Origin of the sequence: Blastococcus deserti, assembly GCF_042682525.1 — a bacterium.
GTDB lineage: Bacteria > Actinomycetota > Actinomycetes > Mycobacteriales > Geodermatophilaceae > Blastococcus_B > Blastococcus_B deserti.
The window spans coordinates 54,387-169,729 of sequence record NZ_JBHUHP010000016.1; the positions used below are offsets into that span (position 1 = coordinate 54,387).

At 72.9% G+C, this 115,343-nt stretch carries 100 protein-coding genes, 2 tRNA genes and 7 pseudogenes; 43 read left to right on the top strand and 66 right to left on the bottom strand.

Translation table 11 applies throughout. From position 1 onward, the window contains the following. The 4 genes from ACFSHS_RS15935 to ACFSHS_RS15950 form a co-directional block, all read left to right on the top strand. Positions 1–375 (top strand): YbaK/EbsC family protein (locus ACFSHS_RS15935; protein ID WP_376878172.1); only part of this gene is annotated, 375 nt, incomplete at its 5' end. A gap of 30 nt (positions 376–405) precedes the next feature. Beyond that, positions 406–717: a hypothetical protein gene (locus ACFSHS_RS15940; RefSeq protein ID WP_376878175.1), complete on the top strand. Its 312-nt coding sequence runs from the start codon at positions 406–408 to the stop codon at positions 715–717. A 184-nt stretch (positions 718–901) separates the two neighbouring features. Beyond that, positions 902–1,135, top strand: a complete 234-nt coding sequence (locus ACFSHS_RS15945) for a helix-turn-helix domain-containing protein (RefSeq protein ID WP_376878178.1) — start codon at positions 902–904, stop codon at positions 1,133–1,135. A 3-nt stretch (positions 1,136–1,138) separates the two neighbouring features. Next, complete coding sequence (locus ACFSHS_RS15950; protein ID WP_376878181.1) at positions 1,139–1,678, top strand: Clp protease N-terminal domain-containing protein; 540 nt, start codon at positions 1,139–1,141, stop codon at positions 1,676–1,678. A 58-nt stretch (positions 1,679–1,736) separates the two neighbouring features. Here ACFSHS_RS15950 and ACFSHS_RS15955 read toward each other — a convergent pair whose 3' ends face one another. The 5 genes from ACFSHS_RS15955 to ACFSHS_RS15975 form a co-directional block, all read right to left on the bottom strand. Then, complete coding sequence (locus tag ACFSHS_RS15955; RefSeq protein ID WP_376878184.1) at positions 1,737–3,140, bottom strand: FAD-binding oxidoreductase; 1,404 nt, start codon at positions 3,138–3,140, stop codon at positions 1,737–1,739. A 97-nt stretch (positions 3,141–3,237) separates the two neighbouring features. Next, positions 3,238–4,647 carry an FAD-binding oxidoreductase gene (locus ACFSHS_RS15960; RefSeq protein WP_376878187.1) on the bottom strand — a complete coding sequence of 470 codons (1,410 nt, stop codon included), beginning with the start codon at positions 4,645–4,647 and terminating at the stop codon, positions 3,238–3,240. Next, complete coding sequence (locus ACFSHS_RS15965; RefSeq protein WP_376878190.1) at positions 4,644–8,273, bottom strand: BTAD domain-containing putative transcriptional regulator; 3,630 nt, start codon at positions 8,271–8,273, stop codon at positions 4,644–4,646. Before ACFSHS_RS15965 ends, ACFSHS_RS15960 begins: the two co-directional genes overlap by 4 nt. Before the next feature lie 60 nt (positions 8,274–8,333). Beyond that, entirely contained in the window at positions 8,334–10,085 is a 1,752-nt protein-coding gene (locus ACFSHS_RS15970) for an MFS transporter (RefSeq protein ID WP_376878193.1), read from the bottom strand. Continuing rightward, a complete protein-coding gene (locus ACFSHS_RS15975; RefSeq protein ID WP_376878196.1) occupies positions 10,054–10,761 on the bottom strand; it encodes an LppX_LprAFG lipoprotein in 708 nt (235 codons plus the stop codon). The genes ACFSHS_RS15970 and ACFSHS_RS15975 overlap by 32 nt, the downstream gene beginning before the upstream one ends. A gap of 128 nt (positions 10,762–10,889) precedes the next feature. Between ACFSHS_RS15975 and ACFSHS_RS15980 the strand changes: the two genes are divergently transcribed. Then, a complete protein-coding gene (locus tag ACFSHS_RS15980; protein WP_376878199.1) occupies positions 10,890–11,300 on the top strand; it encodes a VOC family protein in 411 nt (136 codons plus the stop codon). Positions 11,301–11,313: 13 nt separating this feature from the next. Here the strand turns inward: ACFSHS_RS15980 and ACFSHS_RS15985 are convergent, their stop codons facing one another. Continuing rightward, on the bottom strand, positions 11,314–12,003 hold the full coding sequence (locus tag ACFSHS_RS15985) for an MOSC domain-containing protein (protein WP_376878202.1): 690 nt from the start codon (positions 12,001–12,003) through the stop codon (positions 11,314–11,316). Further along, the gene (gene lepA / locus ACFSHS_RS15990) at positions 12,000–13,844 is read right to left on the bottom strand and encodes a translation elongation factor 4 (protein WP_376878205.1); all 1,845 of its coding nucleotides are present in this window, start codon (positions 13,842–13,844) and stop codon (positions 12,000–12,002) included. Before lepA ends, ACFSHS_RS15985 begins: the two co-directional genes overlap by 4 nt. A 204-nt stretch (positions 13,845–14,048) precedes the next feature. On the opposite strand from lepA, the gene rpsT reads away from it, so the two are divergent. Then, positions 14,049–14,309, top strand: coding sequence for a 30S ribosomal protein S20 (gene rpsT, locus ACFSHS_RS15995; protein ID WP_376878208.1), 261 nt, complete (start codon positions 14,049–14,051; stop codon positions 14,307–14,309). A gap of 83 nt (positions 14,310–14,392) precedes the next feature. On the opposite strand, the gene ACFSHS_RS16000 is transcribed toward rpsT, so the two are convergent. The 14 genes and pseudogenes from ACFSHS_RS16000 to ACFSHS_RS16065 form a co-directional block, all read right to left on the bottom strand. Further along, positions 14,393–15,799, bottom strand: a complete 1,407-nt coding sequence (locus ACFSHS_RS16000) for an Hsp70 family protein (protein WP_376878211.1) — start codon at positions 15,797–15,799, stop codon at positions 14,393–14,395. 5 nt (positions 15,800–15,804) lie between these two features. Further along, a complete protein-coding gene (locus tag ACFSHS_RS16005) occupies positions 15,805–17,580 on the bottom strand; it encodes a dynamin family protein (protein ID WP_376878214.1) in 1,776 nt (591 codons plus the stop codon). Next, positions 17,577–18,290 (bottom strand): nucleotide exchange factor GrpE, encoded by a 714-nt coding sequence (gene grpE, locus ACFSHS_RS16010; protein WP_376878217.1) that lies wholly within the window; start codon positions 18,288–18,290, stop codon positions 17,577–17,579. The genes ACFSHS_RS16005 and grpE overlap by 4 nt, the downstream gene beginning before the upstream one ends. A 12-nt stretch (positions 18,291–18,302) precedes the next feature. Beyond that, on the bottom strand, positions 18,303–19,790 hold the full coding sequence (locus ACFSHS_RS16015) for a dynamin family protein (RefSeq protein ID WP_376878220.1): 1,488 nt from the start codon (positions 19,788–19,790) through the stop codon (positions 18,303–18,305). 157 nt (positions 19,791–19,947) lie between these two features. Then, positions 19,948–20,892 carry a DNA polymerase III subunit delta gene (holA, locus tag ACFSHS_RS16020; RefSeq protein ID WP_376878779.1) on the bottom strand — a complete coding sequence of 315 codons (945 nt, stop codon included), beginning with the start codon at positions 20,890–20,892 and terminating at the stop codon, positions 19,948–19,950. A gap of 388 nt (positions 20,893–21,280) precedes the next feature. Continuing rightward, positions 21,281–23,389 (bottom strand): annotated as a pseudogene (locus tag ACFSHS_RS16025) (ComEC/Rec2 family competence protein); the annotation flags it as partial. Further along, positions 23,386–24,219: a ComEA family DNA-binding protein gene (locus tag ACFSHS_RS16030; RefSeq protein ID WP_376878223.1), complete on the bottom strand. Its 834-nt coding sequence runs from the start codon at positions 24,217–24,219 to the stop codon at positions 23,386–23,388. The pseudogene ACFSHS_RS16025 and the gene ACFSHS_RS16030, both read right to left, overlap by 4 nt. 137 nt (positions 24,220–24,356) lie before the next feature. Beyond that, on the bottom strand, positions 24,357–25,244 hold the full coding sequence (locus ACFSHS_RS16035) for a DegV family protein (protein ID WP_376878226.1): 888 nt from the start codon (positions 25,242–25,244) through the stop codon (positions 24,357–24,359). Positions 25,245–25,311: 67 nt separating this feature from the next. Continuing rightward, positions 25,312–26,046: a histidine phosphatase family protein gene (locus ACFSHS_RS16040; RefSeq protein ID WP_376878229.1), complete on the bottom strand. Its 735-nt coding sequence runs from the start codon at positions 26,044–26,046 to the stop codon at positions 25,312–25,314. Next, a complete protein-coding gene (rsfS, locus tag ACFSHS_RS16045) occupies positions 26,043–26,516 on the bottom strand; it encodes a ribosome silencing factor (protein ID WP_376878232.1) in 474 nt (157 codons plus the stop codon). Before rsfS ends, ACFSHS_RS16040 begins: the two co-directional genes overlap by 4 nt. Further along, positions 26,513–27,178 carry a nicotinate-nucleotide adenylyltransferase gene (nadD, locus tag ACFSHS_RS16050; protein WP_376878235.1) on the bottom strand — a complete coding sequence of 222 codons (666 nt, stop codon included), beginning with the start codon at positions 27,176–27,178 and terminating at the stop codon, positions 26,513–26,515. Before nadD ends, rsfS begins: the two co-directional genes overlap by 4 nt. Positions 27,179–27,646: 468 nt before the next feature. Further along, on the bottom strand, positions 27,647–29,086 hold the full coding sequence (locus ACFSHS_RS16055; RefSeq protein ID WP_376878238.1) for a vWA domain-containing protein: 1,440 nt from the start codon (positions 29,084–29,086) through the stop codon (positions 27,647–27,649). Next, positions 29,086–29,985 carry an AAA family ATPase gene (locus ACFSHS_RS16060; protein WP_376878241.1) on the bottom strand — a complete coding sequence of 300 codons (900 nt, stop codon included), beginning with the start codon at positions 29,983–29,985 and terminating at the stop codon, positions 29,086–29,088. The genes ACFSHS_RS16055 and ACFSHS_RS16060 overlap by 1 nt, the downstream gene beginning before the upstream one ends. Positions 29,986–30,012: 27 nt before the next feature. Then, on the bottom strand, positions 30,013–31,266 hold the full coding sequence (locus ACFSHS_RS16065) for a glutamate-5-semialdehyde dehydrogenase (RefSeq protein WP_376878244.1): 1,254 nt from the start codon (positions 31,264–31,266) through the stop codon (positions 30,013–30,015). Positions 31,267–31,342: 76 nt separating this feature from the next. On the opposite strand from ACFSHS_RS16065, the gene ACFSHS_RS16070 reads away from it, so the two are divergent. The 4 genes from ACFSHS_RS16070 to ACFSHS_RS16085 are packed head-to-tail and all read left to right on the top strand — an operon-like array spanning position 31,343 to position 34,602. Further along, on the top strand, positions 31,343–32,335 hold the full coding sequence (locus tag ACFSHS_RS16070; protein WP_376878247.1) for a metal ABC transporter substrate-binding protein: 993 nt from the start codon (positions 31,343–31,345) through the stop codon (positions 32,333–32,335). Continuing rightward, complete coding sequence (locus ACFSHS_RS16075) at positions 32,332–33,156, top strand: metal ABC transporter ATP-binding protein (protein WP_376878250.1); 825 nt, start codon at positions 32,332–32,334, stop codon at positions 33,154–33,156. Before ACFSHS_RS16070 ends, ACFSHS_RS16075 begins: the two co-directional genes overlap by 4 nt. Position 33,157: 1 nt before the next feature. After that, positions 33,158–34,186, top strand: a complete 1,029-nt coding sequence (locus tag ACFSHS_RS16080) for a metal ABC transporter permease (RefSeq protein ID WP_376878253.1) — start codon at positions 33,158–33,160, stop codon at positions 34,184–34,186. After that, the gene (locus tag ACFSHS_RS16085; RefSeq protein ID WP_376878256.1) at positions 34,183–34,602 is read left to right on the top strand and encodes a Fur family transcriptional regulator; all 420 of its coding nucleotides are present in this window, start codon (positions 34,183–34,185) and stop codon (positions 34,600–34,602) included. The genes ACFSHS_RS16080 and ACFSHS_RS16085 overlap by 4 nt, the downstream gene beginning before the upstream one ends. Before the next feature lie 51 nt (positions 34,603–34,653). Here ACFSHS_RS16085 and ACFSHS_RS16090 read toward each other — a convergent pair whose 3' ends face one another. The 15 genes from ACFSHS_RS16090 to ACFSHS_RS16160 all read right to left on the bottom strand — a co-directional run bounded on the left by ACFSHS_RS16090 (position 34,654) and on the right by ACFSHS_RS16160 (position 50,513). Beyond that, a complete protein-coding gene (locus tag ACFSHS_RS16090; RefSeq protein ID WP_376878259.1) occupies positions 34,654–35,256 on the bottom strand; it encodes a GNAT family N-acetyltransferase in 603 nt (200 codons plus the stop codon). A 2-nt stretch (positions 35,257–35,258) separates the two neighbouring features. Further along, a complete protein-coding gene (def, locus tag ACFSHS_RS16095; RefSeq protein WP_376878262.1) occupies positions 35,259–35,741 on the bottom strand; it encodes a peptide deformylase in 483 nt (160 codons plus the stop codon). Between the two features lie 24 nt (positions 35,742–35,765). After that, positions 35,766–36,890: a glutamate 5-kinase gene (gene proB, locus ACFSHS_RS16100; protein ID WP_376878265.1), complete on the bottom strand. Its 1,125-nt coding sequence runs from the start codon at positions 36,888–36,890 to the stop codon at positions 35,766–35,768. Next, positions 36,887–38,371: a GTPase ObgE gene (gene obgE, locus ACFSHS_RS16105; RefSeq protein ID WP_376878268.1), complete on the bottom strand. Its 1,485-nt coding sequence runs from the start codon at positions 38,369–38,371 to the stop codon at positions 36,887–36,889. The genes proB and obgE overlap by 4 nt, the downstream gene beginning before the upstream one ends. A gap of 135 nt (positions 38,372–38,506) precedes the next feature. Next, entirely contained in the window at positions 38,507–38,764 is a 258-nt protein-coding gene (rpmA, locus tag ACFSHS_RS16110; RefSeq protein ID WP_092195729.1) for a 50S ribosomal protein L27, read from the bottom strand. Between the two features lie 7 nt (positions 38,765–38,771). Beyond that, complete coding sequence (gene rplU, locus ACFSHS_RS16115; protein WP_376878271.1) at positions 38,772–39,083, bottom strand: 50S ribosomal protein L21; 312 nt, start codon at positions 39,081–39,083, stop codon at positions 38,772–38,774. Between the two features lie 228 nt (positions 39,084–39,311). Further along, complete coding sequence (locus ACFSHS_RS16120) at positions 39,312–42,449, bottom strand: Rne/Rng family ribonuclease (RefSeq protein ID WP_376878274.1); 3,138 nt, start codon at positions 42,447–42,449, stop codon at positions 39,312–39,314. 376 nt (positions 42,450–42,825) lie between these two features. Further along, positions 42,826–43,587, bottom strand: a complete 762-nt coding sequence (locus tag ACFSHS_RS16125; RefSeq protein WP_376878277.1) for a TIGR03936 family radical SAM-associated protein — start codon at positions 43,585–43,587, stop codon at positions 42,826–42,828. After that, on the bottom strand, positions 43,587–45,515 hold the full coding sequence (locus ACFSHS_RS16130) for a TIGR03960 family B12-binding radical SAM protein (RefSeq protein ID WP_376878280.1): 1,929 nt from the start codon (positions 45,513–45,515) through the stop codon (positions 43,587–43,589). Before ACFSHS_RS16130 ends, ACFSHS_RS16125 begins: the two co-directional genes overlap by 1 nt. Positions 45,516–45,704: 189 nt before the next feature. Then, the gene (locus ACFSHS_RS16135) at positions 45,705–46,544 is read right to left on the bottom strand and encodes an ABC transporter permease (RefSeq protein WP_376878283.1); all 840 of its coding nucleotides are present in this window, start codon (positions 46,542–46,544) and stop codon (positions 45,705–45,707) included. Further along, positions 46,541–47,326, bottom strand: coding sequence for an ABC transporter permease (locus tag ACFSHS_RS16140; protein ID WP_376878286.1), 786 nt, complete (start codon positions 47,324–47,326; stop codon positions 46,541–46,543). Before ACFSHS_RS16140 ends, ACFSHS_RS16135 begins: the two co-directional genes overlap by 4 nt. Beyond that, positions 47,326–48,279 (bottom strand): ABC transporter ATP-binding protein, encoded by a 954-nt coding sequence (locus tag ACFSHS_RS16145; protein ID WP_376878289.1) that lies wholly within the window; start codon positions 48,277–48,279, stop codon positions 47,326–47,328. Before ACFSHS_RS16145 ends, ACFSHS_RS16140 begins: the two co-directional genes overlap by 1 nt. A gap of 52 nt (positions 48,280–48,331) precedes the next feature. Beyond that, positions 48,332–48,742, bottom strand: a complete 411-nt coding sequence (ndk, locus tag ACFSHS_RS16150) for a nucleoside-diphosphate kinase (RefSeq protein ID WP_376878292.1) — start codon at positions 48,740–48,742, stop codon at positions 48,332–48,334. Between the two features lie 11 nt (positions 48,743–48,753). Continuing rightward, on the bottom strand, positions 48,754–49,161 hold the full coding sequence (locus ACFSHS_RS16155; protein ID WP_376878295.1) for a DUF4233 domain-containing protein: 408 nt from the start codon (positions 49,159–49,161) through the stop codon (positions 48,754–48,756). Then, entirely contained in the window at positions 49,158–50,513 is a 1,356-nt protein-coding gene (locus ACFSHS_RS16160; protein ID WP_376878298.1) for a bifunctional folylpolyglutamate synthase/dihydrofolate synthase, read from the bottom strand. The genes ACFSHS_RS16155 and ACFSHS_RS16160 overlap by 4 nt, the downstream gene beginning before the upstream one ends. Positions 50,514–50,691: 178 nt before the next feature. Here ACFSHS_RS16160 and valS point away from each other — a divergent pair, with 178 nt between their 5' ends. Next, positions 50,692–53,292, top strand: a complete 2,601-nt coding sequence (valS, locus tag ACFSHS_RS16165) for a valine--tRNA ligase (RefSeq protein WP_376878301.1) — start codon at positions 50,692–50,694, stop codon at positions 53,290–53,292. Between the two features lie 42 nt (positions 53,293–53,334). On the opposite strand, the gene ACFSHS_RS16170 is transcribed toward valS, so the two are convergent. The 8 genes and pseudogenes from ACFSHS_RS16170 to ACFSHS_RS16205 all read right to left on the bottom strand — a co-directional run bounded on the left by ACFSHS_RS16170 (position 53,335) and on the right by ACFSHS_RS16205 (position 60,669). Beyond that, positions 53,335–54,045, bottom strand: a complete 711-nt coding sequence (locus ACFSHS_RS16170) for an endonuclease domain-containing protein (RefSeq protein ID WP_376878781.1) — start codon at positions 54,043–54,045, stop codon at positions 53,335–53,337. 72 nt (positions 54,046–54,117) lie between these two features. After that, positions 54,118–54,252: pseudogene (locus tag ACFSHS_RS16175) on the bottom strand (DUF559 domain-containing protein); the annotation flags it as partial. Between the two features lie 187 nt (positions 54,253–54,439). Next, positions 54,440–55,714: an ATP-dependent Clp protease ATP-binding subunit ClpX gene (gene clpX, locus ACFSHS_RS16180; RefSeq protein WP_376878304.1), complete on the bottom strand. Its 1,275-nt coding sequence runs from the start codon at positions 55,712–55,714 to the stop codon at positions 54,440–54,442. A 310-nt stretch (positions 55,715–56,024) separates the two neighbouring features. Further along, entirely contained in the window at positions 56,025–56,651 is a 627-nt protein-coding gene (locus tag ACFSHS_RS16185) for an ATP-dependent Clp protease proteolytic subunit (RefSeq protein ID WP_376878307.1), read from the bottom strand. A gap of 22 nt (positions 56,652–56,673) precedes the next feature. Next, positions 56,674–57,312: an ATP-dependent Clp protease proteolytic subunit gene (locus ACFSHS_RS16190; protein ID WP_376878309.1), complete on the bottom strand. Its 639-nt coding sequence runs from the start codon at positions 57,310–57,312 to the stop codon at positions 56,674–56,676. A 251-nt stretch (positions 57,313–57,563) separates the two neighbouring features. Next, positions 57,564–58,976 carry a trigger factor gene (gene tig / locus ACFSHS_RS16195; protein WP_376878312.1) on the bottom strand — a complete coding sequence of 471 codons (1,413 nt, stop codon included), beginning with the start codon at positions 58,974–58,976 and terminating at the stop codon, positions 57,564–57,566. Between the two features lie 105 nt (positions 58,977–59,081). Continuing rightward, positions 59,082–59,155 (bottom strand) — tRNA-Pro (locus ACFSHS_RS16200). Positions 59,156–59,217: 62 nt separating this feature from the next. Further along, positions 59,218–60,669 (bottom strand): amidase, encoded by a 1,452-nt coding sequence (locus ACFSHS_RS16205; RefSeq protein WP_376878315.1) that lies wholly within the window; start codon positions 60,667–60,669, stop codon positions 59,218–59,220. A 145-nt stretch (positions 60,670–60,814) separates the two neighbouring features. On the opposite strand from ACFSHS_RS16205, the gene ACFSHS_RS16210 reads away from it, so the two are divergent. From ACFSHS_RS16210 to ACFSHS_RS16235, 6 genes are all read left to right on the top strand, one after another. Next, a complete protein-coding gene (locus tag ACFSHS_RS16210; RefSeq protein WP_376878318.1) occupies positions 60,815–63,994 on the top strand; it encodes an ATP-binding protein in 3,180 nt (1,059 codons plus the stop codon). A gap of 111 nt (positions 63,995–64,105) precedes the next feature. Then, positions 64,106–65,197, top strand: a complete 1,092-nt coding sequence (locus ACFSHS_RS16215) for a class I SAM-dependent methyltransferase (protein ID WP_376878320.1) — start codon at positions 64,106–64,108, stop codon at positions 65,195–65,197. Beyond that, positions 65,194–66,213, top strand: coding sequence for a phosphotransferase family protein (locus ACFSHS_RS16220; protein WP_376878322.1), 1,020 nt, complete (start codon positions 65,194–65,196; stop codon positions 66,211–66,213). The genes ACFSHS_RS16215 and ACFSHS_RS16220 overlap by 4 nt, the downstream gene beginning before the upstream one ends. Then, a complete protein-coding gene (locus tag ACFSHS_RS16225; RefSeq protein WP_376878325.1) occupies positions 66,210–66,602 on the top strand; it encodes a class I SAM-dependent methyltransferase in 393 nt (130 codons plus the stop codon). Before ACFSHS_RS16220 ends, ACFSHS_RS16225 begins: the two co-directional genes overlap by 4 nt. Continuing rightward, a complete protein-coding gene (locus ACFSHS_RS16230) occupies positions 66,599–66,862 on the top strand; it encodes a hypothetical protein (protein ID WP_376878328.1) in 264 nt (87 codons plus the stop codon). Before ACFSHS_RS16225 ends, ACFSHS_RS16230 begins: the two co-directional genes overlap by 4 nt. 243 nt (positions 66,863–67,105) lie before the next feature. Next, positions 67,106–67,176: transfer RNA gene (locus ACFSHS_RS16235), tRNA-Gly, on the top strand. A gap of 198 nt (positions 67,177–67,374) precedes the next feature. Here the strand turns inward: ACFSHS_RS16235 and ACFSHS_RS16240 are convergent. Further along, positions 67,375–67,566 (bottom strand): annotated as a pseudogene (locus tag ACFSHS_RS16240) (transposase); the annotation flags it as partial. 112 nt (positions 67,567–67,678) lie between these two features. Here ACFSHS_RS16240 and ACFSHS_RS16245 point away from each other — a divergent pair. Further along, a complete protein-coding gene (locus ACFSHS_RS16245; RefSeq protein WP_376878331.1) occupies positions 67,679–70,789 on the top strand; it encodes an ATP-binding protein in 3,111 nt (1,036 codons plus the stop codon). Here ACFSHS_RS16245 and ACFSHS_RS16250 read toward each other — a convergent pair. Next, positions 70,771–71,841: a class I SAM-dependent methyltransferase gene (locus tag ACFSHS_RS16250; RefSeq protein WP_376878333.1), complete on the bottom strand. Its 1,071-nt coding sequence runs from the start codon at positions 71,839–71,841 to the stop codon at positions 70,771–70,773. The genes ACFSHS_RS16245 and ACFSHS_RS16250 overlap by 19 nt on opposite strands. Before the next feature lie 124 nt (positions 71,842–71,965). Between ACFSHS_RS16250 and ACFSHS_RS16255 the strand changes: the two genes are divergently transcribed. The 3 genes from ACFSHS_RS16255 (at position 71,966) to ACFSHS_RS16265 (ending at position 73,473) form a co-directional block, all read left to right on the top strand. Next, the gene (locus ACFSHS_RS16255) at positions 71,966–72,766 is read left to right on the top strand and encodes an alpha/beta fold hydrolase (RefSeq protein WP_376878336.1); all 801 of its coding nucleotides are present in this window, start codon (positions 71,966–71,968) and stop codon (positions 72,764–72,766) included. Beyond that, positions 72,763–73,116: a hypothetical protein gene (locus ACFSHS_RS16260; protein ID WP_376878339.1), complete on the top strand. Its 354-nt coding sequence runs from the start codon at positions 72,763–72,765 to the stop codon at positions 73,114–73,116. The genes ACFSHS_RS16255 and ACFSHS_RS16260 overlap by 4 nt, the downstream gene beginning before the upstream one ends. A 219-nt stretch (positions 73,117–73,335) precedes the next feature. After that, on the top strand, positions 73,336–73,473 hold the full coding sequence (locus tag ACFSHS_RS16265) for a hypothetical protein (protein ID WP_376878342.1): 138 nt from the start codon (positions 73,336–73,338) through the stop codon (positions 73,471–73,473). 21 nt (positions 73,474–73,494) lie between these two features. Here ACFSHS_RS16265 and ACFSHS_RS16270 read toward each other — a convergent pair whose 3' ends face one another. From ACFSHS_RS16270 to ACFSHS_RS16320, 11 genes and pseudogenes are all read right to left on the bottom strand, one after another. After that, positions 73,495–75,546 carry an NACHT domain-containing protein gene (locus ACFSHS_RS16270; RefSeq protein WP_376878345.1) on the bottom strand — a complete coding sequence of 684 codons (2,052 nt, stop codon included), beginning with the start codon at positions 75,544–75,546 and terminating at the stop codon, positions 73,495–73,497. A 477-nt stretch (positions 75,547–76,023) separates the two neighbouring features. Then, positions 76,024–76,391 (bottom strand): annotated as a pseudogene (locus ACFSHS_RS16275) (transposase); the annotation flags it as partial. A 442-nt stretch (positions 76,392–76,833) separates the two neighbouring features. Beyond that, complete coding sequence (locus ACFSHS_RS16280; RefSeq protein ID WP_376878348.1) at positions 76,834–81,345, bottom strand: NACHT N-terminal Helical domain 1-containing protein; 4,512 nt, start codon at positions 81,343–81,345, stop codon at positions 76,834–76,836. A gap of 492 nt (positions 81,346–81,837) precedes the next feature. Continuing rightward, on the bottom strand, positions 81,838–82,062 hold the full coding sequence (locus tag ACFSHS_RS16285) for a hypothetical protein (protein WP_376878793.1): 225 nt from the start codon (positions 82,060–82,062) through the stop codon (positions 81,838–81,840). Beyond that, positions 82,056–82,241 (bottom strand): hypothetical protein, encoded by a 186-nt coding sequence (locus ACFSHS_RS16290; protein ID WP_376878795.1) that lies wholly within the window; start codon positions 82,239–82,241, stop codon positions 82,056–82,058. Before ACFSHS_RS16290 ends, ACFSHS_RS16285 begins: the two co-directional genes overlap by 7 nt. Positions 82,242–82,465: 224 nt before the next feature. Then, positions 82,466–82,870: pseudogene (locus ACFSHS_RS16295) on the bottom strand (ATP-binding cassette domain-containing protein); the annotation flags it as partial. Further along, positions 82,867–83,892: an NAD(P)-dependent alcohol dehydrogenase gene (locus ACFSHS_RS16300; protein WP_376878351.1), complete on the bottom strand. Its 1,026-nt coding sequence runs from the start codon at positions 83,890–83,892 to the stop codon at positions 82,867–82,869. The pseudogene ACFSHS_RS16295 and the gene ACFSHS_RS16300, both read right to left, overlap by 4 nt. After that, entirely contained in the window at positions 83,889–84,656 is a 768-nt protein-coding gene (locus ACFSHS_RS16305; protein WP_376878354.1) for a DUF4386 domain-containing protein, read from the bottom strand. The genes ACFSHS_RS16300 and ACFSHS_RS16305 overlap by 4 nt, the downstream gene beginning before the upstream one ends. A gap of 26 nt (positions 84,657–84,682) precedes the next feature. Beyond that, complete coding sequence (locus tag ACFSHS_RS16310) at positions 84,683–84,940, bottom strand: hypothetical protein (protein ID WP_376878357.1); 258 nt, start codon at positions 84,938–84,940, stop codon at positions 84,683–84,685. Between the two features lie 145 nt (positions 84,941–85,085). Next, a complete protein-coding gene (locus ACFSHS_RS16315) occupies positions 85,086–87,884 on the bottom strand; it encodes a winged helix-turn-helix domain-containing protein (RefSeq protein ID WP_376878360.1) in 2,799 nt (932 codons plus the stop codon). 135 nt (positions 87,885–88,019) lie between these two features. Then, positions 88,020–88,613: a helix-turn-helix domain-containing protein gene (locus ACFSHS_RS16320; RefSeq protein WP_376878363.1), complete on the bottom strand. Its 594-nt coding sequence runs from the start codon at positions 88,611–88,613 to the stop codon at positions 88,020–88,022. Between the two features lie 299 nt (positions 88,614–88,912). Here ACFSHS_RS16320 and ACFSHS_RS16325 point away from each other — a divergent pair, with 299 nt between their 5' ends. The 6 genes from ACFSHS_RS16325 to ACFSHS_RS16350 all read left to right on the top strand — a co-directional run bounded on the left by ACFSHS_RS16325 (position 88,913) and on the right by ACFSHS_RS16350 (position 92,522). After that, positions 88,913–89,665: a DUF4389 domain-containing protein gene (locus ACFSHS_RS16325; RefSeq protein WP_376878366.1), complete on the top strand. Its 753-nt coding sequence runs from the start codon at positions 88,913–88,915 to the stop codon at positions 89,663–89,665. A 221-nt stretch (positions 89,666–89,886) separates the two neighbouring features. Continuing rightward, complete coding sequence (locus ACFSHS_RS16330; protein WP_376878797.1) at positions 89,887–90,087, top strand: hypothetical protein; 201 nt, start codon at positions 89,887–89,889, stop codon at positions 90,085–90,087. Continuing rightward, the gene (locus tag ACFSHS_RS16335) at positions 90,084–90,425 is read left to right on the top strand and encodes a DUF4386 domain-containing protein (protein WP_376878783.1); all 342 of its coding nucleotides are present in this window, start codon (positions 90,084–90,086) and stop codon (positions 90,423–90,425) included. Before ACFSHS_RS16330 ends, ACFSHS_RS16335 begins: the two co-directional genes overlap by 4 nt. 33 nt (positions 90,426–90,458) lie before the next feature. Beyond that, the gene (locus ACFSHS_RS16340; protein ID WP_376878369.1) at positions 90,459–90,920 is read left to right on the top strand and encodes a hypothetical protein; all 462 of its coding nucleotides are present in this window, start codon (positions 90,459–90,461) and stop codon (positions 90,918–90,920) included. Between the two features lie 769 nt (positions 90,921–91,689). After that, complete coding sequence (locus tag ACFSHS_RS16345; RefSeq protein WP_376878785.1) at positions 91,690–91,881, top strand: copper amine oxidase; 192 nt, start codon at positions 91,690–91,692, stop codon at positions 91,879–91,881. Between the two features lie 47 nt (positions 91,882–91,928). Further along, the gene (locus ACFSHS_RS16350) at positions 91,929–92,522 is read left to right on the top strand and encodes a TetR/AcrR family transcriptional regulator (RefSeq protein ID WP_376878372.1); all 594 of its coding nucleotides are present in this window, start codon (positions 91,929–91,931) and stop codon (positions 92,520–92,522) included. A 7-nt stretch (positions 92,523–92,529) separates the two neighbouring features. Here the strand turns inward: ACFSHS_RS16350 and ACFSHS_RS16355 are convergent. Then, a pseudogene (locus ACFSHS_RS16355) lies at positions 92,530–92,895 on the bottom strand (hypothetical protein). Positions 92,896–92,927: 32 nt separating this feature from the next. Next, a complete protein-coding gene (locus ACFSHS_RS16360; RefSeq protein WP_376878375.1) occupies positions 92,928–93,506 on the bottom strand; it encodes a TetR/AcrR family transcriptional regulator in 579 nt (192 codons plus the stop codon). A 342-nt stretch (positions 93,507–93,848) separates the two neighbouring features. Between ACFSHS_RS16360 and ACFSHS_RS16365 the strand changes: the two genes are divergently transcribed. The 13 genes from ACFSHS_RS16365 (at position 93,849) to ACFSHS_RS16425 (ending at position 108,066) form a co-directional block, all read left to right on the top strand. Continuing rightward, the gene (locus ACFSHS_RS16365) at positions 93,849–95,204 is read left to right on the top strand and encodes a flavin monoamine oxidase family protein (RefSeq protein ID WP_376878378.1); all 1,356 of its coding nucleotides are present in this window, start codon (positions 93,849–93,851) and stop codon (positions 95,202–95,204) included. Between the two features lie 32 nt (positions 95,205–95,236). Beyond that, entirely contained in the window at positions 95,237–95,533 is a 297-nt protein-coding gene (locus ACFSHS_RS16370; protein WP_376878381.1) for a hypothetical protein, read from the top strand. A 79-nt stretch (positions 95,534–95,612) separates the two neighbouring features. Beyond that, entirely contained in the window at positions 95,613–97,058 is a 1,446-nt protein-coding gene (locus tag ACFSHS_RS16375; RefSeq protein WP_376878384.1) for an APC family permease, read from the top strand. 136 nt (positions 97,059–97,194) lie between these two features. Next, complete coding sequence (locus ACFSHS_RS16380; RefSeq protein WP_376878387.1) at positions 97,195–98,028, top strand: SDR family NAD(P)-dependent oxidoreductase; 834 nt, start codon at positions 97,195–97,197, stop codon at positions 98,026–98,028. Positions 98,029–98,057: 29 nt separating this feature from the next. Beyond that, the gene (locus ACFSHS_RS16385) at positions 98,058–98,828 is read left to right on the top strand and encodes an SDR family NAD(P)-dependent oxidoreductase (protein ID WP_376878390.1); all 771 of its coding nucleotides are present in this window, start codon (positions 98,058–98,060) and stop codon (positions 98,826–98,828) included. 33 nt (positions 98,829–98,861) lie between these two features. After that, entirely contained in the window at positions 98,862–99,698 is an 837-nt protein-coding gene (locus ACFSHS_RS16390; RefSeq protein WP_376878393.1) for a MoaF C-terminal domain-containing protein, read from the top strand. Positions 99,699–99,876: 178 nt separating this feature from the next. Beyond that, on the top strand, positions 99,877–100,839 hold the full coding sequence (locus tag ACFSHS_RS16395) for an MBL fold metallo-hydrolase (RefSeq protein ID WP_376878396.1): 963 nt from the start codon (positions 99,877–99,879) through the stop codon (positions 100,837–100,839). Positions 100,840–100,850: 11 nt separating this feature from the next. Next, a complete protein-coding gene (locus tag ACFSHS_RS16400) occupies positions 100,851–102,461 on the top strand; it encodes an FAD-dependent monooxygenase (RefSeq protein ID WP_376878399.1) in 1,611 nt (536 codons plus the stop codon). A 16-nt stretch (positions 102,462–102,477) separates the two neighbouring features. Beyond that, positions 102,478–103,683 (top strand): homogentisate 1,2-dioxygenase, encoded by a 1,206-nt coding sequence (locus ACFSHS_RS16405; protein WP_376878401.1) that lies wholly within the window; start codon positions 102,478–102,480, stop codon positions 103,681–103,683. Then, positions 103,680–104,519, top strand: a complete 840-nt coding sequence (locus ACFSHS_RS16410) for a hypothetical protein (protein WP_376878403.1) — start codon at positions 103,680–103,682, stop codon at positions 104,517–104,519. Before ACFSHS_RS16405 ends, ACFSHS_RS16410 begins: the two co-directional genes overlap by 4 nt. Next, positions 104,516–105,730 (top strand): fumarylacetoacetase, encoded by a 1,215-nt coding sequence (fahA, locus tag ACFSHS_RS16415; RefSeq protein ID WP_376878405.1) that lies wholly within the window; start codon positions 104,516–104,518, stop codon positions 105,728–105,730. The genes ACFSHS_RS16410 and fahA overlap by 4 nt, the downstream gene beginning before the upstream one ends. 79 nt (positions 105,731–105,809) lie before the next feature. Continuing rightward, positions 105,810–107,258, top strand: coding sequence for an aldehyde dehydrogenase family protein (locus tag ACFSHS_RS16420; protein WP_376878407.1), 1,449 nt, complete (start codon positions 105,810–105,812; stop codon positions 107,256–107,258). A 118-nt stretch (positions 107,259–107,376) separates the two neighbouring features. Next, positions 107,377–108,066 (top strand): IclR family transcriptional regulator, encoded by a 690-nt coding sequence (locus tag ACFSHS_RS16425; RefSeq protein WP_376878409.1) that lies wholly within the window; start codon positions 107,377–107,379, stop codon positions 108,064–108,066. A 225-nt stretch (positions 108,067–108,291) separates the two neighbouring features. Here the strand turns inward: ACFSHS_RS16425 and ACFSHS_RS16430 are convergent, their stop codons facing one another. From ACFSHS_RS16430 to ACFSHS_RS16455, 7 genes and pseudogenes are all read right to left on the bottom strand, one after another. After that, positions 108,292–108,450 carry a hypothetical protein gene (locus ACFSHS_RS16430; protein WP_376878411.1) on the bottom strand — a complete coding sequence of 53 codons (159 nt, stop codon included), beginning with the start codon at positions 108,448–108,450 and terminating at the stop codon, positions 108,292–108,294. Between the two features lie 68 nt (positions 108,451–108,518). Further along, a pseudogene (locus ACFSHS_RS22585) lies at positions 108,519–108,713 on the bottom strand (DUF6198 family protein); the annotation flags it as partial. A 31-nt stretch (positions 108,714–108,744) separates the two neighbouring features. Beyond that, a complete protein-coding gene (locus ACFSHS_RS16435) occupies positions 108,745–110,322 on the bottom strand; it encodes a methyl-accepting chemotaxis protein (protein WP_376878413.1) in 1,578 nt (525 codons plus the stop codon). 371 nt (positions 110,323–110,693) lie between these two features. Continuing rightward, the gene (locus ACFSHS_RS16440; RefSeq protein WP_376878415.1) at positions 110,694–110,810 is read right to left on the bottom strand and encodes an SMR family transporter; all 117 of its coding nucleotides are present in this window, start codon (positions 110,808–110,810) and stop codon (positions 110,694–110,696) included. Positions 110,811–111,516: 706 nt separating this feature from the next. After that, the gene (locus ACFSHS_RS16445; protein ID WP_376878417.1) at positions 111,517–112,314 is read right to left on the bottom strand and encodes a methyltransferase domain-containing protein; all 798 of its coding nucleotides are present in this window, start codon (positions 112,312–112,314) and stop codon (positions 111,517–111,519) included. Beyond that, positions 112,311–112,541, bottom strand: coding sequence for a zf-HC2 domain-containing protein (locus ACFSHS_RS16450; RefSeq protein WP_376878419.1), 231 nt, complete (start codon positions 112,539–112,541; stop codon positions 112,311–112,313). Before ACFSHS_RS16450 ends, ACFSHS_RS16445 begins: the two co-directional genes overlap by 4 nt. Beyond that, complete coding sequence (locus ACFSHS_RS16455) at positions 112,538–113,140, bottom strand: RNA polymerase sigma factor (RefSeq protein ID WP_376878421.1); 603 nt, start codon at positions 113,138–113,140, stop codon at positions 112,538–112,540. Before ACFSHS_RS16455 ends, ACFSHS_RS16450 begins: the two co-directional genes overlap by 4 nt. 128 nt (positions 113,141–113,268) lie before the next feature. Between ACFSHS_RS16455 and ACFSHS_RS16460 the strand changes: the two genes are divergently transcribed. Genes ACFSHS_RS16460 through ACFSHS_RS16470 form a run of 3 tightly spaced genes read left to right on the top strand, consistent with a single transcriptional unit; the run spans position 113,269 to position 114,957 of the window. Continuing rightward, positions 113,269–114,039: a methyltransferase domain-containing protein gene (locus tag ACFSHS_RS16460; RefSeq protein WP_376878423.1), complete on the top strand. Its 771-nt coding sequence runs from the start codon at positions 113,269–113,271 to the stop codon at positions 114,037–114,039. A gap of 39 nt (positions 114,040–114,078) precedes the next feature. After that, complete coding sequence (locus ACFSHS_RS16465) at positions 114,079–114,600, top strand: hypothetical protein (RefSeq protein WP_376878425.1); 522 nt, start codon at positions 114,079–114,081, stop codon at positions 114,598–114,600. 57 nt (positions 114,601–114,657) lie between these two features. Then, on the top strand, positions 114,658–114,957 hold the full coding sequence (locus ACFSHS_RS16470; protein ID WP_376878427.1) for a putative antibiotic biosynthesis monooxygenase: 300 nt from the start codon (positions 114,658–114,660) through the stop codon (positions 114,955–114,957). Positions 114,958–115,343: the final 386 nt, after the last annotated feature.

A 115,343-nucleotide genomic window follows, 5' to 3' on the forward strand; every position in this document is an offset into this window, starting at 1 on the left:
GCGCCCGCCGCGGCCGCGGCGCTCGGCTGCCCGGTGGGCGCCATCGCCAACAGCCTGGTCTTCGAGGCCGACGGAGCTCCCCTGCTGGTCCTGGCCAGCGGTGCGCACCGCGTGGACACGGCGAAGGTCGCCGCACTGGTCGGGGTGCGGCGCGTCCGCCGGGCCGCCCCCGCGTTCGTCCTCGCGGCCACCGGGCAGGAGGTGGGCGGGGTGGCACCGGTCGGCCACCCGGCGCCGCTGCGGACCGTGGTGGACGTCGACCTCGCCGCGCACCCCGTGGTCTGGGCCGGCGGCGGCGACCACCACACCATGTTCGCCGCCTCCTACGACGAGCTGCTGCGCATCACCGCCGGTGAGGCCGCTGCCGTCGCCTGAACGCGCGACGCCTGGACGCGAGGAGGCCGCATGATCGCCCGGATGTGGCGCGGTTGGGTGCGCACGCAGGACCGCGCCGCCTACGTCGACTACATCGAGCGGACCGGGATGGCCGAGTACCGCCGCACCCCGGGTAACCAGGGTGCCTGGATGCTTGCGCGCGACGTCGGCGACGGCCGGACCGAGATCGTCACGCTGAGCCTGTGGGCGTCCCGGGACGCTGTCCGCGGCTTCGCCGGCGACGACATCGACCGGGCGGTGTTCTACCCGGAGGACGAGCGGTACCTCGTGGACCGGGAGACGACGGTGGTCCACTACGACGTCGTCGCCGGCGAAAGGTGACCCGTCGGACGGCGACCGTGCTGCCGGGACGATCGGGCCGCGCCTCGAATCGATGACCGGCTCCGCCGGTGGGGTCCCGCCCGGCCGCCGGGCGATCGCCGGGCCGGCTGAGCGGTCGGGACGGCGGTCGACGCTCGTCAAAAACGGTTGACACGGCACGGGAACGCAACTTAAGTTGACGGGCATGGCCGACACAGCACAGGTGGCCACCGCCGCCAGCAGCAAGGACCCCACGGTCGGGCTCAAGGCCGTGCGCTCGCTGCGGGTCCTCGTCGAGCGGCTGGAGGCCCTCCAGGTGGAGAACGCCCGCGACCAGGGCTGGACGTGGGAGCAGATCGCCCAGCTCCTGGGCGTGACCCGGCAGGCGGTGCACAAGAAGTACGCGAGCGGCCGCGGGCCGCTCCGGCGAAAGGACTGACCCATGTTCGAGCGGTTCACCGCCGAGGCCCGGCGGACCGTCATCGGCGCCCAGATTGAGGCACGCCGGCTGCGCCACCAGCGCATCGGCACCGAGCACCTGCTCCTCGCCCTGCTCACCCAGGACACGCCGACCACCGTCGTCCTGTCCCGGCACGGGTTGACGCACGACATGGTGTCGGAGGCGGTCGAAGGTCACCACGGGAACGACGACCTGGACGCCGACGCACTCACGAGCCTGGGCATCGACCTGGACGCCGTCCGGGAGCGGGTCGAGGCCACGTTCGGGCCGGGCGCCCTGGACGGAGGGCCGGCCCGGCGGGACGAGAGCCCCAGCCACATCCCGTTCAGCTCGCGGGCCAAGAAGGTGCTGAAACTGTCGCTGCGGGAGGCCATCGCCCTCAAGCAGAAGACGATCAACGATGGGCACATCGCGCTCGGCCTGCTCCGCGAGGGCGAGGGGCTGGCGATGAAGGTCATGGCGGACCGGGGTGTCGACACCGCGGAGCTGCGTCGCGACCTGACGACTGCACAGGGCTCGTGACGCGACGGTGCCCGGACGTGGCAGGCCACGTCCGGGCACCGCGGGGCCGAACCGACCGTCAGGCGACGGCTCGGGTGTAGGCCCCCGCCTGCAGGACGCCTTCGGGGTCGTAGGTGTCGACGATCTCGCGCAACCTCGCCAGCGTCGGCTCGTCGTAGCTGCGCCGTGCCGAGACGGCGTCGTGCGGGACGCCGAAGTTCGGCCACACCCCTCCGGTGTCCCAGTCGGCCAGAGCCGCGAACACCTCGCGCGCGTGTGCCAGCGTGCCCGCTGCCATGGTCTCGTCCACGGCCATGCCCACGGTCAGCACGCTGAAGCGTGCGGCCCGGTGACTGAAGGCGCTGGGGTGGGCGCCCTCGCGGGCGTAGGCCCCGCCGAGGTGCCGGACCTCGACGATCACCTGGGGAGAGCCCGAGCCCGGGCCCGCCACGGTGAGCAGCCGCTCGGCCGCCTCGGCGGGGAACCCGTTCAGCAGGATCGACGGATCGACGACCGGCATGGGGTCCACCGGGTCGGCGTGCACGTGGTCGATCTCGGTGTACGGGCGCAGGTTCGCGTCGTCCAGGATCACCGGCGCCACCTCCCGGATCTGGTTCAGCAGCCGGGCGCCCTCGGAGGGCTCCCCGGTCCACAGGAACCGGATGCCCAGGGTCATCCGGCCGGCCAGCGGCGGCGGGATCTCGGGCAACGGCGGCAGCTGGAAGATCGCGAAGGACGTCGTCCCCTGCTCGGGCAGGGCGTCCGCCCAGCCCCGCCACCGGTCGATGACGGCGGCCGCGTCGGCACCGTCGAAGTAGATCGCCCCGCCGTAGAAGGACGGCATGTGGATCAGGTCGAACTCGAGAGCGGTGACGATGCCGGCGGCGCCCTTGCCGCCACGCAGCGCGAAGTACAGGTCGGGGTACTCGGTGGGGGTCACCCGGCGGAAGACGCCGTCACCGGTGACGACCTCGAAGGCCCGCACCCGGTCGGCGTTGATGCCGTACGTGCGGGCCAGCGGGCCGACGCCGCCCCCGGTGGTGTAGCCCACGATGCTGACGTCCGTGGTGGAGCCGTTGACACCGGCCAGGCCGTAGGGAGCCGCCGCGGCGACCAGCTTGGCCCACTTCACGCCGGCGCCCACCCGGGCCCAGCCCTCCGGGTGCACGGTGACCTCGTCCAGGCCCTTAGTCATGATCAGGATGTGCCCGGCCAGCGAGCGCTCGGCGCCGTGGCCGGTGGCCTGCACGCCGGTGGTCAAGCCGTGCGCACCGGCGAAGCGGACGGTCTCGACGACGTCCTGGGCGGTGCGGGCGACGACGACCGCGGCCGGCCGCATGGCGACCGCGAGGTTCCACGGCGAGACGATGTCGTCGAATCCGGGCTCGTCGTGGGTGTGCAGCGATCCGGTGAGCCGGCGACGCAGCGCGTCGAAGAAGATGCGGCCGGGGGCCTCGACGACGGCGTCGAGCGAGAGGGTCACGGTGTCCTCCAGGTCGGGTCGAGCTGATGGAGGAACGGTGGCGCCGAGCGCTTGACGGCCGATTGAGCCCGCCTTGCAGCGGCCTTGCGGCGAGGGCTCAAGTCGCCGGGACCCGGGTCCCCTCGTGGTGCGCGGCGAGGAAGAGGCCGCCCGGGTCGGCGGCGCGCCGGACGGCGGACAGCCGTGCGTGCACCCCGGGCGGGAAGACCTTCCGGGTGTCCGTGCGCTCGTCGAGCATCGGCAGGTACTGCCGGCCGGAGGCCCACGGCTCCACTGCCGAGAGGAAGCGGGCGGCGTCGGCCCGCTGCCGGTCCCACTCGTCGTCGTTCCCCCCGCCGAGACCGAGACCGAGCGCCAGGAACTGACCGTCGAGGGCGGACAGGGCACCGCCGTCGGGCTCCGGGCGCGACAAGGCGCCGCCGAGCTGCCGGAGCTCGGCCGCGGCCAGCCGGGTCCCCGACCCCGGGCCCACGGCCTCGACGACGCGCGCCACAGCGGCGTCGGGCAGTCCCGAGATCAGCGTGCTGCTGGCGTAGGCGGGGGTTGGGCCCTCTGGCTCCAGGTGCAGCCGGACGAGGGACGCCGCAGGCACCCGTGCGACCGTGTCGAACTCCGGACGGAGGGCGCGCAGCGGCGCCAGCACCTCGCGGGCGCCGGCGTCGTCGCCCAGTACCGCACCGTCGATCATCGCGATCCGCCGGCCCCGGAGCTCGGCGGGGATCGCGTCGTCCACCGGGACGTCGAGCAGCCGGAACGACGTGGTCGCCTCCTCCGGCGCGTCGGCGCACCAGGCCACCCAGGCCGGAAGCACCCGCTCGACAGCGGTCCAGTCCCAGGAGAGGTGACCGGCGACGACGGTCGCGAGGGGGAACACCTCGAACTCCATCGCGGTCACGACACCCAGCGGTGCCGCTCCGCCCCGCAGCGCCCAGAACAGCTCGGCGTCCCGGTCGGCGGTCGCGCGCACGAAGGTGCCGTCGGCCAGGACCAGTTCGACGGCGCTGACCGCGTTGCACTGCAGTCCCAGTTTCCGCGCGTACCAGCCGATGCCGCCGCCCAGGGTGTAGCCGACCACCCCGACGTCGGGCGAGGAGGGATGCCGGGCGGCGAGACCGTGCCGGCCGACGATGTCGGTCAGATCGCCCCACAGCACGCCGGCGCCGGCCCGCACGGTGCGGCGGTCGGGGTCGACGTCGAGCTCCGTCATCGCCGACGTGCGCAGCAGCACCGCGTCGGCCAGCCGGCCCTCGAGCGGCGGCGCTCCGTGACCGGTGCCCTGGGGGGCGACCTTCAGCCCGGCGGCCGCCGCGGCGCGCAGCACCTCGGCGACCTCGTCCGGGAACGCCGGGTAGGCCACCGCCGCCGGGTGGTCCCGCATCTGCAGGTTCCACGGCGAACGGGCCATGTCGTAGGCCGGGTCCCCAGGCAGCTGCACCGAGCCACCGCACAGGCCGCGCAGGGCCTCGGCCCGGGACGGTGCGGTCGTCGCCATCTGCTGCTGCGTCACGGGGTCCTCCCGGTTGCCAGTGACCGACGGTCCCCGGACGGACTTGAGAAGAACTTGAGGCCGTCGGCGGACGCCGCCTCGAGCGCGGCCTGGACGGTTCCGGGCGTGAGGAACAGCAGCTGGGCGATCTCGCGGACCCCTCGCCCCGACGTCGCCAGGTCGACGATGCGGCGCTCGATGGTGGTGGAGCGCCGGTGCACGTCACGGCCGCTTCCGTCCGCCCGGCCGCGGCGGGCGAGTGCGGCACGGCCGCGGTGGGCGAGTGCGGCACGGGCGCGGTGGGCGATGCCCACCGCGCCGCGGTCGAGGGCCGTGTCGAGCGCGGCCTGGAGCAGCTCGACCGCCTCGTCGTCGGGCAGCTGCGCGCGGCTGCCCAGCATGCAGCGGGCGCGGGCCAGCTCCACGGCGGCGATCGTCGGCGTCAGCACCTCCACCGCCTCGCGGGCGTCGTCGAGGCCGGCGTCCCCCCGCAGGTGGCCGAGGCGGCACAGGGCGGTCCCGAGATAGCTGGGGGCACCCCACCGCCGCAGCCGGGCCACCTCCTCCTCCATGAGCGTCAGGGCCTCGTCGGTGCGGCCCATCCGGTCCAGCGCGATCGCGGCCGTGGTGAGCCAGGGGTTCCAGACCGGGTTGCGGACCGGCACCGGCGACGGGATGGCGTCGAGCGTGGCGAGAGCCTCGGCGGGGCGTCGCTCCACGGCGAGGAGACGGGCCAGCGCGTGCTGGAGCAGCCGGCCGCCCTCCCCCGTCGTCGGTCCGGCGAGCGCTTCGTCGGCGACCCTTCGGGCGGCCGCGACGTCCCCGCGGTCGAGGTGGCAGCCGATCTGGAACGAGCGCGTGTACGGCTCCCCGATCCCGGAGCCGCCCCACATCCGGTCCTGGTCGAGCGCCGCTGTGAAGCAGGCCAGCGCCTCGTCCAGCTCTCCCCGCCGCCAGCGCCAGTAGCCCTCCCAGACGTTGACCGACAGGGCCATGAACAGCGAGCCACGCGCGTGCGCCTGCGCCCGGGCGCGCGGCCAGAAGTCCCCGAGGTCGTCGTCGGCCAGCGTCCGCACGTTGGCCGCCACCACCCAGAAGAGCCCGTTGTCGACCGCCCAGAGCCGGTCCCCGTCCAGGGAGAAGCGCGCCAGCGCGATCGCACGCTGGCGATCGACGCCGTCGGCCATCGCCTCGAACGCGAGGTTGGCCGCGAGCATGCGGGCGCCGAGGCCCTCGCCGGCCGGGTCGCCGGGCTCGGTCCTCCGCCACTCCGACGGTTCCAGCCCGTGCATGTAACCGCTCGTCCGCTCGATGGCGAGCAGCGCCTGGCGGTGGTCGGCGAACTCGGGCGGCACCGCACGGCCGGCGTCCCGGGCGAAGCGGGTCGCCACGCCCGGCGGGCTGGCGAACACCTCGGTGCGCGCGATGGCGACGGCGATGTCCGCGCGGTCCTCCGGGTCCTGGTGCAGGGCGTACGCCTGCAGCAGGTGCTCGGTGCTCGCGGCGCCGTCGATCAGCGACTCCAGCAGGCCGAGCTCGGTGAGGACGTGGCAGCGGAGCTCTCCGGTCGGCCCCTCCTCCAGGGCCCGGCGCAGAAGGGTGACCGCGCTGTCGGACGCCCCCCGGTCGGCGGCAGTGCGCGCGGCGGCCCGCAGGACCTGCACGGTGCCCTCGTCGCCGCGCACCGGGGCCACGAGCAGGTGGGCGGCGACCTGCTCGTCGCTGGCGCCGGACGCGCGGAGCAGGCGCGCGGCACGCTCGTGCATCAGCGCCCGCTCCGCGGCGGGCAGGTCGCGGTACACCGCCTCCCGCACCAGGGGGTGGGCGAAGGCGAGCGGCTGCTCGTCCTTGACGATCTCGGCGCGCGCCAGCCGCGCGAGCGCCGCCGCGGTGCCGGGCTCGGAGAGCTCGGCGAGCGCGGCGACCACCGGCAGGGGTGCGCCGTCGCCGAGGACCGCGGCCGACCGGGCCACCGCAGGTGCGGCACCGGCCAGCCGCCGCAGCCGCATGAGCACCATGCTCGAGACCGCCCGCGAACCGACCGCGACCACCATGTCGGCGTGGGCGGCGTCCGGCCGCACCCCGTCGGCCTCCATCGCCCGCAGCAGCTGCCGGAGCAGCAGCGGGTTGCCGGAGGTGGTCCGGTGGCAAGCCAGGGCGAACAGCGGCGAGACCGGCTCGCCGAGCCGCCGGCCGACGAGCTCCGCGACGGCCGCCTGGGACAGCGCCTCGGGGCGCACGACGACCGCGGCCGGCTCCAGCGAGAGCTCGTTGAGCAACTCCTCGTCGGCGTGCTGCTCCCCCGTGCGGACGGTGCCCACGACGAGCACCGGCACGGCCTCGAGCCGGCGGACCAGGTAGGCCAGCCACCGCAACGACGCGCTGTCGCACCACTGGACGTCGTCCACGGCCAGCAGCACGGGACCGGAGGAGGTCAGGTTGACCGCCAGCCAGTAGAGCCCGTGCAGGACGGCGAAGGACCCCTCCGGCGATTCCCCGGGTGACAGGTCGAAGACCGTCCGCGCACTGCTGGCCGCACCGGTGAGCAGTTCCTCGCGGCGCTCGGCGCTGGCGAGGAGGGGGTCGAACAGCTGCCGGACGGCGCCGAACCCGAACGCCTTCTCCAGCTGGCTGCCCCGCGCGGTGAGCACCCGCACCGAGCGCTCGGCCGCCATCCGCCGCGCCTCGTTCAGGAGGCGGGTCTTGCCGATGCCCGCCGGGCCCTCGATGAGCAGCAGCCGCGGCTCCCCCGCCACCAGGTCGTCGAGCGCGGACCGCACCGCCGCCAGTTCCCGTTCGCGGTCCAGCAGGTCGTCGGGGAGCGGCCGGGGCTCGGGTGCGGCCGGCTCGGGAGCACGCGCGCGCTGGGGCGGCACGGTGAGCGCCGGCGACTGTGCGAGCACCTGCTGCTCGAGCTCGCGCAGCGCCGGCCCCGGATCGACGCCGAGCTCGTCGGCGAGGGTCCGGCGCGCCCGGCGCAGGGCCGCGAGCGCGTCGGCCTGCCGGTGCGCCCGGTAGAGGGCCAGGGCCAGCAGCCGCCACCGCTCCTCGCGCAGGGGCTCCTCGGCGACCATCGCCTCCAGGTCGGCGACCACCATGGCCGCCCGGCCGAGGGCGAGCTGGGCGGCCATGAGCCGGTCCCGCGCCTCCGCGCGCAGCTCCGTGAGCCGGGTGATCTCCGGCTCCGCCCACGGCTCGTCGACCCACTCGGCCAGGGGCGGCCCCCGCCACAGCGCCAGCGCCTCCGAGAGCAGGGCCACCGCCTGCTGCGCCTCCACCGCCGCCCCTGCCCGCTGCAGCAGCCGTTCGAACCGCCAGACGTCGACGGCGTCGGGCGGCAGCCGCACGGCGTAGCCCCGTCCCTGGCTGACGATGACGCCCGACCGGGTGCGGGCCGCGCTGCCCGGCTGCAGTCGCCGGCGCAGGTGGGAGACGTAGGCCTGCACCGCACCCGCGGGGTCGGCGGGGGCACGCTCGCCCCAGACGTACTCGGTCAGCCGGTCGACGGGCACCACCTCGCCGCGGGCCAGCACGAGCACGGCCAGGACGGCGCGCTGCCGGGGGCCGCCGAGATCGAGCGCCCTCCCGTCGAGCCACGCCGCGCACGGGCCCAGCAGACTGATGCGCAGCTGCCCGGTGCCCTCCACGGCGCCTCCCTCCGCGGGGAAAGCTAGACGAGGAGAGCGGCCCGTGGAGCGGTTGCGTCCTCACGGGCGGAGCGGCGTCGACCCTCCGTCGCGCAGCAGGACCAGGGCTGCGACGGCGGCGAGCCCTGCCGCGACCGCCGCACCCGCGAAGACGGTGTGCAGCTGCGTCAGGACGGCCGCGCTCGTGGCGGCGTCGTAGGCCGCGCAGTCGGCGGGTGTCTCCGGGCACAGCTCCAACGGAGTGCCGATGGCCCCCACCTCGGCGGTGAACCGGCGCAGGGCGACGGCGGTCAGCAGCGACAGCCCGGCCAGCATCCCCACCGTGCGGGCGACCACCGCCAGGGCGCTCGCGCTGCCGTGGACGTCGGAGCGGGTCACGGCCAGCAGGACCGCGTTGACCGGCGCGATCGCCAGCCCGAACCCGAGCCCGGCGGCGAGCAGGACGACGGTCGACGCCGCGCCGTCCAGCGACCCGGCGTCCCAGCCGGTCATCAGCACGAACGCGACCGCGGTGAGCGCCATCCCGCCGGCGGCCACGAACCGGGCCGGAACCCTGCGGCACAGCCAGCCCCCGGCCACCGCCCCGACGGGGACCGCGACGAGCAGCCGCAGCAGCACGAGCGCGGCGCCGAGCTGGTCGCCCGGCGTCGTGGTGTTCCGCGCGAACAGCGGGATGTCGACCAGGGCCGCGACCAGGGCGGCACCGACCAGCACGTTGACCAGCAGCGCGCCCCAGGCCCCGACCGGCCGCAGCGCCGCCAGCGGCAGCACCGGCGCAGGCGTCCGGCGCTCGTGCCAGAGGAACGTCGCCGTGGCCACCGCGGCCAGCGGCAGGAGCACGGGGCCGTGCGCCACGATCTGGGTCGCCGGGTCGGCGGCCGCGAACGCCCAGACGAGGCTCCCGAGCGTGACGACGACCAGGGCCGACCCCACGACGTCGACCTCGGCGGCCAGCCGCCGCAGGCCCCGCACCGGCAGCACCGCACCCGCGGGCACCGCGAGGCCGCGCAGGACCAGGCCGATCCCGGCGACGAGCCCGGCGAGCACGAGCGGCGTCGTCCACTCCACCGCCTCGACGAGGGGGACGTAGGCCAGCCCCAGCGTCACGTCCTCCGCCAATGCGCGCGGGGCGGCCAGCTGCAGGCCCACGGCGAGCAGGACGACGGCGGCGAGCGCGAGTCCCACGGGATCGGGCCGGCGCACGCGGCCGGTGACCGCGGCGCCTCCGGCCAGGGCCAGGCCCAGCAGCAGGTTCAGCCAGAAGATGGCCCGCCAGTCGGCGACCGCCAGCACGGCCGCCCCGGCCAGCGGGCCGAGTACCGCGCCGGCCTCCTGCACCGCGCCCACGACCCCGAGGGGCAGCGCGCGCCGCTCCGGAGGCCAGCGGTCGGCGACGAGCGCGAGGGTGGCCGGCACCAGCCCGCCCGCGCCGATGCCCTGCAGCCCCCGGCCGAGGACGGCGGGCCCCAGCGTGTCGGCGGTGGCGGTGAGCAGCGATCCGAGGGCGAACAGCAGCAGGCAGCCGACCAGCACCGGCGCCCGGCCGCGCAGGTCGGCCAGGCGGCCCAGCAGGGGCAGCGTGGCGGTGTAGCCGAGCAGGAACCCGCCGACGATCGGGGTGGCCCGCTGCAGCTCGTCCAGCCCGACGCCGACCCCCGTGAGGATGTCGGGCAGGGCCAGGACGACGACGTAGGTGTCGGCCGCGGTGACCAGGACGGCGAGGGTGGCGAGGACGACGACCGGCAGGCCCGGCCCGGGACGGTCGGCGGCCGGCCCCCGCTCAGCCGGTGGCCGGTGCGGTGATCTGGACATCGGCGCCGAAGTCGCTCAGCTCGAGGGTGTACGTGGCGTCGTCCTCGGCGCTGAAGAAGGGCCCGGTGAGCTCGGCGCGGAGCAGCTGCCCGCTCTCCTCGGCGACCGAGAAGCGGGCGCGGACCGGGCGCGTCGGATCCTCGCTGGTGAGGATCCGCTCGACCAGGTCCCCGGGCAGTTCCGCCGTCACCTCGCGCACGACCTCGCCGTCCACCCGCCGCTCCTCGCCCAGCTCCGCGGACTCGGCGGCTGCCAGGAGCTGAGAGATGCCGGTCTCGGGGTCGATCAGCGCCCCGGGGTCGCCGAAGCCGAACTGTGCCGGGTCGACGACGCTGAACCCGGAGGTGAAGGGGAGCTGCGCGTAGACCGTGCCGTCGACGGAGACGACCGCGAGGTCGAGGGTCGAGCCCATCGCCCGCACCTCCAGGGTGCCCTCGAAGGACGCCGGCCGGGCGATGTCCCCCTCCCCGCCGACGAGCTGGGTGCCGGTCGCGGGAGCGCCCTCGCTGTCGAGGACGAAGTGCACGGACTCGGTCTCGTCGAGGGTGTGCCGGGCGTGCGCGAGCAGGTCGGTCGCCGACTCCGTGTCCGTGCCACCCCCACCGCACGCGGTGACCACGGGGACGGCGAGCAGCGCGAGTGCGAGCAGCGGCGCGACCGTGCGGCGCGGCGTCATGGACGACCTCCCCGGAGGCCGGGGCGGGTCCCGGCCTACCGCGGCGGACAGTAGCGCGTCGGTGGACAGCGCGAGTGGAGGCGCCGACGACGTCCCTCCCGCGGACGGGTCGGTGCCAGGGTGCCCGCATGGACGTCCTCTTCATCGCGAGTGTGAGCGTCATCGCCGCCGACCCGGCGGCCAGCCGGCGTCTCTACGTCGATGCGCTCGGGCTGCCCCTCGAACGGCTGGACGGCGAGTACTTCGCCAGCGAGCGGATCGAGGGGAGCAGGCACTTCGGGGTGTGGCCGCTCGCAGAGGCCGCGCGAGCCTGTTTCGGCTCGGAGGCCTGGCCGGCCGACCGGCCGGTGCCCCAGGCGAGCATCGAGTTCGAGCTGGCCGATGCCGACGCGGTGGCCGCCGGCGCCGCCGAGCTCCGTGACGTCGGGTTCGAGCTGTTGCACGAGGCACGGACCGAGCCGTGGGGGCAGACGGTCGCCAGGCTGCAGTCAGCCGAAGGACTGGTCGTGGGGCTGTCCTACGCGGCCTGGCTGCATTGAGGCGGCCGCGGGCTCAGGCCCGGGTGCCCGTCCGTGCGTCGATCCTGGCCGCCATCTTGGACCTGGCCCTGTCCGGCAGGTACTCGAGGACCGGCGCCAGCTCGGGCAGCCGCGACTTCTGCGTCATGGCGATGCGGAAGGCCGTCTCCACCGTGATCCCGTGATCGGGACGCCGGACGATCTCGACAGCGTCGCCGGCGCCGATCTCGCCGGTCTGCAGCACCCGCAGGTACACGCCCGTGGCGCCGTGCGCGGCGAACCGCTCGACCAGGTCGGGGACGCCCCAGAAGCGGGCGAAATTGGCACACGGGGTGCGCCAGGCGGTCACCTCGAACACCGCGGTCCCGACATGCCACCGCTCCCCGAGGAGGGCGTTGCGCAGGTCCACGCCGCTGGTGCGCAGGTTCTCGCCGAACCGTCCCGGCGGCAGTTCACGGCCCAGCTCGGCGATCCAGAAGGCGGCGTCCTCCTGGGCGTAGGCGTAGACCGCCTGCCCCTCCCCGCCGTGGTGCCTGCGGTTGACCTGCACGTCGCCGTCGAGGCCGAGCGGTTGGACGGCGACCCGGCCGGTCACCGGCTTCTTGTCGATGCCGCTGCGGCCGGGCCGGCGGCCGGGCAGCGGCAGCAGGTCGGGGCCCGAGACGCAGACCGCCTCGACCCGCCCCGTGCGGCCGACGTGGCCACTTCGGCCGCGGTCGCTCACTTCTTCGAGGCGGTGGACTCGTTCGTGGAGAGCGCGGCCACGAAGGCCTCCTGGGGGACCTCGACGCGGCCGACCATCTTCATCCGCTTCTTGCCCTCCTTCTGCTTCTCCAGCAGCTTCCGCTTGCGGGTGATGTCACCGCCGTAGCACTTGGCGAGGACGTCCTTGCGGATGGCGCGGACCGTCTCGCGGGCGATGACCCGCGAGCCGACGGCGGCCTGGATGGGCACCTCGAACTGCTGCCGCGGGATCAGCTCGCGCAGCTTGCCGGCCATCATCACGCCGTAGCTGTACGCCTTGTCCTTGTGCACGATCGCGCTGAACGCGTCGACGGCCTCACCCTGCAGCAGGATGTCGACCTTGACCAGCTGCGACTCCTGCTCGCCGGCCTCGCTGTAGTCGAGGCTGGCGTAGCCGCGGGTGCGCGACTTCAGGGCGTCGAAGAAGTCGAAGATGATCTCGCCGAGCGGCAGCGTGTAGCGCAGCTCGACGCGCGACTCGCTGAGGTAGTCCATGCCGCCGAGCTGACCGCGGCGGCTCTGGCAGAGCTCCATGATCGCGCCGGTGTAGTCGCTGGGCGCGATGATCGTGGCGTTCACGACCGGCTCGTAGACCCGGTCGATCTTGCCCTCGGGCCAGTCGCTGGGGTTGGTGACGGTGTGCTCCGTGCCGTCCTCCATGACCACCCGGTAGACCACGTTCGGGGCGGTCGAGATCAGGCTGATGCCCGCCTCCCGCTCGAGCCGCTCGCGGACGATCTCCAGGTGCAGCAGGCCGAGGAACCCGACGCGGAACCCGAAGCCGAGCGCCGCGGAGGTCTCCGGCTCGTAGGTGAGGGCGGCGTCGTTGAGCAGCAGCTTGTCCAGCGCCTCGCGCAGCAGCGGGTACTCGCTGCCGTCGATGGGATAGAGGCCGGAGTAGACCATCGGCTTCGGGTCGCGGTACCCGCCGAGCGACTCGGCCGCCGGCTTGTGCTGCAGCGTGACGGTGTCGCCGACGCGGGACTGGCGGACGTCCTTCACCCCGGTGATGAAGTAGCCGACCTCGCCGACGCCGAGGCTCTCCACCGGCTTGGGCTCGGGCGAGATGACGCCGATCTCGAGCAGCTCGTGCGTGGCCCCGGTCGACATCATCTTGATCCGGTCGCGCGCGGAGATCCGGCCGTCGACGACGCGGACGTAGGTGATGACGCCGCGGTAGATGTCGTAGACGGAGTCGAAGATCATCGCGCGGGCGGGGCCGTCCGCGTCGCCGGTCGGGGCGGGGATCTGGTCGACGATCGCGTCGAGCAGGGCGGGCACGCCCTCGCCGGTCTTGCCGCTGACCCGCAGGACGTCGTCGGGGTCGCAGCCGATGATGTGCGCCAGCTCGGCGGCGTACTTCTCGGGCTGGGCGGCCGGCAGGTCGATCTTGTTGAGCACCGGGATGATCGTGAGGTCGTTCTCCATGGCCAGGTACAGGTTGGCCAGGGTCTGCGCCTCGATGCCCTGGGCGGCGTCCACGAGCAGGACGGCGCCCTCGCAGGCGGCGAGCGAACGCGACACCTCGTAGGTGAAGTCGACGTGCCCCGGGGTGTCGATCATGTGCAGGACGTGGTCGGTGCCCTGGTGCCCGCCGCTCTTCGGTGTCCACGGCAGGCGCACGTTCTGCGCCTTGATCGTGATGCCGCGCTCGCGCTCGATGTCCATGCGGTCGAGGTACTGGGCGCGCATCTGCCGTGCCTCGATGATCCCGGTGACTTCGAGCATCCGGTCGGCCAGCGTCGACTTGCCGTGGTCGATGTGGGCGATGATGCAGAAGTTCCGGATACGGGCCGGATCAGTGGTGGCAGGAGTCGTCACAGTGCTGCCATCGTCCCACGGCACCCGCCGGACCCGGGCGACCGCCGGAAAGTCGTGTGTGCCCGGGCCCACCGACCGCGGGTTGGGGTCTGCCGACCCACGCTGGTATCTTGGCAAGCCGGTCCGCCGGCGCGGTGTCTGCTGCTCTGCGCCCGGACGCACTGTCAGAAGTACTCCCCTCCTGCGAGACACCGAGGCTCACGCGTGGCGAACATCAAGTCCCAGAAGAAGCGGATCAAGACCAACGAGAAGGCGCGTCAGCGCAACGTTGCCGTCAAGTCCGCCCTCAAGACGGCAGTGCGGCGTGTCCGCACCGCCGCCGAGTCCGGGGACGCCGCCGCCGCGACCGCTGCCCTGACCGTCGCCTCGAAGGCGCTGGACAAGGCCGCGAGCAAGGGCATCATCCACAAGAACCAGGCCGCCAACCGCAAGTCGGGGCTGGCCAAGCAGGTCGCCGGCCTCTGAGCCGAGATCCGCGCTGCGGCGCGGACCGGACGAGCCCCCTCCCCTTGCGGGACGGGGGCTCGTCGCGTCTCTTGCCTCGGCAGCTACCCGGTCGCGGCGACGACGACCACCACGACGAGCAGCAGCACGACGAGGACCGACCACAGGACGGCTGAGGACGTCCGCGCATCCTGCCTCGCCTCGTCGACGAGGCGCCGGGTCTCCCGTCGCAGTCGCTCACCGGTCTCCTTGACGCGCGGGTCGTTCCTCGCCCGTTCGGCCGCGTCCCGGACCCGCCCCCCGGCCTCCAGTGCCCGGCGCCGCGCGGTGGTCAGGGTCTCCCTCGCCGCCCGGCCGGCGTCCTCCAGTGCGGCTCGCCGGTCCGGGAAGCGCTCCCACACACGTTCGAACAGCATCCGGCCGCGCTGTGCGCCCGGCCGGTGCGCTGCCCAGAGGGCGGCCCCCTCGCTGACCACGAACTGTGGATCCCCCACCAGCCGGACCTCGCAGTGCATCTGCGCTCGGATCATCTGCCGCAGGGTCGGGATGCGACTGGATCCGCCCACCAGGTACACGGGCACAGTGGCGGGGTCGTACCCGCACTGCAGCACCGTCTCGTGGAGAGTTCCGGCCGCGCGTTGCAGGACCGGGCCGGCCAGGCCGTCGAACTGCTGCCGCGTCAGGATCACGTCGTCCCCGCCGTGCGGCAGGCCCACCGCTCCCCAGTCCTGCTCGGAGAGCTGCTCCTTCGCCAGCTGGCAGTTGCGGCGCAGGGCCGTCCGGCGACTGCTCCACGCGGGGTCGGGCGAATCGGCCAGCAGCCGGGCCGCCCCCTGGTCGACCAGCGTGCTCAGGACGTAGGTGAAGACGAGGTCGTCGATGTCCTCGCCACCGAGGGGGTCGGCCCCGTCGCTGGCCAGGACGTCGAACGCCGCCCCCTCACGCTGCACCACGGCCACGTCGAGCGTGCCGCCACCGAAGTCGAGCACGGCGAAAGGCTTGCCCGAGGGCAGCGGGTCGAGGCTGCCCAGGCGGATGGCCGCCCCGACCGGTTCCTCCAGGAATTGCGCCTCCTGCCAGCCCGCGAGCCGCGCCGCCTCCTCGAACTCCCCTCGCCTGGTGGCGGCCCACTGGACCGGGCGGGTCAGCACGACATGCCGGGGCTCCCCACCGAGTTGCCGGACCGTCTCCAGGTGCACCGTGTCCAGGACGGCGGCGACGATCTGCGTCACGGGCACTTGGTGGCCCCCGAGCGGCACCGCACCGAAGCCCATCTCGCGCTTGGGGCAACGGATGAACCGGGTGGGGTCCATCCGCTGCGACCGCACTGCGTTCCGGCCCACGACCGGTGGGCCGTCAGCGCTCCAGAAGACGGCCGACGGCAGCCGCCAATCGTCGCCGAACGTGATCCGCTGCAGCGGCGCGTCCGCACGCTGCCCGTCGTCCGCCGTGACCACGGCCACTGTGTTCGTCGTGCCGAAGTCGACGGCCAGGCAGAACGGGGCGGCCATCGGGCTCAGCCCTTCCTGACGGGCGCAAGCACGGCGCTCACCTGGCTGATGAGCTGGTCGACGTCGGCGAGCGTGATGCCGTCCGGGCGGGCCGGACTGTCCGCGGTCAGCGACGTGAGCCGTTCGATGCGTGCGACGCGGTCCCGGAACAGGCGGGGCAGCTCCGAGTTCATGATCCGCTCGAGCTCATCGAGTCGGCTGCCCAGCGCCTGGTCGAAGGACCGCCCGACGTCCCGCTCGACGCGTTCGAGCCACAGTCGCAGGCTCTGCTGCCTGGTGCTGGCCCGCGACGAGATGAACTCCCTCAGCCCGAACGTCGCGAGGGCGGCCACCCCCACCGCGATCATGGCGGCGCCCATCGCGAGGATGCCGCCGAAGATCATCGATCCGGCGAGGCCCACGGTGTGTCCACCGGCTGACGCGGTGTAGCTGCCCCAGTTGTTTCCCTCCCGGTGGTCGCTGAGGTCGACCTGGGCCTCTTGCTCGAGCAGGGTGCGCAGCCGGTCCAGGACCACCGCGGAGCCGATCCGCTGTTCCAGCCCGTAGAGAATGTCGTACAGCTCGCGGTCGACCTCGTCGATCGAGTCGGCCACCAGCTGGGCGAGCTCGCCTCGGAGCAGGGCTGGCACCTGCTGGAGCTCACCGCTCGGATAGCTGTCGAGGGAGGCCGCATACCGCTTGCAGAGGTCCGAGGCCCTCAGCGCGAAGTTCTGCTCCGCGTCCCGGCGGATCCGCGTCATCCGCCGGTGCACGTGCAACGCGCCATGGTGGGGATCGGTGAGGAACGACTCGAGCCGGTCGCGCTCGGCAATCAGCTCCGCGAGCTCGCCCGGTTCGCCGATGACGTACTCCGGCCGCTCGGACAGCCGTGCGCGTAGCTCGGCGAGCAGGGCATGCAGGGCCTGTGCGCGGTGGGCCAGCGACACGGTCTCCAGCCGCGCGGCGACCCTCTCCTTCAGCTCGCCGACCAGTCCTTCCAGGCCCGAGACCCGCAGCACCTGTGCCGCCGCGTCCGGGTTGTGAGCGAGCCGGCCCGCCTGCTCCGCCAGGCGGCTCGACATCGGCACGATCGGCGCGTCGGCCAGCTGGGGCACGTGACGCGCGATGAGTTCGCGATCGTCGTCGCGGATCCGGTTCCACTCGGGGTACAGGTCCGTCTTCGTCATCGCGAGGACGACGGCGTCGTTGCGGTCCACGGCCTGGGCCAGGAATCTCAGTTCCGGCGCGGAGAGCGGCGCCGCCGCATCCATGACGAAGAGCAGCGCGTGCGCCGTGTCGAGCGTGCTCATGGTGATCGCGCTGAGCCCGCTATCGAGGCCGCCCACGCCAGGGGTGTCCACCAGCGCCATGTCCCGGAGCAGAGGCGCGTCCAGGTGGACCTCGGCGCCGATGACGCCGTCGTGGGTGGCGTCGACGGAGACGTAGTCGGCAAGCTCGGTGAGCCCGATGGGCACCCGTCGGGCCGCGCCGGTCCGCCCGTCCACGACGATGACGACGGCCTCGTCCCGGTCGCCCGGCATGAACACGACGAACGTCGCCGTGACGACATCGTCCCCGACCGGCGACAGCAGCGGACGGCCGACCAGCGCATTGACCAGGGAGCTCTTACCTCGCTTCTCCTCACCCCCGACGACCACCCGCGGCAGCCCTTCCTTCGCTCCGGAGTGCGCTGCGCGCAACCGCGAGCTCAGGTCGGTGAGACCGGTCATGTCGGCGAGGCGCCCCGCCCGTTCGGCCAGCGAGACGAGATCCTCGCCAGCCGCGGATGCCGGTGAGCTCATCGGGCGCTCCTTCCAGGGGCTTCGGCCGGCCGGGTGCGGGAGCTGCGGTACACGAGGACCTCGGCGGCGCGGACGACGCCGCCACCGTCCGCGAGACCGGGACGCAGAGTCCGGGCGACCCGCGACTCGCGCCGTGGATCGTCGGTCCACTCCACGTCCATGGCGTGGTGACGCTCCGGGTCGAAGACGTCGCCGTCGGGCCGGAACTCGGCGACGCCCGCCTCGGACAGCGCGCGCTGCACGCGGTAACGCAGCGACTCCGTGGGCACGGCGTCGAGGAGCTCGACGAGGGCGCCGAGAAGCCGGTACCGGTCCCCTCGGGCCTGCCCGGTCACCTGCGGCAGGCCGCTTCCGGGAACGACTGACGGCTCCCGGACGCCGCTCGGCGGGGCGACTGCCGGTTCACGCCCGCCGCTCCGGCCAGCATCGGCCGGCGGCTGCGGCGCGGCGACGGCAGGCGGCGGCGCGGCGACGGCAGGCGGCGGCGCGGCGACGGCAGGCGAACGGGGGAGGACGAAGGCCCAGACGACGGCCGCTCCTGCCCAGGCACCGAGAAGGACCAGTCCCCAGGCCCGCCACGTGTACCACCACGGGCCGGACACCGTGGCGCCGGCCAGCGCTGCCGCGGTGGCCGTCCCGGCGAGCACAGCAACCAGCCGCGCCGCGAGGCGACCCGGCTCCCTCCAGAGGCGCCACCCCTGTCGCTGCACGGTCGTCCTCCCTCACCGACAATCCGCGGCGATCGCGTAGCTGCGCACCATCACTCGCGCGACCGACCGCTGACCGGCCGACGTCGCCCGGCTCTCGAACTCCTGCCACGCCCCCGCGCCGAGGCTGCTGTCCCGGCCACCCCGTTCCACGATGCGGATCACGTCCCGCTGCAGGAACTCGGGCAGCTGTACCTGACCGGCCAGGACGCGGTGCAGGGCCTCGAACTCGAGGATCCGGTGCATGCGCGGGTCGAGGCGGAGGCTCTCCACACGATCCTGGAACCAGGCGCGGTCCCGGGCGGCGAGTTCCTGCACCGGGCGCCCGAAGGCCGCGCGAACCAGGGCTGAGAGCGCGCGGCCGGCCTTCAGGGCGTCCGCCCGCTGCTGGAAGTTGTGCACCAGGGCGATGCGGAGGTCGTCGTAACCCGAGATGCTCCGGCAAGCCGCGTTCAGCGCGGCCGGGCTGACGTAGCCGTCGTCCACCCGCTGGAGGAGCTGCCGCAAGCCGGCCAGCCCGAGCAGACCCAGCAGATGCCGGCGCTCCGTGGGGGTCACCGTCGAGGGCTGGATGTCGAGCAACTCCGGCGCGAGGAGGGCGGTCTCACGGGCAGCGGCATCCCAGTCCTCGGCGAGCCTGCGGATCAGGTACGCGTCCTGCTCGCCCAGCAGCTGGCAGTTGCCGACCTCGGCGAGAAGGCCCACGACCGGGACGACGGCGGCCAGGAGCGTCCGATGGTCTGCGGCGATGGCCCGGGCGAGCCGTCGAGCAGCCTCCTGCGCTCCGGTTCCGCCGCCGCCGACGAGGTCAGCCTTCGCCAGGACGCCCACGGTGTGCACGAAGGCAGGCACCAGGGTGTTCGAGCGGTCCACGTCCTGAAGGAGCCGGTACTCGTCCTCGCGGAGATTCTGGTTGAGGACGAAGGCCACCGCGTCGGCGGTCGGCAGCCCCGCGACGCGGCCCGACACGAGATCGTGGGTGCGCTCCGAGACGTCGCTGTTGGCGGAGGAGACACCTGGGGTGTCGATGAGCGTGACCTCCAGGAGCGGATCGGCCGGCGCGCGGACCTCGACGTAGGCCAGGCCCGGCGTGTCGGGAGGAAGCTCGGGCGGGCTGCCGTCGAAGCGGGGCTCGGGCAGCGGGATGCGCTGCCCGTCCTGGAGACACGCGGTGGCCGAGGGCTGCTCGCCATAACGGAAGCAGGTGACCACCCGGGTGCACTCGCTGGCATCGGTCGGCGCCATGCGGCAGCCCACCAATGCATTGACGAGCGTCGACTTGCCCGACGACACCCGCCCGAGCGTGGCGATGCGCAGCTGACCCTCGGAGAGCTCGGCACCGATGCGACGCGCGACGGTTCCGGCTTCGCCCCGTAGACGGCCGGAGGACTCTGCGCAGAACTCCGCGACGAGAGCGGTGGCGCTGTCGACGGCGGCACGGGACCTCGGCGCGTGGCCACCGGCATCGGTGGACTGGCTCTTCTCGCGTCGCGGGACACGCACCAGAGCCTCACCACCATCACCACAGCGAGGGCGGATGATCCGCGGGCCCAGGGTCGCACAATCGGTGGAGCATTGGTGCTGTCCGCGTCACGGATCGTCGCATCGAGCCGGTGCGCGGCAGGGACTTCCCCCCGTGCCCGCGCGGCGTGGGGGGCGGTCAGCCGCGGCCCCGCCCGGTCTCCTTGCGAATGGTGACGATCCGACGGACCGCTCGCTCGAGGGCGTAGTCGGCGCTCGCGGCGGCGCCCTTGACGTCGGCGTTGAGCTCGGCCGCCACCCCGATCGCCTGCTGCAGCCCGTCGATGCTCCAGCCGCGCGACTGGGCCTGCGCCTTCTTGACCTTCCAGGGCGGCATCTTCAGCGTTCGGGCGAGCTCGCCGGGGTTCGTGGAGCTCAGCGAGGCGACCCGGGCGGCGGTGCGGACGCCGTCGGCGATGGCATCGGCGATCAGGACGTGGGGCACGCCCCGCTCGAGAGCCCACCGCAGCATCTCGATCGAGCCCGCCCGGTCGCCGACCAGGACGCGCTCTGCCACGGTGAACCCGCTGACCTCGGCCTGGCCGCGGTGGAAGCGGGCGACGGCGTCGGCGTCGACGGTGCCGCCGAAGTCGGACACCAGCTGGCTGGCCGCGGCCGACAACTGCCGCAGGTCGTTGCCGATGGCGTCGACGAGGGCGGTCACCGCGTCGGCGGTGATGCGGCCGCCGAACTGCCGGACCTCGTTGCGGGCGAACGCCGCGAGGTCACCGGGCGACTTGAGCTTCGGGCACTCGTCGAGGGCGGCCCCCGCGGCTGTGAACGCCTTGACCAGCGCCTCGTTGCGCTTGCCCCCGAAGTGGACCACCACGAGCGTGAGGTCGGGGTCGGGGTCCTTGGCGTAGCCGACCAGGGCGTCGGAGAGTGCTCCGGCGGCCTCCTGCACCCCGCTCACCACGACCAGTCGGTGGCCCCCGAACAGCGACGGCGCCAGGACGTCCGCCAGCTGACCGACGGGCAGGCCGGCGGCCGCGAGCTCGTGCACCTCGGCGTCGGGGTGGCGGCCGAGGACGGCGGCGCGGACGGCGCCGACCGCACGCGCGCGCAGCAGCTCCTCCTCCCCCATCACGACGCGCAGCCGGGAGGTGGGTTCCACGGGTCGGGCCGGCACGGCTGCATCGTGTCACGGCCGACCGACGGTTCCGCGAGACCGCGGACGGTCGCGCGTCCTCCCGCCCGATCGCCCCGGCGCCCGGGCCGGTAGGGGTGCCGGCCGCCGCGGCGACCGCCTTCCCGGCCGCGGCGACGCCCCAGTCCTCCGCCGACCCCGCCACCGCGAGATCGCCCTCGCGGTCGGTCCGGTGCACCCGCATGCCCGCCTGCCCGAGCCAGGTCAGGAGCCGCCCGGTGGGGTGGCCGTAGGTGTTGTCGGCACCGACCGAGATGAGCGCGACCCGGGCTCCGCTCGCCGCGAGGAACTCTGGATCGGCGTCGCCGCTGCCGTGGTGGGGCACCTTGAGGACGTCGGAGCGCAGGTCCGTGCCCTCCGCGAGGATCCGCGCCTCCGCCTGGGCACCGAGATCGCCGGTGAAGAGGATCCTGAGCCCGCGGACGGTGATGCGGACGACCATTGAGAGGTCGTTCGGTTCCGCCGCGGCCGTGGCCCGTTCCGGTGCAGGGGCGAGGACCTCCACGACGGCCCGGCCGACGGTCCGCCGGTCCCCGGGGACCAGCACGGTCCGCTCTCCGCCGCTGCGCCCGACGAGCGCCTGGAACGGCTGCAGTCGATCGTCGGCCGGCGACAAGGTGCCGGTGGCCACGACGCCCACCTCTCGTCCCGCTAGCGCTCCCGCGAGGCCGCCCGCATGATCGGCGTCCAGGTGCGACATCAGCACCAGGGGCAGCGACCGCACACCGAGCCGGTCCAGGCACCGGTCGACGGCGCCGACGTCGGGACCCGCGTCGACGAGGATCGCCTCGCCGGCGCCGACCGGCACCACGAAGGCGTCCCCCTGGCCCACGTCGCACCCCACCGCCACCGTGTCCGGCGGCGGCCATCCCTTGACCGTCTGGCGCAGCGGCCAGCCCAGGAGGACCAGGCCGAGGACGGCGGCGAACGCGACGGCACGCATCCGTCGGGACCGCCACAGCACCCAGCCGGCGACCAGCAGCAGCGCGGTCAGCCCGACAGCCCCCAGTGACCCGGCCGGCCAGGCGGCGGCGCCGTCCGGCAGCCGCGCTGCCCGCTCAGCCACCACGACCAGCCACCGCGTCGGCCAGCCGGCCACCCACACGATCGCGTCCGCCAAAGTCGGCACGGGCACCGCGACCACGGCTGCGACCAGGCCGAGGACGGTGGCCACCGGGACGGCGGGGGCCGCGAGCAGGTTGGCCGGGAGCGAGACGAGGCTGACCGTCCCGGAGAGGCCGGCGACGATCGGCGCCGTGACCAGCCCCGCGGCCGCGCTGACCGCCACCGCGTCGGCCAGCGGCGCCCACCAGCCGCGCTCGCGCAGCCGCCGGGACCAGCCGGGTGCGAGCAGGACGATGCCCCCGGTGGCCGCCACGGAGAGGGCGAAGCCCGGGTCGCGGGCCAGGCCGGGGTCGAGCAGGAGCAGCACGCAGACCGCCGCGCCGAGGGCCGGGAGGGCGGCGCGCGGTCGTCCCGAGGCGAGCGCCAGGAGGGTCACCGCACCCATGGCGGCCGCCCGGACGACGCTCGCACTGGGCCGGGCGAGCACGACGAACCCCACCAGGGCCAGACCGGCGAGGACGGCCTGCACCCGCCGGTCCACCGCCCGCCGGCGCAGTGGGCGCAGCACGCCCGCGAGCACGATGGCCACGTTGGCGCCCGACACCGCAGTGAGGTGTGCGAGTCCCGCGCGGCGGAAGTCCTCCTCGAGCACCGGGTCCATCGCCGTCGTGTCGCCTACGACCAGGCCGGGGAGCAGACCTGCGGCTCGCTCGTCGAGCACGCGCTGCGCCGAGGAGGCGAGCGCGCCGCGCAGCGCCCCGGCCGTGCGCTGCAGCGGGCCCGGTTCATCGAGCAGTGTCGGCGGGCCGCGGGCCGAGAGCACCGCGATGACCTCGTCACCGGGTTCTGGTGGGGAGCTTGCCACTCGCACCCTCACCCGCTGGCCCGGCAGCAGCCCCTGCCAGTCGTCCGCCGGCCCGAACAGCAGCACGGCGGCCTTCACCGTGTGGGAGCGCTCCCGGCCGATGAGGGTGCGCACCGTCGCGTCGGCGACGATCCGGGGTGGTCCCGCGCCGCGGAGCACGTGCGGGTCGCCGTCCAGTTGCAGCACCACCCATGCCGGCCGCTCCTCCTCCGCGACCGAGCGCAGGGGCGAGTCCTCCCGGGCCGTCTGCCGGACGGCCGCCGTCGCCGAGGCGGCCGTCACCCCGGCCAGGATCGCGAGCACCAGCGCCGTCCCCCGTCGTCGCTGGCGGGAGACGAGGGCGGCGGACGCGCACGCCGTGCAGGCGACCACGGCGAGCACCGACGAGGTCGTCAGCGCCGCGAGCAGGATGACGACCCAGATGGCCGCCGCGACCGGGACCAACCGCAGATCGAGCCACGTCCACCGGTCGACGGCGCTCCCGGAGCCGGCCGGACCGTTCACACGGTCACCAGCTCGGCCAGCTCCGCCGCCGTCGTCGGGCCGATGCCGGGCACGTCGTCGAGCTCCTCGACGCTCCGGAACGGACCCTGCCGCCCGCGATGGTCGACGATCCGCTGGGCGAGCACCGGGCCGATGCCCGGCAGCGCGTCCAGCTCGGCCACGCCCGCGGTGTTGAGGTCGACCCGGCCTCCCGATCCGCCGGCGCCCGTCGGATCCGCCGCCGGGACCGGCCCAGGAAGTCCGACGGCGAGCTGCTCACCGTCGGAGACCACCGCCGCGAGGTTCACCGACGCGGCGTCGGCCGCGGGCAGCAGACCACCGGCGGCCGCGATCGCATCGGCCACCCGCGATCCGCTGGGGAGGGTGACCAGCCCCGGGCTCGCGACCTGCCCGACGACCGAGACGACGACCGTCGCCGAGGTCTCGGCGGCCTCGCCGACCGGCGGGGCCGATGGAGCCGTGGGCGTCGCGGGGGCGCCGTCGACCGGTTCCACCCGGGGGCGGTCCAGCCAGGTCCAGCCCGCAAGAAGGGCAGCAGCTAGGAGTCCCACCAGCCAGAGCGAGCGGGCGCCGTACCGACCGGGGTCCCACCGCGTCTCGGAGCCGGGTGCGCGATGGCGGCCGATCCCGGCCGGCAGCACTTCCGCGGCACCGGTCTCGTCGGCTGGCCACGTCCGCGGGTCGACGCGGCTCCCGGCGTCCGGGAACTCCTCGTCGTCGTCGGGGTCGCCGGGTACCCAGCCACCGAGCCGGTTCCGCTCGTCCAGCAGTCGCCGCAGCCGCTGCCGGATCACGTCGGCGTCGTCGCCGCGGTGGGAGGAGAGGCGCACGGCCGGGACGTTAGGGAGCCGGACAGGTTCGGCCGTGCTTGCCGCCGCATCTGTGGATCAGGGTGCCGGCTGTGGACGACGGTCGGCAGAGCGGGCGCACGGCAGGGCAGCCTGCGCCCATGTCCTGGCCGCTGCGCTCAGTCCTCCGATGGGTCGGAGTACGTCACCTCGTCCGGTTCCCGCCAGAAGGGCGCGACGACTATTCCCACGGCGCCGGGTCCGACGTGCGCCCCGACGGCGGCGCCCAGCTCGCTGACGTGCAGCTCGCGCAGCTGGGGCAGCCGGTCGCGGATCTCGGCGGCCAGGCGTTCGGCGCGTTCCGGAGCGGCGAGGTGGTGGATGGCGACGGAGACCGGCCCCTGACCGGCGGCCTCGACCGCGCGCTGCACCAGGCGGTTGAGCGCGCGGGCCGACGTGCGGACCTTCTCCAGCGGGACGACCCGGCCGTCCTGCACGTGGAGAACCGGTTTGACCGCGAGGGCAGAGCCGAGGACCGCCGCGGCGGATCCGATGCGGCCACCGCGGCGCAGGTGCTCCAGGGTGTCGACGACGAAGAGCGTGCGGGTCGCCTCGGCGGTCTCCCGTGCCGTCCGCGCGACCGCGGCCGCATCGGCGCCCGCGGCGGCGGACCGGGCGGCGGCGAGGACGGCGAAGCCGGCACCCATGGCGGCCGACCTGGTGTCGACGACCGTCACGATGTGCTCCCCGACCTGGGAGGCGGCCAGCCGGGCGGCGTCCGTCGTGCTCGACAGCTCCGAGGACAGGTGGATGGAGACCAGCCGGTCGGCACCCTGGAGGGCGCGCCGGTACGCGGCCACGAAGTCACCGGGCGTGGGACGCGAGGTGGAGACGCTGTGGCCGCGGACCGACAGCGCCCGGGCGACGTCCCCGGGACCGATGTCCAACCCCTCCCGGCCGGAATGTCCCGCCAGGACGACGTAGAGGGGGACCACGTGGATGCCGTAGCCCTCCACGAGCTCCTCCGGGAGGTAGGCCGTCGAATCGGTGACAACGGCGACGGACACCCGGCGAGGCTAGCGGGCCGTGCTCCGGGACCCGTGGTGGTGGCCACACCGGCGGTTTCCGGCCGGCTCAGAACACGGCGTCGGCATCCCCGGGGGGTGGCGGCGCGCCGCCCTCCGGCGTGGCGGTCACGACCGCGCCCGGGCCGACGCCCTCCACCCGGCCCTCCGGCGGCGGGAGGACGGAGGTGTTGTGGCGCAGCAACCGCCACCGGGCGCCCTGGACGACCAGTTCGCTCCAGGCGCAGTTGCCCAGCGGCCCGAACACCCGGCGGTGGTCGGGACCGAGCCCGAGGAGCCGCTCGATCAGCCGCCCGGCCGTGCCGCCGTGGGTCACCACGACGGCGGTGCCGACCGACGGCAGGTCCGCGAGCGCCTCCACGGCCCGGTCCGCGACGGCCGACGGGTCCTCGCCGCCACGACCGAGCACCGGGCGGCCGGCCATCCAGTCGGCGAACTGCTCGGGATAGCGCTCGGCCACCTCGTCCCGCGTGAGCCCCTCCCAGCTGCCCATGCCGTGCTCGCGCAGCCGCTCGTCCCACCGGACCTGGATCCCCAGCACCCTGGCCAGCGACTGCGCGGTGTCCGCCGCGCGGACCAGGTCGCTGGAGACCACCACGGTGTCCTCGGGCACCAGGCCCGCAGCGAGGTAGGGGGCGGCAGCGGCCGCCTGGCGGCGGCCCTTGTCGTCGAGGGGAGGGTCGAGCTGCCCCTGGAAGCGGCCTTCGGCGTTCCACTCCGTCCGTCCGTGGCGCCAGAGCAGCAGCCGCGGGACCGGCAGTGCGGGCAGGGCTGCGGCCGTCACCGGCCGGCCGTCTCCCCGTCGGACGACGGGTCGCCGGCGGCGTGGTCGTCGTCGGCGGTGTCGTCGGGCGGGGGATTGCCGGTCGGCGTCTGCTGGCCCGTCGCCGGCTGTGCCCTGTCGACGAACGGGATGGTCGGGCAGTCCTTCCAGAGCCGCTCGAGGGCGTAGTACGCCCGCTCCTCGGCGTGCTGGACGTGCACGACGACGTCGACGAAGTCGAGCAGGACCCACCGGGCCTCGTTGACGCCTTCGCGCCGGACGGGCTTGATGCCGTGTTGGCGGAGCCGCTCCTCCACCTCGTCGACGATCGACTGCACCTGGCGCTCGTTGGGTGCCGAGGCCAGCACGAAGGCGTCGGTGATGGCCAGCCGGTCGCTCACGTCGACGATGGAGACGTCGGTGGCGAGCTTGTCCGCAGCCGCCTGAGCGGCGAGCAGCGCGGTGTCCCGCGCCTCGGCCGAGGCGGTCATCGGGGTACCTCCTGGAGGTGGTCGGTCGGGGGCTGTCTGGCGGGGTCCCGCACGTCGGGGACGGGGCGGCGCGGAACCTCGCGGTAGAGGGATCGCTTCTGGATGTACTGGACGACACCGTCGGGAACCAGGTACCAGACCGGCATCCCGCGACCGACGCGGTCGCGGCAGTCGGTCGAGCTGATCGCCATGGCCGGCACCTCGACGAGGCTGACGACACCTTCGGGAAGGTGGGAGTCGGCGAGGTGGAAGCCCGGCCGGGTGACGCCGATGAAGTGCGCCAGGTCGAACAGGCGCTGGTTGTCCCGCCAGGTCACGATCTGGGCCAGCGCATCGGCGCCGGTGATGAAGAACAGATCGGCGTCGGGCCGCTGGTCGTGCAGGTCGGTGAGGGTGTCGATCGTGTACGTCGGGCCACCGCGGTCGATGTCCACGCGGCTCACGGAGAACCGCGGATTGGACGCCGTGGCGATGACGGTCATGAGGTAGCGGTCCTCGGCGGGGCTGACCGCGCGCTCGGTCTTCTGCCACGGCTGGCCGGTTGGCACGAAGATCACTTCGTCGAGGCCGAACAGGCCGGCGACCTCGCTCGCGGCGACGAGGTGGCCGTGGTGGATGGGGTCGAACGTCCCGCCCATGATCCCGATCCGGCCACCTGCCACCGGACGAGCCTATCGGGGACCGCCGCGCCGGGCCCCGTGAGGACGGGTCGGGCCGGCGGCCGGGGCCGACGAGGGCCCCGACCGCCGCGACCGGCTCCCCCGTGCCGCCGGTCGCAACTCCGCGCCGCGCGCCGTTGCACGGATCGAGCGGCGCGCTGCCCAACGGGCCGGACCGGGATCGGTTACGCCATTGCACCGAGAGTCGGCGTGCCGCGGCGTGTGGTCGCGCACAGCGACGGGCGGCGCACAGAACGGCGCGCACGGGAACGGCGGGCACGGGAACGCTGGCGCGGAAAAGGACGCACGGGAACGCGGTATCGGGGCGCACTCCACCAGGCAGGCATGTCGACCGGGCAGCATGTCGACCGGGCAGCATGTCGACCGGGCAGCATGTCGACCCGGCGGCACGTCGACGGGCTGCCGTCCCGGCCGGTCGCCGGCGCCGGGCAGCGCCCCGGCCAGGTCCCCTCAGAGCGTGGTGACGAACTCCGCGAGCTGAGCAGCGTTGCGGCACTCCACCATGTCGATGACCTCGCCGTAGCGGTCGGCGGCGGAGTCGCCGCTCCCCCACAGCCGCCGCGGCTCGGGGTTCAGCCAGTGCGCCGACCGGGCGCGGCGCACCAGGTCGGCCAGCACCGGCAGGCCCGGCTGCCGGTAGTTGGTCCGCCCGTCGCCGAGGACGAGCAGTGACGTCTTCGGTCCCACCGCGGAGGCCCACCGGTCGGCGAACACATCGAAGGCGGTGCCGTAGTCGCTGTGCCCGTCGAAGCCGACCACGTCGGCCTCGCGCCCGATCCGGGCGACCGCGTCGACGACGTCGGCACCCGGCCGGAAGAAGCGGGTCACCTCGTCGGTGGTGTCGACGAAGGCGAACGCCCGCACGCCGGTGAAGTGCTCCCGCAGCGCCTGGGTCAGCATCAGCGTGAAGTGGCTGAACCCCGCCACCGATCCGCTGACGTCGCAGAGCACGACCAGCTCGGGCTTGTGCACCTTCCGCGGTCGGTGGTGGGTGACCACGGGGACGCCACCGGTGCCCAGCGAGACCCGCACGGTCTTGCGGAAGTCCAGCCGCCCCTCCCGGCCCATCCGCCGCCGGGCCGAGAGCCGCACCGCCAGCCGACGCGCGAGCGGGGCGACGGCGCGGCGCAGCTCGGCCAGGTCGCTGGACTGGGCGCGCAGGAAGTCGACCTGGTCGGCGAGGGGGCGGACGGCGTTCTTCGCCACCTTGTCCCGGCCCTTCTCCGCCGCCGTCCGCCGGCGCACCTCGGCCTCGATCGCCGACCGCAGGGCAGCCAGCCGCTCCCGGATGGTCTGGCGGGCCACCTGCTCGCCCAGCCCACCGCGGTCGCCCTCGGCCAGCAGACCGGCGAGCAGCTGCGAGACCAGCGTGTCCGGCGAGAGCGCCCGCAGCACCCGGTAGCTGAAGAACGACTGGCCCGACGGGGACGGCTGGCCGCGCCCCAGCATCTCCACGGCCTCGCGCGCGAACCGGCGCAGCGCCTCCTCGTCGCCCTCGAGCAGCAGCTGCAGCAGCTGCTCGCGCATGAGGGCGGCGAGGTCGGCGCCGTCGGGCCCGGGCACGTCGAGCGTCGACTCCACCGCCTCGCCGGCGGCGCCGCCGTCGGCCTCCTCGCCCGTCCCGTCGCCGCGCGGCCGGTCCGCCAGCGGCCACCACAGGTCGAAGAGGACGTCGTAGGTGGGCCGCTGGGCGGCGCGCTGCAGCAGCACCGCCGCCAGACCGTGCCGGAGCTGCTCCCGGTCGAGCAGGTCGACGACGGTGAGGATCTCCGCGGCGTCGACGGCCTGGCTGATGCCCACCGGGATCCCGGCCTCCCGCACCGCGCGCACGAAGCCGTCCAGGTGCCCGGCGAGCCCCCCTGGCTCGGGAGCGACGGTCCCGGCGGTCATCAGTTCAGCCGCAGCTCGGCGGCCGCACGGTCCTGGTCGCTGGCGTGCTTGAGGACGACGCCGAGGGTGGAGCGCACCGCCGCCTCGTCGAGGGTGTCCAGGCCCAGCTCGAGCAGCGTCTGCGCCCAGTCGAGGGTCTCGGAGATCGACGGCGACTTCTTAAGCTCCAGGGCCCGCAGCGCCCGGACGGTCCGCACCAACTGCTCGGCCAGCCCGGGCGCGAGGTCGGGCACCCGCGAGAGGACGATCTCGCGCTCGCGCTCGGCCGAGGGGTAGTCCAGCGCCAGGTAGAGGCAGCGCCGCTTGAGCGCCTCCGACAGCTCCCGGGTGGCGTTGGAGGTCAGCACAACCATCGGCCGCCGGGTCGCGGTCACCGTGCCGAGCTCCGGGATGGTGACCTGGAAGTCCGACAGCACCTCCAGCAGGAGGCCCTCCACCTCGACGTCGGCCTTGTCGGTCTCGTCGATGAGCAGGACCGTCGGCTCGGTGCGCCGGATCGCGGTCAGCAACGGGCGGGAGAGCAGGAACTCCTCGCCGAAGATGTCGTCGTGGACGGTGTCCCAGTCCGCAGCGCCACCAGCAGGCCCGCCCCCTTGCGACGCCTGGATGCGCAGCAGCTGCTTCTTGTAGTTCCACTCGTACAGCGCCCGCGCCTCGTCGAGGCCCTCGTAGCACTGCAGGCGGATCAGCTCCGAGCCGGTCGCGGTCGCCAGCGCCTTGGCCAGCTCCGTCTTGCCGGTGCCGGCCGGCCCCTCGACCAGGAGCGGCTTGCCCAGCCGGTCGGCCAGGAAGACCGTCGTGGCGATCTGCGCGTCGGGCAGGTAGCCGGCCACGGACAGCCGCTTGCTGACGTCCCCCACCGAGGAGAACTGCGGGAACTGCGACGGCGGGCGGGGCACAGCGGTCTCCTCGGGACGGGATTCGGGTCAGCGCGTGTGGCCGCGGCCGGTCACGACGTAGGTGGTGGAGGTGAGCTCCGGCAGGCCCAGCGGCCCCCGGGCGTGCAGCTTCTGGGTGGAGATGCCGATCTCGGCGCCGAAACCGAACTCACCGCCGTCGGTGAACCGGGTGGATGCGTTGACCAGGATCGCGGCGGCGTCCACCCCGGCCGTGAAGTCGGCGATGGCACCGGCGGAGTCGGCGACGATCGCCTCGCTGTGCCCGCTACCCCACCGCGCGATGTGCTCGAGCGCCGCTGGCAGGTCGTCGACCACGCGTACCGCCATGTCCATCGACAGGTACTCGGTCGCCCAGTCCTCGTCGGTGGCGCGTACGACGGCGGCGTGGGCCGCCCGCGCCCCCTCGTCGCCGTGCAGCGTCACGCCGGCGTCCGCGAGGGCCGACAGCAAGCGCGGCAGGAACGGGACGTCCCGGTGCACCAGCAGGGTCTCGGCGGCATTGCAGACGCTGACCCGGTGCGTCTTGGCGTTGAGCACGATCGCCTCGGCCATCGCGGCGTCGGCGGACGCGTCGACGTACACGTGGCAGTTGCCCACCCCGGTCTCGATCACCGGCACCGTCGACTCCCGGACCACGCGCTCGATCAGCGAGGCGCCGCCGCGCGGGATGACCACGTCGACCAGCCCGCGCGCGTTCAGCAGCTCCCCGACGGAGGCGCGGTCGGCGGGCAGCAGCTCCACCGACCCGGCGGGCAGGCCGGCCTTCTCCGCGGTCTCGGTGAGGATCGTGACGAGGGCGGTGTTCGTGCGGAAGGCGGACGCGGAGCCGCGGAGCAGGGCCGCGTTGCCGCTCTTGAGGCACAGGCCGGCCGCGTCGACCGTGACGTTCGGGCGGGCCTCGTAGACGATGCCGACCACGCCGAGCGGAACCCGGACCTGGCGCAGCTGCAGTCCGTTGGGCAGCCGGGAGCCGCGCACGACGTCGCCCACCGGGTCGGGGAGGGCGACCAGGTGGCGCAGGGCGGCGGCCACCCCGGCCACCCGCCCGGCGTCCAGACGGAGCCGGTCGAGCACCGACTCCGGCGTTCCGTCGGCGGCCGCGGCCTCGACGTCGGCGGCGTTGGCGACCAGCACCTCGTCGGTGCGCTCGACCAGCGCGTCGGCCATCGCCGACAGGGCCGCGTCCTTCACGTCGGTGGGCAGGGTGCGCAGCACCCGGGCGGCCGCCCGCGCGCGCAGCGCGGCGGCACCGATCAGCGGCAGGTCGGCAGCGTCGGACACGCCCGCGAGGGTACGCGGAGCGCCGCCGGATCACCGCCCCCACGCGTCCTCCGCGGCCTATGCGAGAATGATTCTCATGAACGTTTCCGGGGCCCGATGGACCGCCCTCACCGCCCTGTCCGCCGCCGCACTGCTCGTGAGCGGCTGCGGTTCGGACGACGACGGGCCGGGCGAGGGTGGGTCCGGTGGTCTCGACGTCGTGGCCGGCTTCTACCCGCTGGAGTGGACGGCGGCCCGGGTCGGCGGCGAGCGGATCTCCGTCACCTCCCTCACCCCGGCCGGCGCGGAGGCCCACGACCTGGAACTCGCCCCGCAGGACGTCGCCGCCGTCGGGGAGGCAGACCTCCTCGTGTACCTCGAGGGCTTCCAGCCGGCCCTCGACGAGGCCGCCGGGTCCGAGGCGGGTGACGCCGCCTGGGACGCGGGCCAGGCAGCCGACCTCGTGGAAGGCGCGCACGAGGAGGGGCACGAGGAGGGCGAGCACGCCGAGGACGACGGGCACGCCGAGGAGGAGCACGCCGAGGAGGGGCACGGGCACGGCGACGAGGCGGCCGATCCGCACTTCTGGCTCGACCCGACCCGGCTGGCCGCCGTCGGCGACGCCCTGGCGGAGCGGCTCGGTGAGCTCGACCCCGAGGGCGCCTCGGCCTACGAGGAGAACGCCGCCGCGCTCCGCGCCGACCTGGAGGCACTCGACGAGGAGATGCGCACGGGACTGGCCGACTGCGCCGTCGACACCCTGGTCACCGGGCACGACGCCTTCGGCTACCTCGCCGACCGCTACGGCTTCGAGGTGGTCGGCATCAGCGGGCTGAGCCCGTCGCAGGAGCCCGACCCGTCCCAGCTCGCCGAGATCGCGACGCTGGTCCGCGAGCGGGGCGTCACCACCGTCTACACCGAGACCCTCGTCGACCCCGCCGTCGCCGAGACCGTCGCGGAGGAGGCGGGTGTCCGGACCGCCGTCCTCGACCCGATCGAGGGGCTGACCGGCGAATCCGCGGGCGAGGACTATCTCCAGGTGATGCGCGCGAACCTGGCCACCCTGCAGGAAGGTCAGTCCTGCTCATGACCGACCGATCCGGCACGGCCGCCGCCGTGCGGCTGCGCGGCGCCTCCATCGGGTACGACGACGTGCCGATCGTCCGGGACGTCGACCTGACCGTGCGGCACGGGGAAGCCGTCGCCGTCCTCGGCTCCAACGGCTCGGGCAAGACCACCCTCGCCCGTGGCCTGCTCGGCCTGGCCACCGTGCTGGACGGCGAGGTGGAACTGCTGGGCGCGCCGGTCGGCCGGCTGCGCGAGCGCGGCCGGGTCGGCTACGTGCCGCAGCGGCACACGGTCAGCGGCGCGGTGCCCGCCACGGTGCGGGAGGTCGTCACCGTCGGCCGGCTGCCCCGCCGCGGCCTCTTCGGCCGGCTCGGCCCGTCCGACCGCGCCGCCGTCGGCGAGGCGATCGCCGCTGTGGGGCTCGCCGACCGGATGGAGGAGCCGGTCGCCTCGCTCTCGGGCGGCCAGCAGCGGCGGGTGCTCGTCGCACGGGCGCTGGCGGCCCAGCCCGAGCTGCTCGTCATGGACGAGCCGACCGCGGGCGTGGACGCCGCGAGCCAGGACGCCCTGGCCGAGGTCCTCACGCGCGCCTCCGCGGCCGGCACCACCCTGCTGGTGGTCACCCACGAGACGGGGCCGCTGGCCGGCGTGCTGTCCCGCGCGGTCGTGGTCGACCACGGGCGGATCAGCTACGACGGCCCTCTCGGCGGCGCGGAGGCGCCGTCGGGATCCTGGAGCGACGACCACTGCGGCCCGCCGGCGGAGCCGGTCGGCCGGGGCTACCGGCTCGACCAGCCGAGCGTCACGACCCGCGCGGCACGGCCGGCGACCGGAGGGCACTGAGGTGGAGATCCTCGAGTACGGCTTCATGCAGCGCGCGCTGCTCGCCTCGCTCATGGTGGGCCTGGTCGCGCCCGCGGTCGGGATCTTCCTGGTGCAGCGGCGGCTGTCGCTGCTCGGCGACGGCCTGGGGCACGTGGCGCTGACCGGCGTGGCGATCGGGGTGCTCACCTCCACCGCGCCGGTGGGCGCGGCGCTCGTCGCGGCCGTCCTCGGCGCGGTGCTCATCGAGCTGGTCCGGGCCCGCGGCCGCACCAGCGGCGACGTCGCCCTGGCCGTCCTCTTCTACGGCGGCATCGCCGGCGGCGTGGTCCTGCTCAGCCTCGCTCCCCGTGGTGAGGCGACCAACCTGGAGGCCTATCTCTTCGGGGCCATCACGACGACCTCGACCGGCGACCTCGCCGTCTTCGCCGTCATCGCGCTGACGGTGGTGGCCGTCGTCGGCCTCCTCGGCCAGCGGCTCTACGCGGTCAGCGACGACGAGGAGTACGCCCGCGCCGTCGGCCTGCCCGTGCTGGCCCTGAACGTCGTGCTCGCCGCCCTGGTCGCCGCCACCGTCGTGCTCTCCATGCGGGTGGTCGGCCTGCTGCTGATCAGCGCGCTGATGATCGTGCCCAGTGCGGTGGCCCAGCTCCTGGCGCGCAGCTTCCGGCAGGCGCTCTACCTGGCCTGCGCGATCGGGCTGGTGGTGAGCCTCTCCGGCACGACGGCCTCGTACTACGCCGGCACACCGTCGGGCGGGACCATCGTGCTGCTGGCGATCGTCGTCTTCCTGATGGTCTCCGCGGGGGTGGCGCTGCGGGACGCGACGGCCCGCCGCCGGCACCGCCGTCGCGGTGAGGTCCACGCCGCCCATCCGCACGAGCACGGCGAGGGCTGCGGGCACCAGCCGGTCCCCCACGGCGACCACGTCGACTACGACCACGACGGGCACCTGCACGCGCCGCACCTGACCGGCGCGGGCGTCCACTACGACGAGCACGGGACGCAGGCGGTGCCGGCGCACCCGGCCGGGAAGGGAGGTGCCGCGTGACCGTCCCCGAGCAGGCCGAAGGGACGACGCGTCGCCCGAGCCGCCGGCGCAGTGCCGTGCTGGAGCTGCTGGGTGACCTCGACGGCTTCCGTAGCGCGCAGGACCTCCACGCCCTGCTGCGCCGGCGAGGCGACTCGATCGGCCTCGCGACGGTCTACCGGGCGCTGCAGGCACTCGTGGACGACGGCCAGGTCGACGTCCTGCGCGGAGCCGACGGCGAGGCGGCCTACCGCCGGTGCTCCCCGGTGCACCACCACCACCTGGTCTGCCGCTCGTGCGGCACCGCCGTCGAGGTCGCCGACCCCCCGGTGGAGCGATGGGCCGCCAGGGTCGCCGCGGAGCACGGCTTCGCCGACGTCCAGCACCAGGTCGAGGTCTTCGGCACCTGCGCCGGCTGCGCCTCTGCCACCTCATGAACCGGACGCGGCACGGAGCCCGGTCCCCGGCGCCCGTCGCTCCGTCCGCCTTCAGTCGGCGGTGGAGATCCGGTCGAGCCGGTGCCGCAGTCCGTTGCGGACGGCGGGCCACTCGGAGTCGAGGATCGAGTACACGACCGTGTCGCGGAGGGACCCGTCGGCCATCCGCCGGTGCTGACGCAGGACGCCGTCCTGCTTGGCGCCCAGCCGCTCGATGGCCGCCCGCGACTGCGCGTTGTGCCAGTGCGTGCGGAACTCGACCGCGAGGCAGCCGAGCGCCTCGAACGCGTGCGTGAGCAGCAGCAGCTTGCTCTCGGCGTTGACGCCGGTCCGCTGGGCCCACTGCGCGGTCCAGGTCGAGCCGATCTCCAGCCGAGGGACCTCGGGCTCCACGTTGAGGTACGTCGTCATGCCGACCACCCGTCTCGTGCCGTTGTGCCGCACGGTGAACGGCAGCCTCGTGCCGGCTGCCTGTTCGGCCAGCTTCGCCGCGATGTCGGCCCGCATGGTCTGCGGCGAGGGCACGGACGCGTACCAGAGCTCCCAGAGCCGGCCGTCCGACGCGGCGGCCACCAGCTCGTCGTGGTGGTCGGGCCGCAGCGGCTCCAGCGTGATCAGCTGACCGGTCAGCGTGACCGGCTCCAGGAAGGGCATCGTCAGCGGTCGCGCAGGGCGCGCAGAGCGCTCTTGCGCGCCTCACCGGTCAGCCGGTCGAGGAAGAGCCTGCCGTCGAGGTGGTCCACCTCGTGCTGCAGGCACCGCGCCATGAGTCCCGATCCCTCCAGCCGCAGCGGCTCGCCGTGGACGTCGAAGCCCTCGACGACCGCGTGCATCGCGCGGACGGTCGGTGCCCAGATCCCGGGAACGGAGAGGCAGCCCTCGTCGCCGTCCTGCGTCTCCTCCGACAGCTCGACGATCACCGGGTTCACCATGTGCCCGATGACGCCGTCGACGTTGTAGGAGAAGGCGCGCAGGCTCACGCCGATCTGGGGGGCGGCGAGACCAGCGCGGCCGGGGTGGTCGACCGTCTCGAGCAGGTCGCGCACCAGCGCGGCCAGCTCGCGGTCGAAGTCCTTCACCTCGTCGGCGGGCGTGCGGAGCACCGGGTCGCCGATCTCGCGAATGGGGCGGATCGTCACGCGGGGCAGTCTCTCAGCCGCCGCTCAGCGGCCGACGTGGCGTCCGACCAGCACCATCTCGTCGCGGTGCACCACCTCGCGCCGGTACTCCGGTGCCAGGTCCCCGGTCTTGCGGCCCAGGAGCGCGGGCATCTCCCGGGCGTCGTAGGCGACCAGGCCGCGGGCGACCACGACGCCGTCCGGCCCGACCAGTTCGACCGGGTCGTCGGCCAGGAACTCCCCGGCGACACCGGTGACCCCGGCGGCGAGCAGGGAGGCGTGCCGCTCCCGGACGGCGCGGACGGCACCTTCGTCCAGCAGGACCCGGCCCCGCGGGCGGCTGGCGTAGCGCAGCCAGAACTGGCGGGCGCTGGGCCTGCGGCCCATGGGGTTGAACAGGGTGCCGACCTGCTCCCCCGCCAGCGCCGCGGCGGCCAGGGAAGTGGAGGTCACGACGACCGGGACGCCGGCGTGGGCGGCGATGAACGCGGCCTCGACCTTGGTGGCCATCCCGCCGGTGCCCACCCCGTTGCGCTTGGCGGTGCCGAGCGTGACCGCGGCCAGGTCGGCGGGGCTCGTGACGGTGTCCACCAGCTGGGCCGGGCCGGTGCGCGGGTCGCCGTCGTACACGCCCTCGACGTCGGAGAGCAGCACCAGCGCGTCCGCCTGCGCCACGTGCGCGACCAGGGCGGCGAGCCGGTCGTTGTCGCCGAACCGGATCTCCTCCGTGGCCACGGTGTCGTTCTCGTTGACGATCGGCAGCGCCCCCAGCGCCAGCAACCGCTCCATCGTCCGGTGGGCGTTGCGGTAGTGGCTGCGCCGGGTCAGGTCGTCGGCGGTGAGCAGCACCTGGCCGACGGTGATGTCGTGCCGGGCGAACGCGTCGGCGTAGGTCTGCACCAGGCGCAGCTGCCCCACGCTGGCCGCGGCCTGCGCCGTGGCCAGGTCACGTGGCCTGCCGTCGAGCTGCAGCGGGGCCAGGCCCGCGGCGATCGCGCCGGAGGAGACGAGGACGACCTCCCGGCCCGCGCCGCGGACGGCGCCGAGCACGTCGACCAGCGCCGACAGGCGGTCGGCGTCCAGCCCACCGGGCAGCGTGGTCAGCGACGAGGATCCCACCTTGACGACGACCCGGCGGGCCCCCGCGATCGCGGGCCGGGCGACGCTCACGGCTCCTCCGAAAGGTCGTCGTCGGTCCAGCCGTCGTCGCTGAGCTCGTAGGGCGTGCGGCGGGCCTTCTTGGCCGCCAGCCGCTCCTGCGCGCGGACCCGGTGTGGCGCGTCGATGCGGGCGTCGGTACCGCGGCCGCCCAGGCCCGCGGACTCCTCGACCGTGAGCGTCCCGGCCGGCAGCGTCGGCTCCCAGTCGAAGGTGACCCCGCCGATGGTGACCGCGTCGCCCTCACGGGCGCCGGCCTTGGCCAGCTCCTCCTCCACGCCCAGCCGGTTGAGCCGGTCGGCGAGGAAGCCGACGGCCTCGTCGTTGGTGAAGTCGGTCTGGCGCACCCACCGCTCGGGACGGACGCCCCGCACGACGAACGCCTCCGGATCCTCGGGGTCCCGCTCGACGGTGAAGCCCGAGTCGTCCACGGCCTTCGGGGTCACGGTCACCCGGGCCGGCTCCATCGGGGGCAGGCTCGCGCGGTGCTCCTCGACCGCGGCCGCCAGCGCGAAGCCGAGCTCCTTGAGCCCTTCGCCGGTCGCCGCGCTGACGGGGAAGACGGCCAGCCCGCGCCTCTCCAGCGGGGCGCGGACGAGGTCGACGAGCTCACGCGCGTCGGGCACGTCGATCTTGTTGAGGACGGCGATCCGCAGCCGGCCGACCAGGTCGAGGTCCTCACCGCCGTACTCGGCCAGCTCGTGCTCGAGCGCCTCGATGTCGGTCTCCGGGTCGCGGCCCGGCTCCATCGTCGCCATGTCGACCACGTGCACCAGGACGGCGCAGCGCTCGACGTGGCGGAGGAACTGCACGCCCAGGCCCTTGCCGGTGGAGGCGCCGGGGATCAGGCCGGGGACGTCGGCCATGGTGTAGACGGTGTCGCCGGAGCGGATCACGCCGAGGTTGGGCACCAGCGTGGTGAACGGGTAGTCGGCGATCTTCGGGCGGGCCGACGACATCGCCGAGATCAGCGATGACTTGCCCGCGGAGGGGAAGCCCACCAGGCCGACGTCGGCGATGCTCTTGAGCTCGATGACGGCGTCGAAGGCCTCGCCCTCCTCGCCGAGCAGGGCGAAACCCGGTGCCTTGCGGCGGGCGTTGGCCAGCGCGGCGTTGCCGAGGCCGCCCTTGCCGCCCTTGGCCAGCACCACGCGGGTGCCGGCGCCGACGAGGTCGGCGATGACCCGCCCGTCGGGCGTGCTCACCACCGTGCCTGCCGGGACGCGGAGGATCTTGTCCTCGCCGCGGGCGCCGTGGCGGTTGCTGCCCTCGCCCGGGCGGCCGTTGCCGGCCTTCTGGTGCGGCCGGTGGTGGAAGTCAAGGAGCGTGTGCACGCTCGGATCCACCTCGAGGACGACGTCCCCGCCGTCGCCGCCGTTGCCCCCGTCGGGCCCGCCGAGGGGCTTGAACTTCTCCCGATGGATCGAGGAGACGCCGTGACCGCCGTTGCCGGCGGCCACGTGGATCACGACTCGATCGACGAAAGCGGCCATGCTCCGCCGCCCCTCACCTGCTAAGCGCCACGTGCGCACGGGCCCACTGGCCCGTGCGCACGTAAGCGGATGGAACGGCCCCGTCCAGGGGCCCACCCTGAGCTTGCGAAGGGTGGGGAGGACGGGGTCCTTTCGTCAGGCCTCGACCGCGGAGATCGAGACGGTCTTGCGTCCCCGCCGCGTGCCGAAGGTGACCGCACCGGGAGCGAGCGCGAACAGCGTGTCGTCGCCACCGCGGCCGACGCCGAGACCGGGGTGGAAGTGGGTCCCGCGCTGCCGGACGATGATCTCGCCGGCCTTGACGACCTGGCCGCCGAAGCGCTTCACGCCGAGACGCTGAGCGTTCGAGTCACGACCGTTGCGGGACGACGAGGCGCCCTTCTTGTGTGCCATGTCGGCGTCAGCCCTTCGAGATGTCGCGGACCACGACGCTGGTCAGGGGCTGACGGTGCCCCTGCCGCTTGTGGTAGCCGGTCTTGTTCTTGAACTTGTGGATGTGGATCTTCGGGCCCTTGCCGTGCCCGACGATCTCGCCCGTCACGGTCGCCTTCGCCAGGGAGGCCGCGTCACTGGTGACGGTGTCGCCGTCGACCAGCAGGATCACCGGGAGGGCGACGGTGTCACCCTCGGCGCCCGCGAGGCGGTTGATCGTGAACGTGTCGCCCACGGCCACCTTGTGCTGGCTGCCACCGGCCTTCACCACTGCGTACACCACTGAACTCCTCGTTCGCTTCTTCTTGTCTCGCGCGCAGACCGGAGCGATCGCCGGGTGCTGGACGGGCTGCGGACGCCGTACCCGCGGCACCCGGAGGCGCCCACGCGGTGGCGGTGCAACCCGACCAGCGTACCTGAGGCCTCCGGGCAGGTCGACGTGACCCGAAGGCCCCTCTGCAGGGCCCCGCGCCGAGCCTGCGAGGCGTGGGGGCAGAGGGGTCCTCCTTCAGGAGACGGGCGGACCCGCCGGCCGGCTGGCGGCCCGCCGGCGACGTGGTCGCGCGGCCTCCGCGGGCGCGGCCGCCTCCGCCGGAGCGGCTCCGGCGAGCACCGGCTCGGTCGGAGTCGGCCCGTCGGACGCCACCGGCCCGCCGACCTCGGCGGGCACCGAGTCGGCGGGCACCGAGTCGGCGGACACCGAGTTGGCAGGCACCGAGTCGGCGGGCACGGAGTCGGCGCGCACGGAGTCGGCGGGCACGGAGTCGGCCGGGGCCGGCTCCGCGGGCGTCACCTCGACGGCGAGAGCCTCCGCGGGCACGTCGCCGGGGCTCCCGTCGGACCGGACGGATTCCTCGGCCTGCGCCGGGAGGATCTCGACCGCGTTGCTCTCGGCCGGCGTGCGCTCGGTGCCTCCGGCGGGTGCCTCGTCCTCGGTCGCGAGGCCGGGATCGGCGTCGATCTCGGCCGCGGCGAGCACGGCGGCGTCCTCGGCGACGCGCTCCTCACCCGCCTGGCCCCGGTTGCGGCGGCCGCGGTTGCGACGGCCACCACCGCGGGAGCTCTCGGCGGACTCGGTCTCCGCGACCTCGGCGGCGGGTTCCTCGACGGTCACGGCGGGTGCGCTGTCGACGTCCTTGGCGCTGTCGTCCTTGGCGCTGTCGCGGCCGCCCCCGGAGCGGTCGCGGCGGGAGCTCCCCCCGCCGGCGTTCCCGCCGCCGTTGCCGCTCCCGGTGCGGCGTCGCTCGTCGACGGGGTCGGTGCTCACGATGAGGCCCCGGCCGCGGCAGTGCTCGCACGGCTCGGAGAAGACCTCGAGCAGGCCCTGCCCGACCCGCTTGCGGGTCATCTGCACCAGGCCCAGCGAGGTGACCTCGGCGACCTGGTGCTTGGTGCGGTCACGGCCGAGGCACTCGGTGAGCCGCCGCAGCACGAGGTCGCGGTTGCTCTCGAGCACCATGTCGATGAAGTCGATGACGATGATGCCGCCGATGTCGCGCAGCCGGAGCTGGCGGACGATCTCCTCGGCCGCCTCCATGTTGTTGCGCGTGACCGTCTGCTCCAGGTTGCCGCCGGAGCCGACGAACTTGCCGGTGTTGACGTCGACGACGGTCATCGCCTCGGTGCGGTCGATCACCAGGGAGCCACCCGAGGGCAGCCAGACCTTGCGGTCGAGCGCCTTGGCCAGCTGCTCGTCGATCCGCAGGTCGCTGAACACGTCCCCCGTGCCGGCGTAGCGGGACAGGCGGCCGGTGAGCTCCGGGGAGACGTGCGCGACGTAGGCCTCGACGGTGTCCCAGGCGTCGTCCCCCTGGACGACGAGCTCCTTGAAGTCCTCGTTGAAGACGTCGCGGATGACGCGGATGGCCAGGTCGGGCTCGCCGTAGAGGAGGGTCGGCGCGTTCGAGGTCGACTCCGCCTTCTTCTGGATGACCTCCCACTGCGCCGTCAGCCGGTTGACGTCGCGGGTGAGCTCCTCCTCCGAGGCACCCTCGGCGGCGGTCCGGATGATCACGCCGGCGTCCTCGGGGACGATCCGCTTGAGGATGTCCTTGAGCCGCTGGCGCTCGGTGTCGGGCAGCTTGCGGCTGATCCCGGTCATCGAGCCGCCGGGCACGAACACCAGGAAGCGGCCGGGCAGGTTGATCTGCTGGGTCAGCCGGGCGCCCTTGTGGCCGATCGGGTCCTTGGTGACCTGGACGAGCACCTTGTCGCCGGACTTGAGCGCCTGCTCGATGGACCGCTGCTTGCCCGACAGGCCGGCGGCGTCCCAGTTGACCTCACCGGCATAGAGGACGGCGTTGCGCCCCTTGCCGATGTCGACGAACGCCGCCTCCATGCTGGGCAGCACGTTCTGCACCCGACCGAGGTAGACGTTGCCGGCGAAGGAGGTCGCCGACGCCTGGGTCACGTAGTGCTCGACGAGGACGTCGTCCTCCAGGACGGCGATCTGCGTCCGGTCACCGCGCTGGCGGATGACCATCTTGCGGTCGACGGACTCCCGCCGGGCGAGGAACTCGCTCTCCGTGAGGATCGGCGTGCGGCGGCGCCCGGTGTCCCGGCCTTCGCGGCGGCGCTGGCGCTTGGCCTCGAGCCGGGTCGAGCCGGTGACGCCGCGGACGTCGTCGTCGCTGGTGGTCCGGCCGTTGCGCCCGGCCCGCTCGGGGCGGTCGTCGTCGTCGGAGTCCTCGGCGCGGTCCTCGCCGCCCCCACCACCGCTGCGGCGGCGCCGGCGGCGCCGGCGGCGGGTGCTGGAGCCGCCCTCGACCTCGTCGGCCTCGGTCTCGGCCGCCTCGTCGCCGGGCTCGGTGTCCTCGTCCTCGTCGGGCTCGGCGTCGGTGGCCTCGGCGCCGGTCTCGTCGGTGGCATCCTCGTCACCGACGTCCTCACCGGTGCGGCCGCGGCCCCGCCCGCGACGACCACGGCGGCGGCGCCGGCTGCCGGTGCCGCCCTCCTCGCGGTCCTCGACGTCGTCGGAGTCGGTGTCGGCGTCGGCGTCCAGCGGCTCGGCGTCCTCGACGTCGTCGACGTCGTCGTCGGTATCGGTGTCGGCCACCTCGACCTCGACGGCGCGCCGGCGGGAGCGGCTCCGCCGTGAACGGGCCGGCGCGGTGTCCTCGGTGTCGCCCTCGCCGGCGGCAACCTCGTCGACGTCCTCCGGCTCCGGTGCCTCGGCGGGGCGTCGGCCGCGTCGACGGGGCGGCGGCGGGACGTCGGTCTCGCTGGGCGCGACGAAGCTGATGAAGGCGGGGACCGCGGGCGCGGGCGTCGGCGCCGGGGCCTCGACCGAGTCGGGGTCGGCCGCGATCACCGACCGGGTCGCGCGCCGGCGGGGGCGGGCGACCACGGCGGTCGGCTCGGGTGAGCTGAACGGCGTCGCGAAGCGGGGCAGTTCCGGCTCGGGTTCGGGCTCGGGTTCGGGCTCGGGTTCGGGCTCGGGCTCGGCGGGGGCGTCCTCGCCGGAGACAGTCGCGGCGTCCTCCGCGTCCCCCGCGTCCTCCGCGTCGTCCTCGGGGACCGAGGAGTCCTCGGACACCGCGGGGACCTCGGTGACCTCGTCGCCGGGGCCCGCCGCGGGTCCGGCCGGGGTCTGGTCGGTGCTGTCGGTGGTGCTGCTGTCGGTGGTGGTGCTGTCGTTGTCGGCCACGAGGGCGTCTCCTCATGTGCTCCCGGGCGCCGATCGGAACGACTGGCGGCCGCGCAGGAGCACGGGTTGGGCGGGACGGGCCCGTCGCACGGGGTACGGCGGGTCGAGCTCGTCCTGCTGAAGTCTGGTGTCGGCCGCCGCGCGGCGGTTGCCGCGGCGGAGACCGGAATGCCGGCGGTGCCCCCACCGGACGCAACGCCGGCGAGGTCGTGCTGGTGGTGCTGGTCTGGCCGTGGTGTCTGGCCTTGCTGGTCTGCCTTGCTGGTCTGTCGGTGGAGCGAGGGTCTGCGTGGTCCGGGCCGGGTGGCCTGGATCGGGTGCGTCACGCCTGGCAGCCGTGCCGCGCGACGTCGCGCGGCCTCCGGGGACCCACCGGTCAGATCGCCGCGTGCTCCCGGGGGATGCGCGCCGCACGGTCGGGACCGAGCGGGTCGGCCACGGTCCCGTTGTCGTCGAGCCGGCCCTGCGCCTCACGCACGGCCCGGGGGGGCAACGGCGGGTGCAGGTCGGCGACGGCAGCCAGGGCGGCCAACACGTCGTCTGGTCGTACGGCGGGCGTCAGCTGCCGGACGACCATGTGCAGTATGGCACAACCTGCCTCCTCGCCCGCCGACGCGCTGGCGACCGAGGCGCGCGCGTCGACGTCCTTGAGGCCGTTCTTCGTCCGCTTGGCGACGGTGACGACGTCCCGGGAGAGGAACTCCGCGACGGCCGCCTCGAGCTCGGCCGGCGCCACGCCGGGCAGCTCCACCCGCCACACCGAGGTGTCGATCCGGTCGGCCAGCGCGCCGGTCCCCTCCCCCGCCTCCACGCACTCCAGGACGGCGAGCTCGGCGGGCAGCGCCGCGTCGAGCGCGGCCCGCACCGCCTCGGGCTCGCACCGGACCGCGAGGCCGATCTCGACGTACTCGGCCTCGCTGGCCGCACCGGTGGGGGCGGCGCCCAGGTAGGAGATCTTCGGGTGCGGGCTGAAGCCGGCCGAGAAGGCCATCGGCACCTGGGCGCGCCGCAGGGCCCGCTCCAGGGTCCGCGCGAGGTCCCGGTGGGAGGCGAAGCGCAGCCGCCCCCGCTTGGCGTAGCGGATCCGCAGCTTCTGGACGGTCGGCGGAGGCGGCGGACCGTCGGGCTGGCGCGCCATCAGCGGCCGACGACGGTGAGCGGCAGCAGGCTGCGCCCCGTCGGGCCGATCTGGATCTCGGTGCCCATGGTGGGGCAGACGCCGCAGTCGTAGCAGGGGGTCCACCGGCAGTCGGCGACCTCCTCCTCCGACAGCGCCTCCTGCCAGTCCTCCCAGAGCCACTCCTTGTCCAGGCCGGAGTCCAGGTGGTCCCAGGGGAGCACCTCGTGCTCGGTGCGCTCACGCGTGGTGAACCAGTCGAGGTCGACGCCGAAGGGCGCGAGCTCCTCGGCGGCCGCCGTCGTCCAGCGCTCGTAGGAGAAGTGCTCGCTCCAGCCGTCGAACTTCCCGCCGTCGCGCCAGACCCGCTCGATGACCCGGCCCACGCGGCGGTCGCCGCGGGAGAGCAGTCCCTCGATCACGCCGGGCTTGCCGTCGTGGTAGCGCAGGCCGATGGAGCGGCCCACGCGCCTGTCGGCGTTGATGGCCTGGCGGAGCACCCGCAGCCGGTGGTCGATCGTGTCGGCGCTCGCCTGCCCCGCCCACTGGAACGGGGTGTGCGGCTTGGGCACGAAGCCACCGATCGAGACGGTGCAGCGGATGTCCTTGCGGCCGCTGGCCTCCCGCCCGGCGCGGATGACCTCGACCGCCAGGTCGGCGATCTCGAGCACGTCCTCGTCGGTCTCGGTCGGCAGACCGCACATGAAGTAGAGCTTCACCTGCTGCCAGCCGTTGGCGTAGGCGGTGGTGACGGTGCGGACGAGGTCCTCCTTGGACACCGTCTTGTTGATCACCCGCCGGATGCGCTCGCTGCCGCCCTCGGGGGCGAACGTGAGGCCCGACCGGCGTCCGTTGCGGGACAGCTCGTTGGCCAGCGTGACGTTGAAGGCGTCGACCCGGGTGGACGGCAGGCTGAGGCTGGTGTTGGTGCCCTCGTAGCGGTCGGCGAGCTCCTTGGCCAGCTGGCCGATCTCGGAGTGGTCGGCGCTGGACAGCGACAGCAGCCCGACCTCCTCGTAGCCGGTCGCCTTCAGGCCCTGCTCGACCATCGACCCGATGCCGGTGATGGTCCGCTCGCGGACCGGGCGGGTGATCATCCCGGCCTGGCAGAAGCGGCAGCCGCGCGTGCAGCCGCGGAAGATCTCGACGCTCATCCGCTCGTGGACGCTCTCGGCCAGCGGCACGATCGGCGTCTTGGGGTAGGGCCACTCGTCCAGGTCCATGACGGTGCGCTTGGCGACCCGGGCGGGGACGTCGTCCCGGGTGCGCTGCACGGCCGCGATCGCGCCGTCCGGACCGTAGGAGACCGCGTAGAACCGGGGCACGTAGACGCCCTCGACGCGGGCCAGGCGGGCCAGCAGCTCGACGCGGCCGCCGGGCCTCCCCTGCGCCTTCCAGGCCTTGACGACGTCGGTGATGTCGCCGACCACCTGCTCGCCGTCACCGAGGACGGCGCAGTCGACGAAGTCGGCGACCGGCTCGGGGTTGAAGGCGGCGTGCCCGCCGGCAACCACCACGGGGGAGCTCTCGTCGCGATCGACGGCGTGCAGTGGGACGCCGGCCAGGTCGAGGGCCTCGAGCAGGTTGGTGTAGCCGAGCTCGGTGGCGAAGCTGACCCCGAGCAGGTCGAAGTCGCGCACCGCGCGGTGCCCGTCGACGGTGAACTGCGGAACGCCGTGCTCGCGCATCAGGGCGGCGAGGTCGGGCCAGACGGCGTAGGTGCGCTCGGCCAGGGCGTCGGGGCGCTCGTTGAGCACCTCGTAGAGGATCATGAGGCCCTGGTTCGGGAGGCCCACCTCGTAGGCGTCCGGGTACATCAGCGCCCAGTGGACCGCGACGTCGTCCCAGGGCTTCACCCGCGAGTTCAGTTCACCGCCGACGTACTGGATCGGCTTCTGGATCTGAGCCAGCAGGGGCTCGAGGCGGGGGTACAGGGTCTTCCCAGTCATGACCCGTCCAGCGTAGCCGCCGGCTCGCGCCGCCCCTCCCGCACCGAGTGCACACTTCGGTCACTGCGCCCGGCGCGTCCGTGCGGCCGAACCATCCATCGCGGAGTCGATCATCGGCAGGTGGCTGGCTGACACGCCGGGAGCGGCCGCCATACCGCGATGATCAAATCCCTACGACGGAGGCAGCGCTCACTTCAGCAGCAGGCCCGAGAGCCGGCGGGCACCGATCGCCAGCCCGACCAGGCCGAGGACCGCCAGGTAGGCGGCCGAGCCCAGCAGGCCCCAGCGGACGTCGCCGGTCACCAGCCCCCGCACCAGCTCGATGCCGTGGTACAGCGGGGTGCACTGGACGACGACCTGCAGCGGCTCCGGGTAGGTGGACAGCGGGTAGAACGTCGTCGAGAAGAGGAAGAGCGGCAGCAGCGCGAGCTGGACGAACTCGAAGTCCTGCCAGCCGCGGAGGAAGGTGGTCGCGGCCAGCCCCACGGCCGCGAAGGCGAAGCCGATGAGGACCGCGGCCGGCAGCGCCAGCAACGCCCACCACGAGCCGAGCAGCCCGAGGACCGCCATGATCACGAGGAAGGCGGCCGAGTAGGTCGCCCCGCGCAGGACGGCCCAGGCCGTCTCGGCCACCGCGGCGTCCGCCGCCGACAGCGGCGTGGCGAGGACGGCGTCGTACAGCTTGCTGTAGCGCAGCTTGAAGAACAGGTTGAAGACCGAGTCGTAGATGGCGCCGTTCATCGCCGCGGCCGCGAGCAGCCCCGGCGCCACGAAGGCCTGGTAGCTCAGCGCGGCCCCGGTGTCGGCGACCACCGGCCCCACCAGGCCGCCGATGCCGACGCCGATGGAGAACAGGTAGAAGAACGGCTCGAACAGGCCGGAGGCGAAGACCAGCCACGTCCGGCGGGCCACCAGCAGGTTGCGGTGCACGAGGTGGCCGGCCCGGCGCGCCGACAGGGACTGGAACGGCAGCACGCGCAGCAGCACGGAGACCGGCCGGTCCACCCGGGCGGTGTCGACGGCGCTCATCGGACCAGCCGCCAGGTCAGTGCCCGCCGGGCGAGGACGGCTCCGACGACGACCCACAGCGCCAGGTAGCCGACGTGCCCGAGCGCCGCCCCGCCGTCGAGCGTGCCGAGCGCCAGACCGCGGGCGAGCGCCACGCCGTGCCACAGCGGCGTGACGTAGGCGATCCACTCGAGGACCGCGGGCAGCTGGCTGACCGGGAAGAACGTCCCCGAGAACAGGAACATGGGCATGATCAGCAGCCGGAAGAGCATCGCGAACCCGGTGTCGGTCTCGAGGCGCCCGGCGAAGGCGGTGACCGGCGCGGCGAACGCGAGGCCGGTCAGCAGCGCGGCGGGCAGGGCGAGCACGACCAGCGGGCTCTCGGCGGCGCCGAAGAGCACGAGGACGCCGAGGAACATCGCGGCCGAGGTGACCACCCGGAACGACACGAACAGCAGGTGGCCCACGAGCAGGTCGCCGACCCCGGCCGGCGTCGCCAGCAGCGCCTCGTACGTCCTGTCCCACTTGATCGCGCCGAGCACCGGATAGGTCGACTCGAAGGTCGCGATCTGCATCGACGCGGCGGCGAGCAGACCGGGGGCGAGGAAGGCGAGGTAGCTCAGGCCGCCGGGCAGGCCGGGCCCGCGGTCGACGAGCACCCCGAGCGTGAGCCCCATCGCGGCGAGGAAGAGCGCGGGCTCCAGCACGCTGCTGATCAGGCTGCTGCGCCAGTGGTGCCGGTAGGCGGCCAGCCGGTGCGCGGCGAACGCGCGGGCGCCGGGACCGACGAGCGGCTGGGACATCACTCGACCAGCGACCGTCCGGTCAGGTGGAGGAAGACGTCCTCCAGCGAGCTGCGGCGCACCAGGCTCGACAGCGGGTGGAGGCCGGTACCCGCCACCGCGGACAGCGCCGCGTCGCCGTCGGGGGTGTAGAGCAGCAACCGGTCCGGCAGCGCCTCGATCCGCTCCACCACGCCCTGCTCGAGCAGCGGGCGCAGCGCGTCGAGGTAGCGCTCGAGACCCACCTCCCCCTCGACGACGGGGAAGCGCAGTTCGCAGACCTCGCGCGTGGAGAACCGGCGGATCAGCTCGGCGGGCGAGCCCTCGGCGGCGATCCGGCCCTTGTCCATGACGACGAGCCGGTCGCACAGCTGCTCGGCCTCGTCCATGTAGTGCGTGGTGAGGACGAGCGTCACGCCGCGCTGCTTGAGCCGGTAGAGCCGCTCCCACAGCACGTGGCGGGCCTGCGGGTCCAGGCCGGTGGTCGGCTCGTCGAGCAGGACGACGTCGGGGGCGTTGACCAGCGCTCGGGCGATGGTGAGCCGGCGCTTCATCCCGCCCGACAGCGGCTCCACCCGCTGGTCCGCCCGGTCGGCGAGCTGGACGAAGTCGAGCAGCTCCGCCGTCCGCTCGCGCAGCACCGCGCGCGGCAGCCCGAAGTACCGGCCGTAGACCAGCAGGTTCTCGGCCACGGTCAGCTCGACGTCGAGGTTGTCGGTCTGCGGCACCACGCCGAGCCGCGCGCGGATCGCCGGTCCGTCGACCGCGGGGTCGAGGCCGAGCACCCGCAGCTCACCCGCGGTGGGCGGTGAGACGGCGCCGATCATGCGCATGGTGGAGCTCTTGCCGGCGCCGTTGGGTCCGAGGAAGCCGAACGCCTCCCCGGGCGCCACCTCGACGTCGATGCCGTCGACGGCGGTGAAGTCGCCGAAGCGCTTGACCAGCCCGCGGGCCCGGATCAGCGACTCCTGCATCCGCGAACCGTAACCACGGGGGACGACAGGAACGACCGGGTTTCCGCGGTTCCTAGCCGAGGTCGGGGAAGAAGAGCTTCACCTCGCGCTCGGCGGACTCGGGCGAGTCCGAGCCGTGCACGATGTTGTTCTGCACCTCGAGGGCGAAGTCGCCGCGGATCGTGCCGGGCGCGGCCTTCACCGGGTCGGTGGCGCCGGCGAGGGCGCGGAACGCCTCGATCGCGCGCGGGCCCTCGACGACCAGGGCCATCAGCGGGCCGCCGGTGATGAACTCGACGAGGGAGCCGAAGAAGGGCCGCTCGCGGTGCTCGGCGTAGTGCGTCTCGGCGACCTCGCGGGTCAGCGTGCGCAGCTCGGCGGCGACCAGCCGCAGGCCCTTGCGCTCCAGGCGGGTGATCACCTCGCCGACGAGTCCGCGGGCGACGCCGTCGGGCTTGACCAGGACGAGAGTGCGTTCAGTCACGGGGCGGCAGCCTACGGGGTGGGTGTGGTGCCGCCGTCCTCGTGGCCGGGTTCGGGCACCCGGGGCGCTCCGAGGGGAGAGCCGAGGAGGTCCTTGCGGACCTGCAGGAGGTAGAGCCAGATCAGCACGAACGCACCGGCGACGAACCACATCACGCCGTTCAGCAGCCCGGTCAGGAGCAGCGGCACCTGCAGGACGGTGCCGATCAGCACGCCGCGCTCCCGGCGCTGCACCCCCGCCGCCAGGATCAGGACGACCGCGAGCAGGAGCAGGTAGGTGAGCCGGCCCGGGGTGAGCCCGTCCCCGTCCTGCGCGATCCCGCGCGGCACGAACAGGGTGGCGATGCCCTCGAGGACCAGGATGCCGGCGGCCGCGCCGTTCAGCGCACGCCCCGCGCGGACCGGATCGGGAGCGGTCATGGCCGGTCGCCCGCCAGGAGGGTGCGGGCCTCCCCCGCCGTGATCACGCTGCCGGTCACCAGCACGCCCGACCCGCCGAGGGCGTCGTCCGGACCGGCCTCGGCGAGCTCCATCGCCTCGGTCAGGGCCTCGGGCAGCCGTGGCGAGACGCTGACGCGGTCGGCGCCGAAGACGTCGACGGCCAGCGCCCCGAGCTCGTCGGCGGGCATGGCCCGCGCCGAGCTGTTCTGGGTGACGACGAGCTCGGCGCAGACGTCCTCGAGCTCGGCCAGGATCCCGGGCACGTCCTTGCCGGCCACGCAGCTCACGACCCCGACCAGCCGGGTGAAGTCGAAGGACTCCTTGATCGCGTCGACGGTCGCGGCCATCCCGGCCGGGTTGTGCGCGGCGTCGACCAGGACCGTGGGGCTGGTGCGGACCCGTTCCAGGCGGCCGGGCGACCGGACGCCGGCGAACGCGGCCCGCACCGTCTCCTGCTCGATCGGGCCGGTGGCGGCGCCGGCGCCGAGGAACGCCTCCACGGCGGCCAGCGCGGTGACCGCGTTCTGGGCCTGGTGGGCGCCGAACAGCGGCAGGAAGATCTCCTCGTACTCACCGCCGAGGCCCTGCAGCCGCACCTGCTGCCCCCCGACGGCGACCCGCCGCTCCAGGACGCCGAACTCGGTGCCCTCCCGCGCGACGACCGCCTCGACGTCGACGGCCCGCCGGACGAGCGCGTCCAGCGCGCCCGGCTGCTGGTGGGCGAGCACCGCGATCGCGTCGGGCTTGATGATCCCGGCCTTCTCGCCCGCGATCGTGGCGACGTCGGGGCCGAGGTACTCCGCGTGGTCCAGCGCCACGGGGGTGACGACGGCGACCCGCGCGTCGGCCACGTTGGTGGCGTCCCAGGTGCCACCCATGCCGACCTCGATGACGGCGACGTCGACCGGCGCGTCGGCGAACAGCGCGTAGGCCATGCCCACCGTCACCTCGAAGAAGGACATCGGGTGCTCGCCGGCGGCGTCGACCATCTGCACGTAGGGCGCGATGTCGTCGTAGGCCTCGACGAAGCGCTCGGCGCTCACCGGCTCGCCGTCCAGCACGATCCGCTCCCGCACCGACTGGAGGTGGGGGCTGGTGAACCGGCCCACGCGCAGCCCGAACCCGCGCAGCAGCTCGTCGATCATCCGCGCCGTCGTCGTCTTGCCGTTGGTGCCGGCCACCTGGACGACGGGCATGGCGCGGTGCGGCGATCCCAGCAGGTCGACCAGCGCGTTGATGCGGGTCAGCGAGGGCTCGAGCCGGCTCTCGGGCCAGCGGGCCAGCAGCTCCTCCTCGACCCGGGCCAGATCACCGGTGCTGCTGCTGCTCATCCTGCTCAGGATGCCAGCCGTGACGCCTGGCTGACTCCGCGACCTGTAGGAGGACCACGCTGCCCCGCACCATGCGCACGCTCGCGGCGGAACCCTGCAGCGCGGCCACCGATCGCTCGTTCCTCGCTGCGATGCTCCCAGGGCTGTCGCCAGCCGGGGGGTTCCTAGACTGAGGCACATGGCTCCCGACATCGCGACCTCGGCCACCCCTGCCCCGGGAGCGACCATCGGCGTACCGGAGAAGCCGTCGCTCGACGGGCTCGAGGAGAAGTGGGTCGAGCGCTGGGCCGCCGACGACACCTACGCCTTCGACCGGGCCGCCGCGCTGGACCCGGCGACGCCGCGGGAGCGGATCCACTCGATCGACACTCCCCCGCCGACCGCCAGCGGCTCGCTGCACGTGGGGCACGTCTTCAGCTACACCCACACCGACTTCGTCGCCCGCTACCAGCGGATGCGCGGCAAGCACGTCTTCTACCCGATGGGCTGGGACGACAACGGCCTGCCCACCGAGCGGCGGGTGCAGAACTACTACGGCGTCCGGTGCGACCCGTCGCTGCACTACGACGCGTCGTTCCAGCCGCCGGCCAAGCCCGGCAAGGAGCAGGTGCCGGTCTCGCGGCGCAACTTCGTCGAGCTGTGCATGCAGCTCACGGAGGAGGACGAGGCGGAGTTCGAGAAGCTGTGGCGCCGCGTCGGCCTGTCCGTGGACTGGACCAACGTCTACCGGACGATCTCGGAGACCTCGCGCGCCACGGCCCAGCGGATGTTCCTGCGCAACCTGGCCCGCGGTGAGGCCTACGCGCAGGAGGCGCCGACGCTCTGGGACGTCACCTTCCGGACCGCCGTCGCCCAGGCGGAGCTCGAGGACCGGGAGCGCCCGGGCGCCTACCACCGGATCTCGTTCCACTCGGCGGACGGCCCCGTCTTCATCGAGACCACCCGCCCCGAGCTCATCCCCGCCTGCGTCGCCCTCGTCGCCCACCCCGACGACGACCGGTACAAGCCGCTGTTCGGGACGACGGTGCGGACGCCGCTGTTCGACGTCGAGGTGCCGGTCGTCGCGCACCGCCTCGCGGAGCCGGACAAGGGGTCGGGCATCGCGATGATCTGCACCTTCGGCGACCTCAACGACGTCACCTGGTGGCGGGAGCTGCAGCTGCCGACCCGGGCGATCGTCGGCTGGGACGGCCGGCTCCTCGCCGACCCGCCGGCCGACGTCCCCGCCGAGCCGTACGCCGAGCTCGCCGGCAAGACCGTCTTCAGCGCCCAGCAGCGGATCGTGGAGCTGCTCCGCGAGTCCGGCGACCTGCACGGCGACCCGACGCCGATCACCCACCCGGTCAAGTTCTACGAGAAGGGCGAGCGCCCGCTCGAGATCGTCACCACCCGGCAGTGGTACATCCGCAACGGTGGCCGGGACGCCGACCTGCGCGAGGCCCTCCTCTCCCGCGGCCGGGAGATCCAGTGGGTGCCCGAGCACATGCGCCACCGGTACGAGAACTGGGTCGAGGGCCTCAACGGCGACTGGCTGATCAGCCGGCAGCGGTTCTTCGGCGTCCCCTTCCCGGTCTGGTACCGGCTGGACGCCCAGGGCGAGCCCGACCACACCGACCCGCTGCTGGCGCCGGACTCCGCGCTCCCGGTGGACCCCTCCTCCGACGTCCCGGACGGCTACACGGAGGACCAGCGCGGGAAGCCCGGCGGCTTCATCGGCGACCCCGACGTCATGGACACCTGGGCGACGTCGTCCCTGTCACCGCAGGTGGCGTCGGGCTGGGACACCGACCCCGAGCTGTTCGCGGCCGTGTTCCCGATGGACCAGCGCCCTCAGGCCCACGACATCATCCGGACCTGGCTGTTCTCCACCGTCGTCCGCGCGCACTTCGAGCACGGCACCGTGCCGTGGTCCCACGCCACGATCTCCGGCTTCGTGGTCGACCCCGACCGCAAGAAGATGTCCAAGTCCAAGGGCAACGCCACCACGCCGATCGACGTGCTCGAGCGCTACGGCACCGACGCCGTGCGCTGGCGCGCCGCGGGCGCGCGCCCGGGTGCGGACTCGCCGTTCGACGAGGCGCAGATGAAGGTCGGCCGGCGGCTGGCCATGAAGATCCTCAACGTCGGCAAGTTCGTCCTCGGGCTCGGCGCCGGGTCGGTCGACCTGACCTCGGCCGCGGAGAGGATCACCGAGCCCATCGACCGCGGCCTGCTGACCTCCCTGGCCACCGTGGTCGACGAGGCCACGGCCGCGATGGACGCCTACAACTACACCCGCGCGCTCGAGGTCGCCGAGACCTTCTTCTGGTCGTTCTGCGACGACTACGTCGAGCTGGTGAAGTCGCGGGCCTACCGGTCCGACGCCGCCGCCGAGTCGGCCCAGGCCACCCTCGCCCTGGCCCTCGCGGTGCAACTGCGGCTGTTCGCCCCCGTGCTGCCGTTCGTGACCGAGGAGGTCTGGTCCTGGTGGCGGCCGGGGTCGGTGCACCGCGCGCCGTGGCCGGTCGCGTCGGAGCTGCCCGCCGACGGCGACCCCGACGTGGTGACGGCCACCGCCGAGGCCCTCGCCGGGGTCCGCAAGGCCAAGTCCGACGCGAAGGTGTCCATGCGGGCCGACGTGGAGTCCGCCACGGTGACCGCTCCGGCGGCGCAGGTGCCGCTGCTCGAGGCGGCCCGCGCCGACCTGGTCGACGCCGGCCGGATCGCCGCCCTGTCGATCGAGGCGGGCGAGGCCCCGCTGAACGTCGCCGTCGTCCTCGCGCCGGTCGCCGAGGCCTGAGCGTGTGCGCCGACGCCCCGATCTCCGCCTAGGAACGGGGCGTCAGCGCACTCCGTCCAGCCCCATGAGCCTGCGACGGGCGGTGTAGGCCGAGCGGATGTCGCGCCGGCAGCCGTCCGGCGCCGAGGTCAGCCGGCGGTGACCGAAGCGCAGGGTCTGCCAACCGATCGTCGCCAGCAGAGCATCGCGGCGGATGTCCTTCTCCCGTTGGCTGCGTGAGCCGTGCCAGGCGGCGCCGTCCATCTCGACCGCCAACAGCACCTGTTCGCACGCGGCATCCAGGATGAAGCGCTCCCCGGCCACCTCGACCCGGTGCTGCAGGGTGAACGCCGGCATCCCCGGGCCTCGCAGCACGTTGAGGCAGCCCCAGATCTCGAGCTCGCTGCGGCAGCCGTCCGCCAGGAGACCGACGAGCTGCCCGAGCGCCCCGCGGCTGCGCAGGCAGGGGCGCCGCTCCACCTCGGCGGAGAGCTGCCGCGGCAGGCACAGCCGACGACGGACGGCCTCGATGGCGGCAGCCCGCACCTCGGCGCGGGACAGCCCGCCGGGAGCGCCCCAGGTATCGACGACGGCCCGTTCCACGCAGGACACGGGCAGCCCGTCGACCCGGCGGAGAGTGTCGGCCAGGGCACGCGTCCGGTGCAGGACGACGCCCGCGGTCCCGCGACCGCTCCGGGTGTGCTCGACCGAGAGATGGATCGGACCACCGGGTGGAGCGAGGTCCCAGAGCGCGAGGGCGGACCGATGGCTCACCACGCCGCCGGTTGCATGCACTGCAGCTTCGACTCTGGTCCGCCAGTCACTCATGACGCCGGGCAGGGCGTAGATCCCGGGCTGGACCCGTTGCAATCGACCGGATGCGACCCAGCGGGTCACCGCCTTCCGGTCGACCCGGGCGGTCAGCGACTCCCAACTGGTCCAACCGTCCCGACCGACTACAGCAGCGAGATCATGAGCCACCTGGCGAGCGTGTCGATCGAGCTGGTCTGTTGGGCCGGTCGCGGCCGATCTGTGGATGGCTACGGCCCGGTGTGTGCGCGCAAGCCCCGTTCCAGGCGCTGGAAGGGGGCGTCATCGCACACTTTCAGGCCTCACAACGCGAACGAGCCCGCCCCCGGCAGTCGGGGACGGGCTCGTCAGCGAAGCGTCAGGCGGACTTCTCGCGGCGCTCGCGGGTGGGCTTGCGCGGCACGATGGTCGGGTTCACGTGCTCCAGCACGACCTCCTTGGTGATCACCACGGAGGCGACGTCGTCCCGGCTGGGGACGTCGTACATCACCGACTGCAGCACCTCCTCCATGATCGCGCGGAGCCCGCGGGCGCCGGTGCCGCGGAGGATGGCCTGGTCGGCGATGGCCTCGAGGGCGTCGTCGGTGAACTCCAGGTCGACCCCGTCCAGCTCGAACAGCTTGCGGTACTGGCGGACCAGGGCGTTCTTCGGCTCGGTGAGGATGTTGATCAGCGCCTCGCGGTCGAGCTTCTGCACGCTCGTGATGACCGGCAGACGACCGATGAACTCGGGGATCATGCCGAACTTGAGCAGGTCCTCGGGCATGACCTCGGCGAAGGCGTTGGCCTCCTCGATCTCCTTCTTGCCGCGCACCTCGGCGCCGAAGCCGATCCCCTGCTTGCTGGTGCGCGCCTCGATGACCTTCTCCAGGCCGGCGAACGCGCCACCCACGATGAACAGCACGTTCGTCGTGTCGATCTGGATGAACTCCTGGTGCGGGTGCTTGCGGCCACCCTGCGGGGGCACCGACGCCGTCGTCCCCTCGAGGATCTTGAGCAGCGCCTGCTGGACGCCCTCACCGGAGACGTCGCGGGTGATCGACGGGTTCTCGCTCTTGCGGGCGATCTTGTCGACCTCGTCGATGTAGATGATGCCGGTCTCGGCGCGCTTGACGTCGTAGTCGGCGGCCTGGATGAGCTTGAGCAGGATGTTCTCGACGTCCTCACCGACGTAGCCGGCCTCGGTCAGCGCGGTGGCGTCGGCGATCGCGAAGGGGACGTTGAGCATCCGCGCGAGGGTCTGCGCCAGGTGCGTCTTGCCGCACCCGGTCGGGCCCATCAGCAGGATGTTGGACTTGGCCAGCTCGACCGAGTCGTCGCGGGAGGCGCGGTCGCCGCCGGCCTGGATCCGCTTGTAGTGGTTGTAGACGGCGACCGAGAGCGTCCGCTTGGCCTGGTCCTGGCCGATCACGTACTGCTCGAGGAAGTCGTGGATCTCCTTGGGCTTGGGCAGCTCGTCGAACTTCAGGTCCGAGGACTCGGAGAGCTCTTCCTCGATGATCTCGTTGCACAGGTCGATGCACTCGTCGCAGATGTAGACCCCGGGGCCCGCGATGAGCTTCTTGACCTGCTTCTGGCTCTTCCCGCAGAACGAGCACTTGAGCAGGTCACCGCTCTCACCGATTCGTGCCACCTGCTGACCTCCACCTGTGAATCGCTGACCCTGGTCCCAGGAGCCTGCGGATTGATTCTTGCTGCTCGGCCCCTGCTCGGCCTCATGTTTCCGGGCTGTCCCCGAGGAATTCCTCCCGGCGCTGCCGGCCGGGGATCGGGCGCCCGGTGACCGTAACCCCAGCTGCCGACGTCGCCGGGCAATGACTCACCCGGTTCCGGCGACCGCCCCACTTCTGTCCCGCGGATGCCCTCCGCCCCTCGGTTCCCGACCCCGTCGACGGTACGGGTCGGGGCCGCGCATGTCGCGGCCTCGACCCGTGCCGAACGGGTCAGGCGGGAAGGGCGTTGAGCTTGCGGCTCTGGATCACCGCGTCGACGATCCCGTACTCCTTGGCCTCCGGGGCCGTGAGGATCTTGTCGCGGTCGATGTCGGTGCGGACCTGGTCGACCGACCGGCCGGTGTGCCGGGCCAGGATCTCCTCCATCTGGCTGCGCACCCGCTGGATCTCGGCGGCGTGAATCTCCAGGTCCGACACCTGGCCACCGGCCTCGCCGGACGGCTGGTGGATGAGCACCCGGGAGTACGGCAGCGCCAGCCGCTTGCCCGGCGTCCCGGCCGCGAGCAGGACGGCGGCGGCGGAGGCGGCCTGGCCCATGCAGACGGTCTGGATGTCGGGACGGACGAACATCATCGTGTCGTAGATCGCCATCAGCGAGGTGAACGAGCCACCGGGCGAGTTGATGTAGATCGTGATGTCGCGGTCGGGGTCGGCCGACTCGAGCGTGATCAGCTGCGCCATGACGTCGTTGGCGGACGCGTCGTCGATCTGCACGCCGAGGAAGATGATCCGTTCCTCGAACAGCTTGTTGTAGGGGTTGGACTCCTTCATGCCGTAGCTGGTCCGCTCCACGAAGGAGGGCAGCACGTACCGGCTGGAGGGCATCTCGAAGCTCATGGGGGTCAGTTCCTCCGAACCGTCAGTTGTCCGTGACCGGGTTCTCGGTGCCGGTCATCGTGGCGCGGCTGACCACGTGGTCGACCATGCCGTACTCGAGCGCCTCCTGGGCCGTGAACCAGCGGTCGCGGTCGGAGTCCTTCTCGATCTGCTCGATGGGCTGGCCGGTGTGGTGCGACTGCAGCTCGTTGAGCTCGCGCTTGGTGCGGCGGAACAGGTCTGCCTGGATGGCGATGTCGGCCGCCGTGCCGCCGACGCCGGCGGACGGCTGATGCATCATGATCCGCGCGTGCGGCAGGGCGTAGCGCTTGCCCGCGGTGCCGGCGGTGAGCAGGAACTGGCCCATCGAGGCGGCCAGGCCCATGCCGTAGGTGGCGACGTCGCAGTCGATGAACTGCATCGTGTCGTAGATCGCCATGCCGGCGCTCACGGAGCCACCGGGCGAGTTGATGTACAGGTGGATGTCGCGCTTGGGGTCCTCGGCGGACAGCAGCAGCATCTGGGCCGCCAGCTGGTTGGCGATGACGTCGTCGACCTGGCTGCCCAGGAAGATGATGCGCTCGCGCAGCAGGCGCTCGTAGACCGAGTCGTTGAGGTTCATCCCTCCGGCTGCGGCGCGCATCAGCGGCGAGCCCGCCAGGGTGGGGTCGGTAATGCTCACGGGTGCGGTGACCTCCGTAGAACTGTCTGAGCAGTCGGTCTCGGTGGGTGGTTCGGGCTTGAGCGGCGCTCCGGGGGGCGGTACCCCCTGGCGGTCGCCTGAGTCCTGTCGACCCTAACGCGCGCCCCCGACGACACAGTCCTCGTCGGGGCAGTGTTCGCCGACGGCGCAGCGCGCCGGCCGGCCAACGGACGACGCCGCCCCGCCCGGGGTCGGGCGGGACGGCGTCGGCGTCACGGGTGCTCGCGAGTTCAGGGCTTGGGTGCGTCCTCCGACTCTTCGGCGTCCTCGGCCTCCGCCTCGGCGGGGGCCGACTCGGCGGCCGGCTGCGGGGCCCGGACGGTCTGCGGGCGCAGCGCCTCGAGGTCGACGACGTTGCCCGACGCGTCGGTGATCGTCGTCTCCTCCAGCAGCTGGGCCAGCGTCTTGGTGCGGCGGACGTCGGCGACGAACTCGGCGATGTTGCCGCTCTGCTGCAGCTGCTGGGCGTACTGCTCCGGGCTCATCCGGCTGCGCTGGGCCTGCGCCATGATCTGCGCAGAGAGGTCGTCGTTGTCGACGGTGACCTCACGGGCGTCGGCGATCGCGTCGAGGATGAACTGGGTCTTCACCGCCTGCTCGACGTTCTTGCGCTGCTCGGCGTCGTACTCCTCGCGGGACTGGCCGCCGGAGATCTGCAGGAAGCTGTCCCAGTCCATGCCGGCCTGCTGCAGCTCCTGCTCGAAGGCGCGGTTGCGCCACTCGATCTCGCGCTCCACGAGGTTCTCCGGGACGGGCACCTCGATGGTCTCGATCAGGTGCTCGACGATCTTGTCCCGGGCCTGCGCGCCCTGGCTCAGCGCCTTGGTGCGGGCCAGCCGCTTGCGGACGTCCTCGCGGAGCTCGGCCAGGGTGTCGAACTCGCTCGCGGTCTGCGCGAACTCGTCGTCGAGCTCCGGGAGGTCCTTGGTCTTGACCGAGCGGACGGTGACGGTCACCTCGGCGTCCTGGCCGGCGTTGGGGCCCGACAGCAGGGCGGTGGTGAAGGTCCTCGACTCGCCGGCGGACAGCCCGCGGACGGCGTCGTCCAGGCCCTCCATGAGGTTGCCGGAGCCGACCTCGTACGACATGCCGGTGGTCGAGCCGTCCTCCAGCACCTCGCCGTCCAGCTTGGCCTCGAGGTCGATGGAGACGAAGTCGCCGTCCTCGGCGGGGCGCTCGACGCCGGTGAGCATGCCGAAGCGCTCCCGCATGACGTCGATCTGCTTGTCGATCTCCTCGTCCGTGACCTCGACGTCGTCGACGGTGACGGCGAGGTTGTCGAGCGGGGGCAGCTCCAGCTGCGGAGCGACGTCGACCTCGGCGGTGAAGGCGAGGGTGTCGTTGTCATCGAGGCGGGTCACCTCGACCTCGGGCTGGCCGAGGACGCGGACCTGGTTCTCGCGGACGACCTCGGAGTAGATCTCCGGGATGGCGTGCTGGATGACCTGCTCGAGGACGACGGGGCGCCCGATCCGCTGGTCGAGCACCCGGTTGGGCACCTTGCCCGGGCGGAAGCCCGGCACGCGCACCTGCTTGCCGAGCTCCTTGTAGACCTCACCGAAGGCGTGGTCCAGGTCCCCCCAGGGCACCTCGATCGCCATCCGGACCCGCGTGGGGCCCAGTTCCTCGATGGTGCTCTTCACAGCGGCAGTGCTCCTCGGATTGCGGGCAGACGGGCGCCGACGGGCATGGACGGCGCGAGATCGCCCACGAGTCTAGAGACGTCGCGGGCAGCGGTTCAGGTGACGTCGGGGTGGCGGGATTTGAACCCACGGCCCCCCGCTCCCAAAGCGGGTGCGCTACCAAGCTGCGCCACACCCCGTGGCCGCCCGAGTCTAGGCGCCCCTCGTCAGAGGCCCCGCGGCGGAAGCCCCTCGGTGGGGCTCAGCGGGAGACGGGGGGACGACGGTCGGCCCATGGCGCCGCCTCCTCCAGCGCCGCCGCGACCCGGACCAGCACGTCCTCCCGGCCGTAGGCGGCGACCAGCTGCACGCCGACGGGGAGGCCGTCGTCGGTCCAGTGCAGCGGCAGGCTGACGGCCGGCTGGCCGGTCACGTTGAACTGGGCCGTGTACGGCATGAAGCTGTCGATGCGCCGGCCCTCCCGCTCCGGCCCGTCGGCGGTGAACCAGCCCAGTTCGGGCGGCGGGGCGCCCACGGTCGGGGTCACCAGCAGGTCGAAGCCCTGGCCGCCGTCCTCGACGGGTGCCCACCAGGCTGCCATCCGGCGGGTCCACCGACCGAGCACGTGCCGGGCGCCGAGGTACTCCTCGGCGGTCATCCGCTTCCCGACCGCCCGGTGCGCGACATTGCGCGGCTCGAGCTCGTCATCGCGGATCGGCCGGCCGAGGACCCGCTCGAAAGCCGAGATGGTCAAGGCGGTGTCGGCGGAGATGGTCCTGGAGAAGAAGCGCCCGAACTGCGGGTCGAACATCGCGTCGGGGGTGCCCGGCTCGACGTGGCAGCCGAGCTCCTCCAGCAGCTGCCCCGCCCGCTCCACCGCGGCGCGGCACTGCGGGTGGTCCAGATAGCGCTCCCCCGGGTCGACGTCGAGGACGCCGACGCGCAGCAGCCCCACGGGGGCGCCGACCTCGTCGACCAGTGGACGGAGGAACGGCGGGGCGATGTACGGGTCCCCCGGCATCGGTCGACCGATGGCGTCGAGGACGGCCGCGGTGTCGCGCACCGAGCGGGTGACCACCCCGTCGATCGTGGCCCCGGCCCAGCTCTCGGCGACGTCGGGGCCCTGGCTCACCCGGGCGCGGGTGGGCTTGAGCCCGACCAGCCCGCACTCGCTCGCCGGGATGCGGATGGACCCGCCGCCGTCACTGGCGTGCGCGACCGGCACGAGGCCCGCGGCCACAGCCGCAGCCGAGCCGCCGCTGGACCCTCCCGTCGAGCGCCGGACGTCGTAAGGGTTGCGCGCCGGGCCGTTCGCCTCCGGCTCGGTGGTGACCGTGGTCCCGAGCTCCGGCACGTTGGTCCGGCCGAGAGGAACGAAGCCGGCGGAGCGGAACTGCCGAGCCAGGTAGCTCTCGGTCGGCCAGCACCATGCGGCCTCCCGGAGGAAGGAGGTGCCGTAGTGGGTCGACTCGCCGCCGAGGTGGCACCCCATGTCCTTGAGCAGCATCGGGACGCCGCGGAAGGGGCCGTCCGGCAACCCGGCCGCCGCCTCGTCGCGGGCTGCGTGGAAACGCTCCCGGACGACGGCGTTGAGCTGCGGGTTCAGCCGCTCGATGCGCTCGATCGCGGCCTCGACGAGCTCCTTGGCGCTGGCCTGCCCGGTGCGCACGAGCTCGGCCTGAGCGGTGGCGTCCATCCACGTGGCGTCGGTCACACGGCGGACCGTAGCAAGCCCGTCGGCGAGGTCCGTGCCGCAGCGAGCCGGCGGGAGAGCGCGGCGCCGGAGCGGGTCCGCGGGAGTCCCGCGAGGGGTCGAACCGCCGTTAGCCTGGACCATCCTGCGGCGAGTGAGGGGTGCCGTGGACCGTACGGGTGAGGGTGCCGGAGCCGCGACTAAACCCGATGAGCTGCGGGTCCGGCTGTTCGGCGGCGTGCACGTCGACGGCGTGCCGCCCGCCGACCTGGGCACCCGCAAGGCCCGCACGCTGCTCGGGGTACTGGCCGCCGCCGACGGCCGGAGCGTCCCCCTCGAGCGGCTCACCGCCGCGGTGTGGCCGGAGCATCTCCCCGCACGCCCGGTCGACCAGCTGGGCGTGCTGGTCAGCCGGCTGCGCCGGGCGATCGGCCCGGAACGGATCCGCCGCGTGGGGGCGGGGTACGCGCTGGACGGCGTCCGGACCGATCTGGCCGAGTTCGCCCGGCACGCCGACGAGGCGGAGGCCGCGCTCGCCGCCGGGAGCCCTGCGCGGGCCCTGGCCCGGGCGCGCACGGCCCTGGACCTCGCCGACGGCGAGCTGCTGCTCGGGGAGAGCGGGGAGTGGGTCGACGGGGAACGGCGTGCCGCCGCGCGCCGGTGCATGCGGCTGCGGCTGGTGCTCGCCGAGGCGGCGGTCGTCACCGGCGAGCCCCGGCGCGCGGTGGCAGCGGCCCAGGAGGTGCTCGACGCCGACCCCTACGACGAGGAGGCCCTCCGGGTCCTCATGCGGGCCCAGGCCGCGGCCGGCAAGCGGGCGGCGGCGCTCGCCGCATTCGCCGAGCTGCGGGCGAGGCTCGCCGGGGAGCTCGGCACCGACCCGGCCGCGGCGACCGCCGAGCTGCACGCGCGCCTGCTGCGGGGAGAGCCGGCCCCTCCGGTCCTCGCGAGCCCGGGAACGGTCCCCGCGGGCCGGGGACCCGAGCTCGCCCGGCTCGCGGCGCGGCTGCAGGACGCCGCCGCCGGGGCCACGTGCGTGGTCGTCGTCCGCGGGGAACCGGGGATCGGCAAGACCGTCCTGCTCGACGCCTTCCTCGCCGCCGCCGCCCCGTCGGCCTGCGTGCTCCACGGCCACTGCGACATCCTCGGCCGGGACCTTCCGCTGCAGCCCCTGCTCGACGGGCTGGAGGTGCTCCTCCGCGGCCTCGACCAGAGCTCCGCGTCGGCGGTCCTGGCAGCCGACGCCGCGGCCGTCGCGCCACTGCTCGGCCGGGTGGACGACGCCCTGCCCCCCACCGAGCCGGTCACCGTGCCCGTTCCCAGCGACGCCGGCCATGCCCGGGCCCAGCTGTTCGCCGCGCTGCTCCGGGTGCTGCGGCGCGCCGCGGGAGAACGGCCGCTGGTCGTCGCTGTCGACGACCTGCACATGGCCGGCCCCAGCACGCTGGAGTGGCTGCGCTTCGCCGCCCGCCGCGGCGAGCGGCTGCTCGTCGTCGGCACCACCCGGCCGGTGCCGATCGATCTTCCGGACGGCGCCGAGCACCTCGATCTGGGACCGCTGGACCTCGCCGCGGTGGCCGAGATCGTGGGCGAGGAGCGGGCACCGCGGCTGTGGAAGCGCTCCGGCGGCAGCCCGCTGCTCCTGCAGGCGCTCGCGGCGAGCGAGGACGACGGCCCGCTCCCGGGCACCGTGCGCGACGCCGTCGAGCCGGTCCTCGCCGCGCTGGGGCCGGCCGGTCCCACGGTGCGCTCGGCCGCCGTGCTGGGACCGGAGGTGGATCTCGAGCTGCTAGCCGACGTGACGGAGATGCCGGCGGGCGCGGTGCTGGATCACCTGGAGGCGGGGTTGCGACTCCGGCTGCTCACCGACCGCGGTGGCCGCCTCCGCTTCACCCACGAGCCGGTGCGGGAGGTCGCGGCGACCGCCGCCGGCGCGGCCCGCGCCGCGTTCCTGCACCGCCGCGCCGCCACCGTGCTGGCCGCCCGGGGCCGATCCGACCCCCTCAGGGTCGCCTGGCACGCCCGCCTCGGCGGCGACGCCCGCCTCGCCTCCGCGCAGCTGGTGCGTGCCGCCCGCCTCGCCGTCGCACGCAGCGACCTCGCCGCCGCGGAACGGCTCCTCGACCAGGCCGCCGCGCTGGACGCGAGCGCGGAGGTGCACCTGGTGCGGGCCGACGTCCTGCTCCGCCGCGACGACCTCTCCGGCGCCGGGGCGGCGGCGGAGACGGCGATCGCCGCCGGGGCCGGCGCTGCCGGCTACGAGCTGGCCGGCTGGACCGCCTACTACCAGCGCGACCACGGGAGGGCACTGCGGTTCGCCGCGCTGGGCGCCGGCCATGCCGGGGACGCCGACGCCCGCGCGGCCTGTGCCGCGCTCGCCGGCCGCATCCGGCACTCGCGCGGCGACCTGACGGCGGCCGAGGAGGACCTCACCGCGGCCCTCGCGGCCGCCCCCGGCAGCCGGGACGGGATGCAGCGGGTGTGGCTCGCGGCCCTGCGGGCGCACCAGGGCCGGCCGGCCGAGGCGCTGGAGCTGACGGAGCAGGCGCTGGTCGACCCGGCCGGGATCCGGCACCCGTACGCCGCCGGGCACGGGCACTTCGCGCAGGCCTACGCGCTGGGCATGCTCGGCCGCCCGCTCCACGCTCTGGCGAGCCTCGACGCCGCCGACCGGGCAGCCGATCGAGGGATCCCGGGGATGCAGCGGATGGCCGCGGTCATCCACAACATGCGCGGCTGGGTGCTGCGCGGGCTGGGCGAGCTCGAAGCCGCGGACGACCAGCACGCCGCCGCGCTGGCGTGGACGGACTTCCCCGGGTTGCCCGAGCCGCACGCGCAGGCGGGGTTGGACCTCGTGGAGAGCGCGCTGCTGGCCGGGGACGCCGACGAGGCCCGTGCCCGGCTGGCCCAGGCACGGCTGCAGCCGGCCGACCACGGGACGATGGTGTGGCACCAGCGCGAGCGGCACGCCCTGCTGACCGCCCGGATCGCCCTGCTGGACGGGCGGTTCGGGGACGCCGAGGAAGCCGCGGCCGGCGTGCTCGCCGGTGGTACGCCGGGCAGCCGCCGGCACGAGCTGGTCGCGCGGGTACTGCTCGCGGCCGCCCGGGACGCCGCCGGCGACCCCGTCGACCCCGCACAGGTGGAGCCGGTGCTGGCCTCGCTGGACCAGGTCGCCGGTCTGGAGTCGTGGCGCTGGACGGCCCTGGCGGGGCGGTACCTGGCGGTGCCCCGGTGGGCGGATCTCGCCGAGCGTCGGGTTGTCGCGCTGGCCGTGAGGGCCGGGGAGCACCGGGATGCGCTGTGCAGGTTCGCCGACCGGTGGCTCGCCGCGCCGACCGCGTGAGCCGATGCGGGGGCGTGCACGCCCGTGCGACCGGCCTGCGGTGCGGCCGCAGGGATCCCGCAGGGGCCGGCCGTGACGCTGGCGCCGTCCCCATCCGTCAGGAGGTGCACCATGACCGCAACGCAGACCACCACCACCGGCACCGTGCCCGAGCCCGCCGACCCGGCCGAGGTCGAGCGGTTCCTCGGCGCCGTCGCGTCGGACGTCGCCACCGCCTTCCACGCGGCGTCCGTGGCGCTGGGCGACAAGCTGGGCCTGTGGGCAGCGCTCGCCCAGGGCCCCGCCACCCCCGAGGAGCTCGGCGCGCGCACCGGCTGCGACGCGCGCTACCTGCAGGACTGGTTGGCCGCCCAGTACGTGAGCGGCTACTGCGAGCGGACCGCCGACGGCCGGTTCCGGCTGAGCCCCGCGCAGGCCGCCGTGCTCGCCGACCCTTCCGCGCCGACGTACCTGGCCGGTGCCGCCGTCCTCGCCGGTGTGCTCTACAAGGACGACACCCTCGCGGTGGACTCCTTCCGCACCGGCGCGGGCGTCCCGTGGCGCGCCCACCACGACGACCTGTTCAGCGGGACCGAGCGCCTGTTCCGGCCCGGGTACGCCGCAAACCTGGTGGGGTCGTGGATCCCCGCCCTGGACGGCGTCGCGGAACGGCTGACGGCCGGCGCCACGGTCGCGGACGTCGGTTGCGGCTACGGCGCCTCGACGATCCTGCTGGCACAGGCCTACCCGGCCAGCGAGTTCCTCGGCGTCGACACCCACCCGGCCTCCATCGAGGCCGCCCGGCAGCGCGCCGTGGAGGCCGGCGTCGCGGACCGCGTCCGGTTCGAGGTCGCCGGGGCGGCCGACTACCCAGGCGGCGGCTACGGCCTGGTCTGCGTCTTCGACGCGCTGCACGACATGGGCGACCCGGTCGGCGCCGCCCGGCACGTCCGCGAGTCGCTGGCACCCGACGGCACGTTCCTCCTGGTGGAGCCGATGGCCGGTGAGCGCCTCGAGGACAACGTCTCCGTCGTCGGGCGGATGTTCTACTCCTGTGCGCCGCTGATCTGCCGGCCGCACGCCCGCTCGGAGCACGGCCCCTACGAGCTGGGCAACCAGGTGCCGGACTCGACCTGGCGCGAGCTGCTGGGCCGGGCCGGGTTCACCCGTGTGCGGCGGGCCACCGAGACCCCGTTCAACCGGGTCTTCGAGGTCCGTCCGTGAGCACCCCGGTGGCGCCGCGGATCGAGCCCGGTGTCGCCGCGCTGCGGGCGGGGGCCACGTCGCGGACCCCCGTCCGCCCGGGCGACGCCCGCTCCGGCTCCACGTTCGAGTGGCTGGTCATCGACGGGCAGCGCTACCTGCTCAAGACGGTCAGCCACGCCACGGACTGGATCATGCGCGTCACCGGGGACGTCGACCAGCGCACGTTCCGGCTCTGGCGGTCCGGGCTGATGCACGACCTGCCGCCGTGCCTCGACCACGCCGTCGTCGCCATGGCTCGCGACGGCATCGGCCCGGACGCCGTCCTGGGCATCCTGATGCGGGAGGTCTCCCAGGCCCTGGTGCCCGAGGGGGACGACGTCGTGCCGATGGCCCGGCACCGGGCGTTCCTCGACGCGATGGCCGCGCTCGGCGCGCACCTGGCGGGCTGGCGCGACGACCTGGGCCTCATGCCGATGGAGCGCAGGCTGCGCTTCTTCGCGCCGGACGTGCTCGCCCCGGAGCTCGACCGCCCCGACGCGAGCGCCGTGGTCCGGATCGCCGAGCGGGGCTGGGCCCGGCTGGCCGCGGTCGACCCGGAGCTGCACGCGCTGCTCGCTTCGGTGCACCGGCAACCGGGACCGCTGGTCGACGCCCTGGCCCGGACCCCGGCCACCTTCCTGCACGGCGACTGGAAGATGGGCAACCTCGGCTCCCACCCGGACGGCCGGACGGTGCTCCTCGACTGGGCCTACCCCGGCGCCGGGCCGCCGTGCTGGGATCTGGCCTGGTACCTGGCGCTGAACCGGGCCCGGCTCCCGGAGTCGAAGGAGGACGCCGTCGAGGCGTTCCGCGCCGCGCTGGCCCGCCACGGCTTCGACCCCGGCGACTGGTTCGACGTCCAGTTGCGGCTGTGCCTGCTGGGCGTCACCGCGACCTTCGGCTGGGAGAAGGCCCTCGGGCCGGACGACGAGCTGGACTGGTGGGCGAGCGCCGCGTTCGCCGGCGCCCGGCTGCTCGGGGAGCGCGGACCGTGAGCACCGACTGCTACGCGGGCGCCCGCGGCGGGCTGGGCGACCGGGGCCGCGCGGGGGTACGCGCCGGTGAACTGGTCCGCCGCGCCCCGCACCCGCTCGCCGGCCGGACGGTGCTCGACGCCGGTGCGGGCACCGGCCTCGGCTCGGCCGCTCTCGCGGCGGCCGGTGCCCGGGTGGTGGCCCTCGACCTGTCCGCGGACATGCTGTCGTGGCAGCTGGGGGCGCGGCCGCCCGCGGTGGTCGGCGACGTCACGCGGTTGCCGCTGCGGGACGACGCGGTCGACGACGTGCTGGCCGCCTTCGTCCTCAACCACCTGGTCGACCCGCACGCCGGGCTGGCCGAGCTGCGCCGGGTGACCCGCCCGGGCGGAGCGCTGCTGCGGGCGTGATCCGCAGCGCCGTCCGCAGCGCCGTCCGGGACCTCGTGGACGAGGTCGCGGTCGGGTGCGGCTTCGCGGTGCCGGCGTGGTACCGGCGGCTCGAGGCGGTGGCCGTGCCACGGGTCGGGTCACGGACGGCGATGCGTGCGGCCGCGCTGGACGCCGGCTTCACCGGGATCTCCGTGGAGGAGCGCACCGTGGACGTGGGGGTGGGAACCGCGGCCGATCTGGTGGACTACCGGTTCGGGCAGGGGCACTACGCGGCCTGACTGGCCGAGCTCGGTCCGGTCCGCCGGGCGGTCGTGCGCGCGGCCGCGATAGAGCGCGTCGTCCCGGTGATGGAGCCGTACCGGCCCGCCGTCGTCTTCCTGTCGGCCGTCGTCCGCTGACACCTCGACCGCCTCGCGGCCATCAAACCCGACCGCGCTACCCTCTCTGCGGACTGGAAGCCCGGCTGATCTCGGTCAGCTGGTGTCTTACACGGCGAGGGGCCGGTTCCCTCCCACAGTCTCGCGGGTGTAGCTCAATGGTAGAGCCCCAGCCTTCCAAGCTGGCCATGCCGGTTCGATCCCGGTCACCCGCTCTACGTTCTGACCAGTTCGTCTGCGTGTCTACCCAGCTGAACGCGCGTCTTGACCTGCTACGTGCCTCAGGGGTAGCGACCTCTGATCACCGCTGACGACCCGATCTAGCCGATGCTCGTGGCACCGTTGAGGCACTTTCTCAACATGAACGGTATCGACGTCATGCCGCTGTAGACATCGATCTGCAGTGGCCCCCTTCAGGCGGACACCCTTTTCTGTGTCACGTGCATGGTCTCGGTAGTCGGGTGGGGATGAGGTTGCCGAGCCGGGAATGCCGGCGGCGGAGTGTTGAGCGCGCGGGCCCGTCCGGCTCGCTCCCGGCGTTCCGCGGCGACCCAGTTGCGCAGCGTCTCGTGGTTGATCCCCAGCTCGCCGGCGACCTCGCGGACGCTGCGCCCGGCTCTCCATCACCAGCTGCGCGGCTCGCTGCCGAAACTCCTCGGTGTAGGTCACGGCGGGCGTGCTGGACCGGCAGCGGGCACGGGGCCACGATCGGGAACCGTGGCCGGGCAGGAGCCGTTCGTCGGCCGGGAGACGCAACTCGGCGCCTTGCTCGCAGCCGTGGCGGCGGCCGAGGTCGGCGACGGCCGAGTGGCGTTCGTCGGCGGCGAAGCCGGCATCGGCAAGACCCGTCTGGTCACGGAGGTCGCGGCGCGGGTCGCGGTGCCGGTGCTGTGGGCTCGCTGCTGGCCCGGCGACGGGGCGCCCGCGTTCTGGCCATGGCAGCAGCTCCTCCGTGCGGTCGCGACGGGCGACGGCGCGGCCGATGCGGGCCACTCCCCCACCGACCACCAGGAAGTGGCCCGGCTGCTCGACGAGGCCGAGACGGTCGGCGAGGCCGAGGGTGCGCGGTTCCGGCTCTTCGACGCCGTGGTGGCCGTGCTTGCTGTGGCCGCCGCGCCACGGCCTTTCGTGATCGTGATCGACGACCTGCACTGGGCGGACGAGCCATCGCTGCGCTTGTTGCAGTTCGTGGGACGCGATCCCCGGGCCCGGCGGTTGACGGTGATCGGGACCTATCGGAGCACCGACCTCGACGCCGGTCATCCCCTGCTGCGCTGCTTCGCCGACCTGACCGACAGCGGACTCCACGTCTCCCTCAGTGGCCTGGCCAAGCGCGACGTCAGCACGCTGGCGGCTGCCCTGACGCCCGGCGAGGCGCTGCCCACGAGCGCCGTCTCGATCCTGCACCGCAGGACCGGCGGGAACCCCCTGTTCGTCCGCGAACTGCTGTGCCTGCTCGACGGCGCGGATTCCGGCGACTCGCTCGGAGGCAGCTCACCCGCGTCGGTCCCCTCCAGCGTCCGGGCCGTGGTCGCCCAGCGACTCGCTCGCCTGTCGTCGCGGACGGGCGAGATGGTGAGCGCGGGCGCAGTCGTCGGCCCGGAGTTCGACGTCGGCACGGTGGCCTCGCTGACGGAGGCCCCGCGGGACGACGTCCTCGCTGCGATGGAGGAGGCCACCTCCGCCGGTCTGGTGCAGCCGACTGGTGCCGGCTTCGGGTTCGTCCATGCCCTCGTGCAGGAAGTCCTCTACGACGGGTTGCCCTATCCGGCCCGGGCAGGGCTGCACCGCCGCATGGCGGCCATGCTCGAGAGGGAGGCGCACCACCGCCTGCCGCAACTCGCGCACCACCTCCTGCAGGGCGCCGTCGACGCCGAAGACCGCGAGCGCGCCGTCGACTACGCGGTCCGTTCCGGCCGGCACGACCTCGGGCTCCTGGCCTACGAGCGGGCAGCGGAGTGGTTCAGCCGAGCGCTCGACGCCCTGGGGGACGACGCCGACGGCGCTCGGCGCACGGAGCTGTTCCTCGGCCTGGGCGAGGCGTCCCTGGCCGCGGGCGACGTGGCCCGCGCGCGCCACGCGTACCGCGAGGCCGCGGCGGGGGCACAGCGGGACCGGGACGCCGACCAGCTGGCCCGCGCCGCCCTGGGCCTCGGGAGCGGCCTCGGGGGGTTCGAGGTGCAGTTGCTCGACGTGGCGCAGGTCGAGCTGCTCGAGCAGGCGCTCGCCGCGCTCGGTGAGGAGCCGTCCGTGCTGCGTGCATGGGTGCTCGCCCGGCTGTCGGTGGCCCTGTCCTTCATGGACTCCGAGACCCGCCGCCGGGAGCTCAGCGACGCCGCGGTCGCGATGGCCCGGCAGGTGGACGACCCGCGGGCGCTCGGATACGCGCTGGCCGGCCACTGCGACGTCGTCGCCGGTCCGGATACCTGTGCCCGCCGCCGCGACGAGGCCGAGGCGGTCATCCGGCTCGGACTCCGAGCCGCCGACCCGCAGCTGGAGCTCCTCGGCCGCCGGCTCCGGCTGGTGGCACTGCTGGAGCTGGGCGAGGTGGGCGAGGCCGACGCCGAGATCGAGCGGTTCGCACGGGTGGCCGACCGCCTGCGGCGGCCGCTCTACCGCTGGTACGTGCCCCTCTGGAAGGGCATGCGGTCACTCATGCGGCGCGAGCTCGACGAGGCGGCCCGCCGTCGGGCGGAGGCCGAGGAACTGGGGATGCAGGCGGTCAGCGGCAACGCCACGGTGCTCACTTTCACGTCGTGGTGGGTGCAGCAGCGCTACGAGGGTCGATTCGCCGAGGCCGGGAACGCGATGGCCGATGTGCTCGGGCGGGTGGTGGGGTCCGGTCCGCCGGTCACCGCCGGCCCCCGGGCGATCGCGGCCCTGCAGCAGGGCGACGGGGAGAAGGCGCGAGTCCTGCTGCGGTTGTGGAGCTCCGCGCCGCCCCGTGAGCGCAGCGGCGACTCCGAGTGGCTCCCGGAGTCGGCCCAGCTGGCGGAGGCCGCCGTGCTCGCCGGTGCACGCAAGGAGGCGGAGACTCTGTACGGGCAACTCCGCCCCTACGCGGATCTCTTCTGCGTCGAGGGCATCGGCGCCGCGGTCACCGGCTCGGTGTCGTGGTACCTCGCCATGCTTGCCCGCTTCCTGGGGCACGACGCCGAGGCGCGCGCCTACGAGGTCCAGGCGCGCGCCGCTCACCAGCGGGTCGGCCTGGTCGGCGATCCCCCGGCCCTGGCACCGCCTCAGCCGGCGCGCGAGCTGGCGCCGTCCGCCGCGCCGGCACCCGCCTCGCTGGTTCGCGAGGGCGTGACCTGGGCGGCGACGTACGCCGGGCGGACGGTCCGGCTTCGCGACAGCAAAGGTCTGGGGGACATCGCCGTCCTCCTCTCCCGGCCGGACCAGGACGTGCATTGCCTGGAACTCATGGGTGCCGCCGACGTGGGCGCCGAGCCGGGACCCGCGATCGACCAGCAGGCCCGACGGGCCTACGAGCGCCGGATCCTCGAACTCCAGGAGGAGGCCGACGACGCCCGCGCTGACAACGACCCTGCCCGCGCCGAGCGGGTCGAGGCCGAGCTCGACGCGCTCGTCCAGCAGCTCGCCGAGGCCTTCGGGCTCTCCAGTCGCGGCCGCGCCACCGGATCAGCGGTGGAGCGGGCCCGCTCGGCGGTCGGCTGGCGGCTGCGGGCCGCCGTCCGCAATGCCGCCGAGCTGCACCCGGAGCTCGGGCGGCACCTCAAGCACGCAGTCCGGACCGGGACGTGGTGCTCCTACCGGCCTGAGGCTCCGGTGCGGTGGGAGATCCGCGCGGGTCAGGGCCGCAGGGCGTAGAGGCGGAAGAAGCCGCCGTCCACGTCGAGCACCTCCACCCGCCCGAAGCCGGACTCGTGCGCCAGCGCCCGGACGACGTCCTCCCGGAGCACGGTGCCGATCGCGGCGGACGGCTGCTCGGCCATGGCCGCCGGCAGGCAGTGCGTGATGCTCCAGCCGTACATCAGCCGCTCGATCTCGTCGCCCGGCGCACTGAACGCCGGTGCCACAGCCTCGTCGGCCACCAGCAGCGCGCCGTCCGCCGCGAGGGCCGCGCGCGCTGCCGACAGCACCGCGACAGGCCGTGCGAGGTCGTGCAGCGCCTCGAGCAGGAGCACGACGTCGAACGGCTCCCCGGCCGCCAGCGACGCAGCGTCGGCGCACTCGAAGCGCACGGCGACGCCCTGCTGAACGGCGGCGGCGCGGGCCTCGGCGATCGACGCCGCGTCCCCGTCGATACCGACGACGTCGGCACGCGGAAACGCCCGCGCGACCGCCATCGCCGACCAGCCCAGGCCGCAGCCGAGATCCGCCAGCCGGCCCCCGCCGGCGAGACGCTCCGCCGCTCCGCCGAGCGCCGGCAGCCACTCCTCGACCAGCGACGAGGTGAAGGCCGGCCGGTTGATCGCCCCCTGTCCCGCGCGGAACTCACTGCCGTACCGCGCGTAGGGCACACCCGTGCCACGGCGGTAGGCCTCCGCCACCTCGTCGAGCACCGGGGCGATCCCCACCACCATGCGAGCCAGCGGGAGGACGTGGTCCGGTGCCAGCGGGTCGGCCACCACGCCCACGTGCGCCTCGGGAAGGGCGTAGCGGCGCGCCTCGGCTCCCGCCGTCTCGTCGTCGACGGTGAGGAGCCCCGCGACCGCCTGCTGCTCCAGCCACTCACGGGCATACCGGCCATTGATCCCCGCCGCTCCGGCGAGCTCCGCGGGCGTGCTGGGCCCGCAACGCCGCAACGCGTCGTACAGCCCCAGGCGGTCGCCCAGGTAGATGCCGAACAGCTCCAGGGCACCGACGGTCGCGCTCACCACGCGCTCGTCGAGGGTCGTCGTCGTCGAGACAGCACTCACGGTTTCCTCCTCGGGTTGTCGTCGTGCCCTACAGGCGCGAGGCGCCGCCTCCCACCGTGAGGCGACACCTTCCGCCCTCTCCTGTGACGACCGCGAGGGGCGGTCCGACGGATGGAGGACAGAGATGACCGCGACGACGACGGAGACCGTGACCAACACCGGGATCCACGTGGAGGCCTGGGGTTCCGGCACCCCCGTGGTGCTCGTGCACGGCTCCCTCGCCACGGCCGCCGAGGAATGGGTCGCCCAGCGCCCCCTCGCCGACGAGAGATTCCGCCTGCTGGCGCCGGACCGCCGCGGCTACGGGCGCAGCCCGGCTGCCGCCGGGGAGGACTTCCTGCGCGACGCCGAGGACATCGTCGAGCTCATGGGGGACGGCGCCCATCTGGTGGGCCACTCGTACGGGGGCCTCGGCGTCCTCTTCGCCGCCGCCCGCAAGCCCGAGGCCACCCTGTCGCTGGCCCTCCTGGAGCCCGGCGCCTTCACACTGGGCCAGCACGATTCGAACGGCAGAGCGCTCGTCGAGCAGGTGCGGCGGATGTGGGACGCCGAGGTTCCCGACGAGCCCTGGGTCGTGGGCTTCCTCAAGGCGGTCGGCAGCGATCCGGACGAGTTCACCCCGGACTTCCTCGCCGCCGCCCTGCCGCTCGTGCCCGTGTTCCGCCGTGGCAGGCCGGTCTGGGACGCCGATCTACCGCTCGAGCAACTCGCCGGCGCGGCGTTCCCGAAGCTCGTCGTCTCCGGCGGCCACAGCGCCGGGTTCGACGCCATCTGCGACGACCTCGCGGAGCGGATCGGCGCCTCCCGAGCGGTGGTGGCCGGCGCAGGCCACGAGATCCAGTTCACCGGCACGTCCATCAACGACGCGCTCCGGGCGTTCTGGCACGAGCGCGATGGGAACACTGATGGGAGGTTCGCGGCATGATCGAGGTCCTGGCCTGGACCGGTGCGGCGCTGTCGACGCTGCTCGGACTGCCTCAGGCGGCCCGAGCGCTCCACAGCGACCGACTGGAGGCGTTGTCCCCGGCGACGTACTGGTTGACCCTCGCGAACGCTGCAGTGTGGGCCACCTGGGCGATCGCCACCGGCCACCTCGCCGCCGGACTACCCGCGCTCGTCAACGGTCCCGCGGCCGTGCTCATCCTGACCCGGCTGGCCGAGGCCCGGCGGATGTGCGCGGCCGCGCTCCGGAAGGGGGCCGCGCTCGCCGGCCGAGCCGACGAGCCGGTCGCCGCCGCCGATCAGGCCGCTGCCGCCAGCAGGCTGGCCACGTAGTCCGGCGTCGAAGGAGTCGTCGCGGTACGGCAGCTCTTCGGTGTCTCCCTGCCGCAGTTCGACGCCCGCGAGCCGCCGCCGGGCGGTGGCCGCGGTGTCGTCGGCGGCGACGGCAGCCAGACGGAGGGCGTCGGCCGGTGTCCGCCGGCGCTACCCACGGAGCCGGCCGCGGCGCGCAGCAACGAGTTCATTCGCGGCCTGGATGGTAAGGGGCGGCTCATGCTTCCCATCACCGTCACCGCGGCGGCCAGCGTGAAGGCCCAGTACGCCGTCCAGGCGATCCAGATGTTCGCCGACGAGATCTCAGGACTCCTGCACGACGCGGTGGTCGGCTGCTCCGAACGCATCTCAGCCTGAGAAGTTTCATAACGTCTACGACTAACGCACGGCCTTAAACTTCGCCGATAGCTGATCCTGAAGACGGGCATGACGGAACTGGTAATAAATACCCGCGGTTCGGAGCACGCCACGCACTCGCGCGTCTTCCAGAAAGCGCAAGAGGCGCAAGGGGAGTCGAGCCCCCAAGCAGAGCTGCAGACACCCTAGCCCTACAACGTAAGACTTGTGGGTCAACAGCCCCAGTGTCAAGCTGAACGCCAGGACAACGACAATACCAGTCACCAACTCGGCCGCCGTTGCAGACTTCCAAGGGGCTGTCAAACCGATGAATGCCGCACATAGCAGCCAGAGTGTCAGCATCGAAAATAAAGCGTGGCGCCGGTTCGCACGCCAGGATGAAACCGGATCGAGCGACGTAGAGTTCTTCAAACCCGCAGGCCACCGGTCAACCCACCCTCCACGATCGAGGTTCACCCACATAGAAAGAACGTCCACCAACCAAGACGCAAAGGCGATAGCGAGTCCGGCTGCCAATCCGACCGCTAGACCAACCATCCAACCCATTTTTAGCCCCGCCACCAGCCAGAGCAGGAGCCCCAATACCAGCCCCGCTGACCAGCCGGCAGGCACACCCATCACGAGTGTCGTCACGAGACCAACCGTGAGACCAACCACAACGCCAGACTCCCGTCCGGTCCACATTGTTACCAGCAGGCCAGTCAGAGATCCCAGAATCAGCCCAGAACCAACCGACCGGGGTGCTTTGGACGTCCAATACAGAACGTGCCACCATGCGAAGTCTCGCGTGTCGCTCGCATGCCACGCGACGAACTCAAGCGTTCGACTGGCCTGCTCTGGCGTATATCGAGAGGGAGCCTGGCCCGCGCGGCTGGTATAGACAACTTTTACTAGCCGGGCAAGAAGATGGTCTTCTACTATCTCGGGACGGCCAGACTCATCAGCCAGCCTCATAAGATCCCGCACATCATCCCCACTGCGGTACGCATCCCGGACCAGGGTGAGTGCCAACGGGGTAGAAAGGCAGCGCGCCAGGGTCCCGTCCGACTCCTGGCGCAAGCGCACGAGCAGGACGCCCCACCCGTCGGGGAGACTCGTGCTGACTGACGCTCGCTCCAAGTAGTCGGCAGCGGCGCATCCAGATATGCGGTCGAGTTGTACCGCGGCGGCATCCATTAGTCGATGCCCCTGCGCCGCGGATACCATCTCATCCATCCGAGTCAACACCACCATCCGCAACGGAGTGCCGCTCAACGCCTCAAGCAACTTGGGGCGTACGTCCTCGGCAACCTCGTCGAAGCCGTCCAGGATCAGCGAGACTCGCCCGTCTGCGATCAACTCCTTCGCTTCGGCCCGCCCACCCGGATGAGCAAGGAATCCGTAGCTTTCTGTGAGGCGACCTGCCAGCCATTCTGGGATGGATAGGTCGCTTTTCCAACCATGTGGAGTGAAGATCACAGGTACAGGAACTTGCGAGTCTGCGTTAGCGACATCTCGTCGATGCCTCAGTGCCCGCAGCAACAGCAGTACTGCGGCCCCCGTCTTTCCCGAGCCCGGCCCCCCGCCGACGATCAACCGCCCCGATGCTAGTCCACCGTAAAGAGCGTGCAGCTGCTCCAGTCCCCCGCCGACGCCCAGATTCTCTTCGGCTACCGCTGCTAGTCCCGGCAGCGGTTGGAATGCGGCGCCCGCCCGCACGCCATCAAGTGCTGCCCCCACTGGGCCGGTGATGACCCCTTCGGAAGGTAGCCAGCGAACGGGGATTGGAGCGGGTGAAGTTAGCTGCCGCTCCGCCGCAGCCTCTTCCCATTGCTGTCGGACCGCCACCGCAAGCAGCCCGGTCAACTCTTCGACCGGCCGCACCGTCTGCTGCGCACGGATTCCGGCCTTCAGTAGGAGCGGGACTAAAGCGCTGACTAGTGCAAGCAGCGACACCGAAAAGCCGCTGATTTCCAGTGCCGATTTTCTGGCTGAGCCAGTCAGGCCAAGAATCCACCACACCCAGCCCACGGCCGCCGCCGCAAGGATGGTGACGGAGACCGCTACGGCCCAGCGTCGGCGCGAGAAGCCCATGGCCCATGGTCGCACCAGACGTCGCTGCCGTAGCCCGCAATTGAGCGCCGCCGACCGCACGTTATGCCTGTTCGCTCCCAGGAGGCCCAGCGGCGGTTGGCCGCTGAGCGGAGGTCCCCGACTGTTTCGCGCACAAGATCGCTCAACGTCTGCGCCACCCTCAGCACCCGGTCGAATGGACGCACCCACAGCGCCACGCTTGAGCCCCCGGCCCTCTGCGTGGCCGCAGATGCCTCCGCGAACCGCGGCATTGACTGGCAACGGTCCGAGCGACAGCGAGGAGCCGCTCTTCGGCCGCCGATGTCGCGCTGAGGCACGCCGAAGGCACGGCATCCGCCTGACTCGGCGCTGACCAGCCAACATGACGCTTGGAATCCCACGCCTTCCAAGCTGACTGTGCGAGTTTAATTCCCATCACCCGCTCCACATGCTGACCGGCCCATATGCCGGTCTGCCCAGCTCGACAGGGTGTCGGTCCCGGGACACCTCGGACTTGGAGATGTTGGTGTCGGCGCCCAGGGCGCGGACCAGGTCGTCGACCTTCCGTCGAGACGCCGTGCAGGTAGGCATCCATCACCACGGCGAACAGCGCCTGGTCGATCCGCCGCCGGCGCTCCAGCAGCGAGGGAAAGAACGACCCGGCCCGCAATTTCGGGATCCGCAGCCCAGATCCCCGGCGGTGGTCGTCAGCGTCCGGGGGCGGGAGCCGTTGCGCTGGGCGGGGCGGGCCTCGGTGCGCTCGTGCTGCCGGCGCCGATCACCGCGGTGAGTTCGGCCTCCATCAACGCCTGGTAGATCGTCGTGGCCGCCGAGCGAGTCCGGTCATCGACTTCGGCGGCCTTCAGCGCCTCGAGCACCTCGAGCAGGGCTGGTCGAGGGCCATCGTGTGCTGTGTCCTTCCGCGAGAACCATTGGCGTGGTCTCGCTGACCATCACACGATGGCCCCTCGCACGTGATCACCCACGCGAGCGGTGACCTGGACTACACCACCAGCGGGGACGTCACCGGGCGCCGAGAAGCGGGCCGCAGCATGTGCCAGCAGCGCGGAAGCCGGGTGACCTCCCCGTCGAAGGAGGCTGGGAGACGTCCACTCGGAGTGCCGCAGCCTCGCGATCCTCGGCTGGCGCAGTCGATGGCTGCGGTCGGCCGCTTTGACCCCTCTCCTGGGACTGCTCATCGTCGCGGCGCGGACGGCTGGAAACCCGGAACGCCTGTGTGCTTCTTAGTAGGCCGCGACGGAACCGGGGAAGGTGCGGCCCGGCCGCCGTGGCGGCCGAGGACGCAAGCTAGCGGAGACCCAGGGCCAACTCGGGCGGCTCACTGTAGGGACCCTCCTGGGACAGCACCGAACTCAAGTGGTGTCCCAACTGCACCCCGTCGGCCGGCGAGAAGGCGGCAAGGGCGGCGCACAGGGAGCAGGCTTCCGCCAGCGTTCCCGCGCCGATGCGCAGCAGCACCGTCAGCCGGTCCCAGTCACCGGCCGCGGCGAGCGCCCGGGCGGAGGACGCCACCCCCGAGCGCCGTCCGGCCGCCAGGGTGAACCCGATCAGCAGGTCGGCGAGCTGCCCCCAGAGCTGCCCCTCCGCCCCTGTCATGGCGTGCCGGACAGCCCGGGCGCGCTCCGCGTCGTCGTCCATCGCGTCCAGCGCCTTCTGCGCGACATCCCGACGTCCCGCCCGGACGTAGGCGGCATAGATGCCGCGCCGGGCCTGGGCGCCGTGCGGCAGCCGGTACGCCGAGCTCCGCACCCGCCGGGAGAGGTCGCCGCGACCGGCGCGGTCCAGCTCGATCGCCACGTCGGCCGCGACCTCGGCGAACCAGCCGGAGGCCCGGTGCGCCGGGATTCCCTCGCGCCCGCCCGCCCCGGACAGCGTGGCGAGGACCTCCCGCGCGGACACCGCCAGCGCGGCGGCGTCGCCGTTCCGGTCCCCGCCGGCGCGTACCAGCGCAGCCAGCGGCGCCAACCTTCCGAGCGGCCCCAATCGGTCCTGCGTCCACCCCCGGACCGCGTCCAGAGCAGCAGGTGTCGCGGCTCTCCGGGCCATCTCGGCCAGGCAGGCGGACACCTCCTCCTCCGTCCGCATCTGCTCGATCGACCGCCCGGCGGCGTCCAGGTCACTGTCCTCGAACCGGGCGGTCGCGACGGCGGCGAGGATGCGGTCCCGCTCGGAATCGACCACGAGACTCCCCGAGCGCAGCTGCGCCAGGCACTCCTCGGCGTCGTCGTAGCGGCGGTGCCGCGCGGCGGCGCGCCCCATGCGGACCAGGGCGACGTTGGCCGCGCCGATCCGGCCGATGCGGGCGACCTCGGCCATCGCCTCGCCATGCCGACCCCGCTCCGCCAGCGCCGCGGCGATCGCTTCCCGCACTCGGTCCCGGTCCCACTCGCGTTCCGCGAAGCCGGCGAGCTCGGCGACCACGTCGTTGCGGCCCCGCTCCACCAGGGCGGTTGCGAGGGCAGGCAGCGCCTCGGAGCGGGCCCAGCCGCTGGGGAGGAGGTCGAGCACCTGCCGGGCCTCGGCCAGCCGGTCGTTCTCGGCGAGCGTCCGGACGAGGTCCCCGATGGCCACCTCAGCGGCATCTGCTCCCGGTGCGACCGGCGGCCGGCTGCTGAGCGCGGCGGCCAGCAGGGACCGGGCGGAGGATGCCGACCCCGTGGCGGCGGCGTGCTCGGCCAGGGCGACGAGGACGTCGGCGCGGCGCTCGCCGTCGATCGGCAGATCCTGCAGCAGCTCCAGGCCCGCGCCCAGGCCGCGCCCGGCTGCCCGGGCGACAGCGAGGCGTTCAAGCAGCTGGGGCCGCCAGGCCGGCTCCAAAGAGCGCAACGTCTGCAGCGCCCCATCGAGATCCTCGCCGTCGAGCTGGGCGTCGACGACGTCCTGGCGATCCTCCGGCGACGCGCTGCGCGCGAGCACCTCCGAGAACAGTTCCCGCGCATCGTCCCGCGCCCCCGCCCGGAAGCAGGCCGTGGCCAGCCGCAGCGTCACTCGGTCGGCTCGCGCGCTCTCGGCACACCGGCGCAGCTCCGTGAGTGCGTCCGCGGGGTCGGCCCCGGCGGCCACCTGCTCGGCAACCAGAGTCAGCAACGCGCGCGACCGGGGCAAGACGTCCCCGATCTCCTGCGCGGTGGCGCCGGCCTTGGTGAAGTCACCGGCGCCGGCCTGCTCCTCCGCGAGGTCGGCCAGCGTCCACTCCCGCCGGTCCCCGGTCTCCGCCACCGCCTCGCGGGCGAGCCGGAACAGCTCGTCACCGTCGACCCGGCGTCCCGCCGCGACGCAGCCGCGCGCAGCGGCGGCGAGCGCACGCACCCGCTGCCGCGGGCTGCGCACCGCCCCCGCCGCACGACGGGCACCGTCGAGGTCCCCGCAGCCGGCCAGCCGGCGGGCGATGCGCACCCGGATCGGGTCGACCCGGGGCGCACCCATCGACCGCACGGTCGCGAGCGCCGCGTCGTCCAGCCCGTCGTCGACCAGCCGCTCGGCGAGACCCGAGAGCGCCGTCGCGGCGTCGCCGTCGATCCCGTCGTCGGCGCCCTCGAGCAGCTGTCGGCGGCGCCGCGCGAAGATGTGCGGCGCCGAGCGCGCCAGGGGCTCGAGGCAGAGCGCCGCGACCCGGGCCGACCGGCCGGTGAGCTGTCGGGGTGCGGCCTCGGGGATGTCGGCGACCAGCTCCGCCACCGCCTCCGCCTGCCCGGTGTCGGCCAGCTCCCAAGCGAGAAGCAGAGTCCACAGCGCCGAGAACTCCGCACCGGAGAGGGCAGCCCGCCGCCGCGCCTCCTCCAGCGAGCCCTCCTGCAGCGCGGCCAGCGGGGTGCGCCCCCGGACCACCGCCTCCGCATGGGCGGCGCGCTCCAGCAGGAACTCCCCCACCACTGGGGCGTTCCGCTCGGATGCCGCGTGCGTGATGGCCGCGTCCAGGGTCGCCAGCGGCAGGTCCGGCTGGCGGGGATCGGCCAGCATCTGTGCCAGCCGGTAGGCGACGTCTCGGGCCAGCGCGTACAGCTCATCGCTCCGGCCGGCCCCGGCCAGAACGGCGGCGGACCAGCGCAGCGTCCATCCCGTGTCGTCCTCCCGCCACCGCGCGCAGTAGTCCACCAGGAAGTCCTGCGCCTCCGTCGCCTGCTCGCCCAGCCGCGGGCGAAAGTCGCGGGCCAGGAGCGGGTGAGCCGGCGCGTACACGGCGCTGCCGTCGACCTGCTGCACGGTGAGCCAGCGCAGCACAGACCAGGGCAGCCCCTGCAGCTCCACCGACGTGAGCCCGGTGCGCTTCTGCACAATCTGCTGCGGGACCGGCGCCGGTGCGACGACCACGAGGGCGAAGAGGTCCTGGGCCGCCCGGTCGGGCCGGTCCCGACCGAGCCCGACGTACTGCTCCCGGACGTACTTGGCGAAGTCGGGCGGGGAGCCACCGGCCGGAACGGCGGGCAGCGCCTGCTGCGGATCGGCGGCGTCGCAGAGGTCCTGCAGCAGATAGTGCGCGAAGAGGGGAAAGCCCGCGGTCGCTGCGGCGAGCCTGGATACGAACCCCGCGTCGGCCGCAAGCCCGGCCAGCCGGTCGTCGCCGGTCGCGAGCAGCCAGTCCCGCAATCCCTCCCGGTCCAGCGGCGCCAGGTCCAGGTACGTCCCCCGCCGGGCCCAGACACCCAGGGCCGGAACCGCGGCCCGTGACCCGTCGTCTGCCCGGGTCGACAGCAGCACCGAGACGTTCGCCGGCAACGGCACCGGAAACGGTGGTGCTCCGGGGAGCGCATCGGCCTCGTCCAGCGCATCGAGCACCACCACGAGCCGGTTCTCGGAGTGCTCGCTCCAGCGCTTCAGCGCGTCGTACAGAAGGCCCGGCAGCCGGTCGGGGTCCGCCTCGGCGGCCGCAAGGGCGGGAGCCAGCTCGCCCAACTGCCGCAGCAGCAGGCGGAAGCCCTCGGTGATCGACGTCAGGCCCCGGTCGGCGGCGAAGAAGTGGCTGACGACCACCCGGCCCTCGGCTGGCGGACGCTGCGTCCACCCGGCCAGCAGGGCGGTCTTGCCGAAGCCGGCCGGCGCGCGGACAACCAGCGGGCCCTCCGCCTGGGTGGACACGTACCGGTCGAGCTTCTCGTACGCGGCATCCCTGCCGGCCACCACCGTGCCGCGGTCCCGCACGAGGGCCTGTACGCGATCGGCGATCGCCGCGTCGGCGTCGAGCCGGACGCCGCCGTCCATCGGCAGCCGTTCCTCGAGCAGCCGCAGGATCAGCCGCAGCTCCTCCTTCAGGTCCTGCTGCCCGTGGGCCAGGCCGGTCAGCCGGGACAGCGTCTCGATCAGGGCACGCGGCACGAGAGCCGGCACCTGGCGGACGATCCGGACGTAGAGGTCGCAGCTGCGCTCCAGCACCCGGTCGTAGAAGGCGCTGCCGTCCGGGCTCAGCCGCTCCGCCCGCTTGACCTGCACGAGCCTGGTGAACAGCCGGTGGGTGAGCTTGCTCGCGTCGAGATCCACGTCGAACAGCGCGCGGTCAGAGAGGTCCGCGCGGCGGAAGGTCTCGACGACCGCCCACAGCGCCGCCGCCCGCTCGTTGGGCGCCAGCCGGGGCATCTCCGACCGGACCAGCGGCTCCAGCTCCGCGTCGACGCTCCGGACCAGGTTCTCGACCTGTCCCGCCGGATCGGTCCGGCGGAGCCATTCACCGAGGGTCCTCGGCCGAAGTTCGGTGAGGTCCTTGCGGCGCTCGTCGGCGAGGTTGCTGTCCCTCATCAGCGCGTCCAGCGCCTTCTGGACGACGACCCGCCCGAGCGCGATGGCGGCGGACTCGGCAGTAGCCACCGGGAACCTCCCCAGGTGCTCCAGTGGTCCGGACACGGGGCCCGTGCGGCCGATGCTCCTCCGGGCCGGTCCGCACCGGAAGACGATGCCGCCGTCCGCGCTCAGGGGAAGCCGACGACGGACCGGTCCGGTCCGCCCGATGACCGGCCGCGGCCAAGGCAGCGGCGCACCGGCCAGGCCGCGCGCAGGGCCGTCGCGAAGCTCCGCGCCGACGCCAGCCGGGACCCGGTGGCGGCCCAGCCGGGCACGCCGGGGACAACGTGACATCGCTGAGGAAAGGCGCCGGAGAACTCCGGCTGCCGCCGTCCGGCTGGCCCCTGGCGTGCGGCGACGGGGCCGGGGGCGGCGCCCGGCCGCAACCTCCGGACCTTCTGCAGCAACAGCGGGCCCGGACCGACCCGAGCGCCCCAAAGTGCGGTCACCGGAGCTCACCGCCGAACCTGCGAGGCTGCCGACCCGCAGGCCGTCAGAGCCGGTGCAGCAGGAGCACCGTCAGCGCGACCGTGATGGCGGCTGCGGTGGATCGCAGCGCGTCCCAACCCCCAGGGCGAACAGCGCCGCGGCGACCAGGAAGTACACGGTGCCGCCGAACACCTGCCACGTGCGACCGTCGTCCAGCGCTGGAAGCAGCTCCAGGTCGGACAGGACGGGCATCGTCACCACGTAGGCCAGGGCGATGCTCACGACGGCGACCGCCACGGTCACGGCGGTCAGCACGACCGCCTTCGCGGTGAGCAACCGACCGCGTCGGTGTCGATGCCGTGCAGGTCGAGCACCCCGGGTTCCGGGGAGGTGGCGACGGCGCCGTCGGCGGAGACGAGGTCGGCGAGCTCGGTCGCGCGCGGCGAGCCCATCCGCACCGCGGCGCCGGACACCGAGTCGATGACCTGCTGCACCGGCCGGCGGCGAGGATGCGGCCGCGGCCGATGACCAGCAGCTGGTCGGCGGTCTGCGCCATCTCGCTCATCAGGTGCGAGGAGATGAACACGGTCCGACCCTCCTCGGCGAGGGACCGCACCAGCCGGCGCACCCACTGCACGCCCTCGGGGTCCAGGCCGTTGACCGACTCGTCGAGGGTGAGCGTGCGGGGGTCGCCAAGCATCGCCGCGGCGATCCCGAGCCGCTGGCCCATGCCGAGGGAGAAGCCGCCGACCCGCTTGCCGGCGACCGTGGCCAGGCCGGTCACCTCGATCACCTCGTCCACGCGCGAGGCCGGGATGTTGTGCGTCGCGGCCATGGTGCGCAGATGGGAGCGGGCGCTGCGGCCCGGATGCACGGCCTTGGCGTCCAGCAGCGGCCCGGCCTCGGACAGCGGGGAGCGGTGCTCGGGGTAGGGCTTGCCGTTGACAGTCACCTCGCCCGACGTCGGCCGGTCCGGGCCCATGACCATCCGCATGGTGGTGGACTTGCCGGCTCCGTTGGGTCCGAGGAAACCGGTGACCGAGCCGGGAGCGATGGTGAAGCTGATGCCGTCGACGGCAGTCTTCTCGCCGTAGCGCTTGGTCAGCTCGTGCGCCTCGATCATGACGATGCCTCCTCGGTCTGCTGGGCGGTGGCCTCTGGCGCCGGCTGCTCGCCGGTGAGGCGGAGGACGACGTTGCCGCGCTTGCGGCCGGTGTCGACGTAGCGGTGCGCCTCGGTGATGTCCGCGAGGTCGTAGGTCCGATCGCGGACCGCCCGGTAGGCGCCGGCCTCGGCGAGGTCGACCAGGAACGCCAGGTCCTCGGCGGTGGGCGTGCCGACGTCGGCGGTGACCAGGTGGCCGGTCCGCCGGCGGCGCACCGGCGCGAGCAGCAGCCCGCGTAGGTCGGTGATCACCAGCAGCAGCGCGCCGCCCGGCTCCAGCAGATGCCGCACCCGCTCGAACGGGGCGTTGCCGACGCAGTCGACGATCACGTCGTAGCCGGCCGGCTCAGCGGTGAAGTCCTCGATGGTGTAGTCGATCACCCGGTCGGCGCCCAACGACGTCACCAGCTCGCGGTTCGCGCCGCTGCAGACTCCCGTCACGTGCGCGCCGGCGTGCGCGGCGAGCTGCACGGCCGCGGTGCCCACCGCGCCCGATGCCCCGTTGACCAGCACCGCCGCGCCCGGGGCGAGGCGGGCCTGCTGGAGGAAGCACCGGGCGGTCAGCCCGCCGAAGACCAGCGTGACGGCGTCCTCGAAGGTCATGGTGGCGGGCTTGCGGGCGATGGCGTCGCCCGGCCGAACGAGGGCGTACTCGGCGTGTCCGCCGAAGTGCCCGCCCAGCATGGCGATCACCTCGTCTCCGGCCCGGAACTCGGTGACGTTGGACCCGACCGTCTCGACGACGCCGGCGGCATCGAAGCCGAGCACCGGGTGCTTCGGCCGGAAGAGCCCGATCCCCGCCGCGGCGAGCAGGCCGAGCCCGCGGGGCACCTCGCGGCTGCGGGCGCGGTGGTCGGCGGCGCTGACCGTGCTGGCGTGCACCCGGATGAGGACGTCGTCGGGGCCGACCGACGGCCGCGGCAGCTCCTCGACCCGGACGGTGTCCGGCCCGCCGAACCGGCGGTAGACCGCGGCCCTCATCGGATCGCCGGCGCGGGCACAGCGGCGGCACCGACCGCCGGTGGCAGGGCGGCGACGGCGGACGGCCGGAAGCCCTTGACGGTCAGGTACACCCCGAGCGAGAACTCCCACACGGCGATCGGGATGAAGGCGACCGCGGCGAACGGCGACACTCGGTCGATGACGCCGAAGATCGCGATGTCGGAGGCCAGCAGCAGCGGGGCGCCGACGAGCCCCAGGGTGGGCAGGATGCGGGGCACGAGGCCGGACCGGTAGAGCACGTAGCCCAGGCACAGCGCGTTGAAGACGGGCATCAGGCTCTGGGACAGCAGGAACGTCCAGTCGTAGGTCGCGACCAGGGTGTGCGCGGTCGTGACCAGCGAGCCCTGGTCGGCGTCGGCCGTGCGCGCGACGTCGTCGCGCAGGCTGACGAGCGTGTGGATGCTGACGACGCCGACGATGATGAGGCTGCCCTCGACGACCCGGGCGGTGACGAACCCGAGGCCGGCCGTCTCGCTCACCCGCTTGGTCACCGGGAACAGCACCACCGCGGTGCCGATGCCGGCCAGGGCGACGACCAGCTCGGAGAAGGACCCCCACAGCACGGCGGTGGCGCTGCCGGTGCCGAGGACGAACTCGGCGCCGTCCCGCACCGGCTCGAACACCATGAGCGTGGGCACGGACACGAACGTGACCAGGTAGAGGATCCCCGCGGCGCGCGACGTCCGCCGCATCGGATCGGGCGGGGCCGTGTTCGGCGGCGCGGTCGGAGTGGTGGCTGTCATGGCGGTCTCCGGGGTGGGTCGAGGCCTCAGCGAGGCCGGAGGGGTGGGTCGGCGTCCAGACGGGTGACCGCGATCAGGGGCAGGCCCAGGTCACGAATCCGTGCCAGCACGCCGTGCAGTGCTGCTTGGTCGGCCACCGGGCCGGCTAGGACGGTGGTGCCGTCGCCGGCGGTGGTGAGGGTCATGCCGTCGAACCAGGAGGCCCAGCGGCGCTCGAGGCGTCCTCCGATGCGGATCTCGTAGCGACCGGCGTCCGAGAGGCCGATGTGCCGGTTCTCCGTCATCGGGACCCCCTGGCCGGGTACAGGCCGGAAGGGTTCTCGGCCGCTGCTCCGGCGTCTGCTCGGTAGGGGGAAGGTAGGAACCGGGGTGGTGAGAGCGGATCACCAAGTGTGGTGATCCGGGTGGTGAAAGGACGGCGGCCGGGGCCTAGTGGCCGCCGTTGGCATGGCCCGGGCGGTCGCCGGCCCGGGCACGCAGGTCGAGCTCCTGGGCACGGCGGACCGCGGCACGGCGGTTGGTCACGCCGAGCTTGGCGTAGATGTTTCTGGTGTGGGTGCGCACGGTGTTCACCGACACGAACAGCCGGCGGGCGATGTCCGGGCCGTCGAGGTCGGTTCCGAGCAGCTGCAGCACGTCCAGCTCGCGGGCGCTCAGCGGCTCGGCCAGGCCGTCCGGCTCCCGTGTGGGCACGCCTTCCACCCGGGGCCGGGGGATCGCCGAGCCGCCGGCCGCGGACCCGTGAGCGGCGAGGAGCCGCCGGGCGTAGCTCGCGTCCGAGCCCGACGACGCGACGGCCTGGAGCAGGTCGATGACGGGGGCACCTTCGTCGAGGAAGATCCGCACGTAGCCGCCCGGTTCGGCCAACGTGAGCGCGCGCCGCAGGGCGGCGAGCGCCGCCGCCGTCTGTCCGCGGGCGGACTCGGCGAGCGCCAGCACGACCAGCCCGTCCACGACATGGCCGGTCCGCCCGCCCTGCTCCGCCGCGGTCAGCAGGCGGTCCAGCAGTCGGCGTGCCTCGGTGATCGGGCGGTCGTCTCCGTCGGCGGCGCACCGGGCCACCAGCGCCCGGACCAGGGTGAGGTGCTCGAACTCGCGCAGGTACGCCAGGTCATCGTCGACCGACAGCGCCCGCTCGCCGGCCCAGCCCAGCGCGTCGGCCCACCGGCCGCAGCGGGCGAGCAGGCGTGCCCGCAGTGCCGCCACCGGCCGCACCTCGGGGAAGTAGTCGGCGGCGTAGCGGCGTTCGGCCTCCTCCAGCAGCGCCAGCGCGCCGTCGAGGTCGCCCTCGGCCTCGCAGATGCGGGCCATGGCGGCCCGCCAGCGGTACGGGGTCTGCGGCAGGCCGGCGTGCTCGCCGAGTTCGCGGCTGATGGCGAGGTGTCGGCGGGCGGCGTCGAGCTCTCCGCGTTCGATGAGCACGCCGGCCACGCCGACGTGCATGTCCGCCGCGCCCCGCAGCGTGGGCCCGGCCTCGGGGGTGACCAGGCGCAGCGCCCGCTCGAGCGCGCGCAGCGCCTCCTCGAGCCGGCCTTGCGTGAGGCGGATGTCGGCCAGCGCAATCGTGCAGCCGGCGACGTCGGAGAAGTGCCCGGCCCGCTCCAGGTGCGCCGCGGCCTCGGCGTACCACCGGTGCCCGGCCTCGAGGTCCCCGGTGCCCCAATACGCCAGGCCCAGCAGGCCGGCGGCCGGGCCGCGGGTGAGGTGGTCGTCGTCGGCGCCGGCGAGATCGAGCGCCGCCCGGGCGCGCCGGATCGTCCCGGCCGGGTCGCCGGACAGCAGCGCCTGCCCGGCGCGGTACAGGCAGATCGCGCTGGGCACGCGGCGGAACGCCTCCCGGTCGACCACGACCATCTCCGCCGACGGCGCCCTGGGGTCCCGGCCGTTGCCCGGCGTCCGGGTCGCCCACCGTTCGGCGTCGCGCAGATGCTGCTCTACGCCGTCGGTCAGGCCGCTGACCATCAGGGCTGCGGCGTAGCCGATGCTGAGCACCGGCCGGACGCGGAGCACCTCCGCCGGGAGCGCTGCCAGCCAGCGGCGCATGGTGGCCTCCTGCCGGCCCTGCTGCAGCGTCGGCAGCATCAGCTCGATCAGCCCCGCGGCGTGTTCGGGGTCGCCGCCGGTCAGCGCGTGGTGCACCGCCTCGGCCCGCTCGCCGGTGGCCTCGTGCCAGTCGGCGGCCCGTCGATGCAGGTCGGGGACGGCGTCGGGCTGCTCGCTGTGCAGGTGTGCCTGCAGGACGTCGGCGAACAGGTGGTGGTAGCGGTACCACCGGCGGCGGTCGTCGAGCGGGATCAGAAACAGGTTCGCGCGGTCGAGGGCCTCCAGCGTCTCCCGGCCGTCGTGCCGGCCGGTGACCGCGTCGCACAGCGGACCGCTCAGCCGGCTCAGGATCGAGGTCTGCAGCAGAAAGGACCGGATCCGCTCCGGCTGGCGCTGCAGGACCTCCTCGACGAGGTAGTCGACGATGTATCGGTCGTCGCCGGCGAAGTCGGCGAGGAAGGCGGTGGGGTCCGCCCGGCCCTGCATCGACAGCGCCGCCAGCTGCAGCGCGGCGATCCAGCCCTCGGTGCGGGTGTCCAAGATGGACACCTGGCCGGCGGTCAGGGCCAGTCCCATCGCCTCGGTGAGGTACTGGGCGGCCTCCTCGGCGGTGAAGCGCAGGTCGGCGGCGCGCAGCTCGACCAGCTCACCGCGGACCCGCAGGCGCGCCAGCGGCAACGGCGGATCGGCGCGGCCGGCGATCACCAGGTGCGCATGCGCCGGCAGGTGCTCGAGCAGGAATGCAACCCCTTCGTGCACCTCGGCGGACTCGATGACGTGGTAGTCGTCGAGGACCAGCAGCAGGTCGCCCGGGACGGCGTCCAGGTCGTTGACCAGGGATGCGACGACTGCCTCCGCGGGCGTCTGCGGCGAGGACAGCAGGGCGAGCGCGCCGGCGCCGACGTCGGGCACCGCCGTCCGCACCGCGGCTACCAGGTAGGCCCAGAACAGCGACGGATCGTTGTCCCGCGCGTCGAGGGACAGCCACGCCACCGACCGGTCAGCCGCGGCCGCGGCGGACAACCAGTCGGTGAGCATCGTCGTCTTGCCGAACCCGGCCGGCGCCGACACGAGCGTCAGCGCCGCCTCGTCCCCGCGGCTCAGCCGCTCGATGAGCCGGGGGCGGCTCACCAGGCCGCGCCGCCGCCGGGGCGCGTGCAGCTTGGTGGTGAGCAGGGGGCCCATGACGACCACCTCCCTGGAGGGGCCAGGCCCCGGGGTCGACGACTCTGGTCACCGGCCACGCCGTCGGCTCCGGAAACGCATCGTGGCAGCCGGGGCGCGCGGTGTCGACGGCCCTGGCTCCGGGCCTGTGGGTGATTAGGTCTTCTTGGCGGTGCGGCGGGGCGCGCCGCGGACGTGGATGCGTTCCCTCTGCGGGCCCAACAGGCTGAGGATCTCGACCGGCTGGTCACCGGCGGGTACGAACCAGTGCGGCAGCCGGGTGTCGAACTCGGCGACCTCGCCGGGCCCCAGGGTGAGGTCGTGGCCGACCAGGATCAGCCGCACCCGCCCGGCCAGCAGATACAGCCATTCGTGGCCCTCATGAGTGCGCAGTTCCGGTTCCCCAGGCTCGGGCGGGATGATCGTCTTCCAGGCCTGGATGCCTCCGGGGTTGCGGGTCAGCGGCACGACGATGCGGCCGCCTCGGCGCCGTGGGGTGAACCGCACCTGGGGGTCGCCGACCTCGGGCGCGCCGAACAGCTCCTCCAGCGGAATCCGGTGCGCCTGCGCGGTCGGCAGCAGCTCCAGGCTGGGCCTGCGCTGGCCGGACTCAAGCCGCGACAGGATGCTCTTGGAGATGCAGGTCGCCGCGGCCAGCTCGGTCAGCGTGTCTCGCGCTGGGTCTGCACCCGCTTCGTCTCCGTGGAGCGCGGCTTGGTGACCACCGCGCAGCCGTCTCGCCGATGGCAAGGACCTCGGCCTGATGCCACGACCCTCACCGCCCCGGCCCGCGCTGCCGTCTGCGACCGGTAGGCACGGGCTGCTGCCCGGCTCGCTGGCGGGTCCGGCTCCACCCGCGTACGACGCTGCCCTCCGTCCCGGTTCACCATCCGGATCACCAAACATGGTGATCCGCTCTCACCATCCGTCTCCCTACGTTCCTACGCACCGGCGCACGCCGGACCACCGGCCATGACGACCGAGGGTGCAGGCGGCGACCGACCGCGCACGCCGCGGCGGATCAGCACCTGCCATGTGGAGGAGGAGACGTGACGGAGAATCAAACGCCCTACCCGGTCCGCGTCGACGCGTCCGAGGACGCGCCGTCACGGGGATTGTGGCTGGTGAAGTGGCTGCTGCTCATCCCTCACTTTGTCGTACTGGTGTTCCTGTGGCTGGCGTTCTACGTGGTCGGCGTGATCGCATTCTTCGCCGTCCTGTTCACCGCGCGCTACCCGCGCGGACTGTTCGACTTCAACGTCGGTGTGCTGCGCTGGTCGTGGCGGGTGCACTACTACGGCTACTGGGCGCTCGGCACCGACCGCTATCCGCCATTCACCCTGGCCGACGTGCCGGACTACCCCGCCCACCTCGACGTCGCCTATCCCGAGCGGCTCTCCCGCGGACTCGTGCTGATCAAGTGGTGGCTGCTGGCCATCCCGCACTACCTGATCGTCTCGATCTTCGTCGGCGGCGGGATCTGGCTGGCCACCCGGGCCGGTGACGCCGACGGCAGCTGGGCGGCCAGCGTCAGCCTGCTCTCCCTGCTGGTGTGCATCGCCGCGATCGTGCTGTTGTTCACCGGCCACTACCCCAAGCCGCTGTACGACTTCATCCTCGGCGTGGACCGCTGGGTCCTGCGGGTGGCCGCCTACACCGCACTGATGACCGACCGCTATCCGCCGTTCCGCCTCGACCAGGGCGGCACCGACCCCGGCTCGGCGCCCGCCGGCCCCCTGCCGCCCGCCCCCGTCGGCCTGCCGGCGACCCCACCTCCCACCCCGGCCGCGCCGGCGCGGTGAACACCCACCGTCCCCACCCATGGACCGCAGGACTGCCCGTTCCGCTGGCGCCGTCCGGGAGTCAGCCGCAGCTCCGCCGGCTGCACCCGTTCTGACCCGGTGAGCCCCTGGCCGCCCCGGGATGGCGACCCATTCCGGGGTGACCAGGCACACGAACTCCCACCCAGTCCGGCCGACGCGTACACGTCTCGACTCCAGCATCGATCGCAAAGGAAACCGTCATGACGATCACCGGCAAGACCACAGAAGCGGTCAGAGCCCCGATGAACACGAGGCGAATCGCCACCATCACGGGCTGGTTGATGGTGGTCACCTTCGTGACCTCGATCCCCGCGTACTTCATCTTCTACGCCCCGGTGCGATCCATGACCGGGCGTTCCTGCTCGGCCCAGGCATCTTCGCCGGCGTCGCGAACGGAATGATCCTGAGTTACCTGATGTATCGGTCCGGCTTGGTGCCACGAGGCATGGCGATGCTGGGACTCATCGCAGGTCCAGTGCTCGTCGCGGCGGCTATCGCCGTCATGTTCGACGTCATCGAGCGCGGCGGCACAGTGCAGGGCATCGCGACGATTCCGGAGTTCATCTGGGAGCTGTCCTTCGGCATCTACCTCATCGTCAAGGGATTCAAGCCGTCTCCGATCACCCCCGACAGCCTCACCGAATCCGGACCCGTCCAGCGCGACGGCGGGTCGGGAGTGCCAATGCCGCGACGCGGCAAAGGCCTCGTCGCAAACACGCGCCCGGCAGAGCGCCCATAGCAACACCACCCGGGCCCACCTGAAGAAGGAGTCATGAACGTCGATCAAGTACTGGACACGCCCCGGCCTCTCGGGGACGGCGTGGCAGAGCTACCGCTGTGGCGGCTGAACCTCATGCGCGTCGGCTACGCCGTGATGGGCGTCGGTCTGGCCGTGGTGAGGTGGCCGGACGTCATCTTCTACGACCGGTCCATGCCGCTGTTCGAGGGAGTCGTCGCGGTCCTTCTCACCGCCATGTCACTCCTGGCATTCCTGGGGCTGCGGTACCCCGTCCGGTTGCTGCCGATCCTGCTCTTCGAGTCCCTGTGGAAGCTCATCTGGCTCTCCGTGGTCGCCCTGCCCGCGGTGGTGGCCGGTGACGTGGACGCGGCCACACGAGAGGTGATCGTCAGCTGCTCGCTGGTCGTCATCATCCTGGCCGTCATTCCGTGGCGATACGTCTGGCAGCACTACGTCACGGCGCAGGGCGATCGGTGGCGGGAAGCAGCCGCCTGATCGACAAGGGCAACGAGGCCCGCCACCCGTACGGGGGAGGCGGGTCTCCGCCGTGTGCGCCGGACTTGGACGCTCAGGGCAGCGGCCAGAGGCCGCGCCCCCAGTCCTAACAGGCTAGGGCGGCGAAGCCGGGAGGACTGAGTCACGTTCGACTCCGGTCCTTACATACATGTGATTGGTGTGGAGAGTCGCCGATCGTTCCGCCGACCCGGCGCGGCCGCAGTTGCCACCTCGAACCACGGCACCCGAACCGGCAACGGGCCGAACTACGGCGAGGAGCCGCTCTTCCGGCCGCCATACGTGGCGCTCAGGCACGCGGAAGGCACGTGGTCCGCCCGACTTCACGCTGACCAGCCAACATGGCGCTTGGAGTCTCAAGCCTTCCAAGCTGGCCATGCCGGTTCGATCCCGGTCACCCGCTCCACGTACTGACCAGCTCATATGCCCGTCTACACAAGTCAACGAGGCTTTGACGTCGCTTTCGTGCCTCAACGGCGCTGACCCCTGTTGACCGCTGACCACCGGCTTTGGCCGGTGCTTAAGGCACGGATACGGCAGGAAGCTGCCGCCCGCGCCGCTGTGCCTCGGGCCGACGGCCGTCTCTCGCCCGTCTCACGGGGATGGGCCCGGACCCGACGGGCGGGCCCTGCAGCCGTACGAGTGCAAGTGCGTGCTACCGGGTTTCTGCTGGGCAGCGCCTCGGGGTTGATGCCCAGCTGCTTGCCGATCCGGCCACCCGCGCCGGCGCGGGTGGCGGGACACCTTCGGCCTGACCCATGTCCCGCGGCCCGAGGACTGGCTGATCATGCCGGTCGACTACACGGGCTTCCGCCTCAAGCCGGTCGGATTCTTCGACCGCAACCCCACGCTCGACGTCCCGCCAGACGCCAGCGCCCACTGTCAGTCGCGATCGGCCGGTGCGGCGGACGGCGCCGCGGCGGACGGCTGCTGTCACAGCTGACGTCGGTGTCGGGGACACTCGATCCCCTCACGACGAACGGGAGACCCGTGCCGAAGCTGGTGGACCGGGAAGTACGGCGCCAAGAGATCCTGGAAGTGACCTGGCGACTCATGGCGACGCGAGGTGCCGACGCGGCGACGATGCGAGAGATGGCCCGCGAGGCGGGTCACGCCAACGGAGCCCTGGCGCCGTACTTCGCCGGCAAGGACGAGCTCGTCGAAGCTGCGTTCGTCCACGTCTTCGACCGGACGAACGACCGCATCCGGAGAGCGGTCGTCGGGAAGCGAGGGCTGTCCGCGCTCCGGGCCTTCCTGGTGGAGGTCCTGCCGGCCACTGAGGACACCCGACTGGAGGCGCGGATCGTGCTGCCGTTCTGCAGCCGGACAGTCGCCGACGATCGCTTCGCCGAGCTGAACGACGCTGCCATGCGGCGATGGCGCCAGGAGCTGCGGCGGTTGGTCGCCGAAGGGCGTGAGGACGCCGACGTCACCGTCGACACGCCGGACGACGTGCTGGTCGAGCAACTGGTCGCGACCGCACTGGGGCTTCAGGTGCTCGCTCTGCTCCCCGGGTCACCAACCTCCGCGGACACGCAGCTGGCCATGCTGGAGTCCGCCCTCACCGCGCTCTCCCCCCGCTGACCATCGGTCAGCTCAGCGGCCGCAGCAGGTCTCGGAGCCGCTCGATCCCCGCCCCGGTGGCCGCCGGGTCGTCGAGGCAGACCTGCTGGAAGACCAGTCCGTCGACAGCCGCAAAGACCGGGTGTACCGGGGCATCGTCCGCGCGGATGCCGGCAGCTCCAAGTTCGACCTTCAGTGCATCCCGATAGGTCGCCTAGACCTGTTCCACCTGCGGGTGCAGCTTCGGTCGTCGCCTGGCCTCAAGTATCAGTTCGTACTGGAACGGCTGGTCGTCGGGGTTGGTGCTGACCATCTCGACGACACCTGCGAAGGCTGTCCCGCCCCGGGTCTGATGGAGGCTTTGGTCCGCCCCGGCTCCCGTGGAGTCGAGCAACTGGAATCCTGGCCACTTGGCCCCAGAGGGAGTCAGCGTAGGCGACTCAGTAGCCCACGCAGCTGGTCGAGGGCTGCTTCGGTAGCCCCGGTTTGGCCCAGACAGACCTGCTGGAACACCAGACCGTCGAGGGCCGCAAATACCAGGTGCACCAGGTTGAGGTCATCCGGCAAGCCGCAGGCCTTCATCTCCACCCGCAAGGCCTCTCTGTACGCCTCGTAGAGGCGCTCGACATGAGGCCGCAGCTCGGGTCGCCGGCGTGACTCCAGGATCAGCTCGTACTGGAAAACCGCGTCGTCAGCGTCCTGCTCGAACCAGGAAGTGACCCCGACGAACAGCGCAGAGACGTCTCCACTGCCAGGCGCCGAACTGAGCGACGCAACGCCGTGATCGAGGGAGAACTGCAGGGCTTCTTCGATCAGCGCATCCCGTGAACCGAAGTGGTGTGCGACGAGTCCGTGCGCGACGCCTGCTTCCGCTGCCACCGAGCGGTACGTGAGGTGACGCAGCCCCCGGGTCGCGCCCACGCGCACCGCAGCAGCCAGCAGCGCGGCCCGACCCTCGCCGTACCGCGGGCCGCCGCGCAGCAGCGCCGTCTCAGCGGCGGTCAAGGCATACCTCCCTGCAGCGAAGCCCCAGCCCCGAGGCGGCATCGACCCCCGGGCACCCGCAACCAGCCTCGCGCATCCGCGAGCGCGCCGCTGGTACGGACACCAGGATGCCTCAAGAAAATCAACGCTGTCCACTTGACCAGTTTCACTGACTCGTGCATCTTGTGTGCCAGCGATCACATCTGTCCAACTGGACAACTTGTGGTTGAGAGCCACCTGCACTTCCCGTCGGTGCCAACCGGAGATCCCGGACGGCGCCTGTCTCACGGCCACACCACCGCGGGCGGCCAATCCCTCAAGCCCCACCTGCGTCTGCAGGACTCGTGCACCAGAGGAGACCCAGTGACCACCTCCCCCGACGCCGACGTCGTCGTCATCGGCGCCGGCTTCGCCGGCATCGCCGCCGCGCGCGAGCTAGGCCGACAAGGACACCGCGTGGTCGTCCTCGAGGCCCGCGACCGCATCGGTGGTCGTACCTGGACCGAGGCTCGCCTGGGGCGTGACCTCGAGCTCGGCGGAACCTGGGTGCACTGGATCCAGCCGCACGTCTGGGCCGAGCTGACGCGCTACGGCTTGGGTGTGGTCCCCTCGCCGACTCCGGTGAACGGCTACTGGATCACCGACGGCCAGCGGCACCAGGGCACCGCGCAGGAGTTGCTCGAACTGATCGACCGCGGCATGGCGGCGAGCACCCTTGAAGCGCTCACCTACTTTCCCCGCCCCTACGAGCCGCTTCTCCTCGGTGAGCAGCTCCAGGAGCTCGACCGGACGTCCATCCGCCAGAAGCTGGAACAGGCTGGCCTGTCCGCGAGCGAGTTCGACGCCGTCGAGGGCATGTGGGCCACCAACTTCAACGGGCCCACTGACGTCGGTGGCTACGCGCAGGCCCTCCGGTGGTGCGCCCTCGCCGGTGGCAGTTGGCAGCTCATGTTCGAGGCTTGCGCCACGTACAAGATCGTCGGTGGAACCCGCCGCCTGATCGAGGCCATGCTGGCGGACTCCGGCGCCGAGCTCCGTCTCGGGGCTGAGGTCACCGCCGTGGCGCAGGATGCCGACAGTGCCACCCTGACCCTCACGGACGGGACCACGCTGACCGCGGCCGCCGTGGTGGTGACCCTCCCCCTCAACGTGCTCGACAGCATCACGTTCGACCCCCCGCTCTCCGACACCAAGCGCCGAGCCGCCCAGCAGGGGCAGACGTCCAGAGGGACGAAGGTATGGGCCCGCCTCCGCGGCGAGTACGAGCCCTTCGTCGCGCTCGCACCGGGCTCGGCGCCCCTGACGCTGTGCCAGGTGGAGTACGTCGAGGACGGCACAACCGTGGTGGTGGCTTTCGGTGCCGACAGCGGGCGACTCGACGGCACCGATCGCGCGGCGGTCGAGCAGGCCCTCCGAGCCTGGCTGCCCGATGTCGAAGTCCTCGATGTCGCCTGCCACGACTGGGTCGCCGACCCGTTCTCCGGCGAGACCTGGCCGATGTTGCGCGCCGGCCAGCTCACCGGCGCCCTCGCCGAACTGCAGCGACCCGAAGGCCGGGTCCTCCTGGCCGGCGCCGACTACGCCAGTGGCTGGGCCGGGTTCATCGACGGCGCCATCGAAAGCGGCTTGCGCGTCTCCCGGAACGCCCACGCCCTTCTCACCGCCGACGTCCACGCACCGGACGCGGAACCCGCCCTCCCGGCGCTCACCGGCGCCTGAGCCCCACCCAAACCCACCCCGAGGAGACCACCGTGACCCGACACCTCGTCGAGTTCGTCCACGTCCGCGTCCAGGAGGGCAAGGAGGACGAGTTCCTCGCCAGCCGCCCCGGGGCCGTTGCCGCCGTCGCGGCCGCGATCCCCGGCTTCGTCGCCGCCCCGGTCATCGCCAAGGGCGAGGACGGCCTGTGGACCGACGTCTGGATCTACGACAGCACCGAACAGGCCGAGGCGGCCAACGCCAAGGCCGCCGACATGCCGGAGTTCGCCCGCATGGCCGCCGTCAGCGAGGTCGTCTCCATCGACATGGCCTGGATGCCGGTCGCCTGACCGGGAGCCAGCCAAGTAGCGCAGACGTCCTGCACACAACCTCAGCCGATCACGCTCACCCACCTGCGAGGAGTCCGCCATGAGCGATTCACTGACCCCTGAGCGACACCACCCGCCCAAGACACTGCGATGGCACCACGGCTTCGTGCTGGCACTGCCGATCGTGTCCGGGCTGTTCATCTCGATGGGCTACACCGTAGGTGCGATCGGCGCCTGGCCTGCGATCGCCATCGGTGCCGGGCTGGCCATCGTGGCCCTGCTGCAGAACCACCTCTTCGCCGAGATGGCCGGGATGTTCCCCGAGAAGTCCGGCGGCGTCCCGTTGTACGCAACGGAGGCTTGGAAGCGGTACTTCGCCCCGATCGGACCGCTGGCCACGTACGGCTACTGGTGCGGGTGGGCCCTCGTCCTCTCCCTGGTCGGGCTCACGGTCGGCGCCCTGGTGCAGGCGCAGTGGTTCCCGGAAGCCACCTGGGTGCTGTTCTCGACCGGGTGGGTCGACATCGGACTCCCCCACCTCATCGCCGCCGTCACGGTGGTCGCCTGCACGGTGATCAACGTGCTCGGCATCAACATCGCCGTGCGGTTCAACCAGGTCATCGGCGCCGTCTACGTCGTGGTTCTGGCGCTGCTCGCCATCGGTCCGTTCCTCACCGGCGGGTGGGACGTCGGCCAGCTGAGCTCGCGACTCGACGGCTGGCAATCAGCGATGGTCTGGCTGTTCGTGTCGGCCTGGGCGATCTACGGCACCGAGCTCTGCGCCTCCTTCGCGCCGGAGTACCGGGACACCGTCGGCGACACGTCGAAGGCGCTCCGTTCCGTCGCGCTGTTCATGGTCTTCGCCTACGGACTCGTTCCGCTGGCCACCACCGGTCAGCTCGGCGAGGTCACCGTGACCGAGAACCCCATCACCTACGGCGTGGTGAGCGTCCAGGAGATGCTCGGGGGCGCCTCCGGCTTGGTCACCGCCGTTCTCTGCGGTGCGCTGTTCCTCAGCATGATCTCCTCCTCCGCCGACGCCGGCCGCGCCCTGTACGGCATCGCCGAGGAGGACATGACCATCAAGCAGTTCGGGCGGCTCAACGAGCGCGGCATGCCCGGCGTGGCCCTCTGGGTCACCATGGCGGTCAACCTGCTGATCCTGGTGTTCGTTGGCAACCCAGTCGCGATCCTGATCGCCAGCAACATCGGCTACATCCTGGCCATCACGCTGGCGGTCATCGGGTTCCTGCTGCTGCGCAGGGACCGGCCGCAGTGGCCCCGGCCGATCAAGCTCGGCCCCGCATGGACCGGCATCGCGGTCGTGATCGCGGTGTTCAACGGCGCCATCCTCGTCATCGGCGCGACGAACCCCGGGCTGAGCTACGCCGGTGGTTTCACGGAGGTCCTCATCGGACTGGTGCTGCTGCTCTCCGGGGTCCTGCTGTTCGTCTACCGGAGAGTGGTCCAGGACCGCGGTCCCCTGAAGCTGCGGGAGGAAACGCCGGCCATGCCGACCACGCAATCCGAGACGTCCCGCGTCTGACGCCACGGCCCGGGTGTCGTCGCCGACGACACCCGGGCCAGGGACCGTCGCCGCGGGAGCCGATGCACCGCGTCGCCGGTCCTTTCCCACGCCAACGATCGACTCGACCCCGACCCTCGAGAGGGGAACGCACAGCATGCCCATCGACGCAGCGGCGCCGGCCCAGGAACCGGCGGTCGCCCTCATCACCGGTGGTGGAACCGGCATCGGGGCAGCAACGGCCGCAGCCCTCACCGCGAGCGGCTGGTCCGTCCTGATCTGCGGGCGTCGGCAGTCAGCTCTGCAGCGCGTCGCCGAGGCCACGGGAGCTCATCCGCTCACCTCGGACGTGACCGCCCGCGGCGAGGCCGACCGCGTCGTCTCCGAAGTCATGCACCGGTTCGGCCGGCTCGACGGCCTCGTGCTCAACGCCGGGACCGTGCGCCCAGGAGCGGTCGGGGACATCGCCGAGTCCGACTGGGAGGCGATGGTGACGACCAACCTGACGGCTCCCTATCGGTTGCTGCACGCCGCCCTACCCCACCTCGTCCGTCACCGCGGCTCGGTTGTCGGCGTCGCCTCGGTCAGCGCGCTGCGGGCCTCCGGCGGCATCGCCGGCTACAACGCCACCAAGGCCGGGCTGACCATGCTGCTGCAGTCGGTGGCCGTCGACTACGGCCCCCAGGGCGTCCGAGCCAACGTCGTCTGCCCCGGCTGGACGCGCACGGAGATGGCCGACGAGGAAATGGCCACCCTCGGCCAGGAGCGCGGCGTCACTGTCGAGAACGCCTACGCCCTGGCCACCGCGCTGGTGCCCCTTCAGCGCCCTGCCCGGGCCGACGAGGTGGCCACGGCGATCCGTCACCTGCTCTCACCTGCCGCCTCCTACGTCAACGGCGCGGTGATCCCGGTCGACGGCGGCCATTCCGCCGTCGACGTCGGCACCGTCGCCTTCGACCCGCGCTTCACCATTGCGCTCCAGCCGGCCTGAGCCGCACCGAACGAGAGAGGAGCCCTGGCGTGGACCTGCACCTTCGCGATCGTGTCGCTCTCGTCACCGGCGGCGCCTCGGGGATCGGCCGCGCCTGCGTGGACGCCCTCATCGCCGAGGGTGCTCGGGTGGCCGTCCTCGACCGCAGCCTCGAGGGCAAGCCGGTCGTCGACGACCTGCGACGGCGGGGACACGCCGTCGAGTTCGTCCGGGCGGACGTCACCGTCGAGGAGCAGGTGGCCGACGCGGTGGCACAGACCGTCGAGATCTTCGGCCGCCTGGACACCCTGCTCGGGTGCGCTGGCATCTCCGGCCCGGTAGGAACCCTCGCGGCCGACGTGTCCGAGCAGGACTGGGACCGCGTGATGGCCGTCAACATCAAGGGCAACTTCCTCGTCGCCAAGCACGCCATCCCGCGACTTGCGGACAGCGACGTCGGGACCATCGTGTTCATCGCTTCGGACGCGGCCCTGGTCGCCTTCGAGGGCATGACTCCCTACAGCACCTCCAAGGGCGCCGTCCTCATGCTCACGCGGTCGCTGTCGACCGACCACCCCGGCATCCGGGTCAACTGCCTGTGTCCCGGGGTCGTCGACACCCCGATGTCCCGTGGCGATCTCGGCCGCCCGCAGGGCTTCGCGGGGACAGGCCTGCCGGTGATGCAGCCCGAACAGATCGCCGCACACGCCACCTTCCTCGCCTCACCCGTCAGCGCGCCCATCAACGGGACCCCGATCGTCTCCGACTTCGGCTACGTCGCCCGGTCCGCACTGCCCCCGCTCGACTTCACCACCGCCTGACCCGTTCGGCACCCCTACACACAGGAGAACCTCATGACCACGCCAGCCAACACGTTCAGCTGGGCCAAGGACGACTGGACGTCGCTCAACGAGATGGCCGACGGCTTCAACGAGTACCGCCCAGCCCACTCCACGGCGCTCGAAGGACAGCGTCTGGAGCTGCAGTGCCGCATTCCCGGCGTGCCGGAGTCGGACTTCACGCTGGTTCACGAGTTCGACGCCGGCTCACTGCGGTGGACGCTGCAAGAGGGCGACGGTGTCCGTGAGGGAAAGGACCGCTGCGAGCTGTTCGAGATGCAGCCCGGCCTTTTCTTCCTGCACTACCAGCGCAGCGCTGAGGATCACCCGGTCGTCGTCACCATGGCCCTCGACACCCGCAGCGGTCAGGCCACAGGGGCCGTCGGCGAGCTCGGGCTCGAGCCGGACCCCCACCTGGCCCGCCAGCAGTGGTTCCAGGGGCAGCTCGTGGGAACCGACGCCACCGCCGACGGCGCTCACGCGTACACCGACGAACTGCTCGGGCACCGCGTCCGCTACGCCTACAGCAGCGACGACGTCTACGACCACATCTACCTCAACGAGCACCTGTTCACCTGGGTCTGCCTCGGCGGCGCCGAGCTCGGCGTTGCGGACACCGACCGCGCCGCCTACTGGAAGCTGCGGGAGGACACCTACCTGTTCTCGTGGCTCGAGAAGAACGTCGGCGTCGAGGGCATGGTCCTGATCGACCTCGCAGCCCTGCGCACCGTGGGCATCCAGTTCGGCCTCGACCAGGGGACCGGCGATCTGGTCAACATCACGATGGGCGCCTACGCCACCGACTTCGGCCGCGTGCCCAGCGTCCCCGAGCACCGGCCGGGGCCCGCCTGACCGACCGTCCCACCCGGCGCCCGGGCTCCCGCGACCTCCGTCGGGACCCGGGCGTCGACGTCTCCGCGACATCGAGTCCTCGTGCCCCTTGTGTCGCAGGCCACCCCCCCGTACCGTTGGACCGGTAAGAGAACGCACCGTTCGATTATCGGACGACAGCGGATCAGGAGATCCCCCCATGGCAGCCAAGCCCTTCGCTTCCTCCGCCGATCTCGGCGTCAAGGAGCAGACCCTCGAGGTCCTCGCCGACGGCGTGTACGCCCTGACCGCGGAAGGCGACCCCAACCTCGGCGCCATCGAGGGCGAGGACTTCCTCGTCTGCTTCGAGGCGCTGGCCACCCCAGTCGCCGCGCGCCGCTGGCTGGCCAAGCTGCGGGAGCACACCGACAAGCCGGTCCGGTACCTGGTGCTCAGCCACTACCACGCCGTCCGGGTGCTGGGCGCCAGCGCGTTCGACGCCGAGATCATCGTCAGCTCCGAGCAGACCAAGGGCCTGATCGCCGAGCGCGGGCAGCAGGACTGGGAGAGCGAGTTCGGCCGGATGCCGCGGCTGTTCGAGGAGCCGGAGTCCATCCCGGGCCTGACCTGGCCCACGATGACGTTCCGCGACAAGCTGACCATCGAGCTCGGTGGCGACCGCGGCGAGCTGGTCCTGGAGTTCCTGGGCCGCGGGCACACCGAGGGCGACATCGTGGCCTGGATCCCCAAGCACGAGATCCTCTTCGCCGGCGACCTGGTCGAGTCCCAGGCGGCGCTCTACACCGGCGACGCGTTCCACTTCGACTGGGCCTCCGACACCCTCGACCGGGTCAAGGCCCTGGGTGCGCAGCAGCTCATCGGTGGGCGTGGCGCCATCGCCCGCGGCCGCGATGAGGTCGACGCCGCGATCGAGCAGACCCGCGACTTCCTGCTCACCATGCAGCGCACCGTCGGGGATGTGCACCGCGCCGGTGGCACCCTCAAGCAGGCCTTCGAAGCCACCCACACCGCCCTGGCCCCGAAGTACGGCAAGTGGCCGATCTTCGAGCACTGCCTGCCCTTCGACGTCCAGCGCATCTGGGACGAGATGGACGGCATCGAGCGCCCGGTCATCTGGACCGCCGAGCGCGACCGCCAGGTGTGGGACGAGCTGCAGGGCTGACGACGGCGATGATGACCTCTTCCACGAGCGCACCGGTCCTGGTGCTGGGCTGCGGTCCGGTCGGCCAGACCACCGCCCTCCTCCTGGCCCGTTGGGGCCTGTCCGTCGTCGTCCTGGATGGGCGCCCCGAGCGGGACGTGATCGGCAGCAAGGCGATCTGCCAGCAGCGCGACGTCCTCGACGTCTGGGACTCCGTCGGCGTCGGCGCGGAGGTGGCCCGCCGCGGCGTCACGTGGACGACCGCCCGGACCTTCCACCGCGACGAGGAGCTGTTCAGCTTCCAGTTCGCCGACCGCGGGAAGTCGCCCTTCCCCCCGTTCGTCAACATCTCCCAGTGCGAGACCGAGCAGCTGCTCGACGAGCGGATCGCCGCCGAGCCGCTGATCGAGGTCCGCTGGGGCCACCGGGTGACCGACATCCAGCAGGACGGATCCGGCGTGACCGTCGTCTGCGCCACCACGGACGGCGAGACGCCGGTCCGCGGCGCCTACGCCGTCGCGTGCGCCGGCCCGCGCAGCGACGCGATCCGCGCCGCGCTGGGACTGTCCTTCGAGGGCGAGACGTTCGAGGACTACTTCCTGATCTGCGACATCCGCACCGACCTGCCCGGCTGGGAGACCGAGCGGCGGTTCTACTTCGACCCCGAGTGGAACCCCGGCCGGCAGGTGCTCATCCACCCGTGCCCGGACTCCACGTTCCGGATCGACTGGCAGGTGCCGCCGGACTTCGACCTCGCTGCCGAGGAGACCTCGGGCGGCCTGGACCGGCGCATCCGGCAGGTGATCGGCGACCAGCCCTACGAGATCGTGTGGAAGTCGGTCTACCGCTTCCACTCCCGCGTGGTCGACCGCATGCGGGTCGGCCGGGTGCTGGTCGCCGGCGATGCCGCGCACCTGGTCTCGCCCTTCGGGGCGCGCGGCCTGAACTCCGGGGTCCTGGACGCCGAGAACGCCGCCTGGAAGATCGCCTTCGTCGCCCGCGGCTGGGCTCCGGAGTCGCTCCTGGACAGCTACCACGACGAGCGGCACGCGGCGGCGCTGGAGAACATCGACGTCACCGGGGCAACCATGCGGTTCCTCGTGCCGGGGACTGACGAGGAGGCAGCTCGCCGCCTCGACGTCCTGGAGCGGGCGGCGACCGACCCCTCCGCCCGGGCGCTGGTGGACTCCGGCCGGCTCGCCGAGCCGTTCTGGTACGTCGACTCGCCGCTGACCACCCCCGACGAGCGGCGGCCGTTCCGCGGCCGGCCGGCCCGCGGGGACGTCCCCGTGCCGGGACCGGGTGTCCTCGTTCCCGACTGCCCGATCAGCGTGCCCGGCCGGCCGGAGCTGGGCCGGCTCCGGCAGCTGGCCCGCGCCGGGGTCACCGTTCTCGTGGGAGACGACGCTCCGCTCCCCTCGCGGCCGGAGACCCTGCCGGCGGACCTGCCCGTCGCCGTGCACCGCATCAGCGAACTCGACGCCGGCCCCACGCTGCGCGAGGCGCTCGGCGCCCGCCCGGACGAGATCTGGGTCCTGCGCCCCGACGGTCACGTGGCCGCCGTCCTCACCCGCATCGCCGACGTCGCCCCCGCGGTGGCCCGGCTGCTCGACCGCTCCGTCCCCAGCCCCGTCCTCGCCTGAGAAAGGACCCCCTCCCATGGCGTTCTACCAGCAGGTGGGCAGCGTCCCGCCGAAGCGGCACACCCAGTTCCGCGCTCCCGACGGCACCCTCTACTCCGAGGAGCTCGTCGGCGAGGAGGGCTTCTCCTCCGACTCGTCGCTGCTCTACCACCGCGGCATCCCGTCGGCGATCGTCGACGCCCGCCCGTGGGAGCTCCCCGACCAGACCCTCACGCCCAACGCCCCGCTCACCCCGCGGCACCTGAAGCTGCACGACCTCTTCCCGGGCGAGGAGCACAAGGCCACCGACGCGGTCACCGGCCGGCGCCTGGTGCTGGGCAACGGCGACGTCCGGATCTCCTACGCCGTGTCCTCGGCGACCTCGCCCTACTACCGGAACGCGACCGGCGACGAGTGCGTCTACGTCGAGCGCGGCTCAGCGACGGTCGAGACCTCCTTCGGCGCGCTGGAGGTCGGGCAGGGCGACTACGTGATCATCCCGCGCACGGTCACGCACCGCTGGGTCCCGACCGGCGACGAGCCGCTGCGGACCTACGCCATCGAGGCCAACAGCCACATCGCGCCGCCGAAGCGGTACCTCTCCAAGTACGGGCAGTTCCTGGAGCACGCGCCGTTCTGCGAGCGCGATCTGCGCACGCCCACCGAGCCGCTGCTGGCCGAGGGCACCGACGTCGAGGTCTACGTCAAGCACCGCGGGAGCGGCCCGGGTGGGCTCACCGGCACCATCCACGTCGTGCCGGAGCACCCCTTCGACGTGGTCGGGTGGGACGGCTGCCTCTACCCCTACGTGTTCAACATCGCCGACTACGAGCCGATCACCGGCCGGGTCCACCAGCCGCCGCCGGTGCACCAGGTCTTCGAGGGCCACAACTTCGTGATCTGCAACTTCGTGCCGCGGAAGGTCGACTACCACCCTCAGGCGGTGCCCGTCCCCTACTACCACTCCAACGTCGACTCCGACGAGATCATGTTCTACGTCGACGGGGACTACGAGGCCCGCAAGGGGTCCGGCATCGGCAAGGGCTCGATCTCGGTGCACCCGGGTGGGCACAGCCACGGCCCGCAGCCCGGCGCGGTGGAGCGGTCTCTGGGCATCGAGTACTTCGACGAGCTCGCCGTCATGGTCGACACCTTCCGGCCGCTGGATCTCGGTGAGGGCGGGCTCGCCGTCGACGACGGCAAGTACGCCTGGTCGTGGTCGGGACGGGGGCCGTCGGCGTGACCACCCTCTTCGACGGGCTCTTCGACGACGCGGCCCTGTTCCCGCCCGGGAACGCCTCCATGGCCGCCGCCGTCCCGGCTCACCGTGAGCTGCGCGAGCGGCTCGGGCGCCTCGTCGGCCCCTTCGTCGTACCGGCCGCCCGGCTCGACGAGCTGAGCGCGCACCTCGACGCCGGCCCGGCGTTCGAGATTTCGCTGATCGTGGCGGCCGGTGACCTGCCGGCCGCCGTGCGGCGGGTCGAGGAGGACCCGGGCCTGACCCTGGCCGCGGTCGAGGTGCCGGTCGTCGCAGACGCGGAGGCCGCGGCCGAGGCGGTGCGCGCACTGGACGAGGTCCTGCCCGCCACCGTGCCGGCGGCGGTCGAGCTCCCCCGCTCGGTGGCGCGGGACGAGGTGCTCGACGTCCTCGCCGGCACCCGGTACCGCGCGAAGCTGCGCACCGGTGGCGTGCGGGCGGAGCTGTTCCCGTCCGTCTCGGAACTCGCGGAGACGCTGCACGCCTGCGTCGCGCGGGACGTGGCGTTCAAGTGCACCGCCGGCCTGCACCACGCCGTCCGGTACACCGACCCGGCGACGGGGTTCGAGCACCACGGCTTCCTCAACGTGCTGCTGGCGGTCTCCGCGCTGCCGGCCGGGGCGCCACCGCAGATCGCCGCGGAGCGCCTGCTCGACTCCGACGCGGGTGGCATGGTCGCGGCCCTCCGGACCTGGCCGCCCCATCGCTCAGGCCGGGCTCGGGCGCTGTTCACCTCCTTCGGCACCTGCAGCGTGCTCGAGCCCGTCGACGACCTCGTCGCGCTCGGCCTGCTGCCCTCCCCGGATCGGATCCCCGCGTGACCGCGAACGCCCAGAGCTGGCTCGACCTGCCCGACGACACCGGGTTCGGACTGGGCAACCTGCCCTACGGTGTCTTCTCCGACGCCTCCGGCCGCCGTCGCACCGGCGTGGGGATCGGCGACTTCGTGCTCGACCTGCACGCGGTCACCGGCGACGACGTCCACGCGACGGGGTCCCTCAACGCCTTCATGGCCCGGGGGCCGGAGGCGTGGCAGGCCCTGCGCACGGAGCTGACGACCTGGCTCACCGACGCGGCGCACCGGGAGAAGGTGGAGCCGCGCCTGCTGGCACGGACCGACGTGACGATGCACCTGCCGATCGAGGTGGCCGACTACGTCGACTTCTACAGCTCGCAGCACCACGCGGAGAACCTGGGCCGGATGTTCCGGCCCGACTCCCCGCCGCTGACCCCCAACTGGAAGCACCTGCCCATCGGCTACCACGGCCGCTCCGGCACGGTCCAGGTCTCGGGCACCCCGGTGGTCCGCCCGGCTGGGCAGCGCAAGGTGCCGTCCGACGACGCCCCGACGTTCGGACCGTCGCAGCGCCTGGACATCGAGGCGGAGATCGGCTTCGTCGTCGGCACCCCGTCGGAACTCGGCCGACCGGTGCCGCTGGGCGACTTCGCCGATCACGTGTTCGGCGTCTGCCTGGTCAACGACTGGTCCGCCCGCGACCTGCAGGCCTGGGAGTACGTGCCCCTGGGCCCCTTCCTGGGCAAGTCGTTCCTCACGTCGGTCTCGCCGTGGGTAGTGCCGCTGGCTGCCTTCGGCGAGGCCCGCGTGAATCCCCCGGCCCGGGACCCGAAGCCCCTCCCCTACCTCGACGACACCGACGGCGAGCCCTGGGGCCTCGACATCGCCATCGAGGTGCGCCTGAACGGCGAGCTGATCTCGTGCCCGCCGTTCGACCTCATGTACTGGACGCCCGCGCAGCAGCTGGCGCACATGACCGTCAACGGCGCCAGCCTGCGCACCGGCGACCTGTTCGCCTCGGGCACCGTCTCCGGCCCCCGGTCGGACCAGCGCGGCTCGTTCATCGAGCTCTCCTGGGGCGGGAAGGAGCCGTTGGAACTCTCCGACGGAAGCACCCGGACGTTCCTCGAGGACGGCGACGTCGTCACCCTCACCGCGACCGCACCGGGAGCGGGAGGCAGCCGGATCTCCCTCGGCGAGGTCACCGGCCGGATCGAACCGGCGACCATGCCGTGAGCACCCCCGCACCCTTCGTCGGTGGCCCCGCCGGCGTCCTGAACCCCACCGCCCCCGGCACCGACCCAGGAGGACAACGATGACCACCCCCACCGTGACGACGCCCGTGGACACCGCGTCGGAAACGCCCACGTACGACAGCCTGTTGGCGAGCATCACCGACGCCGACGGCCGCGAGATCCTCGACCCGGCCACCGGTGAGGTCGTCGGCCGAGTCGCCTTCGGGTCCCCGGAGGACGTGGACCGCGCCGTCGAGCGCGTCCGTGCCGCCCAGCCGGCCTGGGCGGCCCGGCCGGACTCCGAGCGGATCGACCTGCTGCTCCGTGCGGCCGACGCCATCGAGGCGGCGGCCGAGTCCCTCGCCGAGCTGCTCTCCCGCGAGCAGGGCAAGCCCCTCAACGGGCCCAACGCCCGTTTCGAGGTCGGCGCCTGTGCCGCGTGGCTGCGTGCCACCGCGGCGACCCCGCTGCCGGTGGAGACCGTCGTCGACGACGAGGAGACGCACGCGGAGCTGCACTACCGGCCCGTCGGCGTCGTCGGCGCCATCGGCCCCTGGAACTGGCCCATGATGATCACCATCTGGCAGATCGCCCCGGCCCTGCGCATGGGCAACACCGTGGTGGTCAAGCCGTCGGAGTACACCCCGCTCAGCGTGCTGGCGCTCGTGGAGGTCATCAACGGCGTGCTGCCGGACGACGTCCTCGTGGCCGTGCCCGGCGAGGGCGAGGTGGGCGCACGCCTGTCCAGTCACGCGGGAGTCGACAAGGTGATGTTCACCGGTTCCACGCGCACCGGCCAGGCCATCATCAGGAGCTCGGCCGACACCGTGAAGCGGCTGACGCTCGAGCTCGGTGGCAACGACGCGGGCATCGTCCTGCCCGACGTCGACCCGAAGGCCATCGTCGAGGGGCTGTTCTGGGGCGCCTTCATCAACACCGGGCAGACCTGCGCGGCGCTCAAGCGCCTCTACGTGCACACCGACGTCTACGACGACGTGTGCGCCGCACTCGCCGAGGTCGCCCAGGCCATGCCTATGGGTCGCGGCCTGGACGAGCAGAACGTGCTGGGCCCGCTGCAGAACGAGGCGCAGTACGACATCGTCGCGCGGCTGGTCGACGCCGCGCGAGAGTCCGGCGCCAAGATCCTCGTCGGCGGCAACCCCGACCCCGAGGCTCCTGGCTACTTCTACCCGGCCACGCTGGTGGCCGACGTCGACGACGAGAACCCGCTGGTTGCCGAGGAGCAGTTCGGTCCGGCCCTGCCGATCGTCCGCTACACCGATGTCGACGACGCCGTCGCCATGGCCAACCGCCTGGACGTCGGTCTCGGCGCGTCGGTCTGGAGCGCCGACCGCGACGCGGCCCGCGCCGTCGCCGCCCGGTTGGAGGCCGGCACCGTCTGGATCAACTCCCACGGCGGTGTGCACCCGATGATCCCGTTCGGCGGGGTCAAGAAGTCCGGCTACGGGCTGGAGTTCGGCGCCGAGGGACTCAAGGCGGTCGCCGTGCCGCAGGTGATCAACGGCTGAGAGGCCACGACGCGGCCCCGGTCCCCTCACGGGGCCGGGGCCGTGTCGCATCTGAGACCCTGCACCTCGTGGCGACCGTAGTGTGGAACCGTCCGATCACTGAGAGGGACGGCGAGTAGTGGCAGACGACGACGGGGCAGTCCCCCAGTCCCAGACGCTGGACCGCGGCATCCGCATCCTCGAGCACCTGGCCGCGGTGGGCACCCCCCAGACGATCGCGGACATCGGCCAGACCCTCGCGCTCCACCGGTCGATCACCTACCGCCTGCTACGCACCCTGGAAGATCACCAGCTCGTCGAGCGGGACACCGTCGGGCGGTACCGGCTCGGACTCGGCATCTCCGGGCTCGCCCGCGGCGTGCGGAGCGACCTCCAGACGGCCGCGCTCCCGCGCCTCGACGCCCTGGTGGCGGAGCTCGGGATGACGGCCTTCCTCGTCGTCCGGGCAGGGGACGAGGCGGTGACCGTCGCCAGCGTCGAACCGCAGGACACGACGGCGCACGTCGTCTACCGGCCGGGCACCCGCCACCCCGTCGGCCGAGGGGCGCCGGGCCTCGCGCTGCTCATGCCGGAGCCGCCGTCACCCGACGACCGGGACGCCCTGCGAGCGGCGCGGGAGACCGGCTGGGCCAGCTCGCACGGGGAGGTCATCCCGGGCCTGCGCTCGATCGCCGTGCCTGTCCTGGGGCCGGACGGTGGAGCGAGGGCCGCACTGGCTGTCGTCTTCGTCGACGAGGCAGCCGACGTGGAGACGGTGGGCCACGCCGTGGCGGCAGCTGCGGAGAAGATCACCGCCGGCCTGCGCTGACCCGCCGCCCACCCTCCGGGGAGGTCAGGTGCGAGTACCTGTGGTCGGCCGGAGGCCGAGCACCTTCAAGGCGTACTTCACCGCCGGCCCGGCTCCCAGCACGATGGCCACCGCGCCAACTCCTACGGGGCCGCACCAGGACGACGCCCAGCAGCAGCCCCGCTCACTCGGCCCATGCCCGGGCCACGCCGATCGGCACACCGCTGCGCAGGTGTACGGCCACCATCAGCCCGTCCCGTGGTCCGGGCCCGAGATGTGCCCCACGTACGTGGCGCACCCGAACGCGAAGACGACGATGCCCGACACGAGCACCACCAGCCGCGACACCGGTCCCGCATCAACGACCTGACGGAGTACCGGGGCAGCGAGCAGCACGTCCAGCACCAGCCGATCGTGAGCACGTCGAGCAGCGTTCCGAGCCCTGGCCCCACGCCGGCCGCGGCGACGAGGGCGACCAGGACAGCCCCTACCGCGACCGACGTCGCGCCCACGCCCACACCCAGGCGGTCGGCCAGCCCGATGTGGAGGACCTCCCACGGCGCCTCACCGAGCTCGGCGCGGGTGGTCAGCCAGACACCCGTGGCACTGAAGACCAACCCGACGAGGAGCTGGCCGACTCGCCCCGCCAGGCTGCGCCGCTGGATCAAAGGAACGGAGCACCCGCGGGCCAGACCATCGTCAGGATCGGAAGTGCGAGACGGCAGCGTGCATCTCGGTTGCCATACGGGTGAGCTCGTCGATCGCGGACCGTGCCTGCGCGAGCGCCCCGGTCGTCTGCTCCGATGCGGCCGACACCCCCGAGATGTTCGTCGCGATCTCCGTGGCGCCGAGGGCGGCCTCGCTGACCGACCGGGTCATCTCGCTCGTCGTCGCGGTCTGCTCTTCCACGGCCGAGGCGATGGTCGTCTGCCGGTCGGCGATCTGCTGCACGATCGCGGTGATCTCAGCGATCGCGGTGACCGCCGCCGACGTGTCGCTCTGGATGGCCTCGACGCGGGAGACGATGTCCTCGGTCGCCTTCGCCGTCTCCTGCGCCAGCTCCTTCACCTCGTTGGCGACCACGGCGAAGCCCTTGCCGGCCTCACCAGCCCTGGCGGCCTCGATCGTCGCGTTGAGTGCCAGCAGGTTCGTCTGCTCGGCGATGCTCGTGATGACCTTGACGACGTTGCCGATCTCGGTCGAGGACTCGCCCAGCTTCGCGACCGTCGCCGTTGTCGTCTCCGCTGCGCTGACCGCCCGCTCCGCCACCTGGCTCGCCTCGGCGGCATTCTGGGAGATCTCCCGGATGGACGCCCCCATCTGCTCGGCGCCGGCAGCAACGGTCTGGACGTTCCGGGAGATCTCACCTGCGGCCGCTGCCACGACGCCCGTCTGGACGCTGGTCTCCTCGGCCGATGCCGAGATCTGGGAGGACGAAGCGCTCAGCTCCTCCGACGCCGAGGCCACGGCGTCCGAGGACGCGACGATGGAGCCGATCATGTCGCGCAGCGTCGTGACGGCCGTGTCGAGCGAGGCTGCGGTCTGACCGACCTCGTCCCTGCGGAGGATACCGCTGGATCGCGTGAGATCACCGGCCGCGAGAGCGGCAGCGACCGCCCGCACCTCGTTCAGCGGGCCGACGATCCGCCGCGTCATGAGCACTGACACCGCCACGACGGCCAGCGCGGCGCAGATGATGCTTGCCACGATGATCGTGGTCAGCCGGTTGTGCGTCTCCGCGGCATCCGCCGCGGTCCCCGCCATGCGCTCCGTCAGGAGCGTCTTCAGCTCGGTCGTCAGTGTCCAGACGTCGTAGAAGGCGGTCAGGCCGTCGCCGGAGATGACCGCTTCTCCCGCAACCATCCCGGCGGGGGTTCCCTGCGCATACTCCGCGACTGCCCTGTCGTCGATCTCGGAGTACGCGACCATCGCCTGCTGCAGTCGTTCGAAGATCGCCGCCTCGTCCGCCGTCAGGTCGTCGGCGGGGAACGCGGCCAGTTCCTGCTCGAGCGCCTCTCGACTCGCGAGGAAACCGCCGCGGTTCTCCGCCGTATCCGCGACGGCGGCGGCAGGTCCGATGCGGCGCGCCTCCCAGGCGTAGGCCGCCTGCCAGCCGGACATGTCGGCACTCGCGGTCTCGATCCGAGCCACCGTGTCCACGACCTTGTGCAGGCCCGTGATGCGATCGAGCGACGCCTTGTCCTGACCGAAGCCGACGAGCGATAGGACGCCGATGGTCAGTGCGGCGAGGACCCCGACTGCGCCCACGGTGAGCATGGTCCCCCGGAGCCCCAACGACCGCCGCCGGCTTGGGCTGTCCTGAGCTCCAGGACCTTCCGGGGTCGGGTGTCCGGCCCCGTCGGGAGCATGCAGTGCGACGTCGTCGTTCATGCGGAATCTCGATTCTGGACCCAGGCCGGGTGTCCGCGGCTCACGGAAACGCGCCGTCCGCCTATCGGACGGCTTATTCGATAAACGGCGCGACCATGGCGCTTGTTGAGCCGAGTGCGACCAGAACCCGCCGTCGACTCAGGGAGCCGAGGACATGGGACTCGCTGTCCGACGACCGGTGGTCAGTGCCCCAGGTTCAGCTAGACCACGCCGGCCACCACGAGGACGACGCCGATCATCTGCCAGAGGGACAAGGCTTAGCCGAGGAACACCGCCCCGATCGCGGCGACGGCCGGCGTGCCCACGCTCGACAGGATCGCGTAGGCGAGCCCCCACGGCACCGTCTTCACGACGTGCGCCAGAAGCAGGATCAAGCGGTGCAGACGGCCCACGCGGCCAGCCGCCGAAGGAGCCGTGGCGGGGGACGTTCATCGATAGCGCAAGGAGCCGATGTTGTCGGCGAAGGGCCCTCTCCGACGCGTGCCGCGACGTGCCGGCGACGGTGCGACGCTATTCATCGATCGCGGCGATAAGGCACGTGGAAGGCACGGCGCCAACCCGACTCGGCTCGTATCAGCGCATACCTACCTGGACACCCCCACCCTTCCAAGCTGGCCATGCCGGTTCGATCCCGGTCACCCGCTCCACGCAAAACGGCAGGTTGTATGGCCTGTCAGACGTACTGGAGGACCCTCCGGGAGGCCCGTTCCAGGCCCTTGAAGACCCCCGGTTTTCCGCTGCGGGGGTATGGAGGGGTCACGCCCCTCGCTTGAACCGCCTAGTGAGACAGCCTGTCGGGCCGCCCTTCCGAGCCCGTGACCCGCTTGCGTCATAAGCCAACTCCTCAGGACCTTCGCTGCACGAGCACTCGAGACGCGCAGGGCGACCGCCACTTCAGGGCCGCGAGGCGGCACGAGACCCTCGCCCTTGAACGCCCTCGCCCTCAAGCGCCGCCGAGGCCGCGTACCTCCTCTGCGTCGTAAACGAGACAATCGAGACGGCTCACCGCCTACAGCCGTGGGAGGAAGCGGGGCCGCTACGCCGACTCGTCGTCGCACCGTGACGGTGCGTCCGGCCGCCTCACACTTCGGGTACGGCGGCCCGGACGATGACCGACACGGCGACGTGCGTCTGCCGGGCGGGCGGGATCAGGATGCGCATCAGTTCGATCACTTCGTCGGGGAACAGCGGGTAGAGCGCACAGTCGTCCACGCCCAGCGGCTGACGCGTCAGGACCTCGACGTCGACGAACCCGGACCGCTCCAGCTGGTGCACGAACTCGTCCTCGGCCAGCGCTCCGGCGACGCATCCGGCCCAGGCCGCGGGATGCGTGAGGATCTCGGCCGGCAGATCCTGTCCCACGGTGAGATCCGAGACGCAGAGCCGCCCGCCCGGTCGCAACACGCGGGCGCACTCAGCGGCCACCCGCGCCTTGCGCGCGGACAGGTTGATCACACCATTGGAGACGACGACGTCGACGGTGTCGTCCCTCAGCGGGATGGCCTCCATCTCCGCCTCGATGGGACGGATGTTGCCCAGCCCTGCCTCCGCGGCCGCCGCGCGGGTGCGCTCCAGCATCTCGCGCAGGAAGTCCAGTGCGATCACACGTCCCGACGGGCTGGTCCGCCGACCCGCGAGGATGGTGTCGATCCCGCCGCCGCACCCCACGTCGAGCACGGTCTCGCCGGGCCGCAGATCGGCGAAGCGCAGGTGGTTGGCCACGCCGAGAGCCCGGTCGACCGCCGCAGGCGGGACGAGCTCGAGCTCCTCCTCGCTGTAGAACTTCTGCGCCACGGCCGTCGTCGTGGGCGGGACCCTGCGGTATGCCTCCCGGACGATCCGCTTCACCTCGCTCGCGTGCATGAGGTCGCGTGTCATCGGCCCAGCTCCTCCAGGGTCTGCCGGAGACGACCGAGTACGTCGTCCGGGACGTTGTCGTGACGGGACCGCGCGAGGAACCGCTTCAGCTCCGCCACGAACTCCAGTTCTCCGCAGCAGCGCAGGCAGCGGGACAGGTGGTCCTCGATCAGCTCGCGGTCCGGCTCGCCGACGAGATCGTCGAGGTACTCCCAGAGCTGCCGGACGGTCTGCGCGCAGTCGATCATCGCCGGCCCTTCCTCAGCAGCCCACTGCTCTCGGCGTAGTCCCACATCTCCTTCTCGAACAGCTTCCGCCCCCGGTGCAGCCGTGCGAGCACCGTGCCGAGCGGGACGCCGAGCATCCGGGCCACCTCTTTGGCGAGGAAGCCCTCCATGTGGACGAGGACCAGGGGCACGCGGTAGAGCGGGGGCAATCGCATCAGCACCGCGTGCACGTCCTCGGGCCCGAACTCGGCGAGGAAGTCCAGGTGCAGCGAGTCCGAGTACGGGAACGGGTCCTCGTAGGCGATCTTCCGGTACAGGGAGAACTCCTCGACCTCGTCGAGATCGACTTCCTGCGGGTGGCGGGCACGCGCCCTGCCGCGGTCACGACAGCAGTTCACCAGGATCGCAGTGAGCCACGCCTGCCCGGCCGCCTCGTCGCGCAGCTGGTCCATGCTCTGGAACGCCTTCAGCAGGCAGTCCTGGACGGCGTCCTCGGCGTCCTCACCCACCAGCCTGCGAGCCAGGGACACGAGGCGCGGCAGCTGCTCCCGCGCCAGCGCGCGGAACTGCTCATGTCGGTCCCTGACTCGACTGTCCGCCGCGTCCAGGCCAACGGCCACCACGACTCCTAGGACGTCATGCACGACGTTCTTATTGCATCCGCCCGGAAGTGCAACAGCGGTCCGGCTGCTCGCCGTCCTCCTTGATGAAGGCCGGCGGAAGGGCCCCGGCCGGGGAGGAGCCAACGATGACCTCCGTCGACACCTCGGTGCTGGAATCCAAGGTGAAGGACCTCTACCGCCACGTCGCGGAGCAGCCGCACGGCCGGTACCACTTCGAGATGGGCCGGGCACTTGCCGAGCGTCTCGGGTACCCGGGCAACGTCCTGGACCGGCTGCCGCGGGCCGCCGTGGACTCGTTCGCCGGGGTCGGCTACTTCTTCGACCTGGCGTCCCTTCGCCCCGGCGAGCAGGTGATCGACCTAGGCAGCGGCTCCGGCACGGATTCCTTCGTCGCCGCGGCGGCCGTCGGGTCCACCGGACGCGTCCTCGGCGTGGACTTCACGCCGGAGCAGCTGGCGAAGGCCCGCCGGCTGGCGTCCGATCTCGATCTCGGCCAGGTGCATTTCCGTGAGGGCCGCATCGAGGACCTCCCGGCCGACGACGCGAGCTTCGACTGCGCCATCTCCAACGGCGTCATCAACCTCTGCCCGCGCAAGGAGCGGGTCTTCGCCGAGATCGCGCGCGTTCTCCGGCCCGGCGGGCGCGCGGCGATCGCCGACATCGTGACCGAACGCCGCCTGCAGGAGTCGATCACGTGCGACCCGGACCTCTGGGCCTCGTGCATCGGGGGTGCGGCGCAGGAGGACGACTACCGCACGGCCATCGAGGCAGCCGGCCTGCGGGTCGTGGTGGAGCGCCGCAACCCCTACCAGTTCCTCTCGGGACGGGCGCGCGGCGCGAGCGCCACGTACGGGGTGAAGAGCCTGTCCCTGCTGGCAGCGAAGCCACGCAACTGAGACCGGGGTCGTCGAGACCCTCTTGGAAAGGAGATGACCATGACCACCATCAGCCACCGTTCCGCGGTCGACAGATCGGGATCCCTCCGACTCGGCGGCGCCATCATGGCCCTCGCCGGCTTGGCCTTCATCGGTTACGCCGTGATCTTCTTGCTCCGCAACTTCACGGGTCCGTTCCTGGAGCTGGGCATCGGCCCCGCCGAGGTCGGCGTGGACCGCGACGAGCTCCGCGCGTTGGACGTCGGCCTGTACGAGTACGTCTCCCACCTGCACATCGCCGTCGCCGGCTTCATCGCCGCCGCCGGCCTGGCCACCGCCGCGCTGTCGTGGTTCGGCGTGCGCCGGGGTGAGGTCTGGGCGTACGTGACGGCCGTCGCCACGCCGGTCCTCGGCCTGGCCGTCGCGCTCCCCGCCCACTACCCGTACGACCTGGACACGATCGGTCACCTGGGCTTGATCTACCTGGCGACGGCGGTGTTCGTCGTGGGGGCCCTGATCGCGCTGCCAGCGGTGCTCGAGTCCCGGGCGCACGGGGTCACGACCGAGGACGCCCTCCGGTAGGGCGGCGATCCGGCACACCACGCACACCACACGACTGAGAGAGGAAAGGAGAAGGTGATGTCTTTCGTGCAGACCATCGCGGTGCGAGCCACCGACGAGGCCGCCATGCGGGACCTGATCACCACCTGGCACGCCGACCAGCACGGCACGGCCCCCGGCTACCAAGGCGCCCGCGTCCTGGCGAATCTCCAGCAGCCCGGGGAGTACCTGCTGATCGTCGACTTCTCCTCCAGGGAGGAAGCGGAGCGCAACAACTCCCGCGCCGAGACGGCCGCCTGGGCCGACCAGCTCAAGACGCTCATCGCCGGCGAGCCGGCCTATGCCAACTGGCGCACCGTGGCCGACACCAACGCATGATCGCTGGTCGGAGACCCATTGCGGCGTCGCCGGTCCGAACGGCCCGTCGCGACCCGCAGCCGTCGCGACCCGCAGCCCCGGTGGGCTCCGCTGTACTTACCCTTCGGACCGGCTCGCGGTCGGGCCACCCGAAGCCCGGTCGCGAGCCGTGTGACAGCCGCGACGCCGCCGGGTCGGGAGCCGCCCGAAAGCGGCCCGGTTCGTTGCTCGACGGATCCGACCGCGACGCGGGGGGAAGGTTCCATGTCGGCGAACCCGCGCCCCGCGACTTGCGGCCGGACGCCCGACGAGTGAACCGGCCACCGTGTCGACGACTCGATCTGGGGCGCACGCGGAGACGGAGAGGCATGGGGGTGACTCGCTTCGACGCCCTCAGGCCGCGCTGC

What these genes read in the sequence shown, in the direction of transcription:
- ACFSHS_RS15940 (WP_376878175.1), top strand. Translation starts at nt 406, where the DNA reads ATGATCGCCCGGATGTGGCGCGGTTGGGTGCGCACGCAGGACCGCGCC.
- ACFSHS_RS15945 (WP_376878178.1), top strand. Translation starts at nt 902, where the DNA reads ATGGCCGACACAGCACAGGTGGCCACCGCCGCCAGCAGCAAGGACCCC.
- ACFSHS_RS15950 (WP_376878181.1), top strand. Translation starts at nt 1,139, where the DNA reads ATGTTCGAGCGGTTCACCGCCGAGGCCCGGCGGACCGTCATCGGCGCC.
- ACFSHS_RS15970 (WP_376878193.1), bottom strand. Translation starts at nt 10,085, where the DNA reads ATGTCCAGATCACCGCACCGGCCACCGGCTGAGCGGGGGCCGGCCGCC.
- ACFSHS_RS15975 (WP_376878196.1), bottom strand. Translation starts at nt 10,761, where the DNA reads ATGACGCCGCGCCGCACGGTCGCGCCGCTGCTCGCACTCGCGCTGCTC.
- ACFSHS_RS15980 (WP_376878199.1), top strand. Translation starts at nt 10,890, where the DNA reads ATGGACGTCCTCTTCATCGCGAGTGTGAGCGTCATCGCCGCCGACCCG.
- ACFSHS_RS16000 (WP_376878211.1), bottom strand. Translation starts at nt 15,799, where the DNA reads ATGGCCGCCCCGTTCTGCCTGGCCGTCGACTTCGGCACGACGAACACA.
- ACFSHS_RS16005 (WP_376878214.1), bottom strand. Translation starts at nt 17,580, where the DNA reads ATGAGCTCACCGGCATCCGCGGCTGGCGAGGATCTCGTCTCGCTGGCC.
- holA (WP_376878779.1), bottom strand. Translation starts at nt 20,892, where the DNA reads ATGGGGGAGGAGGAGCTGCTGCGCGCGCGTGCGGTCGGCGCCGTCCGC.
- rsfS (WP_376878232.1), bottom strand. Translation starts at nt 26,516, where the DNA reads ATGACCGCCTCGGCCGAGGCGCGGGACACCGCGCTGCTCGCCGCTCAG.
- ACFSHS_RS16055 (WP_376878238.1), bottom strand. Translation starts at nt 29,086, where the DNA reads ATGACCGCCGGGACCGTCGCTCCCGAGCCAGGGGGGCTCGCCGGGCAC.
- ACFSHS_RS16070 (WP_376878247.1), top strand. Translation starts at nt 31,343, where the DNA reads ATGAACGTTTCCGGGGCCCGATGGACCGCCCTCACCGCCCTGTCCGCC.
- ACFSHS_RS16075 (WP_376878250.1), top strand. Translation starts at nt 32,332, where the DNA reads ATGACCGACCGATCCGGCACGGCCGCCGCCGTGCGGCTGCGCGGCGCC.
- ACFSHS_RS16090 (WP_376878259.1), bottom strand. Translation starts at nt 35,256, where the DNA reads ATGCCCTTCCTGGAGCCGGTCACGCTGACCGGTCAGCTGATCACGCTG.
- obgE (WP_376878268.1), bottom strand. Translation starts at nt 38,371, where the DNA reads ATGGCCGCTTTCGTCGATCGAGTCGTGATCCACGTGGCCGCCGGCAAC.
- rpmA (WP_092195729.1), bottom strand. Translation starts at nt 38,764, where the DNA reads ATGGCACACAAGAAGGGCGCCTCGTCGTCCCGCAACGGTCGTGACTCG.
- ACFSHS_RS16125 (WP_376878277.1), bottom strand. Translation starts at nt 43,587, where the DNA reads ATGGCGCGCCAGCCCGACGGTCCGCCGCCTCCGCCGACCGTCCAGAAG.
- ACFSHS_RS16130 (WP_376878280.1), bottom strand. Translation starts at nt 45,515, where the DNA reads ATGACTGGGAAGACCCTGTACCCCCGCCTCGAGCCCCTGCTGGCTCAG.
- ACFSHS_RS16135 (WP_376878283.1), bottom strand. Translation starts at nt 46,544, where the DNA reads ATGAGCGCCGTCGACACCGCCCGGGTGGACCGGCCGGTCTCCGTGCTG.
- ACFSHS_RS16140 (WP_376878286.1), bottom strand. Translation starts at nt 47,326, where the DNA reads ATGTCCCAGCCGCTCGTCGGTCCCGGCGCCCGCGCGTTCGCCGCGCAC.
- ACFSHS_RS16145 (WP_376878289.1), bottom strand. Translation starts at nt 48,279, where the DNA reads ATGCAGGAGTCGCTGATCCGGGCCCGCGGGCTGGTCAAGCGCTTCGGC.
- ACFSHS_RS16155 (WP_376878295.1), bottom strand. Translation starts at nt 49,161, where the DNA reads ATGACCGCTCCCGATCCGGTCCGCGCGGGGCGTGCGCTGAACGGCGCG.
- ACFSHS_RS16160 (WP_376878298.1), bottom strand. Translation starts at nt 50,513, where the DNA reads ATGAGCAGCAGCAGCACCGGTGATCTGGCCCGGGTCGAGGAGGAGCTG.
- valS (WP_376878301.1), top strand. Translation starts at nt 50,692, where the DNA reads ATGGCTCCCGACATCGCGACCTCGGCCACCCCTGCCCCGGGAGCGACC.
- ACFSHS_RS16185 (WP_376878307.1), bottom strand. Translation starts at nt 56,651, where the DNA reads ATGAGCTTCGAGATGCCCTCCAGCCGGTACGTGCTGCCCTCCTTCGTG.
- ACFSHS_RS16215 (WP_376878320.1), top strand. Translation starts at nt 64,106, where the DNA reads ATGACCGCAACGCAGACCACCACCACCGGCACCGTGCCCGAGCCCGCC.
- ACFSHS_RS16255 (WP_376878336.1), top strand. Translation starts at nt 71,966, where the DNA reads ATGACCGCGACGACGACGGAGACCGTGACCAACACCGGGATCCACGTG.
- ACFSHS_RS16260 (WP_376878339.1), top strand. Translation starts at nt 72,763, where the DNA reads ATGATCGAGGTCCTGGCCTGGACCGGTGCGGCGCTGTCGACGCTGCTC.
- ACFSHS_RS16265 (WP_376878342.1), top strand. Translation starts at nt 73,336, where the DNA reads ATGCTTCCCATCACCGTCACCGCGGCGGCCAGCGTGAAGGCCCAGTAC.
- ACFSHS_RS16270 (WP_376878345.1), bottom strand. Translation starts at nt 75,546, where the DNA reads ATGGGCTTCTCGCGCCGACGCTGGGCCGTAGCGGTCTCCGTCACCATC.
- ACFSHS_RS16300 (WP_376878351.1), bottom strand. Translation starts at nt 83,892, where the DNA reads ATGAGGGCCGCGGTCTACCGCCGGTTCGGCGGGCCGGACACCGTCCGG.
- ACFSHS_RS16305 (WP_376878354.1), bottom strand. Translation starts at nt 84,656, where the DNA reads ATGACAGCCACCACTCCGACCGCGCCGCCGAACACGGCCCCGCCCGAT.
- ACFSHS_RS16310 (WP_376878357.1), bottom strand. Translation starts at nt 84,940, where the DNA reads ATGACGGAGAACCGGCACATCGGCCTCTCGGACGCCGGTCGCTACGAG.
- ACFSHS_RS16315 (WP_376878360.1), bottom strand. Translation starts at nt 87,884, where the DNA reads ATGGGCCCCCTGCTCACCACCAAGCTGCACGCGCCCCGGCGGCGGCGC.
- ACFSHS_RS16330 (WP_376878797.1), top strand. Translation starts at nt 89,887, where the DNA reads ATGACGATCACCGGCAAGACCACAGAAGCGGTCAGAGCCCCGATGAAC.
- ACFSHS_RS16335 (WP_376878783.1), top strand. Translation starts at nt 90,084, where the DNA reads ATGATCCTGAGTTACCTGATGTATCGGTCCGGCTTGGTGCCACGAGGC.
- ACFSHS_RS16340 (WP_376878369.1), top strand. Translation starts at nt 90,459, where the DNA reads ATGAACGTCGATCAAGTACTGGACACGCCCCGGCCTCTCGGGGACGGC.
- ACFSHS_RS16375 (WP_376878384.1), top strand. Translation starts at nt 95,613, where the DNA reads ATGAGCGATTCACTGACCCCTGAGCGACACCACCCGCCCAAGACACTG.
- ACFSHS_RS16380 (WP_376878387.1), top strand. Translation starts at nt 97,195, where the DNA reads ATGCCCATCGACGCAGCGGCGCCGGCCCAGGAACCGGCGGTCGCCCTC.
- ACFSHS_RS16390 (WP_376878393.1), top strand. Translation starts at nt 98,862, where the DNA reads ATGACCACGCCAGCCAACACGTTCAGCTGGGCCAAGGACGACTGGACG.
- ACFSHS_RS16395 (WP_376878396.1), top strand. Translation starts at nt 99,877, where the DNA reads ATGGCAGCCAAGCCCTTCGCTTCCTCCGCCGATCTCGGCGTCAAGGAG.
- ACFSHS_RS16400 (WP_376878399.1), top strand. Translation starts at nt 100,851, where the DNA reads ATGACCTCTTCCACGAGCGCACCGGTCCTGGTGCTGGGCTGCGGTCCG.
- ACFSHS_RS16405 (WP_376878401.1), top strand. Translation starts at nt 102,478, where the DNA reads ATGGCGTTCTACCAGCAGGTGGGCAGCGTCCCGCCGAAGCGGCACACC.
- ACFSHS_RS16420 (WP_376878407.1), top strand. Translation starts at nt 105,810, where the DNA reads ATGACCACCCCCACCGTGACGACGCCCGTGGACACCGCGTCGGAAACG.
- ACFSHS_RS16435 (WP_376878413.1), bottom strand. Translation starts at nt 110,322, where the DNA reads ATGCTCACCGTGGGCGCAGTCGGGGTCCTCGCCGCACTGACCATCGGC.
- ACFSHS_RS16445 (WP_376878417.1), bottom strand. Translation starts at nt 112,314, where the DNA reads ATGACACGCGACCTCATGCACGCGAGCGAGGTGAAGCGGATCGTCCGG.
- ACFSHS_RS16450 (WP_376878419.1), bottom strand. Translation starts at nt 112,541, where the DNA reads ATGATCGACTGCGCGCAGACCGTCCGGCAGCTCTGGGAGTACCTCGAC.
- ACFSHS_RS16460 (WP_376878423.1), top strand. Translation starts at nt 113,269, where the DNA reads ATGACCTCCGTCGACACCTCGGTGCTGGAATCCAAGGTGAAGGACCTC.
- ACFSHS_RS16465 (WP_376878425.1), top strand. Translation starts at nt 114,079, where the DNA reads ATGACCACCATCAGCCACCGTTCCGCGGTCGACAGATCGGGATCCCTC.
- ACFSHS_RS16470 (WP_376878427.1), top strand. Translation starts at nt 114,658, where the DNA reads ATGTCTTTCGTGCAGACCATCGCGGTGCGAGCCACCGACGAGGCCGCC.